Origin of the sequence: Nereida sp. MMG025 (assembly GCF_021654165.1) — a bacterium.
In the GTDB taxonomy this organism is placed as follows: Bacteria; Pseudomonadota; Alphaproteobacteria; order Rhodobacterales; family Rhodobacteraceae; genus Nereida.
Genome location: NZ_JAKFZN010000001.1, coordinates 113,941 through 229,283, shown reverse-complemented (window position 1 = coordinate 229,283; position 115,343 = coordinate 113,941). Strand labels below are relative to the sequence as shown.

Sequence of the window (115,343 nt, the reverse complement as noted above, 5' to 3'; positions counted from 1 at the left end):
TTCCACTCCTGCCCACCGAACACCAGTATTTTGTCACCGAAACCATTGCCGAGATTGCAGCCATGGACCGGCGTTTGCCCAGTGTGGCGGACCGTGATGGTGAATACTATCTGCGCCAGGAAGGTCAGGGCCTTCTGGTCGGGGCCTATGAAAAAGACGTCCGTTTTTGGGCCGAGGATGGCACACCCCAGGGCTTTGGCCACGAATTGTTCGCAGATGATCTGGAGCGGATTGAAGACAACATGATGCGCGCCATTGACCGTGTGCCAGCGGTTGGTGAGGCGGGCATCAAACGCGTGATCAACGGACCGATGATCTGGTCGCCGGATGCCAACGCGCTTTTTGGTCCTGTGCCAGAACTGGATGGCTACTTTTGTTGCAACGGCATTATTCCCGGCTTTTCGCAGTCCGGTGGCCTTGGCATGCTCAGTGCGGATTGGATCGTAAACGGCGAAAGCCATCTGGATATGTTTGCGTGGGATCTTGCACGGTTTGATGATTGGGCCGACAAAGCCTTCACCAAGGCGCGTGTCGGTGATCAATACGCAAACCGGTTCTCTATTCACTTTCCCAACGAAGAGCGCAGCGCGGGCCGTCCCGCGCGCACCCGTCCGATATATGAGATGCAAAAACAGATGGGTGCTGTCTTTGGACTAAACAGCGGGTGGGAGCATCCGCTTTGGTTTAGCTCTGTCCCAGAAACTACTGAAACAAATGGATTTACGCGCCAAAACTGGTTTGAACCTGTCGGCGATGAATGCCGTATGCTGCGTGAGCGTGCAGGCATCATCGACATCTCGAACTTCGCCAAATACCGCTGTCACGGTGCGGGGGCCGAAAGCTGGTTGAACGCCATTTTTGCCAATACGATGCCGCGCGAGGTGGGACGGTCGTGCCTGACGCCACTGATTGGCGTGCGCGGCGGGATTGCGGGGGATTTCACCGTAACCAAACAGGCCGAGGATACATTCATGATCATCGGGTCTGGCATGGCCGAACGCTATCACAAACGTTTCTGGAAGATGGTCCCCTTGCCTGACGGCACAACATTCGAAAGCGTGACCAACACAATGTGCGGCTTCAACGTGGCGGGGCCAATGGCGCGTAAGTTGTTGCAAAGGTTGACCAATACATCGCTGGAAACGGCGGATTTTCCGTTTATGCGCTCAAAAGTGATGGACGTGGCAGGGATTGAAGTGCTGGCCCTTCGTGTCAGCTTTACGGGTGATCTTGGGTGGGAGCTGCATTGCAAAGCGCAAGACCAGCAGGCCCTTTACACCGCCTTGATTGACGCAGGCAAAGACGTGGGCGCAGGGCCTGTCGGGGGGCGCGCTCTGATGTCGTTACGGGTCGAAAAAGGATATGGGTCATGGGGTCGCGAGTATAGCCCCGAATACTATGCCCATGAAGTTGCAATGGACCGATTGGTCAAGACCGAAAAGGAATTTCTGAATAAATCAGCATATTTGGAGGTGGAAGCTAAAGCAGCGCGTGAACATCTTAAACTCATTCACGTGACGGATGTGGAGGATGCCGATGCAAGCGGCGGGGAGCCAATTTTCCTGCCCGATGGCACGCCCGTGGGCCGTGTGACAAGCGGCACCTATGGCTACACCGTGGGCATGTCGCTGGCGCTTGGCTTTTTGAAAAACGTGGAAGTTGGCGCAGAAGTGGACGTGATGATCTTGGGCAAACCGCACCGCGGAGTGGTTCTCTCGGAGCCGCCATTTGATCCAAAAGGGGCGCGTTTGCGGGCCTGAAAACCCCTGCCATTTCATGTATGGCCTAGCGTCTGCTCACGGTATGGCAATGCGTCAGACGTTTCGATTAATGTTGGGTTAATGTTCGCCCTTTGATCGCAATCGCGCTGTTCACAACATTTCACAACACGGAGAGATGTGGCGTCCGTCACTGGTGACGTTGCCGACACATTGTCACAACGAAGGGATATCAATCAAAAGGATCCCTGACATGCGCCTCGCCGTTCTTTCCACCGCCCTTATCCTGTCCAGCACTGTTGCCAGCCACGCGGCGGCCATCAGCCTGTCGGACGGGTGGACCAATCAGCGGGTGTCGATCTTTTCCAAGAACACCTATTCGTTCGGGTCGTCGCTTGGGATCACGTCGGACGATGCGATTTCGATCGCGTGGCGGCGGTTGCCGAGCTCTGTCTGGGACGCAACACGCGCGAATTGGTCGTGGTCGGTTGATCAATCTGTTCCCGCGACCAATCTGGCGCGAAAGGGCGGCGATGATCGCAACATCAGCATTTATTTCCTGTTTGCGCCCGATGATCAGGCACGGGCGTTGTCTGGCGCAGGTATCCGCAAACTGCTTTCGAACAAGGATGTGCGCGTCTTGCAATATGCTTGGGGCGGCAATCATGGGCGTGGGGCTGTGTTGCAAAGCCCCTATGCGCCCGGTCAGGCCGTGACCGTGGCCTTGCGGCAGGCGGGCACGGGGCAAAACAGCGAAAGCGTCAACCTTGCATCAGATTATGCGCGCGCCTTTGGTGGCGCACCTGGAAAGCTGCTTGGTATGGCCGTGTCCGCCGACAGCGATGACACCGACAGCATGATCCGCGCCAGCATCAGCAACATGCGCTTGCAATAGGCGCAATCAATCCAACAGGATTTCAGCGCCAATAATGATCTTGCCGAAACGGTTGCCATTCACGACGACGGCGCCCGTTTCGGATGCCCCCGTCAGGCCTGCGATCGGGGTGCCTTTGAAGGTGCCAGTCATGGCGCCGTCGACCGCAACCTCCAGACTTCCAGATGTCAGGCTGCCTTGCATATCGGCCGTGTAGGTGTTGGGGCCATCAAACCCGATGTCGCCATTTGAAAAGATAATCTCGCCTTGAACATTGGACACGTTTTCGGAGTTTGTGTTGTAGTTCAGGAAGTTATCGGCCTTTCCAGACAGGCTTCCTTGGCCAAAATCTGCTGTAAGCTGTAAGTCACCGACCATTGCGTTGGTGCAGTTGGGCATCGGCGCGCAGACCGCTGCATTGCCCTGAAAAGTGGCGGTTGCGTTCATATTCGCAAGGTCGTCCATTTCCGAAAAACGGGTGTTGGACATATCGCCAAGATCGGAAATCAGCGCTTCGGTGTCTTCTGCGGCTTCGATGTAATCAAGCGTTCGTTCAATTCCGCTACAAGCGGCAAGGGGCAGTAAAAGGGCAGCGGTCAACAGGCGGTGCATGAAAAAATCCTTGGGCAGTTGGTGTGCCCAAGGATGTGCGTGAAGCTGTTAAAGTGGCGTTGACAGATAAAATTGTCAGGACTTTTGCTATCGTCCTACCGCTCTGGAATAAGGCCACGGGGGAAGAACCGCAGCATCAAGAGCAAGATCAGACCCATGGTAAACAGGCGCATATAGGCCACGCTTTCGATCAGATGATCCTTGAGCCACCATGCATCAGGCATGGGTGCTGTCACAAACCCCATCAAGGCCGCGCCGTAGGGTTCAACCTGCACCCATAGGAACCAGATCAGAAAGCCGCCCAGAACCGCGCCGTAGTTGTTGCCCGATCCACCCACGATCACCATCACCCAGATCAGGAAGGTAAAGCGCAGTGGTTGGTAGGTGCCGGGCGTCAGCTGTCCGTCCAGCGTGACCATCATGGCCCCTGCGACACCGCAAATGGCCGATCCAAGGATGAAGATCTGCAGATGGCGTGCGGTGACGTCTTTGCCCATTGCACGGGCTGCAACTTCGTTGTCACGGATCGCCCGCACCATACGGCCCCAGGGCGAGTTCAGCGCCAGCTGTGCGGCCACAAAGATAAGCACCAGAACGGCCGTAAACATCAACGAATACCCCAGTTTCACGTAAAGCGTCGACGCGGTCACCGGATCAAGGCCCAAGCCTGCGGCCTGTTCGATGAACGCCGGGTCTTGTTGCAGGTCGATTTCGTTTGGCAGGGGGCGGTCAAGCCCGATCACATTCTTGACGCCGCGTGCCAGCCAGTCCTCGTTTTTCAGCGCGGCGATGACGATCTCTGAAATACCAAGCGTTGCAATCGCCAGATAGTCAGATCGCAGCCCAAGCGCTGTCTTTCCGATGATCCATGCGGCACCAGCGGCCAACAGCCCGCCCACAGGCCAAGCCAGCACGATGGGCAGGTTCAAACCACCAAGGTTGCCTTGAAGGGCAGGGTTGATGGCTTCAATCGCCTCGACCGCGGGATCGAAGACGGCGCGATAGAGGAAAAACCCGCCAATCAGGATCACCAGCGTTGCGATGGTTTGTAGGCGCCCCGATGTCTTGGCGCGCACAAACACCGTCAGCGCCACGGTCGCAAAGCCCAATAGCAATGCACCGATCACCTGAAAGCCACCAGCGCCCCACGCGCCTTCGGTCGGCGGCTCAGAGACCAGAACCGCGGCCAATCCACCGAGGGCCACAAACCCCATGATCCCGATGTTGAACAGCCCCGCGAACCCCCATTGCAGGTTCACGCCAATGGCCATGATCGCACTGATCAGCCCCATGTTGATGATCAGCAAAGCTGAGTTCCACGACGAGGTGAACCCCGTTAGCAAGATAAGACATGCAACGCCCGCAAAGAGCGCGATATTCGTAAGCGACCGCGTCATACCGATTGCCCCTTGAAAAGACCCGTTGGTTTGAACAGCAGCACCACCACAAGGATCGCGAAGCTGACGGCGAATTTGTAATCTGTCGACAAAAGCTGGACGAGGCCACTTGGCTCAAGCGCTTCAGGCATCAGATAGACCAGCACCTTCTTCCATGCGTATGTGATGAAGATCTCGGAATAGGCGATAAGAAACCCTCCGAAAATGGCACCAAGTGGATTGCCAAGCCCCCCGACAACCGCACTGGCAAAGATGGGCAGCAGAAGCTGGAAATAGACAAAGGGTTTGAAGGATTTATCCAGCCCGTAAAGCACACCCGCAATGCAGGCCAGCGATGCCACGATGATCCATGTCACCATGACAACGCGTTCGGGATTGATGCCTGACAGCAGTGCAAGGTCTTCGTTGTCGGAATAGGCGCGCATGGATTTGCCTGTGCGTGTCTTGTTCAGAAAATAGAACAGGGCCGTCACGCAAATCACAGCGACAACCACAGTGATGCCTTGGGTTGTTTTGATGGCCAGCCCTTCGCGCAGGCCTGACCATTCCTTGAAATCACGGGCGGACACGATGAAGCGTTCGCCGTCCGAAAACCGTTGTTCGTCAGGGCCGATGATAAAGCGCACGATACCGTTCATGATGAACATCACACCCATCGACACGATCACGAAGATCACGGGGGCTGCCTTTTGTGTGCGGTAAAACCGATACACCGTTTTGTCGGTCAAAAGGGCCAACCCAATGGTCGCCAAAATCCCGAAGGGCAGGGCCAAAAGCGCCGTGGGCAATGGGCCTGCCGTGATACCCGCCGCTTGGAAGCCCCAGGTGATCAGGATGGTCATAGTCGCCCCAAAGGCCATCGTGTCGCCGTGGGCGAAGTTGGAAAACCGCAGGATGCCGTAGATAAGCGTGACACCAAGCGCACCAAGCGCCAGCTGCGCGCCATACGCCAAACCCGGGATCAGCACGAAATTGGAAAGCGCAACGATTGCATTCAGAAAATCGGTCATTGGCATGATCCCATATAGGTAACGCTGAATTCGGATGAGATGTGGGTGGTGTAGGTCGCCTGTGCGTCGGACCAGACCGTGAAATGATGAGATACGGGGAACACGCCAGCACCATTGAGCGACAGTTGCCCGTCTCGTGACAGTCCGCGCAGTGTAAGCGTCTCGGCATCGGTCGTCATCACGCCATTGGCGACCGAGATAATGGCGTTTTGCGCCTCCTCTGTCAGCGACAGGCTTGCCTTGAAATCAGTACTCTGACAGGTCTCGCCTATCACGCATTCTTGCGTGAACGTGCATTGCAAGCTGATGTTATTTTCATTAGCCACAACAGGTTGCGCGGCAAAGCTAAGGTAACACATTAGGATTAGGGATTTTTTCATAACGATCACCCGCCCAAGAAAGATTTGCGAACTTCGGGATCGTTCAACAACGCTTGGCCTGTGTCCGTAAACGCATTGCGGCCCTGAACCAGAACATACCCTTTGTCAGCGATTTCAAGCGCTTGGCGGGCATTCTGTTCGACCATCAGGATCGAAATCCCTGTTCGGGCCACTTCGATGATCCGATCAAACAGCTCGTCCATCACAATCGGGCTGACTCCTGCGGTCGGCTCGTCCAGCATCAGCACGGTGGGTTGGGTCATCAGCGCACGCCCCACGGCGACCTGCTGGCGTTGACCGCCCGACAGCTCGCCTGCGGCCTGATTGCGCTTGTCGCGCAGGATCGGGAACAGCTCATAGACCTGCTCCATCGTATGCTTGATCTCATCGGTGCGGATAAATGCGCCCATCTCAAGATTTTCCTCAACGGTCATCGAGGTAAAGATGTTGGATGTCTGGGGCACAAACCCCATGCCCTTGCGCACGCGCGCTTGCGGGGTGAGGGCGGTGATGTCTTCACCGTCCAGCATCACCGCGCCGCTGCGCACATCCAGCATGCCAAACACGGCTTTCATGGCTGTCGATTTGCCCGCCCCATTCGGGCCGACAATCACGGCAATTTCACCTTTTTCAACGCCGATGGTGCAGTCGTGCAGAATGTCGGGGCCCTTGCCATAGCCGCCCGTCATCTCGCGTCCAATCAGGAAAGGATCGCTCATGCCTCTACTTTGTCCTTATTTTTCAACCCAGTGCCAAGATAGGCCTCGATCACCTGTTCGTTGGCTTTGATCTCGTCCAATGTGCCTTCGGCCAAAACCTTGCCTTCGGCCATACAGATCACGGGGTCACACAACCGTCCGATAAAATCCATGTCGTGTTCGATCACGACAAAGGTGTAGCCACGTTCCTTATTCAAACGGATGATCGCATCACCGATGGTGTTCAGAAGTGTGCGGTTCACGCCAGCGCCGACTTCGTCCAGAAAGACAATCTTGGCGTCCACCATCATCGTGCGTCCCAGTTCCAGCAGCTTTTTTTGCCCGCCCGAGACCTGACCCGCCTTATGATCGGCCAGATGGCTGATCGTAAGAAATTCCAACACCTCATCGGCCTTGGCACGCAAGGCGCGTTCTTCATCTGCGATCCGTTTGCGGCCAAACCACGTGTTCCAAAGGGTCTCGCCGGTCTGCCCACCAGGGACCATCATCAGGTTTTCGCGGCACGACATGGACGAAAATTCATGCGCAATCTGGAAGGTGCGCAGCAAACCTTTGTGAAACAGCTTGTGCGGGGGCAGTCCCGTTATGTCCTCGCCCGCCATGGTCACGCGGCCACCTGTTGGTTCAAGAACACCTGCGATCACATTGAAAAGAGTGGTTTTTCCCGCACCATTGGGGCCGATCAGCCCCGTGATTGAGCCCTGTGCAATTTCAAGCGATGCGCCATCTACGGCGCGAAAGCCGCCAAAATGCTTGGAAAGGTTTTCTACCTTAATCATCCACGTCCCCATGCGCGGTTTAATAACGCGCCCTATCTTATTGAAACAGCGCGACAAAAGCCGCGCTGTCTGATGTTGTTTTGCCGAAGGTTAGCGGTATTTCGCCGTGGTGATTTCACCACCCTCGATAACAATCTGGCGGTAGTTACCAGCAGATTCACCCGGGCCGATCAACTCAACAGATGTTGCGCCGACATAGTCGATGTCGATGCCCTTTTCGAGCAACGCAAGACCCGCCGCCAACTGACCGGGGAAGATCTTGACGCCTGGCGCGTTGGCCACGTCCATGACCGTTGCCTTGTAGTCAGCAGGTTCAGCAGACCCTGCCGCTTGCATCGCCAACATCATCAACGCAGCCGCGTCATAGCTTTCTGGTGTAAACGGCGATGTACTATCAAATGCATCGCCGACCATCTCGCCAAACATCGCCACACCGGGGCTGTCCGTGCCGGGGTGCTGACCCGTCGAGCCTTCGATCTCGTCACCGAAGTTCTCTGCCAGCTTGGCGCTGATCATGCCGTCGGGGAAGTGGAACGTATCAAATGCGCCTGAATCCAGTGCCGCGCGCACAACGCCAGACCCACCTTGGTCAACGTAACCCGCCACAACCAGACGCTCGCCACCCGCAGATGCCAGTGCACCAACTTCAGCCGAATAGTCCGCTTTGCCATCTTCGTGGGCTGCCGAGATCGTGACTGTGCCGCCCGCAGCTTCATAGGCGGTCTGGAACGCATCGGCCAAACCTTTGCCGTAGTCATTGTTTGTATATGTCAGCGCAACCTCGTTGATGCCTTCTTCCAGCAACACTTCGGTCATCACGACACCCTGGCGCGCATCCGACGGGGCAGTGCGGAAGAACAAGCCATTGTCTTCTGCATCAGACAGGCCGGGCGATGTGGCCGAAGGCGAGATCATGACGATACCATTGGCCAGCGCGGCGTTGGCCAGAATGGCACCTGTCACACCCGAACAGTCGGCCCCCATAATGCCCTTGACGCCATCTGCGGTGATCAGGCGTTCTGCGGCCGCTGTCGCAGCTGCGGCATCAACACATGTGCTGTCCGCGCGGACAGGCATCACCGATGCGCCGCCCAGCAAAAGGCCACTGTCGGTCACTTCTTTCATGGCCAATTCCGCGCCATCCGCCATCGACGGTGTCAGCGATTCAATCGGACCTGTGAAGCCAAGAATGACGCCCAGCTTAATTTCGGAATGCCCGTCCGCCAAAGCAGGCGTGCTTGCAACGGCTGTCAAAGCGGTTGCCATCAATAGTTTTTTCATTTTTCTCTCCCAGTTGGATTTTGTTCCAGTCGATAAGTTAGGCCGCTGTTTTGAAAATTAAAACCCAAATAAGACCCAAGTTACGCAGGGATTTCGCCCGAAATCATCGCGGAGCGCAGTCGATTTGACCTTACCACACCGCGCCCCCATATCATTCGCAACCAAGAGGAGAATTACGATGCGGTGGATCACAACAGGTGCGGCAATTCTTTGGACCCAAGCCGCAGCGGCTTTGACGTTTACCCCCGTTGTGACAGGGCTTGATACCCCTTGGGCGGTCGAGGAGCTGCCAAGCGGCGCATTTCTTGTCACCGAACGGGACGGCCGGCTTTTGCATATCGCGGATGGCACTGCGCAAAACGTGCGGGGCGTGCCGCAGGTCTCGGCCAACGGGCAGGGCGGTCTGCTTGATGTAACCCTCCCGCGTGATTTTGCACAAACCCGCGAGGTATTTCTGACCTATGCCAAACCCCAGGGACGCGGCGAAGGGACAGCACTCGCCGTAGGCACGCTCAGCGCCGATGGCACACGTCTGCGCAACGTGCGCGATTTGTTTGTCGCAAAGGCCGGCAGCCGCGGCGGGCGGCATTTTGGCAGCCGCGTGGTCGAAGGCCCTGACGGCATGCTTTACGTCACAATCGGGGATCGCGGGGACCGCCCAAGTGCGCAAGATACCACCAACCACAATGGCGCGATCATCCGCGTCACCCGCGCCGGGCGCATCCCCAATGACAATCCGTTTGTGGCCCGCGATGATGTGCTGCCCGAGATCTTCAGCTTTGGACATCGCAATCCGCAAGGGGCCGATTTTGACGCAAATGGCACCCTATGGACCGCAGAACACGGCGCGCGTGGTGGCGATGAAGTCAATCGGATCGGCGCTGGCAACAATTACGGCTGGCCCGTCATCAGCTACGGGCGCCACTATTCGGGCGCGCGCATCGGCGAAGGCACAACGCAAGACGGGATGGAACAGCCCGAATTCTACTGGGACCCAAGCATCGCCCCATCCGGTCTTTTGGCCTACACAGGCAGCGCATTTCCCCAATGGCAGGGCGATCTTTTGGTCGGAAGTCTCAAATTCGATTACATTGCACGCCTGTCCACCAACCCCGTCCGCGAAGTGGAACAAATCCAGACCCCCCAAACCAGCCGCGTGCGCGACATCACCCAAGCCCGCGATGGATCAATCCTGTTCATCAGCGTCGGCAACGGCACCGTCTATCGATTGACCCCGTGATCTTCATTGTTGTCGAAATACCTCGGGGTTTGGGGCAGCGCCCCAACAAAGTATGATGTGCGGGCTTGCCCGCTCATTTGGGTCCCTTCATGTAAGCGCGCGTGAGGATACTGCTCGCGTAGCTTGCTAAATCCTTTCGTATCTCACGTTCAAACCAAGGGCCACTTGCTGCGCGTCCTGCGAATAAGGCCTTGCTTATGTCCTGCGCCGCGGGTGTGTCGTCCAGCCAATCAGTCAGCGATTGCCAAAATCCATCACCGAGCATCAGAAAATAGGCGCTCACCTGCGCCCAGAACTCTGGGGGCTCGTTCTGCCGCGCGTTGATATTCTTGTCGATATCGACCTGCGTGTTCAGCGCTTTTTGCATCGCATCGAAATATCGCAAAATCAGATAGCCCCCGAGGCTCTTGATGTGCCAGTGTTTTGTTTGAAGCAGGTCATGGCCGACCACGCTGCCCCGAAATTGTGCCCCATAGATCAATCCACCTTCATCACACAGACACAGCGCACGGCCCTCCCAGATCGTCGTGCCGCGTACCGCGACACCTGTCGATTTGAACGGCAACGACAGATCATTGCGGAAATACCAGTCGGGGTGATCCAGCGCTGGAAATGCCGGTTCACAGGTGTTGCGCAGCGACGGAAAGGGCACATGGGGCACATCAAACCGATGCACAAACCGCGCCGCCAGCCTGTCCAGATCATTGGCGTGGGGGTGACGATCCGCCTGGGCAATCACCTCCACCTCGCGCAATTTCGGGTAGGATGCTATATCGACAGCCGCGCTGCTTGCGCACCGCGCTCCCTGTAAGGCGTGGTCTGGTAATGCGAGCGGTAGCATTTGGAGAAATGCGACGGCGACGCAAACCCGCAGGCCAGCGCCACATTGATCACACTCATATCCGTCTGCATCAGCAGGTTGCGCGCTTTTTGCAGGCGTAATTCCATGTAGTAGCGCTTGGGACTGCGGTTCAGGTAGCGGCGAAACAGCCGTTCCAGCTGGCGCGTCGACATGCCGACCTCCTTGGCCAGGATCGACGGGCTTATCGGCTCTTCGATATTGGCTTCCATCATCTGGATCACTTGGCTCAGTTTCGGATGACGCACGCCAATTCGGGTGGGAATGGACAGCCTCTGTGTGTCCTGATCGGTGCGGATAGAGCTATAGATCAACTGATCGGCCACCGCGTTTGTCAGCTCTTCACCATGGTCATTGGCAATCAGCTTGAGCATCAGATCAATCGATGCAGTTCCACCGGCGGTCGTGTAACGGTTGCCGTCCATGACAAACACCGATTTGGTCAATTCGACCTCTTCAAACTCTTCGGCAAAACTGTCGGAGTTTTCCCAATGGATTGTGGCTTTCTTTCCATCCAGCAATCCCGCTTTGGCCAGCGAATAGCCCGCTGTGCACAGCCCCGCCATTGTGACGCCGCGCCGCGCTTCACGGCGGATCCAGTTCAACAACCGCTTGGTTGTTGCCGCCTGCACATCAATGCCGCCACACAAAACAACCACGTCATCGCGCAGCTGTTCTTCCAGATCGGCATCCACCACATAGGAAATCCCCGCAGAGCATTTGACGATATCGCCACCTTCACCAACAAGATGCCACGAATAGAGCACGCTACCGGCCATACGATTCGCAATCCGCAAGGCCTCAACCGCGGCCGAAAAAGACAACATGCTGAAATTATCCAGCAAAACAAAGACAAACCGTTTCGGCTTATTGGGGGCGGTGACGGGAACTGTCGTGCGCGTTTCGCTCATGGTGCAAACCTTTTGCAGGCGTATCGTGGTCAAGCCTGCTCAGTTTTGGCACCGCTTTTCAAGAGCAATTCGATGCTGCGCTGCGTCATCTATAAGCGAAAAACCCGTTTTGCCCGCACATGACCCATTGGCCTTATCCACAAGCTCGTTTAACAAAGGTGCGTGGTATCGCTAACGGCGGGGCCACAGCAATAGATGTTACCCATTCCACAAGGGACTTAGGACGATGAGCAACTGGCAAAAAACCGCATGGCGCAACAAACCCCGCGTGCAGATGCCCGACTATACCGATGCAGCCGCATTGGCCGATGTCGAGGCCCAGTTGCGCCGCTATCCCCCTTTGGTCTTTGCCGGTGAAGCGCGCCGCCTGCGCAGTGAACTGGCGGCTGCCTCGCGGGGGGAAGCGTTTTTGTTGCAAGGCGGCGATTGCGCCGAAAGCTTTGCTGAATTCAGTGCCGACACCATCCGCGATACCTTCAAAGTCATGCTGCAAATGGCGATGGTTCTGACCTATGGCGCAAAGGTGCCTGTGGTCAAAGTGGGCCGTATGGCAGGACAATTTGCCAAACCACGGTCGGCACCCACCGAGGTGAAATCGGATGTCGAACTGCCAAGCTACCGCGGTGATATCATCAACGGCTTCGACTTCACGCCAGAAGCGCGCATCCCCGATCCGCAGCGCATGTTGCAGGCCTACACCCAAGCCGCCGCATCGCTGAACCTTGTGCGGGCGTTTTCGACAGGCGGCTATGCCGATGTGCATCAGGTCCACGCTTGGACGCTTGGCTTTACCGAAAGTGAAAAAGCCGCGAAATACCGTGATCTGGCCGACCGCATCAGCGATACGCTCGACTTTATGAAGGCCGCAGGCGTCAATCAGGAAACAGCGCATACGCTGCAGGCCGTGGATTTCTACACCAGCCACGAAGCGCTGCTGCTGGAATATGAAGAAGCGTTGTGCCGCGAAGACAGCACCACAGGTCTGCCCATCGCAGGCTCGGGTCATATGATCTGGATCGGCGATCGCACGCGCCAGCCCGATGGGGCGCATGTCGAATTCTGCCGCGGCGTGCAAAACCCGATCGGTTTGAAATGTGGCCCGACCACAACCGAAGAGGATCTCAAGGTTCTGATGTCCAAACTGAACCCCGAAAACGAAGCTGGTCGTCTGACGCTTATCGCGCGGTTTGGGGCAGGCAGCGTGGGCGATCATCTTCCACGGCTGATCAAGACTGTAAAGCAGGAAGGGGCCAATGTGCTTTGGTCCTGTGATCCGATGCACGGCAACACCATCAAATCGTCCTCTGGCTACAAAACGCGCCCCTTTGACAGCGTGCTGCGCGAAGTGCGCGAATTCTTTGGCATCCACGCCGCCGAAGGCACCATCCCGGGCGGTGTGCATTTTGAAATGACAGGCAAAGACGTGACCGAATGCACCGGCGGTGTCCGCGCCGTCACCGACGAAGACCTGTCGGCACGGTATCACACAGCCTGTGACCCACGTCTGAACGCCAGCCAAGCGCTGGAACTGGCCTTCCTGGTGTCGGAAGAGCTGTCGAACCGCCGCGCAGATGCCCGTCAGGCCGCTGCAAGCTAACGGTTTTGTTCCGCAAACAAGAGAAAGGCTCCGTATCTTACGGAGCCTGTTTTATCAGTAAGTTATGGCTTTAAGTTAATGTATCACATTAACTTTGACAGTCGATCAGAGTGAGCGCAGGGCGCTTTTCGTCCAGCGCACGTTTGGCATGGATCTCACGCACGGTCGCAAGCTCACGTTCCAGTTTTGCGGCACGGTCTTGCGCGTTTGGAACGGGTCGCGGCGCATCTGTCTCAACAGGGCGAACAGACACATCGCAAATCGTACAACGGCGCGGCGCGCGTCCCAGTTTGCTACGCGTTTCCAAAGCGCCCAAGACGCGCGTGACCTGCCTATCATCATCCAGCAGCGGCAGCAGGATCATCTTTCCATCCAAAGGCGGCTGACCAATGCGGCCTTCAGACCGAAGCGTCATCTCAACCACCGAAGGTTGGGCAAAGACCGTCTCAAGCGCGTCAGACAGCCGAATACGGTCTTGCGGTTCAATGAAACTGGCCAGCGGCATCCCGCGCACTTCCAGCCCCAACAGATCGCTCAGGTGCATCCCCGCCAACCGCAGCCGCGCAATTCCTGGCGCAATCCGTTCTGCGATAAACGCATATTCCAAGGCGTTCTCGATCCCGCGGGGGTTCACGTCGCGTCGGGCTGGAATGGTCTGACCATGTCGCAACCCCTGCCAATAGGCCTCAACCGTATCAATCGCAGGGTAGCGCAGATTGCGGTTGTATTCGAAAATCGACACAACTGCCTTGGCCTCTGCCGATGCTTGCCCGTCTCCCATTGTCTGCCTCATCGTCTCGAACCCTTTGTTTTCGGTTGATCTGTGTATGACACAACCCGCCCCAGATTTGGCGTTCTTTCTTACCAAATGGTTAATGCTTACCAAAGCGTTAAAGGATCAGCACAACCCTTGCGGCGCGGCGCATTTGGCGGCAAGAGAGGGGGCAAACGGATTAAGGATCAGCCCATGCCACAGGTCACGCGCCATTCGATGACAGGCTTTGCCAATGCCAGTGGTGCGGCAGGCGATATCACATGGACCTGGGATATGCGGGCGGTCAACGGCAAAAGCCTTGATGTGCGTTTGCGCGTCCCCGACTGGATGACAGGGCTGGAAGACGGCGCCCGCAAAAAGGTGGCCGCGGCAATGGCGCGGGGCAATGTCACGCTGAATGCCCGTGTCACGCGCGATGAAACACTGGCCCAACCGCGTATCAACGAAGCCGCACTTGGCGCCGTTCTCAAAGCGCTGGCGCATATTGAACAAGCCGCGATGGATGCGGATGTCACCACCGTTGCGCCTTCGACTGTTGAGGTTTTGGCCCAACGCGGGGTGCTGGAGACCACCGCTGCCGATCAGGACACAAAGCCGCTTTTGAATGCAATTCTTGCCCATCTGGACGAGGTGATCGCCGCGTTCAATGCCAACCGTGCCGCTGAAGGGGCGCGTCTGGCACAGGTTGTATCGGGTCAGGTCAGCACCATCGAAAAGCTTACGGCGGACGCAGACGCCCTTCAGGATCGCCGCCGCGCGGATATGGACGCACGATTCAGAACCGCGCTGGACCGCGTGGCCGACACCGCCGAGCCAGAGCGCGTTGCCCAGGAAATTGCCATGATCGCGGTCAAAGCCGATGTCACTGAAGAGCTGGACCGCCTGCGCGCGCATATCGCTGCTGCGCGCGATCTGTTGGCAACGGACGGTCCCATCGGTCGCAAGCTCGATTTCCTGAGCCAAGAGTTCAACCGCGAGGCAAATACCCTGTGCGCCAAGGCCCAACATGCTGAGCTGACGGCCATTGGTCTGGACCTCAAACTCGTCATCGACCAGATGCGCGAGCAAATCCAAAATCTGGAGTAACCCCATGTCCCAAGCTGCCGACCGACGCGGTCTTTTGATCATCCTGTCTTCGCCCTCGGGCGCGGGGAAATCCACTTTGGCAGGGCGGTTGATGAAATGGGACGCCAGCTTGTCATTCAGCGTATCGGCCACCACGCGGCCGCCGCGCACAGGCGAAAGCCACGGTGTGCAATACTATTTCGAAACCCGCGAACGGTTTGAACAGATGGTGGCCGATGGTGACATGCTGGAACATGCCGAGGTCTTTACAAATCTTTACGGCAGCCCCCGTGCACCTGTTGAAGCCGCGATTGCCGCGGGCCGCGACGTGCTGTTCGACATTGATTGGCAAGGCGGACAACAAATCCGCAATTCGCGTCTGGGGCGCAATGCGCTGTCCATTTTCATCCTTCCACCCTCCATCGCAGAATTGGAGCGCCGTTTGCGCAACCGCGCCCAGGACAGCGATGAGGTGATCGCCGGGCGGATGAAAAAATCCCGCGACGAAATCAGCCACTGGCCCGAATATGACTATGTTCTGATCAACGACGATCTGGACGTAACCGAAGCCAAACTGAAAACCATCATCAGCGCCGAGCGCATGCGCCTGAGCCAGCAGCCAAATCTGGCAGATATTGTGCGCGGCTTGAACGCAGAATTTGAGGCCCGCCAATGACCATTTACGCTCTTGATGGAACCCAACCGCAGATCGCCGCAGATGCATGGGTGGCCGCGGACGCCAATGTGATTGGCGATGTCGTGCTTGAGGCTGCATCCTCTGTCTGGTTCGGTGCAACGCTGCGCGGCGACAATGAACGTATCACCGTGGGCCGCGGTTCAAATGTGCAAGAAGGCAGCGTGCTGCATACCGATATGGGCTATCCGCTGATGATCGGGGAAAACTGCACCATCGGTCACAAGGCAATTCTTCACGGCTGCATCATCGGCGACAACAGCCTGATCGGGATGGGCGCAACGGTGCTGAACGGGGCGGTGATTGGGAAGAACTGTCTGATCGGGGCAGGGGCCTTGGTCACCGAAGGCAAGGTTATTCCCGATGGATCGCTGGTGATGGGAGCCCCTGGTAAAGTCGTGCGCGCCCTTGATGACGCTGCGATCAACGGGCTGACCCTGTCCGCCCTTGGGTATCAGAAAAATGCGGCGCGTTTCGCCAAAGGACTGAAAAAGCTATGACCGACACCCCATCCATTGTGCGGCGCATGCCGTTTCCCGACAGCTCCAGCCGCGCTGTCGTTACACCGTTGCAACCGTCTGTTGTCTATTCCAGCGACACCCCCGATGCGCTGGACGCGCAATACGAAGGCCGCGCACAGGGCTACACCTATGCACGCGAAGGGCACCCCAATGCCGATGTTCTGGCACGCAAGATTGACCAGCTGGAAGGTGTGACGCCGCAGATGGGCGAAGGCTTCATCACGGGCAGCGGTATGGCGGCGATTTCTGCTGTCATGCTTGGGCTGTGCCGTGCGGGCGATCATGTGCTTGGCGGCGATCAGCTTTACGGGCGCAGCCTGCGTATGATGCACGAAGATCTGCCCGCCCTTGGCATCACAACAAGCGTGGCCGATCCCACCAATGCCGATGCCTTTGCCGCGGCCATGCGACCCGACACCAAGCTGGTGTTGCTTGAGGTCGTCAGCAACCCGACCCTGCGCGTGGCCGACATCGAAGAGATCGCCAAACTCTGTCGGGACCGTGGTGTGCTGTTGGTGATCGATAACACATTCACAACGCCGCGCGGCTTTCGTGCTTTTGACTTTGGCGCCGATGTTGTTGTCCATTCGGTGACAAAACTGCTTGCCGGACATTCGGACGTCACGCTTGGATATGTCGCGGCCCGCACGCCACAGATGCGCGATGCGATGTTGCTCAAATCCGTGACATGGGGTTTGACGCCGTCACCATTTGATTGCTGGCTTGCCGAACGCGGCCTTTATTCGTTTGAGCTTCGTTTTGATCGGGCCCAAGACAACGCCGCACGATTGGCAGATGCATTGGCCCTGCACCCCAAGGTCGAAAAAGTGCTCTACCCGGGCCGAACAGATCACCCCGATCATAACCGCGTGCGCGCGCTCGTTGGCGACAATGCCGGCAATATGGTGAGTTTCATTCTGAGGGGCGAACGCGCAGAAACAAACGCGTTTGTGGGCGCTTTGGACAATGTGGCGTTTGCGCCAACCTTGGGGGATATCGGCACAACATTGTCCCAACCGGCCACATCGTCGCACCGTGCGCTGAGCGTGCAGGATCGATTGGCGCTTGGTATGCCCGAAGGGTTTTTTCGGATTTCTGTCGGGGTCGAAGATGCCGAACTGCTGATCGCAGAATTTACCAAGGCGCTGGACGCTGTCTAAGCATCCGCAAGCTCTGGCAGGGTGATCAGTGATATGTCCACATCCGGTGCGGCCTTTTGCAATTCGCGCAACACAACTTTGCGCTGCGCCAGTGGCGGCGCCATCACGCAATATTCCCCCTTGAAGGCCAGGGCATTCAGCGTTGTGGCGACCTCAAACGCATCGCCGCGCGTATCAAAAAGGCTGGACACGACCAAGGGGGGCAGGTCTTCGGCCGTGTGCAATTTCGCGAACTGCGAAAAGCTGGCATGTTGAAACTGCGTGAGGTCTTGATAATTGCATGTCTCGCACGGCGGCAGGACGGGCATTTCGTAACCAAGGATCAGAACATGGTCTGGCATCTGTGTCTGGCTGAAATCCATGCCACACTTTTGGCGCACGCAGTGGTTTGCGTGTCTCTTGCTATTGCACATTGGTCCCAATTCTCACAACCTCGCCCCATAACCTAAATACACCATTTAGGCGAAAGGTTCCAAGAAATTCGCACCTAGGTTGCATTTTTCATAGGCGCTGCGCGGATAACCCAAAGGGTGTTACGATGAACACGACCCAAATGTTGGCGAATTTTCTGCGGGTTTTACCGCTGCCGACGCTGCTGTTGGACGAGGACGGGCGCATATTGGCCGCAAACGCGCCTGCCCAAGAGATTTTGGGCAATGGCATTACAGGTCGCCACTACATCACAGCCCTGCGCCAACCGCCCGCCTTGGACGCGATTGAGCGCGCCTTGGTGCAAAAACATGTCGCCAGCGCACCGTTTTTGTCGACGATTGCGCAAAGCGATGTAACCTACCGCGTGGAATGTGCGCCTTTCGATATCGGCGGTGCCAGCGTCTTTGCCGTCAGTTTTCATGACGAAACAGACGCACAGAACACGCAACAGATGCGCAGCGATTTTGTGGCTGATGTCAGCCATGAATTGAAAACGCCACTGACCTCGATCCTTGGGTTTATCGAGACGTTGCAAGGCCCTGCCGCCAAGGATCCAAACGCCCAAGCGCGGTTTTTGGACCTGATGCAGACCGAGGCCAGACGCATGGATGCTTTGGTGCGTGATTTGTTGTCGTTGAACCGTGTGGAGGCCGATGAACGGTTGCGCCCGACGGATATGGTTGATGTGCAAAAGGTCATTGCGGATGCGGTTCAGCTTGTGACGCCGCTGGCCCAAACCCGTAACACCCGCTTGGTGATGCCAAGCGGGAATGGTCGTTTTGAGGTGACAGGCGATGCCGCGCAACTGACGCAAGTGGTGCGCAACCTTTTGGAAAACGCAGTTCTTTACAGCCCTGAAAACAGCGCGGTGACGGTCCATTTGACGGGGCCGCAATACGCCGCGCGTTTGCGCCGCGAGGCGTTGACCATTTCGGTCATCGACCAGGGGGTTGGCATTGATCCGCTGCATCTGCCGCGTGTGACGGAACGGTTTTACCGCGTCGATGATCACCGTGCACGTGCGATGGGCGGCACGGGGCTTGGCCTTGCGATCGTCAAACACATCATCAACCGCCACAACGGGCGGCTGGAGATTGAAAGCCAAGTGAATCACGGCAGCACCTTTCATGTCATTTTGCCAATATCTGCCGCGTCCTGAGCGCAGAGCGCGAGAAACCACCAATTTAATTACAACCTATTATCAACAGGTTAACGCAGCGAACGGTGCTGTCATAAAACCGTTACACAACTGTCACAAAACTCTGTGCAAACGGGCCTAAACCGACTCGAAGATCAGGTCGCTATTTGGCCTGGTGACATATCAAAACAGGGAGCTGCCCCATATGTCTTTCGTAAAACTTACCGTCTCTTCCATTGCCATTTGCGCCATCGCCGCACCCGCATTTGCGCGTGACAACGTGCAGGTCGCAGGTTCTTCCACGGTTCTGCCATATGCCTCTATCGTGGCCGAAGCCTTTGGCGAGAACTTTGATTTTCCGACACCTGTTGTGGAATCAGGCGGCTCCTCGGCTGGCCTGAAGCGGTTTTGTGAGGGCGTCGGCGCCAATACAATCGATATCGCCAATGCATCGCGAGCGATCCGCGAAAAAGAGATTGCTACCTGTGCGGCCAACGGTGTGAGCGATATTATCGAAGTGCGCATCGGCTATGACGGCATCGTTTTTGCCAATGATCTGAATGGTCATGCCTTTGAGTTCACCCAAGCCGATTGGTTTTTGGCTCTTGCGCCCAAAATTGCCAAAGACGGTGCGATCATCGACAACCCCAACCAGACATGGGCCGATGTGAACCCTGCGTTTCCAGCCCAACCGATTGCGGCGTTTATCCCGGGCACCAAGCATGGCACGCGTGAAGTGTTTGAAGAAAAAGTGCTGGCCGTAGGGTGTGAAGCAACAGGTGCCTTTGACGCGATGATTGCCGCGGGCATGTCCGAAGATGATGCAGAAGATGCCTGTATCGCCGTGCGCACAGATGGTCTGTCAACAGATATTGACGGCGATTACACCGAAACACTGGCGCGGATTGATGCCAACAAGGATGGCATTGGTGTCTTTGGTTTGGCGTTCTACGAGCAAAACACAGACAGCCTTCAGGTCGCTACGATGGCAGGGGTTGTGCCGACCGTCGAAAGCATCGCAACGGGGCAATATCCTGTGTCGCGCCCGCTGTATTTCTACCTCAAAAAAGCGCATATCGGTGTGATCCCGGGCCTCAAGGACTTTGCAGAGTTTTTCGTGATGGATGAGGTTGCCGGTCCTGACGGTCCGCTGGCCGAATACGGCTTGGTTTCCGATCCTGAGCTTGAAGCCACCCAAACAATGATTGCCGAAGAGCAGACCATGGGCCTGGGCAGCTAGAACCATATCAATCCCCCCGCGCGCCGAGACGTCAGGCGCGCGGGTTTTTTTGAACAAGGGACGCAGTTAATGTCGTCAGGTCTTTTGCTCTTGATCATTCTGGCCATTGCTGGCGCGGGTTACACCGCGTCGCGCAAGCGCGTCATGCAACTGGCGCACGGCGAAATCCGTGCGCTTCATTCGCGTCCCAACTATTACGGTATGGCCACGGCGTTGATGGTGCTTGTGCCGACGCTGATCGCCTTTGCGGTCTGGTCGCTTGCACAGCCGCAGATTGTGACCAACGCGGCGACCAAGGCCCTGCCCACTGCGGCTATCCCAGACGGGCAGACCATTGGCCTTGTGATGTCGGATGTGCAACGTGTTGCGGACGGGTTGGATCAAGCCATCGAACAAGGGCTGATCACGCGTGATGCCGCGGCCAATCTTGTAAGCCAGGACACAGATATTCGCGCCGTTCTGGGGCAGGCGGGTGTCGCGCTTGGATCTGATGTGCATGCAGGTGTTCTTGCGGCGGCACAGGTCTATCGCACCACGCAAAGCACAGGCAACCTGTGGCGCAGTGTGGTCCTGATTGTGCTGGCCCTTGCGGCCTTGGGCTTTGGGCTGGCACGCAGCACACCGCAGTTTCGCGCCAGAAATACCGTTGAAAAAACCATGCGCGGGATGTTGTTGGCAGCCGCCTGCGTGGCAATCCTGACCACGGTTGGCATTGTCTTTTCGCTGATCTTCAACACCATCGATTTCTTTTCGCTTTATCCCGCGCGGGATTTCTTTTTGTCGCTGACATGGTCGCCCAGTTTTGGTGGCGGCTCGTCGCTTGGGGTGTTCCCGCTGCTGTGGGGCACGCTTTACATCAGCGTGATTGCCTTGGTCGTTGCAGTGCCGATTGGCCTTTTTGCCGCGATCTACCTGTCGGAATATGCCAGCCCGAAGGTGCGTGCGGTGGCCAAACCCCTGCTTGAGGTTTTGGCAGGCATTCCGACAATCGTTTACGGGCTGTTTGCCTTGCTGACCGTGGGGCCCTTGCTGGTCAGCATTTTTGGTGATGGCGGCAGCCTTGGCGTGTCTTGGATGCAGGGCGGCACGGCTGTGATGACCGCAGGCCTTGTGATGGGCATTATGCTGATCCCGTTCGTGTCATCGCTATCGGACGATATTATCAACGCGGTACCCCAGACCATGCGGGACGGATCGCTTGGGCTTGGGGCCACGCCGTCGGAAACCATCCGACAGGTGGTTTTGCCTGCGGCATTGCCGGGCATTGTGGGGGCCATCTTGCTTGCGGCCTCGCGCGCGATTGGCGAAACCATGATCGTGGTTTTGGGGGCAGGGGCCGCTGCACGGCTGTCGATGAACCCGTTTGATGCCATGACAACTGTTACCGCCAAGATCGTCAGCCAGCTGACGGGGGACGCGGATTTCGCCAGCCCCGAGGTTTTGGTGGCCTTTGCCTTGGCGATGACGCTTTTCGTGATCACCCTTGGCTTGAATGTGTTTGCCCTGCGCATCGTGCGCAAATACCGGGAGCAATACGACTGATGACCGACACCAGCCACATCTCCCGCGCGCCGCGCACATCGTCGCTTTTGACCGAAGATGCCCGCACCAAAAAGCGCAACGCCGCCGAAGCGCGGTTCAAAATTTACGGCATTGTCGCGATTGCCATCGGTCTGCTGTTTTTGCTGGTGTTGCTGACCACGATCATCAGCCGTGGAACAGGCGCGTTCCAGCAAACATTTGTGACCCTGAACGTCGAATTGCAGGAAAGCCGTTTGGACAAAAGCGGCGCGCGCGACATCGAACAGATCAAGAAGGTGTCGACCTTTGGCTACAATCCGCTTTTGGCCGATGCGCTGAGCCAAAGCATCGTCGACAATGGATTTGAGACCGAGATCACCAAAAGCAAGGCCCTGCGCCAACTGCTTTCGACAGGTGCGATTGGCCAGCTGCGCGCGTATGTCATTGCCAACCCCGACCAGATTGGCCAGACGGTCGAGTTTAACTTCATGGCGTCCAGCCGCGTCGACGGATACCTGAAAGGGCGTGTCACGCGCGAGAGCCTTGCCCGCGACAAAAACCTGAGCCCTGCGCATCTTGATCTGGTGGATCAAATGTTGGCCGCGGGCATGATCGAAAAACGCTTTAACGCCGATTTCATTCTGGGGGCGGATGCCTCAAGCAACCGACCTGAACAGGCAGGCATGGGCGTCTCTATGATTGGATCGCTGTTTATGATGCTGGTGGTGCTGCTTTTGTCGGTGCCGATTGGCGTGGCGACCTCGATCTATCTGGAAGAATTTGCCCCCAAAAACAAATTCACCGATCTGATCGAGGTGAATATCTCGAACCTTGCTGCGGTGCCGTCGATTGTGTTCGGTATTCTGGGCCTTGCGTTCTTTATCCAGTTTTCGGGCGGCGTTCTGGGCATCCAGTCGATGAAAGCCAGCGCACCGCTTGTGGGCGGGCTGGTGCTGACATTGATGACCTTGCCCACGATCATCATCTCGACGCGGGCAGCACTCAAGGCGGTGCCGCCTTCAATCCGCGATGCGGCTTTGGGGGTCGGGGCGTCCAAGATGCAGGCGGTGTTTCACCATGTGCTGCCCCTGGCGATGCCAGGTATCTTGACCGGAACCATCATCGGCCTGGCGCAGGCCTTGGGCGAAACGGCACCGTTGTTGTTGATTGGCATGGTGGGCTTTATTGCCTCGAACTATCCCGACAGCATCATGTCGGGGCTGACCGATCCCAACTCGGCCATGCCTGCGCAAATCTTTGAATGGGCCAAACGCTCGGACCCTGCCTTTTATGAACGCGCGTGGGGCGGTATCATTATTTTGCTGGTGTTCTTGATGACAATGAACATCATCGCAATCATCCTGCGTCGCCGCTTTGAGCGCCGCTGGTAGGGGAAGGCAGACATCATGGACGACCTCGGATTTACGGAGACTATCTTGACGCAAGACACAAAAATCTCTGCGCGTGGTGTGCAGGTTTACTACGGCGACAATCACGCCATCAAAGACGTTGATGTCGACATCGAGGACAAGACCGTCACCGCCTTTATCGGGCCATCGGGCTGTGGCAAATCCACCTTCTTGCGCTGCTTGAACCGCATGAATGACACGATTGATATCTGCCGTGTGGAAGGCGACATTCATATCGACGGCGAAGACATCTACGACAGGGCCGTTGATCCGGTGCAACTGCGCGCCAAGGTCGGGATGGTCTTTCAAAAGCCCAACCCGTTCCCGAAGTCGATCTATGATAATGTCGCCTATGGTCCCAAAATTCACGGGCTGGCCAAAAACAAGGCCGAGTTGGACGAAATCGTCGAAAAGGCCCTGCGGCGCGGGGCCATCTGGGACGAGGTCAAAGACCGCCTTGATGCGCCTGGCACGGGGCTGTCGGGTGGGCAGCAACAGCGGTTGTGCATCGCACGCGCCGTGGCGACCGAACCCGAGGTGTTGTTGATGGATGAACCCTGTTCGGCCCTTGACCCGATTGCCACCGCGCAAGTCGAAGAACTGATGGACGAGTTGCGCAAGAACTACAGCCTTGTGATCGTCACACACTCGATGCAGCAGGCCGCGCGGGTCAGTCAGAAAACCGCGTTCTTTCATCTGGGCAATCTGGTGGAGTTTGGCGAAACGGGCCAGATTTTCACCAACCCCCAAGACCCGCGCACCGAAAGCTATATCACTGGACGGATTGGATAAACGACATGAACGATCAGCATATTCTGTCGGCCTATGACCGCGATCTTGAAGGGATCCAATCGCACATCATGAAGATGGGCGGGTTGGTTGAACATTCGATCAAGCTGGCCGCCCAAGCCCTTGAAACCCGTGATCTGGACCTTGCGGCCAATGTGCGCAGCGACGACAAAAAGATCGATGCGCTGGAAGAACAGATCAATCAGGAAGCCGCACGTCTGATTGCGTTGCGCGCGCCCATGGGCCGTGATCTGCGTGCGATCCTGTCGGTGATGAAGATCAGTTCCAATCTAGAACGGATCGGGGATTATTCCAAAAACATGGCCAAACGCACCGCCGTGCTTGCCGAAGCCAACCCGCCCAATGGTGCGGCCAAATCGGTGCGGCGCATGGCGCGCGAGGTTGAACTGATGCTCAAGGATGCGCTGGATGCCTATATCCAGAACGATGCAGATCTGGCCAATGCCGTGATCATCCGCGATGAAGATGTCGATCAGATGTATAACAGCCTGTTTCGCAATTTCCTGACCTATATGATGGAAGATCCGCGCAACATCACGGGCTGTATGCACCTTCAGTTCATTGCCAAAAACGTCGAACGCATGGGCGACCATGTGACTGCTATCGCCGAGCAGGTGATTTATCAGGTCACGGGAGAGATGCCTGATGAGGACCGCCCCAAAGACAATGCCGCGGCTTATGATCCGTCTGCGCAGCCTGGTTAACGGTTGATGGTCACATCGGCAAAACCCTGTGTGCTGGTCGTTGAGGATGAGATGGCCCAACGCGAGGTGTTGATTTACAACCTTGAGGCCGAAGGCTTTGACGTGGCCAGCGCCGATCATGGAGATGATGCGCTTCTTGCGGTCGAAGAATTGTGCCCAGACGTTATTTTGTTGGATTGGATGCTGCCCAAGCTGAGCGGTATCGAGGTGTGCCGCCAGCTCAAATCCCGCAGCGAAACGCGCGATATTCCGATCATCATGCTGTCGGCACGGGCCGAGGACGTCGACAAGGTCCGCGGGTTAGAGACAGGTGCAGATGACTACATGGTCAAACCCTATTCCGTGATCGAGTTGATGGCGCGGGTGCGCACGCAGTTGCGCCGTGTCCGCCCGTCCACGGTTGGGACAAATCTGGAATATCAAGACATCACACTTGATCCCGAAACCCACCGCGTGACGCGCAACGGGAAAGAGATCAAACTGGGCCCAACGGAATTTCGTCTGCTGACAACACTTATGGAAAAACCGGGCCGTGTGTGGTCGCGTGATATGCTTTTGGACCGTGTTTGGGGCCGCGAGGTCTATGTCGATACGCGGACTGTGGATGTGCATGTGGGGCGCTTGCGCAGGTCCTTGTGTCAGCACGGCGGGGATGATCCTGTGCGCACGGTGCGTGGCACGGGCTATGCGCTTGGCTAGCGGCGTGGCTAACTTGACAACTTTGGTCAGAAAAGCGATGCAAGCGGGCAGGGACACTCATCACCAAAAGGCCATCCAACCGTGCCGCGCAGACCGCTCACCACCTCTGAAAAAGGGTTCAGCCTGCTTGCGCTGATCATCGGGCTGATTTGTGCTCTGCCGTATTTCGGGGTGATTTTGGCGGCGACGACGGGATCGTTTGATACGCTTGTGCATTTGGTTGAAACGGTTTTGGGGCGCTATGCGCTTTCGACGCTTTGGTTGGTGGTGCTGGTGTCGATTGGGACGTTTGCAATCGGGACGGGATCTGCCTGGCTTGTCACGATGACAGAATTTCGCGGCCGGCGGTTTTTCGAGATTGCGCTGGTCCTGCCTTTGGCATTTCCCGCCTATGTTCTGGCTTATGCCTATACGCATGTTCTGGACCATCCCGGCATCGTCCAAAGCAGCCTGCGTGCGGTGATGGGATGGGGGCCGCGCGACTATTGGTTTCCTGAAATCCGAAGCCTTGGCGGCGCGGCGATCATGCTGACATTGGTTCTTTACCCGTATGTTTATTTGCTGGCGCGCGCGGCTTTCATTGCCCAGAACGCCACGCCGTTTTTTGCCGCACGCGCGTTGGGGCGCGGACCGATGAATGCGTTTTTCACGGTCTCGTTGCCCATGGCGCGGCCTGCCATTGCATCGGGGGTCTTGTTGGCAGCGATGGAAACCATCGCGGATTTTGGCACGGTGTCCTATTTTGGCGTGCAAACCTTTGCCACGGGCATCTACACAAGCTGGTTTTCGATGGCGGACCGCGGAGCGGCTGCACAGCTTTCGATGGGTTTGCTGGCCTTTGCCTTGCTTTTGGCGGTGCTGGAACGCACCAGCAGGGGTGACGCGAAATACGATGCATCGCGCGGCAGCCGACCGATGGCGCGTATGGTGCTCAGCCGCCGTGCAGGGGCAGGGGCACTGGCTTTGTGTGCCAGTCCCGTGCTGTTGGGGGTTGTAATCCCCGTGCTTGCCCTGTTGACGATGGCGATCGGATCAGAGCAAAACCTGTTCAGCCGCCGCTACATCATGTTCATCACCAATTCGCTGACCCTTGCTGGTGTCGCAGCCTTGGTCACGGTGGGCGCGGCAATCATTCTTGGCACGCTTTACCGCGTGGTGCCGGGGCGTTTGTCAGGGCTGACGCTCTATCTGGGGCGCATCGGCTATGCGGTGCCGGGCGGGGTGATCGCGGTGGGGCTGTTGGTGCCGCTTGCCGCTTTTGACAATGCGTTGGATGCCTTCATGGAAGCGCGCTTTGACATAGATACGGGGCTGTTGATCACAGGATCGATCTGGGCCTTGATCGGGGCTTATATGATCCGGTTTCTGGCTGCGGCCTTGGGGGCGTATGAAGGCGGGATTACGGCGATTAGTGAAAACATCGACGCCGCCAGCCGCGTGTTGGGGCAGGGTGTTTTTGGCACGTTGCGCCGCGTGCATGTGCCGCTGTTGTCCCCAAGCCTTTTGACCGCGATGCTGATTGTCTTTGTGGATGTGATGAAGGAATTGCCCGCCACCTTGATCATGCGCCCGTTCAACTATGACACGTTGGCCGTACAGGCCTATCGCCTTGCCAGTGACGAACGATTGCAGGGGGCGGCTGTGCCATCGCTGGTGATTGCGGGGATCGGGCTGGTGCCTGTGATCTTGCTGTGTCGCCAGTTGGCTGGACGCGGTCGCCCATAAAAAAGGGCGCGACCTACATGAGGTTCGCGCCCTAGTGTATTGGTTATAAGTCTTTTATTCCCAACCGACCTCGTTAAAGATCTGCTGTGCCTGGGGGACGTTTTTGGCAACGGCGGACAGGTCAACCATATCCGCCTGGAACATCCCCAAACGTGCCACAGACGGGCTGAGGCCGACACCTGGAACGGCCGGGTATTCATCGTTGCCTGCCGAAAAATACTCCTGAGCCTGCGCTGTTGTCAGATACTCCATGAATTTGATCGCGTTGTCCTTGTTTGGGGCATGTGCTGCCACACCGCCGCCTGACAGGTTCATATGTGCGCCTTCTGCACCTTGTGCGGGAAAGACCCAACCGATCATGTCAATGCTATCGCTCAGGCCGCTGACATCACGGCGCAGGGCGCGCGCAAAATAGTAGGTGTTGGAGATGCTGATGTCACATTCGCCAGAAACAAGCCCGCGCAGCTGATCGGTATCGCCGCCTTGGGGGGCACGCGCGAAGTTATCGACCACACCTTGCGCCCAGGTTTTGGCGGCCTCCGCACCGTGGTTTTCAATCACGGCGGCCAACAGTGTTTGACTGTAGACGTTTGACGACGAGCGGTGACAGACCATGCCTTTGTATTTCGGATCGGCCAGATCCACATAGCTCATGGGCGGTTCGCTTACATCGGCTTTGTCATAAAAGATGATGCGGGCGCGTTGGGAAAAGCCGAACCATTGATTGTCGCTGTCTTGCAGTTGGGCAGGGACCGCTGCTTCGAGTGTGGCGCTTTCGATAGATTGCAGAACGCCTGCGTTTTTGGCCCGTTCAAGGCGCGAGGTATCGACGGTCAGAAGAATATCGGCAGGAGAGTTTTCGCCTTCGGCCTGCATCCGCGCGATCAGTTCATCTGCCTTGCCTTCGATCCGGTTGATCGTGATGCCTGTCATTTCTTCGAAATCGGAATAGAGCCGTTCATCCGTGTCGTAGTGGCGTGAGGAGTAGAGATTAAGTTCGCCTTCGGCAAAACTTGGCACGCTCGTCAACGCAGTGGTCGTTGCAAGGGCTGCGAGGAAAAGGGGCTTGTTCAAGGACATCATAAGTCTCCGTAAAATTTCTTACCGTTTTTGTCAGATACCATATTTTAGATGGGCTGCAATGCAAAACTTACTTTTTTTGTCAGAAATAATTCTGTGGAGACGAATGACCGTTTAAAAAGCGGATTTCAGTCATATTTGGTGAATTGGCGGCTGCCTGATACGCGCCAATGATGTCTTTGTCTTTGTTATCAAAGGGCTGCGGGGACAGGTTTAACAAGGCGTTTTTTATGCGTTGCTTGCACGACTGGAAGTTGCATTTCATCTCTACTTCTAGGATATTGCACAACATACAGTGGTTTGCTGCACAGCCACGACAAGAAAGAGTATGTGATCTTCGCATGGCGGTGTTCGCCGTGTCACGATCAGGGGGACATCGAGATGATCGAAGCTGTCGCGCGTTTGGCGCGTTTGTGTGTGTTAACGATTTGCACAGTTGTTTTTGGGCTCATCTCGTCCCCTGCGTTTGCGACACAATTTACCATGACGGTGCCTGGTGCGGGCATCCCCGTTCCGAGCCAATACCCCCAAGCTGGTGGTGTGGTGATAGTGATGGTGGGCGTAAACGGTCAAGTCTACTATCAATTTTCCGATCCTGATGGCGCGTTTCGCGGTTACAACAGTAATGGCCAGCCGCCGCAATTCCGCGGCAATCCGTTTACCATCAACGACCCGATCCCGCTGAATTGCGGCATCAGATCATGCACGGATTATTTTGGTGGTGCGATTGCCAATGTCTACATCCGCTTTTCGGCCTATGACGGCGACACGCAGCCCAATGGCTTTGACGAAGATGACATCTCGCTTTTGATCAACGGCTTTAATGTGGGTGGTTGGTCCGGCTTTCAGACCGAAAAAACAAACAACAGCGGCACGGTCAGCCAAGGGTTCCAGACGGGTTTTGGCAATAACTCGTTCAACACAGGCTGGTTCAGCAGCAGCAACCCCGCGCTGATGCAGAACCTTCTGACCACTGGGCAGACCACCACACAAGTGCTGGATGACGATCCAAACGATAACTATTGGGATTTCCGCCGCGGCAATAGTTTGCAATCAGAAGAACTGCGCACCATTGCCCCAGGCTATGAATTCTCCAAAACCGCTGACCGGACAGACTTTTTGAGCGTTGGTGAAACGATCAACTACACATATACGGTGACAAACATCGGATCGGTCGACATCAGCAATGTGTCGGTCTTTGACGACAAGGTGGATGCGCAAGGCGGCACAGTGACCTGCGATACCACCTTCCTGCAGCAGACAACCAATGGCGGCGCTGAGCAGGTCGCAACCTGCACGGCTTCATATGTGGTCACGCAAGAAGATGTCGACGCGGGCGAGGTCACAAACGTGGCGCGCGCAACGGGCACGCCTGCATTCGGGTCATTGGGTGCGGTCGAAAAAGACGTCACCGTGACAGGCCCCGCGTTTGACCCCGATATGGACGTGACCAAAACCGCATCGCCACAGACATTTTCGGCAGTGGGCGAGACAATCACATACACGTTTACGCTGGAAAATACGGGCAACACCACGCTGACAGATGCCCGGATCACGGATGATAAAATCCCGACGCTTTCATGTTCGCAAGCCGCATTGTTGCCTGATGATGTGCTGACGTGCACGGGCACCTACCAGGTGACCCAAGACGATGTGGACGCGTTCGCGCTGAGCGGCACGGCATTGACCAACACAGCCGAGGCAACGGCCAAAGACCGCGGCGGTGACGCGTTGGACCGCAGCGTTCAGGAAACGATTACCGGACCAGCCGCTGCGCCTGATTTGGTGGTGGCGAAATCGGCGCTGCAACAGAATTATGACAGTGTGGGCGATGTCATCCAGTTTCGCATTGAAGTGACTAATACGGGCAATGTCACTTGGCCCGCGCCACCTGCGATTACGGATGCGCTGATCACCGATGCCGGCGGCAGCGTCAGTTGCCCTGCAGGGGCGGTGGCGCCCAATACGTCTGTGACTTGCACGGCGGATTACACAGTTGATCTGCCCGATCTGAACGCAGGCGCTGTCTTGAACGAGGCCACGGCGACCATCACCGTTGGCGGGCAAACAGCGACGGGTGACGCGGATGTGACCGTGCCCGCCGTCAAGACAACAGGGTTGGAGATCGTCAAGCAGTTGAACAGCGCCAGCCTGACCGAGTTTTCGGCGGTGGGCGACATTCTGAAATATGACTACGTTCTGACCAATACAGGCAACGTCACGCTCAGCACAGCTGCGGTGAATGATGATAAGGTTGCGGTGACTTGCCCCGCAACGGATATTCTACCAGGCGATAGCCTGACGTGTACCTCTGCCGATTATGTGGTGGCACAGCCTGATCTGGATGCGGGATTGGTGACCAATACGGCGTCAGCCAGTGCCAATGATCCCCAAGGGGTAGGTGTTGACAGTGACACAGTTGATCTGACCGTGAACGCCAACCAGATGCCAAGCCTTGGCTTGGTTAAATCCGCCCCTGTGGTGCCAGCGGTTGATTTCGAAGCAGGGCTGGAGGTGACCTATACATTCACGGTGACCAACGACGGTAACGTGACCATCACGGATCCAATAACTGTTTCGGATGACAAGTTTGCCACGGCCATTCCATGTGGCACGGATCCACTGGGTGTGGGCGAGAGCCGTGTTTGCCAAGGCATATATACCGTCACCGCTGCGGATGAGGACTTTGGGTTTGTCACCAACACCGCCACCGCGAGCGATGGGACAACCGTGTCCAACGAAGATACGGCCACCATTCCGCAAGCAGGCACGGACGCTATTGAGCTGACCAAAACGCCTGACCTGTCATCGGTCAGCGCGCTGACAGATGTGATCACCTATACTTTCCGCGTGACCAATGTGGGCGACCGCAGCATTGGCACCGAGCGCACAATCACCATTGATGATCCCAAGATCGCCAATGTGGCCTGTGTGCAAACAGACCGTATTTATCCCGTCTCAGACGGGCGGACACCAACATTTATCGAATGTACGGGCAACTATTCCCCGACACAGGCCGAGCTGGATGCAGGCGTGGTGGACAATACCGCAACGGCCAGTTTTTCCCGTGTGAATGGTGGAAACCCCTTTACGGTGACATCGCCTGAGGCAAGCGCATCGGTGCCCGTAGATATTACACCTGCGTTCAGCTTGGACAAACAGGCCCCGGCCGATTTTGGCGGCGTAGGTTCGACAGTTCTTTATACGTTCGATCTGACCAACGACACGGCGCAAACCATCGCTGCTGCAAACATCACCGACCCGAAAATTCCCAATCTGGCGTGTAGCTTTACAGATATCGCACCCTTCGCGACCGAGACCTGCACAGGTGAATATACCGTCACACAGGCCGATGTGGACGCAGGCAGTCTGTCGAACACGGCCACGGCGACAGGCACCAGTGCGACAGGCGCGGTGATCCCGCCATCCACAGACACAGAGACAATTTCGATCGATCCCGCCGCAGCCGTTAAATCCATGAGCCTGTCGAAAACATCTGATGTGCAGACGTTTTCAGCCGTGGGCGATATCATCAACTACACCTTTGCGGTGGCCAATACAGGCACGCAAACCCTGACAGGGATCGAGGTTACCGATACCGATCTTGGTTTCACCTGTTCTATCCCGACGCTTGCGCCACAGACGGTTGATGACACGACCTGTCGCGCGTCTTACACGATCCAGCAAAAAGACCTTGATGCGGGTGAGTATTTCAATGACGCGACAGCAACTGCACCAGACACCCCAGATGCAGACAGCAGCAATACGGTTGATGCGATTGATCTGGAGCCTGCGCTGGTTATCACAAAGACGCCCAACCAGACCGCAAATGTGGCTGTAGGGGACACCATCACCTATACCTATATCGTTGAAAACACAGGCAATGTGACATTGGCCCCCGTCACGTTGGACGATCAACACAGCAGTGCATCAGGCACCGCCGCTTTGACGCTGTCGAATGGTGGCACAGTCGCCTCGCTGGCCCCTGACGAGACTGCCAGCTTCACCGCCACCTACGTGGTGGGGCAGAACGATATTGATGCAGGCGACGCGCTGACCAACACTGTCACGGCCACGGCGGTTCCGCCCGCAGCCCTGGGCCTGCCGGACGTTGAAGAGACAGCAGATGCGACGGTCAGTTTGGAAACGCCTGCGGCTGCAATGTCTGTGGCCAAGACCCAAGCTGCGCCCGCGACGGGTGCGTTCGGTGTCGTTGGCAGCACGGTGAGCTATAATTTCGCAATCACCAATGACGGCAATGTCACGTTGAGCAACGTGGCGCTGACTGACGATTTGGTGAATTTCTCGTGTAGCGTGGCGCCTATTGCACCGCTTACGACGGTAACAAACTGTGCCAATGGTGATCCGTTGACGGTTTCGCGCGTGGTCACGCAGGCCGATGTGGACGCGGGCTTTATCACCAATACCGTGGATGTTGCAGCCACTGCACCAAATGGCGACCCGGTCGATGCGACGGATGAATTGACGCTGTCTGGCCCCGTGCAAGCGCCAAGCATCGATATGGTGAAAACAGCAACCTCTGGCGCGGATTTCACAGCCGTCGGGGATGAAATTGAATATCTTTATACCATCGAGAACACAGGCAATATCACCCTGACGGGAAACTTTTCCGTTGACGATGATAAGGTCGCGGTGACCTGTGACGCGACACCTGTTGGCGGTGTGGCGCCAACGCAAACACTGGCCTGTTCTGCGACCTATGAGGTGACGCAGGACGATCTGGACCGTGGGTTCGTAACCAACCTTGCCACCGCCAGCATCCAGCAGGCCGTCATTCCTGAAAACCTGAACGATCCGTCTGTTCAGCTGGTCGAAAGCCCTGAACGGTCCGAAACGGTGAATGCGGCCCAAGGTCCAAGCCTTGCGATTGATAAGGTGGTCAAGCCAAACACGCCCGCGACCTATGCGGCGCCGGGCGATACCGTTACGTTTGTCTATACGGTGACAAACGATGGTAACGTGACCCTGACCGACCCAATCACGATCAGCGATGACAAGATTGCAGGGGGCGTGGCGCAGCCTTGTTCGAATGTTGATCTGGCACCCGGTGACAGCCTGTCTTGCGAGTTGGTGTGGACCGCGCAGCAAATCGACATCGACAGCGACCCGGCCGAGGTAACAAATACCGCATCCCCCGTCACCACGTTCAACGGCACCCCCGTTCCTGCGGGCAGCGACACAGCGACCGTTCGTGCCGTTTTGACCCCAGAACTCAGCGTCGAAAAGCGCTTTGATGAATTGGAAGACGGATTGTTCCAAGCGGGCAAGACGGTCAGCTATATCTTTGAGGTTGAAAACACAGGCAACACCACAATCACCACGCAGCCTGTGATCAACGACACCATTATCACAACACCCATTGCCTTGGTCGGCACATTCCCTGCGGGCGGTTTGGCCCCTGGTGGCACATTGACCTATGAAGGTGACTATGTGCTGACGCTGGATGACATCCGTCTTGGCAGCGTGACCAATACGGCCACGGCCAGCACGCCTGAAATCACCTCGCCGCCCTCAAGCGTGACAACGCCGACAGATGTGGTGGAACCTGCGCTTAGCCTTTTGAAAGAAGCTGATGTCGCCAGCTTTGATGCAGTCGGGCAGATCATCACCTACACCTACACGGTGACCAACAATTCGACAGGTGCGACACGACCCGCCTTTGCCAATGCGATCACGGTGACCGATGATAAAATCACTGGCCCCATTACGTGTGATCCGACAGCTGATGGCCAGTTGGTCGTCGGCGAGAGCACCACCTGTACGGCGCCCTATACGGTGACCCAAGAGGATCTGGATGCGGTGGCCAGCGGTGTCCCCACAGGTTTTGTGACCAACACAGCCACCGCCGAGACCCTGTTTAACACGACAACCGTGTTGTCGAACGCGGCCACGGTGACTGTGCCAAGCGTGCCGCAAAACATACTGACGATGGCAAAGGCCGTTGTGGCGGGACCAAGCCCTGCTGCGGTTGACGATGTGCTGACCTTTGGCATCACAACCACCAATGACGGAAATCAGACGCTTTCGGGTGTGCTGGTTTCTGACCCGCTTATCCCTGCGTTGACCTGTTATCTGGGCGCCGATGCAACAGGTGCGCCAGCGCCTGCCAATGTCGTGCTTGCACCGGGTGATCAGCTTTATTGCGAAGGGGATTACACGGTTACGCAAGCCAATATCGATGACCAGCTTTTGGAAAACCAGGCCACTGCCACAGGCTCGACCCCGCAAGGGACGCCTGTTGAAGGGCAGGGCGGCACAACCCACCTTGTCGATGATCCACGCCCCTTGGTTGAGGTGGAAAAAGCCTTGTCCGAAGGGGAGCCTGCAACGGCCTTTTCCGCGGTGGGCGAAGAAATCGAATATACTGTGACCGTACGCAACAGCGGTAATGTCACATTGCTGTCCACAGTCGTAACGGATGATCTGGTCCCTGGCGAAAGCTGCACAGTGGGCCCATTGGCACCGGGCGAAGAAGATGACAGCTGCGTGTTTGTCTATACTGTCACCCAAAATGACATCGATGCGGGCGAAATCATCAACCTTGCGCGCGCGGCATCGGTGCCTGCCAATGACCCGACCGATGAGGTCACGGGGCAAGACAGTCTGACAGGCAACGGCCCGCCGCCTGAGCCTGCGTTCAGCCTGACAAAAGACGCCGATCTGCAGGTGTTTGACGCCGCGGATACATTGATCACCTATACCTACCGTGTGTCCAATACAGGCAACATCACGCTGCGTGCACCTGTGACGGTCGCGGATGACAAAATCCCGAATGTCACCTGTCAGGCGTTTCCGCCCCAAGGGTTGCTGCCGCTGGAAAGCATCACCTGCACGGCGCAGTATCGCACGACCCAAGACGATGTGGATGACGGTGGCATTACCAATGTCGCCAGCGTCTCCAGCCTTGAAGTGCCGTTTGATCCGACCAATCCTGACCGCGCAGAGGCGACAGAGACGGTTCCATCCGATCGCACCGCAGCCTTTACGATTGAAAAGACAGCTGACCGGACCGCCGATGTCGCCGCAGGGGAAACGATCACCTACAGCTATCTGGTCAGAAATACAGGCAATGTGACGTTGGATGACATCCAGCTTAGCGACAGCCATACAAGTGCGGCTGGCACAAATGCCCTCAGCCTGAGCAGCGGTGGTCTGATCGCGACGCTTGCGCCAGATGCAACCGCGACCCTGACCGCGACCTATGTGGTGACGCAAGAGGATATCGACGCAGGCATTGCGCTGACCAATACGGTCACAGGCACAGCCGTGCCGCCAACCGATGTGACACCCCCAGATGCCACAGATGATCTGAGCGTTGATCTGGAAGCGGCCGACCCATCGCTGGAGGTTCTTAAAACGATCACATCAACGACCAGCCTTGAAGAAGGGGGTGTGGTCACATTTGAGATCACGGTCGAGAACACAGGGAATGTGACGCTTGATAACGTCGCGCTGACAGATACGCTGCGCGATGCCAATGGAACCGAGATTACGCCAGCGCCAACGCCTGTGTTGGCCAGTGGCGACGGTGTTGAATTGGATGTCGATGAAGTCTGGACCTACTCCGCGACCTATACGTTGACACAAAGCGATATCGATGCCGGGGGCATCTCAAACTCGGTTCTTGTTGAAGCCACCGATCCAACTGGCACACCGACGCAAGATACGTCGGACAATGGCGTGCCATCCGATGGCGATGATACACCGACCTTCCTGTCAATTCCGGCCAATCCAGCGCTTGACGTGCAAAAAACAATTACCAGCACAACAACGTCTGTCGGTGAAACAGTCACCTTTGCGATCACAATCGAAAACACAGGGAATGTGACTCTCAATTCAGTTGCAGTGGCCTCTGATACGCTGACACGTGCGGACGGCGCGGCTTTGACGCTGACCACTGGCCCTGATTGGCAAAGCGCTGATCTGGGCTCTGGCGAAGGCACGCTTGAGGTCGGTGAAACTGCGACCTACGTCGCCAGCTACGTGTTGGAACAGTCCGACCTTGATGCAGGCGGGATCGTGAATGTGGCGGTGGGCCAGGGCGCGCCCCCAAGTGGTCCGCCCGTGACCGACACCAGTGACAATGGCACGCCGACAGATGGGTCTGACGATCCGACCGTCCTGACAATTGACCCCGAACCACAGATCACACTTGCCAAAGAATACATTGGCGCCGATGCGACATTTGACGCTGTTGGCGATGTGCTGGACTACCGTTTTGTAGTGACGAATGTGGGTAACATCACCCTGACCGACCCCATCCTGATTGTGGACCAGACAATCACCGATGCGGGCGGGACCATTACCTGCCCAGAGGTTTCACCAACAGCGCCATTCGCCCCTGAAGATACACGCGTGTGTACAGCCAGCTATACCGTGACCCAAGATAATCTGGACGCAGGCGAAGTGCTGAACGACGCAACAGCCACGGTTGGCGATGCCCCGCCTGTTGATGACAGCGTGACGACACCGGCCAATCAACTGCCTGAAATGGCGTTGGAAAAGGTTGCGGACTCAGTTGATCCGGCAACGGAATTCTTTGTGGGTGCCATCATCGGATATACCTACACCGTGACCAACACGGGCAATATCACGCTCGAAAACCCGATCACGATCAACGACAACCTGATCCCCGCAAGCAATATTGCCTGCGATCCGTTCCCCACGGAGGGTATTGCACCGGGTGGCACATATGAATGTCGCGGGACGTATGAAGTTACCGCTGGTGATGTGGATTTCACATCTGTGACAAACTCGGCCACCGCAACAGATGGCGAGGTGACCAGCCCGCTGGTGACAGAAACCATTCCCAACAACGCAGAGCCCGCGTTGGATACGGTCAAATCCACCTTGCGCGTGACGGATGCGGGTGGCGCTGATCGTGCGTCTGGCACATTTGAAGCGGTTGGTGACCTGATTTACTACCAATTCGAGGTCATTAACTCGGGCACGTTGCCGTTTGTGAATGATGTTGTGATCGACGATGCCCGTTTGGGCGGCCCACTTGTGTGCTTCACCCCAACGGGCAGTGATCCTGATTTCCGTCCCGGTGAAACAGCGATATGCGAAACGGACGCCAGCTTGGCCTACGCGGTCACGCAAGCTGATCTGGATGCAGGCGAGGTGTTCAACCAGGCCCTTGCCAGCACAACAGTCGCAGGGCTGACGGCGCCCGTGATTTCCGCGCCAGCCGACAACACAACAAACGCGGCTACAGACCCCGAATTGGCATTTAGCAAAACCGTAACCCCCGCAAGCTATAGCGTTGTCGGTGATGTTCTGACCTTCGAATTGATCGCCGAGAATGTGGGCAACCAGACGTTGACAGGCGTGCGTGTGACAGACGACATGTTCCCTGATCTGGTCTGCCTAGCGGATACGCTTGCGCCGACAGAAACCCTGACGTGTCAGGCCACGCTGACGGTGACGCAAGACATGATCGATGGCGGCGAAGTTGCCAATATCGCAAGCGTGACAGGTGTCAGCCCGAATGGAACAGGGCTTGATCCTGTCGTTGACGACGCGACGGCCACAGGTCCCAACTCGGAGCCGCTCAGCATGGCGCTGGTCAAATCCGCAAACCCGACACCGTTTGGCCCCGTGGGCAGCAGTGTGACCTACCGCTTTGCGGTTGAAAATACATCGAAGTTTACGCTGTTCGATGCGACCGTCACCGATCCGCTGATCCCTGATCTGGCCTGTGTGATCCCGCAGATTGCACCTTTGAGCACAGATACCTCCTGTGTGGGCGCGTACGCCGTGACCCAACAGAACGTCGACGATGGATTTATCGAAAACTTTGCATCTGTCACGGCGCGTGATTTGAACGGCAATCGCACCGCGCAGGCAGATGCTACCTTGGTCACGGAAGGACCAGACCGCGTGCCAGCACTTGAAGTGACCAAGCTTGCGGATGTCACATCCACTGCGGTCAATGAGATTATCACATATACTTTGCTGGTCGAAAATACTGGCAATGTATCATTGCGCGATCTGGTGATTGACGATGACATGACCCGCATCGGCACGGGCGCGCCAACCTTCCTGACCACACCCTTTGCCAAAGGGGCAGGGGACATCAATGGCGATGACATTCTGGATGTGGGCGAGACATGGAGCTACAGCGCCACCTATCGCATCACGCAATCCGATCTGAATGCAGGTGGTGTGTCCAACACCGCCAGCGTGACAGGCTCTGGCCCCGATGGCACGGGCGACGCGTCTGATGTGTCTGACAACGGCAATGATGGTGACGGCAATACCGATGACGACCCCACAGTGGTCGAAATCACACGCGCCCCTGCGCTGAATGTCGTGAAAACTTTGGTCACAGGCGGCACCCAGGCCGGCGAAACGGTGGTCTTTGAGGTCGTGGTGCGCAATGTCGGCAACGTCGATATCAGCGATCTGGCCGTATCCGACACGCTGACCCGCAACGATGGAACCGATCTTGGCACGCTGGCATTGACGCCGGTTGGTGCTGTGCCTGCTCCACTGTCACCGACCGAATTTGCGACCTACCGTGCAGAATATACCCTGCTGCCCGAAGATATTGATGCAGGCGGGATTTCCAATGTGGCGAGCGCCACAGGGACGGGCCCATCGGGTGACACGGTCACGGATGTGTCTGACAATGGCAATGACGGGGATGGCAATACCCGAGACGATCCCACAGTGTTGGAGATCGCCCCAGAGCCGGGTCTGATCGTAACAAAAACCAGCCCGAACCAATCGGTTGTGCCAACCCAAGCGGGTGACATCGTCACCTTTACCATCACCGCCGAGAATACGGGCAATGTCACGCTGCTTGCCCCTGTTCTTAGCGATACGCTGACACGCGCCGATGGCACGGCACTCACACCAACGACGATCACGCCAGAAATTGCGGCGGACATCCCGTTTGAAGGGTCTGTCACCTACACCGTTACCTACGCGCTGACCCAAGCGGATTTCGACGCTGGCGGCATTGAAAACACGGCATCTGTCACGGCGACATCGCCGATCGGCCAACCCGTAACAGATGTATCCGATGACGGCGACCAGACCGATGGCAACGATGCCGATGACCCCACGGTCATTGCAATTCCTGCCAATACCACAATGTCGGTCGCCAAATCCGCGACTGTGCCCACCCGTGTTTCAGGCACCGTATTTGAGGTTGTCTTTACGCTGGATGTCGAAAACCTTGGCAATGTGACCCAAAGCGATATTGAGCTACGCGACGATCTGACCGCATTTGTCGCGCCCGCCAGCTTGGTTGATGTGGCGACGCCTGTTGTAACGGGCTTTGAAACGGCTGCTCCAAATACGGGTTACAACGGAACGTCCAAGACAAACACGCTTGCGAATGGTGCCACGATCCTGCCCGGTCAAACAGGGCAGTTGGTTCTGACCGTTCAATACGACATTGCCGCGGGCAACCCTGCGGGCACAAACACCGTAACCTTGGCCACGGATCGGTTGCCCAACGTGCTGTCGGACAGCGTGACGGTGCAGTCAAGCGAACAAGACCCCGACATCCTTGCCTCCAAAACGGCGACAACGGCAGGTGTGGTGCAGCGCGGCTCTGTTGTGAGTTACGAGATCACATTTGAAAACCGCAACACCACTGCAGAAAGCGGCCTGACATTCGTGGATCAACTGCCCGTTGGCATGATCTATGTTGATGGCTCTGCCACCTTTGACGGTGGGGATACACCCGCCCCATTGGTCGAAGGGCGCACGCTGCGCTGGAGTGACCTGCGCCTTGAGCCGGGCCAGACTGTCACCATCGGCCTGTCTGCGCGACTGGTGGACGGCGCTGGCAGCTTCACCAACCAAGCCTATGTGCTGAATGCATCGGGCGAACGGGTATCGAACACGGCAACTGCGACAGTAGAGGTTGCACCCGAGCCCATTTTTGATTGTTCGGATGTGATCGGCAAAGTCTTTGATGATCGCGACGGTGATGGCTACCAAGACCCGCCTGCAAGCCTGAGAGGGATTTCCGACCAAGACCTGTTCAGTGACAAATTGGGCAAACTGGCGCCTGCCGAAATCATCGAACAGGGCGGTGAACCCGGTCTGGCGGGCGTCAAACTTGTGACACCGCGCGGCGATATCATCACCACGGATGAATTCGGACGCTTTAGCGTGCCGTGTGCGGCGCTGCCTGCGTCGATCGGCTCTAACTTTGTGCTGAAGCTGGACGAACGCAGCCTGCCAACGGGGTATCGCACCACAACGGAAAACCCCCGCGTCATGCGCCTGACAGCAGGTAAAATGGCCGAGATGAACTTTGGCGCCAGCATCGCGAATGCTGTCGAAATTGACCTGACCGCAAGTGCCTTTGCCAATGGCGCACCGTCCGCGGCCTTGGTGTCGGGACTTCGTGGATTGGTTGGCCAGATTGCCAAAGACCCGTCCGCCATCAAGCTGCGCTACTACCGTGGAAGCGAAAGCGCACAAGACGCGCGCGCACGGCTGATGGCCGTGGAAAAACTGATCCGAGATGAATGGCGCGGGCGTGGAACGTATAAATTGAGCATCGAGCGCACAGTGCGCAGATTGCAGTAGAGGTGTTTGCAATGGGTATCATGACACAGACGAAGGCACGCAAAACATCCACGTTGTCTTTGCGTGCGGCTTTGCTCACCTCGTGTTTGCTGGCATCGGGCGGCGCGTTTGCGCAGGATGCAGGCGAAGGCTTTTTGATCCGAGTGAATGGTGCGCCTGTGGGCGGCGATCCCCGCATCGAACGCCAAGCCAAACGCGCGGATGTGCAACTGGCCAAGGCGGACGTGCGTATCCAATACGACGGGTTGGACGTAACACCGCGACTGGATATCGAAGCTGTCGGCAATGAAACGGGCTTTCGGGCAGGGCAGACCGTTACACTGCAATCGGCGTTGAACTACCCCGGCTTTGTGCGGCGCGGCGAGGTGCGTATCCTTGATTTGAACGCACGTGGTGGTCCCAAGCTTTTGGCACGCTCCGACATCGCACCCAATGGTCAGATCAGCCTGACCATGCCCGAAGGAAATAACATCGCCGTGGTGCACCGTGTTTACGACGACCGCGGCCGCTATGACGAAACGGCCCCCCTCGTTTTGAGCCGTGGCGACGCGCGCAATCTGGCGGACGGGGTTGAAGACGGCAATGACAGCGCTGTGCGGCGGGGGATCCCTGTTTATGGCGGGGCAGTCACGATTTCGGGCAATTCGGTGCCGCAGGGCGCACGCGTGCAAACCTTGGGCGAAAACGTGCGGCCCGATCCGTCTGGCAAATTTGTGCTGCAACGCATCCTGCCACCGGGCCAGCATGCCGTTGATGTTGGTGTCACAGGCGCTGGCCAGAACATCGACATCGTGCGCGAGGTCGATGTGCCGGCCGCGGATTGGTTTTATGTCGGACAAGCCGAAGTCACACTGGGCTGGCGCGACAGCGATCTGGACGGCGAGGATACCTACACCACTGGCCGCATCGCAGGTTACATCAAAGGCCGCCGCGCCAATGGTGTGGAAATCACAGGGCAGGTCGATACGGGCGAGGGCGATCTGAGCGATATTTTCCGCGACCTTGACGAGCGCGATCCACGGTCCGTTTTGCTGCGTGTTGACCCAGATGATCTCTACCCGACCTATGGCGACGACAGCACCATCGTCGATGACACACCCACCAGCGGCAAGCTCTATGTGCGCATCGAAAAAGAAAACAACTATGTGGTTTGGGGCGATTGGCGCGCTGGTTTGGGCGGCGAAGGATATTTGCGCAATGACCGCACCCTTTACGGATTGCGCACACATCTCGAAACAGGCGAGGTCACATCCAAGGGCGAAGCGCGGTTCAGCTTTGATGCCTACGCCGCACAGCCCGAACGGGTGCCGGTGCGCGATGTGTTTCGCGGCACAGGTGGCTCGGTCTATTTCCTGCGCCGTCAGGACATCGGGATCGCCAGTGAGACCATATCTATTCAGGTGCGCGATGCCTCAACGGGGCGTGTCATAGAAACGCGCAGGCTTGTCGCGGGGCGCGACTATGACATCAACTACATCCAAGGTATCGTTACCCTTGCGCGTCCGCTGCAAAGCGGGACAGGCAGCAACGGCTTGGTGCAAACCGAAATCAACGGTGCGGCCGATGTGAACCTTGTGGTGCAATATGAATATACGCCAACAGGCACCGACATCGACGACTTTGCCTATGGCTTGCGCGGGGAAGGGTGGCTGACCGACCGCTTGCGCTTTGGCGCGACCTATATGACCGAAGAACGTGACGCAGGCGACCAATCGGCTTACGGCGTTGATCTGCTCTATCACGTGAACGACGAGACCTTTTTGCGCCTTGAATACGCCGAAAGCGATGGCCCCGGCTTTTCCAGCAATGTGTCCACAGATGGCGGCTTTGCGTTTTCCGAAATTGCGGCTGTCGCAGGATCGGGAGAGGCCGTATCTGTCGAAGGACGCGCAGCCCTACGCGATCTTGGGTGGGACCGTGACGGATCGATCCGCGCTTATTTTGAAGAACGCACGGCTGGTTTTTCAACCCAGGACTACACAACCAGCAGCGACGAAACCTTGTATGGATTGGCCTTTGACGTGCAGGTGTCGGACCGCACGCGTCTGTCGTTTTATTACGATGACTATGAAAACGATGCAGGCGAAATTGACCGCGAAGGCGGCGCCGAAGTCGAGTATCAAGTCTCGGACACCGTGGCATTGGGCTTTGGTGTCGAAAGCCTTGAACGTCGCGGCGGATCAGACGACGGGCGGCGCACCGATGCGGCGCTGCGCCTGACGATGACACCCAATGACGAGCTGACGTATTATGCCTTTGCACAAACGACCTTGGACCATTCGGGCAACTTGCCAGAGAACGACCGCTACGGCATCGGCGGGCAATACACTTGGGACACAGGCTGGTCGCTTGAAGGCGAAATCTCTGACGGTGATCTGGGCGCAGGGGCCCGGATTCTGGTCCGCAACGAAAAAGAAAACGGCGACAGCGTTTATTTCGGCTACGAGCTGGACCAATCGCGCGAAATTGCAGGCCTGAGCCAAAGCGAAACAGGTCGCGATCAGGGCCGCTATATCGTGGGCGGTGAACGCAAGATCAGCGAAAAAGTGTCGATGTTTGGTGAAAACACCTACGACACATTTGGCCGCTACAAATCGCTAAGTTCCGCATATGGTGTGACCTATGATCCAACCACATATGTCAGCTATTTGACGGCGTTTGAATACGGCACGGTGCGCGATGATATCAATGGTGATTTTGATCGCCGTGCGGTGTCGTTCGGCGTGCGGTATGAAGATATCGCGCTGACAGCCTCTGCGCGGTTGGAATACCGCACGGAAGACCGCGTCTCAACGACATCACCGCTGGATAGTAAAACACTTCTGGTCGCTGGCACCGCCAGTTATAAAATCGATGATGACCAGCGCCTTGTGTTCAAATTCCTTGGCTCGGACACCAACAGTGACGGCGGGATTGTGGAAGAGGGCGATTTGCTCGACCTATCCTTGGGGTATGCCTATCGGCCTGTGGCCAATGAACGCCTGAACCTGCTGCTGCAATATCGCTATCTCGATGACAGCTACGGTCAGCAACTTGATAACGATGATGACCGCGGCCCGATCCAGAAAAGCCATGTGTTCAGCATTGATGCCGACTATGACCTGACCGAGCGTTGGACCGTTGGTGGCAAACTGGGCATGCGTTTGTCGGAAAGTGGTCCAGCAGATGGATCGACGCCGATGGTGGACAACGATGCCATTCTTGCGGTTCTGAACGCGCGCTATCATTTGCCGTTTGAATGGGACATGTTGTTTGAGTTACGCTCGCTCGAGCTGGACCAAGCTGGCACAACGGAAATCGGCGCACTTGGTGCTGTGTACAAACACGTCGGTCAAAATGTGAAACTGGGTGTCGGCTATAATTTTGGCACGTTCAGCGATGATCTGACCGATCTGACCTATGATGACAAAGGGGCGTTTATCAACATCATCGCCAAGTTCTGAACCGTACAGCGCCTAAATATCAGGATCTTTATTGATCAATATTTTACATAATACTGATTACACGAACAACGCATAGCGGAAGCTGAATGGAGCCTAGAGTTGGCTAAAATGTTAAGTATCAGAATGTTACGCGGCATTTCTAATGTAATACCATCAGCCGCATACCCTTCCAATCATAATTGGTCGTTGTCAGCGCACCCATTGCAGGTCTAAGCATTGTAAAACTGACTAAGGTATTGAAATGACGCCGATCCTGATCCTCAACGGCCCGAACCTGAATATGCTCGGTACACGTGAGCCTGAAGTCTACGGTGCAACGACCCTGCCCCAGATTGAGGACCGCTGCGTCGCATTTGGCAAATCGCTTGGGCTGGACGTGACATGTGCGCAAAGCAATTCTGAAGGCGCGTTGGTCGATATGGTGCAAGCCGCCAAAGGCACGCACGCTCTGATCATCCTGAACGCTGGCGCATATACCCACACCTCCGTTGCTCTACGTGATGCTGTATCAGCAGCCGCCGTGCCGATGATCGAGCTGCATTTGTCGAACGTGCATGCGCGCGAAGCGTTTCGTCATCATTCCTATCTCAGTGATGTAGCACTTGGGGTCATCTGCGGCTTTGGCGCCAAGGGATATGACCTTGCGCTTGAAGCCGCAGCCAATCATCTGGCCGCCCCATGATTGATCGCGGCTTTCTCGAAGACGTCACACGCGCACAGGCCATGGAAGAAGTCTGGGCGTTGCTGACATCGAAGATGGCCGAATATGGTTTTGACCGGCTGCTTTACGGCTATACCAACTTCATGACGCAAAATTCCTTCGGTTCACCCGAGGATCTGTTGATCTTGTCAAACCATCCCTCAAACTATTCGGACACGTTTATAAACGACCGCCATTATTATCACGCACCAATGGTGAAATGGGCACTGGAAAACGACGGCAGCTGTAGTTGGTCGTGGCTGGAAGAAATGGCGCGCACCGACGGGCTGACCGCAAAAGAACAAGAGGTCGTTCAATTCAACCGCTCGATGGGCGTGACCTGCGGCTATTCGATCAGCTTCAAGGCGGTATCAGCACGCTCTAAAGGTGCCATCGCTCTGACAGGTGCCGAAGGGCTGTCGCAGGCCCATCTGGATGACGTCTGGGGCGACCATGGGCGCGATATCACCGTGATGGCCAATGTGGCACACCTCAAGATCATCTCGCTGCCCTATCTGGCCCCTGCCCGCAGCCTGACCAAGCGCCAACGTGAAACGCTTGAATGGGTGGGTGACGGCAAAACCACGGCAGACATCGCCACGATCATGGGGCTGACGCCCGCAACGGTTGAAAAACATCTACGTTTGGCGCGCGAGTGTCTGGATGTTGAGACCACAGCACAAGCAGTGTTGAAAGCCAGTGTCCAGAACCAGATTTACGTGCTGGATATATGATTTACGGGGAATACCGCGACCCGTTTCCCCTTGTTTTTAGGAATTGGTAAGGAAATCCCTACTTTCGTTACCCTGCGTAAAGGTGCACCTTAAACGTGTTCCGTGAGTGGAGGCTAAGCCTTTGGGACGCTGAGGGGGTAACTTTTGAAATTACAAAACCCTGCCCCTTCTTCTAAACCATTGTAATCGTTTATTTTGGCGAGGGCGGTTTAGGTCCTGGTCACCTCCCTTTATCTCCCTGGTTAATGGGGGCTGATCAATCTTGGGTGTCGTCCTGCGTGTTTGGGGCGGCACCTTCCTTCGTTTATCCAAAGCGGATAAAAAACGCCCCTGTCAGATGTGACAGAGGCGTTCTTGCATACTTGTAACCTGATGGGGTGGCTTAGGCGCCCGACGCTGTTTTGGCCACTTCCGCTGCGAAATCTTCGACTTTCTTTTCGATACCTTCGCCAACTTCAAGACGCACGAAACCTTTGATGTCAGCACCGGCTTCTTTGGCAGCGTCCCCCACCGTCAGGTCAGGGTTCACAACAAAAGACTGGTTCAGCAATGTGACTTCCGACATGTATTTCTTCATGCGGCCCACGATCATCTTTTCGATAACCTGCTCAGGCTTGCCGCTTTCACGGGCAATATCCATCTGAACCTGCTTTTCTTTTTCAACAACAGCCGGGTCTAGATCATCTTCCGACAGCGCAGCGGGGTTGATCGCCGCAATATGCATTGCAACCTGCTTGAGGAAGGCTGCGTCGCCACCGTTGGCTGCAACCAGCACGCCAATTTTGCCCATGCCATCCGCCGCAGCGTTGTGCACATAGGAAACAACGTTTTCGCCTTCGATTGCCGACATACGGCGCACCGACATGTTCTCACCGATGGTTGCGATCGCGTCTGTCACGGTCTGTTCAACCGATTTGCCACCCATATCGGCCGCTTTCAACGCGTGCACGTCCGACACGCCAAGAGCGGCTGTGGCGATGCCACCGACCATGGCTTGGAAGTCCGCGTTTTTACCAACAAAGTCGGTTTCCGAGTTCACTTCGACGGCAACGCCTTTGGAACCGTCAACCGCAACAGCCACCAGACCTTCGGCCGCTGTGCGTCCCGATTTCTTGGCCGCTTTTGCAAGGCCCTTGGTGCGCAGCCAGTCAATCGCCGCTTCCATGTCGCCATTGTTTTCAGTGAGCGCTTTTTTAGCGTCCATCATACCTGCGCCTGATGTTTCGCGCAGCTCTTTTACCATTGCAGCAGTAATCGCCATGGGAGGGTCTCCTCATATCTCAAAAAGGGGGAATTGCGGGACCCCTGCCCCGCAATTTATTTAAAGTGTGAAAAGGCGATCAGCCTTCTGCAGGTGCTTGCTCAGCAGGTGCTTCTTCAGCAACAGCTTCTTCGGCAGGGGCTTCAACCATTTCACCCAGATCGATACCAGCCGCACCCATTTGCGCAGTCATACCTTCAAGGGCGGCACGGGCGGCCAGATCACAGTAAAGCGCGATGGCGCGTGCTGCGTCGTCGTTACCCGGGATGATGAAATCAACGCCATCGGGCGAACAGTTGCTGTCCACAACGCCTACAACGGGAATGCCCAGTTTCTTAGCTTCTGCGATGGCCAGATCTTCTTTGCGCACGTCGATGACGAACAGCAGATCAGGAACGCCACCCATTTCACGGATACCACCAAGCGAGGCTTGCAGTTTGGCCTGCTCACGCTCCATGCCCAGACGCTCTTTCTTGGTCAGGCCAGCGAAACCGTTTTCGGATGCTTCGTCGATATGCTTCAGACGCTGGATCGACTTTGACACCGTCTGCCAGTTGGTCAGCGTGCCACCAAGCCAGCGGTGGTTCATGTAATACTGCGCGGATTTCTCGGCCGCTTCAGCGATTGGCTTTTGCGCCTGACGCTTTGTACCGACGAACAGAACACGGCCGCCTTTTGCGACAGTTTCCTGAACGGCTTTCAGGGCTGCGTCCAGCATGGGCACAGTCTGTGTCAGGTCCATAATGTGGATGCCATTGCGCGAGCCGTAGATGAACTCTTGCATACGCGGGTTCCAGCGTTGTGTCTGGTGCCCAAAGTGAACGCCTGCTTCCAAGAGCTGGCGCATGGTGAAATCAACGGCCATGTCCGTATCCTTTCCGGTTTAAGCCTCAGCGGGGGTAGAAACGGATGTTTCAACCGGCGGACGATTGGGGATGTCTGTCCAATACGCCCAATCCCCGCTTGCGGGATTGAAGTGAGGAGCGTTTAGACCAAGGCCAACCCTAAGGCAAGCCTTGGTTTCAGGTTTTCCAAAGTCGGGTTAAGCGCCCGTGATCATGCCCAACAGACCCGTGCGCTCGACGACCCAATAGGCCCCGATAAAGGCAATCGCGGCACTGGCAGGGATCGCAATCAGCGGGCGATACCACGACTTGTGACGGAACCAGTAACCGACCAGCGCAAAGGCGATGGCGATGACGATCAACTGGCCCACCTCGACGCCGATGTTAAAGCCCACAAGTGCGGGCAGGAATTGCCCGTCCGGAATGCCGTATTCTTCCAGCACAATCGAAAAGCCCAGACCATGCAGCAACCCGAATGCGAAAATCAACGCAGGCCGCCATTTCTGCAAACCGTCGGTAAAGATGTTCTCCACCGCCACATAGACAATCGACAGCGCAATCAGCGGCTCGACAATATCGGGGTTCACAGGCACGGCCCCCGTGGCGCCCAACGCCAGTGTTACCGTATGCGCCAGCGTGAACGCACTCACCTGCCAAAGCAGCGGCGCAAGCCGCGGTGCCAAAAAGAACAGCCCCAAGACAAACAGGATATGGTCCAGACCAAGGGGCACAATGTGCTCAACACCCACAGGGATAAAGCGCACGAATGTCTGCCAGCCACTTTCGGAGTGCCCGCCCTCAACACTGATCGGCGGGGATGCCTCGCCCGCGCTCAGAAGGCCTGCAAAGCCTGCTTCGCCTGCCCCTTGTTGGCGCAAAACCAACGCACCATTGGCCGGCGCCATGGCAAAGGTCACAGGGCCCGCGCCCGCATCCGCCCGCATCCGAAGTGTCGTGGTGCGCGGCAGATCAACCCCCGCTACATCCTCAACCACAACGTCCAACAACTCTAGCGGCAGCCGCGCATCGCCTTGCATCAAAATAAAGCTGTCAGATAAATCAGGAAAACTCGCCCGCACGCCCGCGGAAAACTCCTCGGCAGGCAACGCGCGCAAGGCATCATATGCATCCGCATTGGCCGCATCATCGGTATCTTCGACAACGGCCAGATCAAGCCCCGCCAGGAACGCCTCGGCATTGGCCTTCAGCTGCAAGACCACCTCGGTCTGCGTCACAGTGATATCGGCCACCGTAGGTGTCACCTCATGGGCGACAGCTTTGGTTGACATGGCCACCAAAACAAACACTTTAAGCATCATGAAAAATCGCATCGCCGCTCTTACCCTTTTGTTAACCGCAACCCCGCTATTGGCACATGAGGTTTGGCTGGATGCAAGCGCCTATCAGCTGGAAATCGGTGAAACCTTGCAAGCGGATCTCAAAAATGGCGAAGGGTTTGTGGGATCGCCGTTGATCTTCAACCCCAATCGCTTCACCCGTTTCGACATCACCGTGGGCAATATGACGTCAAATGTCGATGGCACCATCGGCGACCGCCCCGCCTTGCAGGCTACAGCGGCGACCCAAGGGCTTTACATCGCAGGTTATGAAAGCACCGTATCGACCGTGCGCTACGCAACATGGGGCAAGTTCCAATCCTTTGCCGACCACAAGGATTTCACTGATATGCGCGCACGGCATGACGCACGCGGATTGCCCCTTGAGGACTTCCGCGAAGCGTACACACGTCACGTCAAAATGCTGGCCTGCGTGGGCACCTGCGATGGCGCAGATCGGCCCTTGGGGCTGCAAACCGAAATCGTTGCGCTGAAAAACCCCTACCGCGATGATCTAGCGGGCGGCCTGCCCATCCAACTGCTGTATCAAAACGCGCCGCAAGCCGATCGCCAGATCGAAATCTTTGCAAAGGCCGCAGACGGCACTGTTACCATCACAACCGAACGCACAGATGCAAACGGCATTGCGCTGATCCGGGTGGCCCCCGACACCACATATCTGCTCGATGCAGTCACAGTGCGCGAACCCAGTGCGGCGCTTGCGCAATCGTCACAAGCCGTTTGGGAAACGCTCTGGGCGGCCTTGACCTTTCAAACGCCACAATGACCGAAGTTCTATGCATCGGCTCTGTCCTTTGGGACATCATCGGACGCCATGACCGCGATATGATCGCAGGCAATGATCGCCCCGGCCACATCACGCGGCTTCCGGGCGGTGTGGCCTTGAATGTGGCCATGACCCTTCGACGGTTTGATCTGGCACCTGTTCTGCTCAGCGCCGTTGGCACCGACCCCGAAGGCAATGAACTGGCACGCGCCTGCGCTGTGATGGGTATGGACACACAACATCTGTTTCGCCCCGATGATCTGCCCACAGATCGCTACATGGCCATCGAAGGCGCAAACGGTCTGATCGCGGCGATTGCAGATGCCCACTCACTGGAAGCAGCAGGCGATGCGATTTTGGCGCCCTTGCACGACGGGCGCCTGGGCAGTGCCGCCACACCTTACACTGGCACCATTGTGTTGGATGGCAACCTGACAAAAACCCTGCTGGAACAGATTGCGGATGACCCTGCCTTTGCCGCTGCCGATCTTCGGCTCGCACCTGCGTCACCGGGCAAAGCAGGCCGTTTGTTGCCGTTGCTGCACCACCCCAAAGCGACAATTTATGTCAACCTCGAAGAAGCGGGGCTGCTGTGCAACCAAACCCTGCCCGATGCGCCAAGCGCGGCCCAAACCCTGCGCGACAAAGGCGCCACGCGGGTTCTGGTGACAAACGGGGCGCATGCGGCTGCCTTTGCAACGGACAATCAAATCCTGAGCGCTCTCCCACCCAAGGTCCGCCAGGCCCGCGTCACGGGCGCAGGCGACACGTTCATGGCCGCCCATATCGCCGCCGAACGCGCTGGTGCTGCGCCGCAGACATCCCTACAAGACGGGCTTGCAGCCGCGGCCCATTATGTCTCGGTCCTCTGATTTCTTTTGTTTCCAAATATCCTCGCCGAAGGCTCCACCACATGCATTTGCCCCTGTCCCTCTCGTCCGACGTGCACCGCGCACAAAACAGCGCCGCGCCCATCGTGGCACTTGAAAGCACCATCATCACCCATGGCATGCCGTATCCGCAAAACCTGCAGGTCGCCCGACAAGTAGAAGCTGACGTGCGCGCGGCAGGTGCAACCCCCGCAACGATTGCAGTGATGGACGGCACGCTGCACGTGGGTCTGGAAGATGCACAACTGCAAACGCTGGCCAAGGCACAAAATGTCGCGAAACTCAGCCGTGCAGACATGGCGGCTTGTATCGCTACAGGTGGCACGGGCGCCACCACCGTGGCCGCCACGATGATAGCGGCCCGCCTTGCGGGTATCCATGTCTTTGCCACGGGCGGGATCGGCGGAGTGCACCGGGGTGCGGAAAACACCTTTGACATCAGCGCTGATCTGCAGGAATTGGCCCAAACGCCCGTCACCGTGGTGGGCGCAGGGGCCAAGGCCATTCTGGACCTGCCCAAAACTTTTGAAGTGCTTGAAACGCTCGGCGTGCCCGTCATCGCGTATGGTCAGGACACCCTGCCCGCCTTCTGGTCTGCCACCTCTGATATGGCGGCCCCCTTGCGCATGGATGATCCTGCCAGAATTGCAAAAGCCCATCTGATGCGCGCCGCCATGGGGCTTGACGGCGGCCAGCTTGTCGCCAATCCAATCCCTGCCCAAGATCAGATCCCGTCGGACGTGCTTGCACCTATTATCCAAACCGCACTGGACGAAGCCGCAGCCCAAGGCATCACCGCCAAGGCCGTCACGCCCTTCCTGCTGTCGCGCATTTTCGAGCTGACAAAAGGCGCATCACTGACCGCAAATATCGCCTTGGTGCGCAACAATGCGCGGCTGGCCAGTGCGATTGCCTGTGAAATAAGCACGCTGTCCACGCATTAGGCCCCCATCCACGGCAAACCGTTGTATCTATGGGCGAACCTGCCTAGGTATCGTCTACCGACATTTTTGAATTGCGCCTGTTACATGCCTCATACCCAACCCTTCCACCCCGAGCCCCCACGCCGCCCCGGCCTTTTTGCGCGCATACGCTCGAATTTTCTGACGGGGCTTGTGGTGATTGCACCGATCGGTCTGACGATCTGGCTGATCTGGTCTGTTGTGGGGTGGATTGACGGTTTTGTCCTGCCGCTGGTGCCCAATGCTTGGCAGCCCGATAAATTGATCCAAACCTATCTTGGTCTGGAAGTGGATCGTCAGATCAACGTGCGCGGCATCGGCGTGATCATCTTCTTGCTGTTTACGGTTGTGGTGGGCTGGATGGCCAAAGGGCTGATCGGGCGCAGCCTGCTGCGATGGGCCGAAAGCCTGGTTGAACGCACGCCCGTTGTGCGCAGCATCTATGGCGGTGTGAAACAAATCGCCGAAACGATATTTGCCCAGACAGATACCAACTTCGACAAAGCCTGCCTGATCGAATATCCGCGCAAGGGCATTTGGGCCATCGGTTTCATCTCGACCGCCACCAAAGGCGAAGTCCTTGCCAAGGCAGGCGCCGATCAAATGACATCGGTTTTTGTGCCCACGACACCCAACCCCACATCAGGGTTTTTGTTGTTCTTTCCAACGGATGACATCATCGAACTGGATATGTCCGTGGAAGATGCGGCCAAACTGGTGATCTCGGCAGGCTTGGTCTATCCCAACGCAAAAGACCCGTCCGTGCCATCCGACGCGTCCGACTAGCGGAACATCGCAGGCAAATCCACCGAACTTTCCTGACCGATCTGATCCCAATGCGCGTCCAAAAACGCATCCGCCGCTGCACGTCCTGCCTCTTTCAACTTGCCCAAGATCACAGGCTGAGGGATCAACTTGGTGGCCACCCCCAAATCGTTCATCAAGGCATCATCGGCAATCATATGGACATGGATATTCTTCATGGTGCCCCGTTTGATCGCTCCGTCCTTCAGCAGCCGTTGGACAAACGCGATCGCGCGTAATTCGCGCAGCAGGGATGAATTAAAGCTGATCTCGTTGATCCGGTTCTGGATCGCCTGCCCCGTCTTTGGCACTTCGGAACGGCTGAGCGGATTGATATTGACCACCACCACATCGGGCGGCAAGTCGCCTTCAAAAAGCGGAAACAACGCAGGATTGCCCGTGTATCCACCGTCCCAATAGGCCTCGATCTGGTCAGAGGCAGGATCATGCAATTCAACAGCCTTAAACAAAGTAGGCAGGCACGCGCTGGCCATAATCGCCTCTGCGCAAATGTCGGATTCGTCAAACACGCGGATTTTGCCGGTGCGCACATTCGTGGCACAAACATGCAGCCGCGGCCCGTCTTTGGCACAAACGCGGTCATAGGCAAACCGCTCCACAATACGTTCCAAAGGATTGCGATAAAAGGCACCCAAGGCGTAAGGCGAACTCATACGGCTCACACTATCCAGCACCATAAACGGCCACGAGCTTTCCAGCCCTTTGCTCAAGGCCGGCACCGCGCCGCCAAACAAAGACAGCCAACCCGCAAAAACCGGATCATTGATCGCACCAACCTGTCCCCATAGCCAATCCAGGTTTTCGCGCGCCCCCGCGCGTCCACCGGCCACCATGCCAGACTTCAACGCTGCGCCATTCAATGCACCCGCCGACGTGCCCGTTATGGCTGCAATCTCCAGCCGCTCCTCATCCAGCAGACGGTCCAAAACGCCCCACGTAAAGGCGCCATGCGCGCCCCCGCCTTGCAGCGCCAGATTGATCCGTTTTACCGTCATGATGCGCACTCCTTAAGGAAGATGAATGTTCCAGAACATTCATCCCGCGGCATATTTTTCCCGAAAAATATGGCGCTAGAGCGCCGTCCAGCCGCCATCGACCGAAATCGTCGTGCCTGTGATCTGTGCTGCCGCATCTGAACACAAAAAGGCCGCCGTCCCGCCCATCTGCTCAACTGTCGCGAACTCTTTGGAAGGCTGACGCTTGAGCATGACATTCTTGATCACGTCGTCACGGCTCATGTCGTATTCTTTCATCGTATCAGGGATCTGGCTTTCGACCAGCGGGGTCAGCACATAGCCCGGGCAGATCGCATTGGCGGTGATCGGCTCTTCCGCCGTTTCCAGCGCGACGGTCTTGGTCAGGCCAACGACCCCGTGCTTGGCTGCGATATAAGCCGACTTGTAGGGCGAGGCTGTCAGACCATGGGCCGACGCGATGTTGATCACGCGCCCCCACCCGGCTTTGCGCATCATGGGTAGGGCTTGGGCGGTTGTGTGAAACGCAGAACTCATGTTGATCGCAATAATGGCGTCCCATTTGCCCGTCGGGAATTCGTCGATGGGGGCCACGTGCTGGATGCCCGCGTTATTGATCAGGATATCGCACGCCCCTGCATCAGCCACCAACCGGCGGCAATCGTCCCCTTTCGACATATCAGCTGCGATATACTTGGCCTCAACGCCTGTTTCTTTTGCGATCCGCGCGGCAATGGCGTGGTCTTCGTCGCGATCGGTGAAGCTGTTCAACACGACATTGGCGCCCGCTTTTGCCAGTTCCTCGGCAATCCCCAGGCCGATCCCTGAATTGGACCCCGTAATTACAGCTGTTTTGCCCGTTAAATCATAGGTCAATGCCATGGTGTCGTCCTTCTTTATCCGTTAGGCGCACCCTATATGCTGCACGTGCAAAGTAAACCGCCACAGACATCTGCCACCGCGTATGACCAAAAAAAAACGCCAGCACGAAGCTGGCGTTAAGTTATTGAGGCAGGTTTCATACAGGCAAGAAACCTATCGAGCAGTGACTTACTTATACGCAATCCGCTCACAGAGTCCAAGGGGGAATGTTTGAATTGTGTTAACCCTCCGAATACGCTTTGATCTAAGAAAACAAAGCAGTTCTGGGATTGTCCACAAAATGAAACCTATTTTTTCCAATTTGTCGCGTGGCTTAGCCGGTATCTTGCTGGCAGCGGGTGTTGCGGGATTCGCGCAGGCCGAGCCGAAACATGGCATAGCTATGTATGGCGACCCTGCCCTACCCCCAGATTTTGCGGCGCTCCCCTATGCCAACCCCGATGCGCCAAAGGGCGGCAAGATCGTCACTGGCGAAGTCGGCAGCTTTGACAGTCTCAACCCGTTTATCCTCAAAGGCAGCACCCCATGGCAGCTCAGGTTCATCGGCGTCGAGACATTGATGGGCCGCTCCTACGACGAACCTTTCGCGCTTTATGGCCTTCTCGCCGAATCGATTGAGGTGGGCGAAAGCCGCGAATGGGTGGAATTCACATTGCGCCCAGAGGCCCGATTCTCCGATGGCTCCCCCGTCACCGTCGAGGACGTGATCTGGTCCTATGAAACCCTTGGAGATCCCGACCAGGGCCACCCGCGCTATCATAGCATGCTGCAAAAGCTTGAAAGCATCGAACAGACGGGCGAACGCTCGGTGCGCTTCACCTTCAACACCGAGGATCGTGAGCTGGCCCTTTTGGTTGGAATGCGTCCGATCCTGAAAAAAGCGCAATGGGACGGGCTGGATTTCGCAGAAAGTGGGCTGGATACCATTCCCATCACCTCGTCGCCCTATGTGATCGACGATTTTGAAGCCGGCCGCTTTGTCAGCCTCAAGCGCAACCCCGACTATTGGGGCGCCGACATTCCCTTCCGCCGCGGCACCATGAACCTTGACGAAATCCGCCTCGAATTCTTCGGCGATGGAACGGCCCAGTTTGAGGCGTTCAAAGCAGGCATCCTGAATTCGAACCGCGAATTCAACGCCCAGAAATGGGATGACCAATATGATTTTCCCGCCATCGACAATGGCGATGTGGTAAAATCTGTTATCCCGCACGAACGCCCCTCAGGCATCACCGGCTTTGTGATGAACACCCGCCGCGATACCTTTGCGGATTGGCGCGTGCGCGATGCGTTGATCCATGCCTTCAATTTTGAGTTCATCAACAACAACATGACCGGCGGTCAGCAGCCGCGCATCACCAGCTATTTCTCGAACTCGGTTCTGGGCATGCAAGACGGCCCCGCCACGGGGCTGGTCGCTGAATTTCTGCAACCCTACGCCGACACCCTGCTTCCTGGCGCATTGGAAGGCTACGCCCTGCCCGTTTCTGACGGATCAGAAGCCAACCGCCGCAACATCCGCGCCGCCCTCGCCCAGTTCGAAGCCGCAGGATACGCCGTGGGGGACGACGGCAAGATGAAAGCCGCCGATGGCACGCCCTTCACCTTCGAAGTGCTGTTGCAACAAGGCAGCGCCGAAAACCAGTCTATCATCGAGCTTTATAGCAAATCCCTTGAACGTCTGGGCATTGACGTCACGATCACTACGGTGGATCCCGCGCAATACAAAGACCGCACCACAAACTACGACTTCGACATGACCTACTATCGTCGCGGCATGTCGCTCAGCCCCGGCAATGAACAAAAGCTTTATTGGGGCAGCGAAGGCGTAGACACACCGGGGCGGCGCAACTGGATGGGGATGAACAGCCCCGCCGCCGAAGCGATGATCGACCGTCTGCTCAATTCGACCAGCCAAGACGAGTTTCTGGCAGCCACACGCGCCCTTGACCGTATCCTGACGACGGGGCGCTATGTGATCCCGATCTATCAATTCAACATCAGCCGCATTGCACATGCCAAAGAGCTGAAATATCCCGAAAATCTGCCGATCTATGGTGACTGGATCGGCTGGCAACCTGACGTATGGTGGTATGATGAAAACTAAACTTCTGATCCTCGGGCTGATTGCCCTTTTGGCCGCGTGCAATACAGTTGAAGGTGTCGGCCAAGACATCTCTGGCGCGGCACGCACTGTCAAAAACCTCTGATCCCTACTAAAATTAAGGAAATATCAAATGATCCGTGTTCTTGCTGCATTCACTGTGCTGACTGCTCTTGCCGCATGCGAAGCCGAAATGGGTGAAAATCTTTTGGATCGCGGCAACGCCAACTTTATGGAAATCGCACCGAAGTGATTGGGATACGCTACGCCACCATCGGGATATGCATCGCTGCTTTGGCAGCATGCGGCCCCGCGCGTGTGGCGACCAAGGCCGTGACGGTGCCTGTAAAAGTCGTCACCAAAACCGTGTTCTAAAAAGACAGATCGCATGCTGACCCGCAAAATATGTGCAGAGGCGCTTGGAACCGCCCTTCTTTTGATTGGCGTGGTCGGCTCTGGCATCATGGGCGAGGCCTTGTCAGGCGGAAATACCGCCATTGCTTTGCTGGCCAATGCCATTGCCACGGGCTGTATGCTCTATGTGATCATCACGACACTGGGCCCGATATCCGGCGCTCATTTTAACCCCGCCGTCACACTTGCTTTTGCGCTGCGCTGCGAAATAACCTCGCGCCACGCAGCCCTCTATGTCACTGCGCAAGTTATCGGCGGCATTTTGGGTGTCTGGCTAACCCACATCATGTTCGATCAGGCAATTTTGCAGCTGTCCACCACCGATCGCACGGGGCTACCCCTTTGGGTATCGGAAGGTTTTGCGACGTTCGGGTTGCTCTTTGTCATCTTCGGCGGGCTGAAATCCAATGCAGCGGCCGTGCCGACCCTTGTGGCGCTTTATATTACGGGCGCCTATTGGTTTACATCATCTACCAGTTTTGCAAATCCCGCCGTCAGTATCGCACGCGGGCTGTCCGATACGTTTGCAGGCATCAACCCCGACCACGTGCCGATGTTTATCGCCATTCAGGTCGTCGCCACACTTGTTGCGGTCCCCGTCCTGCGCTGGCTGTTTCGCGCCTAATCGGGGCATTCTGACACAGCGGCAGCTTGACCAATGTTTAACCTTTTCGTGCTTGCATACGATTTCAGTGCGAGGACGAGTTTAAGGGAGGCATGTATGCCCATTATGAAGTTGCCAAGTGTTATCACGTTTTCGCCCGCCGCCATCAAACAGCGGTTCCCCCAAGCCGATCTGGCCCATTTGCAAGTTGTCCATCATGACAAGCACAAATTGGTCGCCCATCTTGCCGAAACCCATCACCTCACCATGACCGAAGCGATGGAAGAAATCAGTGATTGGCTCTTTGTTCAGGAATTGGAAGATGATGCCGGCGCTGTCATGGCCGCCGAGTAAGCCCTAGGACAAAGACGTCACCCAAAGGATTGTCGCGTCTTCATCGCTGGTCGACACCACGTTATGGCCCATCGCAGCGTCATAATAGGCGCTGTCCCCGCGACGCATTTCAACAGGTTCATAAAATTCGGTAAACAGCTTCACCGTGCCGGTCAGCACATACAGAAACTCTTCGCCGTCGTGACGCACCCATCCGTCAAATTCTTCGACGCTGCGCGCACGCACACGGGCGCGGTAGGGCAGCATGGTCTTTTTGGTCAGCGTCGCGGCCAACAACTCATGTTCATAGGTTGTTGTCGCATGCTCTGACCCTTCACCGCTTTTGGTAACGGCCATACGCCCGCTGACCTGTTCTTTGGCAGGCGGTGTAAAAAGCTGCGGCACAGAGATTTCCAGTCCAACCGCCAGTTTCTTCAGCGCATCATAGGTTGGTGACATCTGCCCATTCTCGATTTTTGACAGGGTTGAACGGGCCAAGCCCGCTTGCCCTGCCGCCTGCTCAAGTGTCCAGCCACGGGCCTTGCGCAATTCACGCACCCGCACACCAAGGTTTACAGGCTCTGGCAGATCTTCGGCACCGCCTTCGCGGGCAATGCGGATCAGGGATTTGGGATCGGTTTGTGTCATGCAAATCGCTATAGCCGCTCTATGCGCCCCGTTGCAACACATCCGCACACAAGGTAGCTCAAACACATGCAACATATCCTGCCCTATGATCCTGTCCCACCCTGCCCTGCGCCGTTCAACATGGCAGCCCATGTCTTGGCCGCTGCCAAACACGCACCAGATAAAACAGCGATTGCGATCTTGGGAGATGATCCGCAAACCCTGACATTTGCGCAGCTGTCGCGCTGTGTCTTTGGTGTTGCGCGCGGGTTGCAAAACAGCGGTCTGATGTCGGGCGATCAACTATTGATGCGCATGGGCAACCGTATTGAGTTTCCCATTGTCTATCTTGGCGCCATCGCCGCGGGCATCATTCCAGTGCCCACATCAGCACAACTTACCCAAACCGAAGTCGATGTCATCGCGACCCAGATCGGCGCGGCCGCCGTGCTCAGATCGGATGACCTGCCCATCCCGCCCGATGTGCCCTGCTATGATATCCAGACCATCCAAAGCTGGTATGACCTGCCGCCCCTGCCGCCGCAGATGGGCGACCCTGATCGCCCTGCCTATATCGTTTTTACCTCTGGCACATCCGCCGCACCGCGCGCCGTTTTGCACGCGCACCGCGCAATCTGGGCCAGACAGATGATGCTTGGCGATTGGACAGGAATTCACGCCAACGACCGCGTGCTGCACGCGGGTGGGTTCAACTGGACCTATACGCTCGGAACAGGCCTCATGGATCCGTGGAGCGTGGGTGCAACAGCCCTGATCGCGCCTGATGGTCTGGATCCCGCCCATTTGCCACAGACTTTGCGTGATAACAAAATCAGCGTTTTTGCCGCTGTTCCAGGTATTTACAGGCAAATCCTCAAGCATCACATGAAGATGAATGATGCGTCCACCATTCGGTTTCTGTCCGCAGGGGAAAAGCTTTCGGAAGGATTACGAGACAAATGGCAAAAAGCCACAGGCGCATCCATCCTCGAAGCCTACGGCATGTCAGAATGCTCGACCTTCCTGTCAGATCGCCCCGCGCAGCCCCATGCCAGCGGGTTGCGCCCACAATCAGGCCGCCGCATCGCGATCACCCAAAACGGCACCATCGCCGTCCACCGCAGTGACCCAGGGCTGATGCTTGGCTATCTGAACCAACCGCAGGCCACCGCCGCACGGTTTCAAGGCGATTGGTTCGACACAGGTGATCAGGCAGAGCTTGCAGACGACGGCAGCCTGCGGCTGATGGGCCGCAGCGACGATATGATGAACGCAGGCGGCTACCGCGTCTCACCGCTTGATGTTGAAAACACGCTGGCCCGCGTAGACGGCATCGACGAAATTGCTGTCACCGACGTGCAAATCAAAGAAGATGTGCGCGTCATCGCCGCCTTTTACACCAGCCCCGCTCCGCTGCCCCAAGCGCAGCTGGAACAACACGCCCGGACCCATCTGGCCCGCTACAAACAGCCCCGTCTTTACATCCAGTTGGAAACCCTGCCTAAGGGCGCCAACAACAAAATCCTGCGCGGGCAACTGCGCTCAGCGTATGAGGCCCAAAATGGTCAAACTTGATATCATCTCCGACCCCATTTGCCCTTGGTGCTACATCGGCAAGACCCATCTGTTCAAAGCCTTAGAACAGGTGCCAGATCACCCTTTCACGATCGAATGGCACCCCTTCCAGCTTAACCCCGACATGCCCGCAGAGGGGATGGACCGCCGCGAATATCTGGAAACGAAATTCGGCGGCAAGGACGGGGCTGTGCGGGCCTATGCGCCTGTGGTGCAAGCCGCAGAAGATGCGGGCCTTGCGATCAATTTCGAAGGGATCAAACGCACCCCGAACACCCTTGACGCCCATCGCCTGATCCATTGGGCAGGTATCGAAGGGCGCCAGACCGCAATCGTCCATGCGCTTTTCAAAGCCTATTTTGAAGACGGGCGCGATATCGCTGATCATGAGGTTCTGGCCGATCTGGCAGATGCCGCCGAAATGGATGCGGCTGTGGTCTCCAAGCTGCTGGCAAGCGATGCTGACGCCCAGGACATCCGTGATCGTGACGCACATAGCCGCAAAATGGGCATCCAGTCTGTGCCCACCTTCATCGTAGCCAACCAGCACGCCGTGCCAGGGGCACAGCAACCTGATCTGTGGGTCAAAGTGATCGGCGAACTCAAAGACCAGATCGCGGCAGAGGGCAGCTAATGCCGTTGCACAGCGCCCTGTCACGCACCGAATTTGTCGCGCTGATGGCGATGCTGACGGCGACAGTGGCTTTTTCCATCGATGCCATGTTGCCCGCATTGCCCCAAATCGCAGCCGATCTGAGCGCAGATGCCCCAAATCGCGCACAACTGGTGATCACCAGCTTTGTGCTTGGTTTGGGCCTTGGGACATTTTTGGTGGGGCCACTGTCGGACCGCTTTGGGCGTAAACCTGTCATTCTTGTGGGCGCGGGCGTCTATATTGCCGCGGGCGGTGCCGCGATGTTCGCCCCCTCGCTTGATATCCTTCTGGCCGCCCGCATCCTGCAAGGGCTTGGCGCATCAGCCCCGCGGATCGTGGCACTTGCGATTGTCCGCGATCAGGCATCGGGCCGCGAAATGGCGCGTCTGCTGTCATTCATCATGCTGGTGTTTTCGCTTGTGCCCGCCATCGCCCCGACGATCGGGGCAGGCCTGCTTCTGATCGGGCCATGGCAGACGATCTTTGCCGCCTTTGTGGTGTTTTCCATCCTGACGGTTGGCTGGTTTGCCTTGCGCCAGCCCGAAACGCTGGTGACACCGCGCCCTTTGCGGGTGGCACCGCTTTGGGCGGCGTTGAAGCAGATGCTGTCAATGGCAGTGGTTCGTGATGCAATCTTGGTGCAGACGCTATGCTATGCGATGCTCTTTGCAGCACTCAGTTCGACCCAATATGTCTTTGCGCAAACCTTTGACCAAGGTGCTGCCTTTCCGCTTTGGTTCGGGCTCATCGCCATCCTTGCGGCCAGCGCCAGCATCCTGAACGCGCGCATTGTCGTGCGTCTGGGCATGGCGCTTTTGGTGCGGCGCATGCTGAGCGTTCAAATCGGTTTGAGCATGCTGATGATCGCCGTATGGCTTGCCGTCCCAACGCTCGCCTTCCCGGTCTATGTGATCTGGACAACTTCGATCTTCTTTATGGCCGGCATGACACTTGGCAATCTCAACGCGATCGGCATGGAACCCCTGCCCCATATCGCGGGCTTTGCGGCCTCTCTCATGGGGGGGCTGGCCACCATCGGGTCGGTGATGATTGCCGCACCCATCGGGCTGGCATTCGATGGCACACCGCTGCCCGTGGCCATTGGTATTTTGCTATGCGCAGCGGCAGCACGCGTATTGTCGCGCAGGTTCTGACACGCGGGCTTGCGATGGCAAAACGTCTGACGCATTGCCATACCGTGAGCAGACGCTAGGCCATACACCGATTTTCGCTATTTTGCGGGCTGTTTGGCGCTGCGTTTCTTCTCGGCAACCAGCTTTTCGGCAAGGTCTTTGGCGATCTGGAACGCGCCTTTGATCTTGTCAGCTTCCTTGGTCCAATCGCGCTTCACCACGATCTTGTTGTCCTTCACCTTGGCAAGCCCGCGTTGGTCCTGAATGAACTCCACCAGCCCCTCGGGCGAGCCGAATTTGTTGTTGTGAAACCCAATCGTCGCGCCTTTCGGGCCAGCATCAAGTTTGGCGATACCCGCTTTTTTACACATCGCCTTGATCCGCACCACCAGCATCAGCGTATTGACCTCGCGCGGCAGTTTGCCAAAGCGGTCGATCAGTTCCGCAGCAAAGCCTTCCAGTTCAACTTTGGTCGTTAACCCACTGAGACGGCGATATAATCCAAGCCGCACATCCAGATCACCAACATAACTTTCTGGTATCAGAACAGGCACGCCAAGGTTGATTTGCGGCGCCCATTGGCCATCATCGCTCAGCCCTTCCGCCTCGCCCGAGCGGATTTTGGCAATCGCTTCTTCCAGCATGGATTGATAAAGCTCATAGCCCACTTCGCGCATCTGACCCGATTGTTCTTCACCGATCAGATTGCCCGCACCGCGGATATCAAGGTCCTGACTGGCCAGCGTGAACCCCGCACCAAGCGTGTCCAGACTGCCCAGAACCCGCAGGCGTTTTTCGGCCGTTGTGGTCAGTTTCGCACGTGGTTTGGTCGTCAGATACGCATAAGCGCGCGTCTTGGAACGTCCCACCCGCCCGCGGATCTGATAAAGCTGCGACAACCCAAACATATCCGCCCGATGCACAATCATCGTATTCGCCGTCGGAATATCAATGCCCGATTCCACGATGGTCGTGGCCAGCAACACATCATATTTGCCATCGTAAAAGGCGTTCATGGTGTCGTCCAACTGGCCCGCTGCCATCTGCCCGTTGGCCACGATATAGCTGACCTCAGGCACCTGATCGCGCAGGAATTCTTCAATCTCTGGCAGGTCCGAGATACGCGGCACCACAAAGAAAGATTGCCCCCCGCGGTAGTGTTCGCGCAACAGCGCCTCGCGGATTGTCACAGGATCAAATTCGCTGACATAGGTGCGGATCGACAGACGGTCCACCGGCGGCGTGCCGATGATCGACAAATCGCGTACACCCGACAGTGACAGTTGCAATGTGCGCGGGATGGGCGTGGCGGTCAGTGTCAGCACATGAATATCTGTGCGCATTTGCTTGAGGCGTTCTTTGTGCTGCACACCAAAGTGTTGTTCTTCGTCGATGATCAGCAGGCCAAGCCTTTCAAAACGCACAGTTTTTGCCAAGAGCGCATGGGTGCCGATCACAATGTCCACGGTTCCGCGTTTGATGCCTTCGCGGGTGGCATGCGCTTCTTTTGTGCCGACAAAGCGCGACAGTTGGCGCACCTCCAACGGGAAGCCGCGGAAGCGTTCGGCAAAGGAGTTGTAGTGCTGGCGCGCCAGCAAGGTGGTGGGCGCAATCACGGCCACCTGCACGCCCGACATGGCCGCCACAAAGGCTGCACGCATGGCCACCTCGGTCTTGCCAAAGCCCACATCGCCACAAATCAAACGGTCCATTGGCTGGCCGCTACCCATGTCGTCCAGCACATCGCCAATGGCGCTCAGCTGGTCGTCGGTTTCCTGATACGGGAAGCGCGCGCTGAACGCGTCCCACATGCCTTCGGGAGGCTCCATAATCGGGGCGGTGCGCAAGGCACGCTCTGCCGCAACACGGATCAGGCGGTCCGCAATCTGGCGGATGCGTTCCTTTAGCTTGGCTTTCTTGGCCTGCCATGCCCCGCCACCGAGCTTGTCCAAAAGCCCTTCTTCGTGGCCAAACTTGGACAGCAATTCGATGTTTTCGACAGGTAAAAACAGTTTGGCGCCTTCGGCATATTCCAAAAACAGGCATTCATGGGCGGCCCCTGCGGCTGTGACCACTTCCATCCCTTTGAAACGCCCGACGCCGTGGTCGACGTGCACCACCAGATCGCCCGGGGCAAGGCTTTGGGTTTCTGACAGGAAGTTATCGGCGCGGCGTTTCTTTTTGGCGCGCCGGATCAGACGGTCGCCAAGCACGTCTTGTTCGGACACAACCACCATGTCGGGCGCATCAAACCCGTGTTCAAGCGCCCAGACAGTCAGATGAATGCGCCCTGCTTCCACCTCGCGCGCGTCCTTGATCAGACGGACAGTGCCAAGCCCTTCGTCTTCCATAAGACCTTGGAGCCGTTCGCGCGCGCCTTCGGAATAAGACGCGATCACCACAGGTTTTTCCTGTAGTTTTACTTTAACATGATCTGCCAGAGATTTGAAAAGGCTGATACTTTCCTGCTGCCGCTCAGGCGAGAAGTTACGCCCGATGCGTCCGCCCGCGTCCAGCACACCTGCCCCAGTGGCCTGGGGCAATGCCACAAGCTGAAGTTGACGCCGACCACTTAGCGCCGCTTCCCAGGCCGTATCGTCCAGATACAACAACGCAGGTGGGCACGGTTTATAGACACTGCTGCCCATCCGTCCCTTTTGTCTGAGAGCCTCGGTACGTGTTTCATATTGATCTGCGATAGACAGCCAACGCGCATCGCGCATCGGCGTGACCTGATCATCCAGCGTCACCGTCGCGGAGGGCACATAATCAAAAACCGTTTCCAAAGAGGCATGGAAGAACGGCAACCAATGCTCAATCCCCGCATGTTTGCGCCCTGCACTTACCGCCTCATATAGCGGATCGTCGGTGCCGGCGGCGCCAAATTCAATGCGGTAATTCTGTCGAAACCGTGTGATCGCGGCCTCATCAAGAATGACTTCCGAGACAGGGGCCAGCTCAACGTGGGTCAGCTTTTCGGTTGTGCGCTGCGTGACGGGATCAAACCGCCGCGCGCCGTCCAAAACATCGCCGAACAGATCAAGACGCACAGGCCCATGGTCGCCCGCACCTGTTTTCGGCGGATAGATATCAATGATGCCGCCGCGCACGGCATAATCACCAGGCTCCATCACCGTAGGGCTTTGGCTGAACCCCATGCGGACCAAAAAGTCCTTGAGCGCTTTTTCATCGACCTGATGACCGACTGTCGCTTTGAACGCCGCCCCCGCCAACACCTCACGCGCGGGCACCTTTTGGGTCGCTGCATTCAGCGTTGTCAACAAAATAAAGGATTTCGGCGCACCATGAACAAGGCCTGCCAAAACAGCCATACGTGCCGCCGACACATCCGCATTGGGCGAGACGCGATCATATGGCAAGCAATCCCATCCCGGAAAAACCAGCACAGGCACGTCAGGGGCATAAAACGACAGGGCTGCGCGCATCGCTTCAAGGCGTTTGTCATCGCGCGCGACATGGACCACGGGCGCGCCTTTTTGCATTTCGCGGACCAGAAGCTGCGCGTCAAACCCTTCGGGCGCGCCTGAAAGAATGATGGGTGCGTTTGTCATGCCGCTGACCTACTGTGCGTGCCCTGCAGGTCAAGCCCCCCGCGCATATTAGAGGCTTCCAAGGTTAACGTTTTGATACATGCCCCACATGGCCGTCACAAAGATAGAGACGATGCCCAGGACTTGCGTCCAAAAGCGGTGCCGCAAAAGACGGGCATAAAGTTGATCGAGATCCTCAACCGTTTCGCGGATCAACCGTGCCGTCGAAATCGACATCAGCCCCAAAATAGACATCGGAAACAGGATAAGCAAAAGCGCTTGGGCAAATTCCAGATAGTAGACGAACCCAAGTAACGCCAAGCTGGTCAGAATGAAAAAGCCCAAACCAAAGAGCCACAGGCCCGACACCTCGCCAATGTAAAGCAGGCGATTGATGTTGATGCGCACCAGATCCTCTAGGTCCAGCGCGGCTTGCCCGCCTTTACGTTTGGCCCGCAACACAAGATCATACGGCACGCCCAAGACGTAGTGGCTGGCCGATGACCACACCACGGCAAGCGCAATCCAATACCAAAGGTTTGAAAACGAGCGCAGATCAATCAGCTCGAATACGCTATCATACCAATCCAACGGGGCTGCCCTTTTGTCTTCGCGCGTCTTGTTTGCGCGCGCGCAAGCTATAGCCGCGCTTTGCGGCAATTCCTACCCTTGAGGGGCAAGGTTTTTCGTGTCAGGTCTTGAGGCCAGTTTGCTGTTGTGGAGCCCCTTGCTATGAGACCGACCCTGCCCCCGCCCGTGGCCCCACATCCAACCACGCGTTTGCGCCGTTTACGCAGCAGTGATGCGCTGCGGCGGTTGGCCCAGGAGACGGTGCTGACGACCAATGACCTGATCTGGCCGATCTTCGTCATGGACGGCGAGGACATGACCACGCCCGTCCCGTCCATGCCGGGTGTTGAACGAATGAGCGTTGATCGCGCAGTTCAGGCCGCGCGGATGGCGGCAGGCCTGAACATTCCCGCGATATGTATTTTTCCCTATACTGATCCCGCCCTGAAAACCGATGGTTGCGAAGAGGCATGGAACCCTGACAATCTGTCAAACCGTGCGATCCGTGCAATCAAAGCTGCGGTGCCAGAGATTGCGGTGATGACCGATGTGGCGCTTGATCCTTATAACGCCAATGGCCACGACGGGATCGTGCGTGACGGTGTGATCGTCAATGACGAAAGCGTTCAGGCCTTGGTCAAGATGGCGCTGGCCCAAGCGGCGGCGGGTGCCGATATTCTGGGCCCATCCGACATGATGGACGGGCGGATCGGGGCCATGCGCTCTGCCTTGGAAGCCGCAGGACACACCGACGTCACGATCCTGAGCTATGCGGCAAAATACGCCAGCGCCTACTACGGGCCGTTCCGCGATGCCGTTGGCGCATCGGGCGCGCTTAAAGGTGACAAGAAAACATATCAGATGAACCCTGCAAACGGCGATGAAGCCCTGCGCCACATCCAGCGCGATCTGATGGAGGGTGCGGATATGGTCATGGTCAAGCCCGGCCAAGCCTATCTGGACATCTGTTTTCGGGTCAAAGATGCGTTTGGCGTGCCGACCTATGCCTATCAGGTCAGCGGTGAATATGCGATGATCATGGCCGCGGCCGAACAGGGCTGGATCAACGAAGAGGCGGTTATGGTTGAAAGCCTGATGGCCTTCAAACGCGCAGGCTGTGATGGGATTCTGACCTACTTTGCACCGCGTGTTGCCAAGCTGTTGCAAGCAGGCTGATACCCTGACGGCGGATCACCGCCATTTTACGCAAACTGCGCATGCTTATGTCGTGACATGGCTGTTTTTCCTGCGTATTATATGGGTAATCGCCCGCTGAAACGAGGCGACCTAAACATAACGGCAACGAGCAGAGTAGTATCATGAAAAAAGACCTTCCCCTTTTGGCGGATGCGGCCGCGAGCACGCGCCCATCTATGTCGCGCCGTGCCTTTGGCCTCGGTGCATTGGCGGCCACGCCCTTTGTTGCAGCATGTGGCAACGGCATCGGATCGAACGGCAGTGCAAAAATCGATGGCCGCGTGAGCAGCACATTGTCTTTCATGTATAATGAATTCCCCGCAACCCGCGATCTGGCGGATAAATCCAGCGGATTGCTGGTCATGCCATTGGTCACCGAAGCGGGCCTGATCGGATTTGGTGGCGCATACGGGCGCGGCGCGTTGCGCGTGGGTGGCACGTCGGTTGATTACTATTCGACCGCGCAGGCCAACGTCGGGCTGCAACTGGGCGCGCAGCAATACGCTCACGTCTTGTTCTTCATGACAGACGAAGCGCTTTTGGACTTCCGCCGCTCCAGCGGTTGGGCTGCGGGTGCTGATCTGGAATACGCGTTCAATGACCGTGGCGATGCTTTGGAAGCCAACACCGTGACGTCACTGGCCCCCGTGATTGCCGTTGTATTTGGTCAGGCAGGTTTGCTGATCGGTGCGACGCTTGAGGGCACAAAATACACACGGATCATTCCATAAATCATGGTACGTTTGCGGGGCGCGGTCGTGCGCCCCCTTGCATTGCCCCCCGCTTTTGCGCCATTGCCTGACAGACCAACGCAGGTGAATTGGATGGTGTCTTATGGCGCAGCTTTTTAAGTGGCTTTTTCGGGGTTTTGTAGCGGCGGTTGCGCTGGTCTTTTTTGCCGGCGCCATGGTTTACTATTTCGGCGCTCGGTCGCTTCCTGACTATTCCGCCGAAGTCGCCCTTGACGGTATCAGCGCCCCTGTTGAGATCATCCGCGACAACGCAAACGTCCCCCATATCGTCGGCACCACCGACGAAGATGTGTTCTTTGGACTGGGCTATGCGCACGCCCAAGACCGCTTGTGGCAAATGATCATGCAGCGCCGCACAGCGCAGGGACGCTTGTCCGAGGTGTTTGGATCCCGCACCTTAGAGATCGACAAGGTTTTGCGCCGCCTTGATCTTTATACACTGGCCGTCCGTTCGGTTGAGGCGCAAGACGCCCAAACGCGCGCCGCCCTTGAAGCCTATGCCGCAGGTGTGAACGCGCGATTGCTTCAGGTGAACCAGGACGCACTGGGGCGCGGCGCACCCGAATTGTTCCTCTTTTCAAATCGCATTGCACCGTGGCAGCCCGCCGACAGCCTTGCCGTGATCAAATTGATGGCGCTGCAATTATCCTCGCATCTTGAGGACGAGGTTCTTCGCGCACGCACATCCCTGTTGATCAGCCCCGAACGCTTGGCCGATATTCTACCCGATGCACCGGGCCAGGGCACAGCCGCCCTGCCCCCTTATGCGGACCTGATGCCCGGTCTGGCGCGCTACGCGGCCAGCACCCCGATGCCCGACGATCCCCTGTCCCCCTTTCCAAAGCGCGGTTTGGCAGGTGCGTCCAATGCTTGGGCCGCAGCCGAAACGCGGTCCGCCTCGGGCGGTAGCCTTTTGGCCAATGACCCCCATCTGGGCCTGACAGCCCCGACGATCTGGTATTTGGCCCGTATCGAGCTTTCGACAGGTGGCGTCATCGGCGGCACCATTCCGGGTGTTCCACTGGTTTTGACGGGCCGCAGCAACGACATCGGATGGGGACTGACGACCGCCTACGCGGACGATCAGGATGTATTCTTTGAGCAGCTTAATCCCGACAATCCAAACGAATACCGCACGCCTACGGGGTTCAAACCGTTCCGCACACGCGAGTCGATCATCGAGGTCAAGGATGCACCTGCCGTCACCCTGACCCTGCGCTGGACAGACAACGGCCCCGTCCTGCCGCCCGAACATTACAACCTTGGCACATTGGTGCGCGACGGGTTTGTGACCTCGCTTGGTTGGACGGCGCTGACCCCTTCGGACACGACAGTATCAGCTGGCATGGAATTGATGCGCGCCAAATCGGTCGAAGAAGCCTTCCGCGCGACAGAACGCTATATCGCGCCTGCCCAAAACCTCACGGTGGCCGATGCGCAAACCATCGGGCTTGGCACCATCGGGGCGATGCCTGCGCGTGATCTAAATCACCAAACCCAAGGCCGCCTGCCAAGCCCTGGTTGGGTACCCACAAACCGTTGGAACGGCCGCCTGCCCTATGACACCAACCCCCTTGTGATCAATCCAGAGGGTGGCATCATCGGCAACACCAACAACAAGCTGGCCGATCAACCCTTTCCCGAACACGTCAGCTTTATCTATGCCGACACGCAGCGCATCAATCGTTGGGCGCGTCTGATGCAATCCCGTCAGGTGCATACGCGCGACAGCTTTATCGAAGCACAGCTTGATACGGTGTCGATCACCGCGCGCACGATCCTACCCCTTATCGGTGCCGATCTTTGGTTTACAGGTGAAGCGGCCCCTGAAGGCTCGCAAGAGCGCCAGCGCCAACGTGCCTTGCAACTTCTGGCCGATTGGAACGGCGAGATGAATGAACATCTGCCAGAACCGCTGATCTATGCGGCTTGGTTGCGCGCGCTTCAGGATCGACTGATCCGTGACGAATTGGGTCCGTTGGCGCAAGAATATAAACATGTCGATCCGCTTTTCATCGAACGGGTTTTCCGCAACGTCGACGGGGCCTCGGCATGGTGTGACGTGTTGCAATCCTCGCCCATTGAAACCTGCACCGATATTGCACGCCAGTCGCTTGATGATGCGATCTTGTGGATCAACGAACGGTATGGATCGGCGTTGGAAAGCCTGCGATGGGGGGATGCACACCAAGCCACCCACGATCATGCCGTTTTGGGAAATACACGGTTGGTGCGTCATCTGGTGAACATCCGTCAAAGCACGTCGGGTGGTGACAACACGCTGATGCGCGGACGGACCAAAGGCGACGGACCGAACCCGTTTTTGAATGTCCATGCTGCGGGATATCGCGGGGTCTATGATTTCGCCGATCCCGACAGCTCTGTCTTTATCATCGCAACCGGACAGTCAGGGCATCCGCTGTCGCGATATTATGACGACTTGGGCGTTTTGTGGCGTCGGGGCGAATATATTCCGATGTCACTGGATATCGATCTGGCGCGCGCGGGTGCCACGGGCATCACCGTTTTGTCGCCTCAATAACCGATCAGAGCGAACGGAACTGTTTGGCTTGCCGCGCCGTCCAGCTTACCGTGAACTGGTATCCGTTTTCGTCTGCGCTTTCGTCTTCGATCACGCCTTCTTCGAACAGCCAGGCGCGGGATTTGCCGTCTGTGTAGGGCACCGTAATCGTTTCGCGCAGGCGGTCGGGTTCCAGCGTCGATGTGATGGCGTCCAGCAATGCTGCCACGCCCTCGCCCGTGATGGCCGAAACGACGTGCAAGGTGTCTGAACGCTGCGCTTGTGCGATGGCCGCGTCGTGGCCTGCTTCATCCAGCAAGTCGGCCTTGTTCCAGACCTCAAGCATCGGCGCGGTTTCGGCAACGCCCAAATCAGCAAGGATCGCCATGACGTCTTTGGCCTGTTCTTCGGTTTCCGCGTGGCTGATATCGCGGACATGCAGGATCAGGTCCGCGTCCAAAACCTCTTCCAGTGTGGCGCGGAACGCTGCCACAAGCTGCGTTGGCAGATCACTGATAAACCCGACCGTGTCAGACAAGATCACTTCGGGGCCGTCTTCGATTTCCAAGCGCCGCATCGTGGGGTCAAGCGTTGCGAACAACATATCTTTTGCCATCACATCTGCACCTGTGACGCGGTTAAACAGCGTTGATTTGCCCGCGTTGGTATAGCCCACCAAAGCGACCACCGGAAACGGCACCTTGGCGCGGGCCGCGCGGTGCAACTCGCGGGTTTTGACCACCTTGGACAGCTGTTTGCGCAGACGCGCAAGTTGGTCATCAATGGCGCGGCGGTCCGCCTCGATCTGGGTTTCGCCGGGACCACCAACAAAACCAAGTCCACCGCGCTGACGTTCAAGGTGCGTCCACGCCCGTACCAGACGGGTGCGTTGATAGCTCAGGGCGGCCATTTCCACCTGAAGCACCCCTTCGCGGGTGCGGGCACGATCACTGAAGATTTCCAGGATCAGGCCCGTGCGGTCGAGGATCTTGAGACCCCATTCTTTTTCCAGGTTGCGTTGCTGGACGGGCGTGACCGGCCCGTCAATCAACACCAGTCCGATGTCCTCGGCCTTGAACTGCGCCCTCAGTTCGGCAATTTTGCCTTTGCCAAACAGCATACCGGGATGCACCCGTGGCAATGGCACCACTGTGCCCCCTTGCACATCAAGATCTGGCAAAGCCTCGCCCAAGGCGATGGCTTCGGCCAGAGCGTTCACCGCATCGCGCCTGTATTGGTCAGATTTTATATCGGGATGGAGGACCCACGCGCGCATCGCGGGCAGGTCTGTCAGATCGATGGTCAGGCTTCTTCACCGTCATAAAGGCTGATCGGCGTCGACGGCATGATCGTGGAAATCGCATGCTTATACACAAGCTGTGATTGTCCGTCGCGGCGCAGCAGAACACAAAAATTGTCAAACCACGTGATGACACCCTGAAGTTTGACACCGTTGATCAAAAAGATCGTCACGGGCACTTTGGTCTTGCGAACGTGGTTCAGGAATGCGTCTTGAAGGTTCTGCTTATCAGCCATTTTTCTTACCTTTGTTGTCGGATAGCCGCCGCGCATCGGCGTGGTCCCTCGTTAGGCGTGACTATGTAGCGACATTTGGGAAACTTCCACCCCAAATATCGGGGTTGGCGGCAAATTGTGCAGCTGCGGCATGACGCAGCTAGCTGCGCCAGAACTCGGGGTTCAACAGGGCAATGATGGCCAAGGTTTCCAGCCGCCCCAAAACCATAGCGGCCGACAGGATCATTTTCGCCGTATTTGGCAAGCCCGAATAGGCAATTGGCGCATCCGTTGCGACATTCGCCAAAGGCCCAGTGGTGGACAGCGCCGCAACAGACAGCGCCATGGATGTTTCAAAGGTCAGTCCAGACCACGACAGTGCAAGCATGATAAACGCCAGCGACAGCGCAAAAAGCATGAAAAATATCCATGCAATGAACGCCCCTTCACGCCGAATATGACGCGCGCCACCCGCCGCACCACTGACGGAGTTGGGATGCACAAGGCGGGTCATCTCGCGCAGGCCATGTTTATAAAGCGCATAGACGCGCAGCAATTTGACCCCGCCTGCCGTGGTCGCAACACCGCCACCAAGCAAAGCCAACCCCATCAGGATCAACCCGGGCGATGATAGGCCAGACCAGTTCTGGGCACTCGACCAACCGCTGCTTTCATAGCCCGTTGTCGTCAGAAAAGAGACCACGGTGAACACACTGCCCCAAATTGCGCGAACCGCTGCTGCAAAGTTTTCTTCCGAATTCACTTCAAATGCACCAAACCAATGGCGCAAAAACAGCACCACCGGTATTGCGATAATGACAACAGCAGCCAAACGCATTTCTGGGTCCTGCATGAGCCCTGCCCCGTTGCGCGCCCGAAAATCATTGGAAAACGTCAGACGCGACAGGGCAAACACCATAAACAACAGCAACACAAATTCACCGACAAACCCGCTGTTTGCGTTTTCAACACCTCCCACCGCTGAAATACCGCTGGTCGAGATTACCCCCATTGCATGGGTCACCGCCACCAATGGGGTATCGCCTGCCAGTATCAGGATCAGCGCCATTACCGCGGTTAGGCCCACGTAGATCGGGGTCAGTTGCACCGCGTGCCGTGCCAGACGTTTCGCAGGCGCCGTGCTTTTAGAAAACTGTGACAGATTTGCAGCCCGCTGCGCAGCTTCTTGCGTGTTGGATACCTCGAACCCACCAAGGTTCATGGGCGAAAGAACCGCAATCGCCGTGATCCAGATGAAAAGCCCCCCCATCCACGCCACCTGTGCACACCACAGATGCAGCGGCGCTGACAGACGTTCGGGCACGTCAAAGACCGTAGCACCCGTTGTTGTAAAGGCCGACACCATTTCGAAATACGCATTGACAAAGGTGGTTGTGCGCAGTGCCTCATAAAACGGGACGGCAAACACCACTGGCAGCAAAGCATATGCGGCAAGTAGGGTCAAAAGCTGTGCGCGTGCGCTGATCCCCTGCCCTTTTTTGCGCGCCGCCAGGCCGATCATCGCGGTCAAAAAGCTGAGCAAAATCGCAAGATAGAAAAAGACACGCGCTTCAAAAAGGTCGCGCGAGATATAGCCAATCACAGCCGGGGCCAACATCGACACAGCCGCAACCCCAAGCAGCACCACAAAGAGCGGAAAGCTCTCTAACCGTGCCAACATCAGAAGAAATCGACCGATACTTGCAGCAGGCGTTCCACCTCGGGCACATCGCCAGTCATCGAAAAGAGCGCGATAACATCCCCTTCGTCAACGCGCGTGCTGCCTGTGGGTCGGATCATCTTGCCCTGCTTCAAAAGCCCTGCAACCAACACGCCTTCGGGGAAATCCACATCACGGATGCGTTTGCCTGCAAGCTGGCTGGTCGACAAAACCTGCGCCTCGATCATCTCGGCCTCAGCGTCGCCAATCGAATACACGCCGCGCACCAGGCCCTGACGGATATGGCGCAAAATCGAACTCACCGTTGTGGCACGCGGATTGATATAGGCGTCAATGTCCAGCGGTTTCAAAAGCGGCACAAGCGTGGGATCGTTGATCAAACAAATCGCCATCGGACAGCCATTTGCCTTGGCCCGCACAGCGGCCAGAATGTTTGTCTTATCATCATCTGTGACGCACAACACCGCATCGGCACGGTCGATATTTGCCTCGCGCAACAGATTGCGGTCCAGCCCGTCGCCGTGCAAAACAATCGTCTTTTCCAAAATGTCGGCGGCATGTTCGGCGCATTTGCGGTTCTTTTCGATGACCTTGGCGCGGATGCGATCCGGCTGATCCTCCAGCGCTTTCGCAACCGTCAGGCCAACATTACCACCGCCGATCAGAACCACGCGCTCTTGCTTGCGGGCGGTCTTGCCAAAAATCTCCATCGTGCGCGCAACATCTGCAACGTCGGTAAAAAGATAACAGGCGTCACCGGGAAACAGCTGATCCCCCGCTTCAGGGGCAAACAAAACCCCATCGCGACGAATGCCCACAACCAATGCCCGAAGGGTCGAAAAGAGATCGGTCAACTGGCGCAGCGGCGTGTTCACCACAGGGCAATCATCATCAATTGTGATCCCCAAAAGCTGCGCTTTGTTGTCCAAAAAGAATTCGGTATCAAAGGCTGATGGGCTGGACAGGCGTTGCAGCGCGGCCGCCGCCACTTCTTTTTCGGGGCTGATGACCACATCAATCGGCAGGTGATCGCGGCGGTAAAGATCCGCATAAATCGCATCCAGATAGGACTGGCTGCGCAAGCGCGCGATCTTGCGTGGCACCGCAAAGACTGAATGGGCCACCTGACAGGTCACCATATTGACCTCGTCAGAATGTGTCGCGGCAATGATCATATCGGCATCATTGGCACCGGCGCGGTCCAGAATATCGGGATAGCTTGCAAAACCTGCAATGCCCTGAACATCCAGTGTTTCTGTCGCGCGGCGCACCAATTCGGCATTGTTGTCAACAACGGTGACATCGTTGTCTTCGTTGGCCAAATGGCGGGCAATCTGCCAGCCCACTTGGCCTGCGCCACAAATAATGACCTTCATTTTCGGGACCTTTGATTGTCAGATGTCATGGGTGCCACGTGGGGTGCAGCGCGTCAACAAAGCTTACTCTTGGGTTTCTTCGATATAGGCCACGCGCCCGCCTGCGCGGTTGCTGGTCACCACACCAAGCGACTTGAGTTTGCGATGCAGCGCAGACCGTTCCATCCCTACAAATGCCGCGGTGCGACTGATGTTTCCGCCAAACCTGTTAATCTGGGTCAACAGATATTCACGCTCAAACAATTCACGCGCCTCGCGCAATGGCAGTGTGGCCAAGCCCCCAGACAACACGATACGCCCGTCTTCTGCATCCGCGCCCTCGCCTGTCGGTAGGTCTGCCGCTTCGATCGGACCTGTCCCGTCCCCAAGGATCAGCACCCGCTCCATCATATTCTTGAGCTGCCGCACATTGCCCGGCCACAGCATCGTTTGCAGCAAGGCTTCGGCTTCTTCGGAAATATCGCGCAAGGGCAACCCTTGGCTGGTGTGGAACTCCTGAATGAAATGACGCGCCAGAACGGGAACATCCTCGCGCCGTTCGTCCAGACCCGGCACATGGATCGGAACGACATTCAGGCGGTGATACAACTCTTCGCGGAAGGTGCCTTTCTCGATCGCGGCCTGCAAATCGCGGCTGGTGGATGAAATGACACGCAGATCCACCTTGATCTTGTCGTTCCCCCCCACGCGCACAAATTGCTGGTCCACCAGAACACGCAAAATCTTGGACTGGGTCCCCAAAGGCATATCCGCGACCTCATCAAAATAAATGACACCGCCGCTGGCCTGTTCCAGTAGCCCTGTTTCCACGCCCTTGTCCGTCTCGCGACCAAACAGAACATCTTCCATCCGCTCGGGCGCGATACCTGCCGAGTTGACGGTGACGAAAGGGGCCGACGCGCGCGCCGAATGGGTATGAATGAACCGTGCAGCTACGTCTTTGCCTGCGCCTGCGGGTCCCGTCAGCATGACACGACCGTTCGAATTGGTCACTTTTTCCAGCTGCAATTTCAACGCCTTGAAGGTCGCGCTTGATCCGATCATCTCGGCTGTCGGGGCGTCCTTGCGCTTAAGGGCCGTGTTTTCATGGCGCAGGCGGCTTGTTTCCATGGCCCGCCCGATCACCACCATCAGCTGGTCTATGTTGAAGGGTTTTTCAATGAAATCATAGGCACCCTGTTTGATTGCTGCGACAGCGATCTCGATATTCCCGTGACCCGAGATGATCACAATCGGAACATTAGGGTGGTTTTTCTTAACCGCCTTGAGGATGTCAATCCCGTCCATATCGCTGTCTTTGAGCCAGATATCGAGGATCATCAGCGAAGGCACCTCTGCCTCGATCGCGGCCATACATTCGGATGAATTTCCCGCCAGTTTGACCGCAAAGCCCTCGTCTTTCAGAATGTCGCCGATCAATTCGCGGATATCACGTTCATCGTCGGTAATCAGAATATGGCTCATAACACCCTCAAATAGCTACTTTTTTTGGATTGGTTGTTTCTAACTTGGCGGTGGTCAAAGGCAGCCTGATGACGGCCTTTGCTCCTGCATGGTCGTTGCCTTCGAAGATGCTTGCATCCGTCAGCTCTAATGTGCCGCCATGTTCTTCGATGATCTTTTTCACGATGGGCAGACCAAGGCCTGTGCCCTTCTCGCGAGTTGTCACATAGGGCTCAAACAGCTTGGCACGGTCGGCGGGCAGCCCGATGCCGTTATCCTCGATCTCGACAATGCCCCAATCACCCTCTTGCAACAGGCGCACCCGTATCTCGGGTGCATGGGCGCCGTCGGCCTGTGTTTCGGCACGGCTTTCAATCGCTTCGCCTGCGTTTTTGATCAGGTTGTTCAGCGCCTGACTGATCATTGTTGCGTCCAAATCAGCAATCAGCGCCATGTCGGGCAAGTCGCTTTTCAGCGTGGCTGACCCTGTGTCCTGCAACACAACCGCGTCACTGACCAACTCGGTCAGGTTTTGACTACGACGCTCGGGTTCAGGCATGCGCGCGAACTTGGAAAACTCATCAACAATGCGCCGTAAGTCATTGGTTTGGCGCACGATAACATCCGTCATCTGCTTAAGGTCGTCGGGGTGTGCCACCTCTTTGCCGAACTTACGTTTAATCCGCTCTGCGCTCAGTTGTATCGGCGTCAGCGGGTTCTTGATTTCATGCGCAATGCGCCGCGCAACATCACCCCAAGCGGCCATGCGTTGCGCTGAGACAAGATCGGTCACATCGTCAAAGGCAACCACATATCCCTCTGGCCCCGTATCCCCCAAACGTGGCGCCATACGGACCAGAAGGTTCTCGGTTTTACCGTTGCGCGTTACTTTAACTTCGCCTTGCAATGCATTGCTTTTGCTGTCTTTTAGCTGTCCAAAAAGATCACCGAATTCCGGCACAGCAAGACCAATCGGGCGCGCTTCCAAATCAGGGTCAATATCCAGCAAACGCTCAGCCGATTTATTCACAAACGATACACGCCCCTCGGCGTCCAGACCCACAACGCCTGAAGTCACCGATGTCAAAACGGAATCAAACAGCCTGCGCCGCCGCTCGATTTGCCGCGTGTTGTCCAGCAACGTGTTACGCTGCCCCTTCAACTGTTTGGTCATCTGGTTGAAGTAGCGGCCAAGCATGGCAATCTCGTCATCGCCGCTCTCTTCGGGCACTCTGACATCCAGATCACCCATTCCGACACGCCGCGCAGCCCCCGCCAAACGCCCCACGGGGCGCGACAGGCGTTCTGCAAACCACAGACCAAGCCAGATTGACGCCAAAATCAGCATCACCGCAAAGCCCAGATACAACAGTCCAAAATCAAACAGAAGCCGTCCGCGATCCCGCTCAAGCTGCTGATAGAACTGCGCTGTCTCTTGGGTTTCATCAAGCAGGTTCAGGATCTGACCATCCACCGACCGGCTGATATAAAGCAGACGATCCACATAGGCCTCAAGCGGCACCAAAGCGCGAAATTCGCTGTTGTCCCAATCCTCGATGATCAAAAGCCGTTGGTCGCGGGCCTGCGCGATTTGCGCGGCTGTGGGCTGTTCATAGTCAAACAGATAGCTGCGTTCGCCGCGTGCACGAATATCGCCTGCGCCGTCTATGATATACGCCTCTTTCAGCGGGGTTTGGATATTGGGCTGTACCTGTTCAAGGATCGTGCGCAATTCGTTGTCAGCGGCATAGATCGACCCGTCGCGCGCAATATTGAAATATCCCGACAAGATAATCGCATCGCGTGCCAGATTGTTACGGTGTTCACTCTCGTAGGCTTCGGCAGCGGTAAGTGACGCGCCCACCACCTGTTTCACACGGTCTGAAAACCACCCCTCAAGCCCCACGTTTACTGTGATGCCCGCGAAAATCGCCACCAGCACCGTTGGGATCAGCGCCACAAGTGCAAACACCCCTGTCAGACGCAGGTGCAGCCGTGATCCTGCCGATTTCGCGCGACGCGCAGCAACCATTTGGGCCACCCGCTGCATCACAAGGGCGGCAACAACAAGGATATACACAAGGTCGGCCAACAGAATCAGCCGAAGCGCAGGCCCATCAGCGCGGGTTTCAAAAGGCCCCAGAACAAGGAACGTCGCCAGCGCCAAAACAGGGCCCAACACCACCAGACCGATGGTTGCGCTGCTGCGCACCTGTTTGCGCCGCCGAAAACGGCTGAAACGCTCCCAAAACTGACGTTCGGCCCGTATGCTCACGCGCGTTGCCGCCCCGCTGTGTTGTGGGTCCGCCAAGACCCGCCGCCATATTTTGTGATCCTGAATCACGCCAGCAGATGACTGCGGCGCATTGGTCACGGTTATGTTGCGGTTTTACATCAATTTGCGGCGGCGTGTCACCTCTATATCCAAATCTCCGATCTTCTTTCGGAGGGTATTGCGGTTAATTCCAAGTAAATCAGCGCATTTCGCCTGATTTCCGCCCGTCGCATCAAGCGAAATTTCGATGAGTGGCACCTCAATCTCGCGCAGGATTCGCGCATAAAGCCCATCTGGCGGCAAGGCACCGCCGTGCAAATCAAAATACCGACGCAGGTGTTTGTAGACACTGGCCGACAGGCGTTCGCTTTCGGTATTTGACAGGCTGGTATCGACAGCAGGTTGGTTGCCAAGCATCAGTTCGACCTGTGCGCGGCTGATCTCTTCTTCGGCAACCGTCACAACCAAACGGCGCACCGCGTTTTCGAACTGGCGCACGTTCCCGGGCCAGCTGTAGTTGCGCATCAGTTCGATGGCCGGTTCCGCAAAACGTTTGAGCCCAAGACCATCACGGTCCGCGCGGGCAAGGAAGTGATCGGCCAGCAAATCGATATCCTCGACGCGTTCACGCAATGGCGGCATCGACGCTGTCACACCGCTCAACCGGTAAAACAGATCTTCGCGAAACGCGCCGCGTTCCATCTGTGCCTCAAGGCCTGTCTGCGATGTGGCCATGATCCGCGGTGCGGGGTCTGGCAATCCATCCAGCATGCGCACGATGCGCGCTTGTGCATCTGCACTGAAATCCCCGACCTCGTCAAAAACAAGTGTGCCGCCACGCACGCGCGACAGCACCGCAGAGGGGCCGTCCATCCCTTCCAAATCGCGTTCGCTGGCTACAACAAAGGGCAAGGCACGGCGATCGGAAAAATCATGGATGGCGCGTGCAATCAGCGTTTTGCCTGTCCCGCTTTCGCCAAGGATCATCACCGACAGATCCGTGTTCATGACACGTGCAATCAAACGGTAAAGCGCCTGCATCGCCACAGTGCGCCCCACAAGCGGCAAGTCATCCTCGTTGTCCTGGGCATCAGCGTCACGCGGTGCAGGCGCACGGCGCTTCATATCCAACGCCTTGGCCGACCGCTTCATCAAATCGGGCAGATCAAAGGGCTTGGGCAAATAGTCATAGGCCTCGGCCTCATTGGCCTGGATGGCCGTCATGATGGTATTTTGGGCCGAGATCACGATAACAGGCAGCCCCGGGCGCTTTTCCGAAATCAGCGGCAACGCCTCAAGCCCGTTCCCATCGGGCATGATAACATCCGAAATCACCAGATCGCCCTTGCCCTCTTCGACCCACCGCATCAACGTCACCATACTTGATGTCGCATGCACCTTACATCCCGCGCGGGTCAACGCTTGGGTCAAAACCGTGCGAATTGTGCGGTCATCATCGGCGACCAGAACCGTGCCATCCATGTGTATACCTCTTGTCTAAGCGTCAGGCGCGTCGTGCGCGATCGGCAACGAAATGCGAAAAACCGTATGGCCGGGCACACTTTCCACATGTAGCCAACCGTTATGATCATTGATAATTTTGGACACCAACGCCAAACCAAGCCCCGTGCCATTTTCCTTGCCCGATACAAATGGCTCAAACAGGTCTTCAGCCAGATCAGGGGGCACGCCCGGTCCGTCATCGATAATCTCGATTTGAAGCGGCACTTTGGCGCTGGTGCCGTCCGTGCGCCGCAAACGCAGCGCCATGTCATAATAGGTGCGAATACGGATCGTGCCGCCCGTTTTATCGGCGGCTTCGGACGCGTTTTTCAGAAGGTTTAGTGCGACCTGCAATAGCTGATCGGCGTCCCCCAAAGTGGGGGGCAGCGATGGATCATAGTCCTCGAGAACGTTCATATGTGCGCCAAAGCCAACAAGCGCGGATTTGCGGGCGCGGTCCAGAACATCGTGGATGTTAACCGGTTTTTGCTCGGGCGGTTGAAGGTTGCCAAACATTTCAACCTGTTCCAGCAGCTTGACGATGCGGCGGCTTTCTTCAACGATCAAGTCGGTCATTTCAAGGTCGCCATTGCTCAGGTTCATCGACAGCAGTTGTGCCGCCCCAGTGATGCCGGCCAGCGGGTTCTTGATTTCATGGGCCAGCATTTCTGCCATCCCGATGGCAGATCGGGCCGCGGTCTTTGTCGTCTGCCCCCCTTCAAAGCGCGTCGACAGTTCGCGTGGCGAAATCACAAACAGCATCTGCGCATCACTTTCCTGAAGCGGCGCAATCTGAAGGTTGCACAGGGTCGGTGCCCGTTCGCCACTGCCGATCTGCACTTCGTTAACGAAAAGCCTTGATTGCCCTTGGCGGGCGCGCGCAAAGGCCTCTTCCAATGGTGCATTGACCATGACCTTGTCCCAAATCGGCTGGCCCACCATGGATTTAAGCGACAGGTTCAAAAATCCCTCCGCCGCCGGGTTTGCGTCCAGAATAATATCGTTGGCATCAACCAAAAGCATCGGCGCGGGCAAAGAGGCCCAAAGCGTTGGATGAACACTCATGCTGCCACCTCTGCGTGATTCAGGAGAGCCAAGGGCAAAAGCGGCGGCACACCATCAGCTGCGGCCGTCAAGACCTCACGGCGCAGCGTCTGCGGTGTGTTTGCCGCGTCCATATACCAGCCCAAATGTTTACGTGCCACGCGCCCACCAAGGTCTTTGCCATAAAACGATAGCATAGAGGCGTAGTGATCCCCGATCATCTGCACCAAGTCATGGCCTTTGGGGACGCTTGGTGCGGCATAGTCAAAAAGTTCGGATGCGATCTGCGCAAGGATCCAGGGACGGCCCTGCGCGCCCCGTCCGATCATCACACCCGCGGCACCCGATGCATGCATCGCGTCCCGTGCGCTGCCTGCATCGACAATATCGCCATTTGCGATAACGGGGATGGCAACCGCCTCTTTCACTGCAGCGATGGCGGCCCAATCCGCGTGTCCTTTGTAAAACTGGCAACGTGTGCGTCCGTGGATCACGATCTGCTGAATGCCCGCACCTTCGGCCCGCATTGCAAGGCTTGGGGCATTCAGCAACGTGTCGTCCCACCCAAGACGTGTCTTGAGCGTGACAGGCACGTCAACGGCAGCCACCACCGCATCAATCAACGTCAACGCATGATCCAGATCCCGCATGAGTGCTGAACCGGAATACCCACTGGTCACTTTCTTGGCGGGGCAGCCCATGTTGATGTCGATCACACGTGCGCCCATGTCTGCCACCAGTTTGGCCGCTTCCGACATCGCATCGGCATCACGGCCCGACAGTTGCACAGCTGTGTTGGCAAGCTCTGCCCCCAGTTCGGCCTTTTCGCGGGTGCCTGGGCGGGCCGTCAAAAGCTCGCCACTTGCCACCATTTCGCTGACCACGCGGCCTGCCCCAAACGATGCAACCAGCGTGCGAAACGGCAGATCTGTGATGCCCGCCAGCGGCGCCAAAAGCACCGGAGGGTCAAGAGCAAGCGGATCAGTTGTCAAAGGCACAATCCTTAGGCAGCACAGCAGTTCTTTTGTTCAGTTAACGCAATCATAGCCTACATGGAATGAAAGTGTGCATTATTTTTAGCCGAATTATTGCGTTTGCCTAATTTTTAATCACACCCTTGGGTGGATTGCCAATCACGTCGACAATGTTAGACAGGTCGCCAAGACCCACTGCGAAGGACTGACCCAGATGCGCATTGCTGCCGTTATTGTTGCCGCAGGCCGCGGCACCCGCGCAGGGGGCGATCTGCCCAAGCAATGGCAAGCCCTGAACGGACGCCCGATTGCCGCCTGGACCATTGATGCGTTTCGCGCCTCTGCTGATGTTGCCCAGATCGTTTTGGTGATGCACCCTGACGACATCGCACGCGACATCGTAGGGCTGGACCGCGATGGGCTGACCTGCGTGACAGGCGGCGCCACGCGCGATGCATCGGTCGCCTGCGGTTTGGCCGCCCTTGATCCAACTGAGATCACGCATGTCATGATCCACGATGTCGCGCGGCCCTGTATCTCGCAGCCGCTTATTTCCGATCTGGTCCAAGCCCTGCACACCCACGACGCCGTGGCCCCCGGCGTGGCCGTTACGGATGCCCTTTGGATTGCCGATGGATCCACAGTCACAGGCGTTCAGGACCGCAGCGCATTGGTGCGCGCGCAAACCCCCCAATGCTTTGCCCTGCCCCTTATTCAAGCCGCCCACGCGCAGGCAAATCGCGAAACGCCTGCCGCTGATGATGTAGAACTGGCCCGCGCCGCGGGCCACCGCGTTCACATTATCGCAGGCGATGAAGATAACATCAAAGTCACAACGCCGCCCGATTTCGCGCGCGCACAAACCATCCTCAAGACACGACAAACACAAGGACACAGCAGCATGGATATTCGGCTTGGCAATGGCTATGACGTGCACCGGTTCGGCACGGGCGATCACGTCATTCTATGCGGCGTGAAAATCCCGTTTTCGCGCGGGCTTCAGGGCCATTCGGATGCTGACGTCGGCATGCATGCGGTTACAGATGCGATCTATGGCGCGCTTGGGGACGGCGATATTGGTCAGCACTTCCCGCCCAGTGATCCGCAATGGAAAGGGGCTGCGTCTGAAATCTTTTTGCGCCACGCCGTCGCCCGTGCCACCGAGCGCGGGTTTCGCATCAGCAATGCCGATTGCACGCTGGTCTGTGAATTTCCCAAGATCGGCCCGCATGCCATTGAAATGAAACAGGAAATGGCCCGCCTGATGGGTCTGGAGGCTGACCGTATAAGCGTAAAGGCCACCACCTCCGAACAGCTTGGGTTTACAGGGCGCGGCGAAGGGATCGCCTCTATTGCGACCGTGACGCTGGTCAAACCATGAAACAGCACTGGGCCCGCATCACCGCAACCTTTTTCTACACAGGGTATCTGCGTCCAGCCTCTGGCACCTGGGGATCGCTGGCCGCCCTTCCCTTTGCTTGGGCGCTCTACGCCATCGGGGGGCTGTGGTTGTTCGTGCTGGCCATTCCCGCAACCTATATCAAAGGGTATCTGGCGACCAAATGGATGACCCAAGGCCACGACAATCATGACCCTTCGGAAATTGTGATCGACGAGGTGGTGGGCCAGTGGATTGCCCTTTTGCCCGTGATGATTGGCGCGACAGCCGCTGGCACAGATGTGCTTGCCCTTTGGCCGGGATGGATTACCGCCTTTGTCGCCTTTCGCCTGTTTGACATTTGGAAGCCCGGACCCGTGGGATGGGCCGATAGGCTGCATGGCCCCACAGGGGTGATGCTGGATGATGTGATTGCAGGTGTGCTGGCCGCATGTGTGGTTCTGGCCTTCGCGGGGATCGCCCATGGCTTCTGATCTGATGGCCTCTGATCTTGCAGCCCGCGTTTTGGATAGCGCACGCGCTGCGGGCCGCACCATCGCAACGGCCGAAAGCTGCACAGGTGGCATGGTCAGTGCCGCGTTGACGGATATCGCGGGCAGTTCGGATGTGGTGATCTGCGGGTTCGTGACCTATGCCAATTCCGCCAAGCAGCGAATGCTTGGCGTCACCAAGTCCAGCCTGACCAAATTTGGCGCCGTGTCTGAACAAGTAGCGCATGAGATGGCCTGCGGCGCCGTTGCCGCCTCGCAGGCCAATCTGGCCGTGTCGATCACTGGCATTGCAGGCCCCGGCGGGTCGGACCACAAGCCCGAAGGACGCGTCTGTTTTGGGCTGTTTGATGAGGTCACGGGGACCACAGAAATAGAAACCGTCGAATTCGGCGCCTTGGGACGATCACAGGTCCGCATGGCCGCCCGCGATCATGCTTTACAGATGATCCTGTCGCATTTGCAATAAATCCGCAGATTCACTTTCGATGCCTTTTTGGGCAAAGCTGAATTATTACGCACTTATTTTAAGCGATTTACAGATTGCACAGTAATTATACAGCAATTTGTGTACTTGCCTCTTTTCTAGGCGACTGGCGGTGTCAAAAGCAGCGCCAACACACCAAAAGACCTAAGGGGACATCAAAATGGTTGGAGCCGATACAGCGTGGATCATCGTGGCCACAGCTCTCGTTTTATTCATGACACTTCCGGGCCTTGCCCTGTTTTACGGCGGGCTTGTGCGCGGGCGCAATGTGCTGAGTGTATTCATGCAGTGCTACGCCATCGCCTGCTTGATGAGCGTGCTCTGGCTGGTCGTTGGATACTCTATCGCCTTTGGCGGCGGCACATCGGGGCTATGGGGTGGATTGGACAAGATGTTCCTTTTGGGAATCGACGCCAATACAGTTTCGGGCACTATTCCTGAAATCCTGTTCTTTGCCTTCCAGATGACCTTCGCGATCATCACCCCCGCGCTGATCGTTGGTGCTTATGTCGAACGGATCGGTTTTGGCTTTGTGCTGCTGTTCTCGGGGCTTTGGATGCTGATCTGCTATGCACCTGTCGTCCACTGGATCTGGGGCGGTGGCATGTTGGCCGATGGTGGTCTTTTCGGGGATGTTGGCGCACGTGACTTTGCAGGCGGCATTGTGGTGCACGAAACCGCAGGTCTGGCTGCTCTGGTCATTGCTGTGATGCTCGGCAGCCGCCGTGACCAGAACAAACCACCCCATAACCCGGGCTATGTGATGATCGGTGCCGCGATGCTCTGGGTCGGTTGGTTCGGTTTCAACGGCGGCTCGCAACTGGCCGCGGATGGCGGCGCGGCGATGGCGCTGACCGTTACACATATCTCGGCTGCGACTGCATCGCTGTCATGGGCCCTTTGGGAACGTGTGAAATTCGGCAAGGCCTCGCTTGTGGGTATCGTCACGGGCACCATTGCAGGGCTTGCCTCTATCACGCCCGCGTCTGGCTTTGTCGGCCCGATTGAAGCGCTGATCATCGGCGGTGTTGCGGGCATCTTGTGCCAGGAAGCCGTGACACTGATCCGCAATGGTCTGAAAATCGATGATACGCTGGATGTCTTTGCGGTCCACGGCGTTGGCGGTATCTTCGGCACCATCATGATCGCCGCCTTCGGCGCAGGATCATGGGCTGCACAGCTTGGGTCACTTGCGATTGTGGGCGTCTATACCATCGTGGTTTCGGTCGTGTTGGTCTTTGTGTGCAAGCTGATCACACCGCTGCGCGTCGATGCCGAAACAGAGACGACAGGACTGGATCTGGCCGTGCACGGCGAACGCGCCTATGATCATGCCAGCTGATCACAACACGCGATAATCCACCAAGGGCGCCCTTGCGACGGGGTGCCCTTTTTCTTGGCACCCTGCCTATTGGCGCAGTGCTGCTGTCAGCGCCGGGATGTCCACGGTTGCACCCGCACTTAACGCGGACCAAATCTCATCTGCCAAGGCACGGCCAATCAAGGCTTCGGCCTTTTCCTGCACCCGCATCAGACGCGCCGCAAAGGGCGCTGGCACGGCCAGATCATGCTCAGCCTCCAGCATGCCATCACGGGTTGTCACGCGCACGCGGGCTTGCGTGTCGCGCAAGGCTTCGTCACCCAGAACCGTCACGCAGTCGCGCAGCGCCACCACATCAGGCGCAAGAATAACCGAAGGCTCAAAGGCCAGATCACTGGTCATCGCACGCCCCATCAGCGCCAAGGCGGCGGTCAATCGCAGGCTGAATTTCGCCTCGAGCCGCGTTTGCGGACTTGCGATGTTGCACACGTCAAACCAGCGCGGATGCACTGTGATCTCAACGGATCTGACATGTTCGGGCGCGCAATCCGGGCGCAAATCAATCAGCGCCTCAATGGCCGCATGGGTGCCGTGGCAACAGGCGTGAAACTTATGGCTGACCTGCGCAAACAGGAATTCCGTTGAGGCGAAGGCCGACATATCGCCCGCCCCATGATGATTGGCGCCAAATCCGAACGGGCCATCCAACACCTCCTGTGCGCCATCCAGTCCCAATTTGGCTGCGTGCACAGCCTCTACCGCGCCCGCGGCCGCCATGCCCGCGTGATAGGGTTTGCCCATCGTCCCGAACTGCAGCTTGAGCCCCGCCGCACGTGTCGCCGCCAAGCCGATCGCACTGCGGGTCTGGACCGCGTCCAATTCGAAAAGTGCAGCCCCCGCGACGGCCGCGCCAATCATGCCAGCCGTCGCTGTTTGGTGAAATCCCGCCTCATAATGGGTGCGGCCTAGCCAGACACCAACGCGCACCGTTGCTTCGGCCCCCACAAGAGCCGCGCGCAAAAACGCATCTGCCTGCGCATCAGCATGTTCTGCCATGGCCAAAACGGCAGAGACGATCACCGCACTGGGATGACCGATATGGGCAAAATGGGTGTCGTCAAAATCAAGGGCGTGGGCCGCCGTGCCATTGACCATCGCAGCCCCGCGCATTGGTAGCCGCGTGGTACGGCCCACCACACTGGCCTGCGCCGCACCACCGTTTTGCATCTCAACCTCGGCAATGATGCGGGCCACAGGTTCGGCCCGCCCCGCGATGGCCACCGCCGCCCAATCAAGCACCGACAGGCGCATGACATCGAGCGCGGGATCGGTCAGCGGCCCGCCATGCACAGTGCTACATAATTCAACGAGGTGTTCCGTGATGCCCATAGCTTGCCCTTACGTGTTGCGGGCAGGATGGCACGTTCAGCTGCCTGAATACAACGCTGCCGCACGGCGCTCGAACGCCCGCACAATCCGCTGCATGGCTTCGTTGAAAACGACCCCGATAATGCCTTGCAGGATTGCGTTCTTGAATTCAAAATCAACAAAGAAATTCACTTCAACACCACCCTCTACATCCTTGAATTTCCAAGTGGATTCCATGTAGCGGAAAGGCCCATCAATATAGGCGGTGTCGATCTTGTGATCTTCGGGGTGCAATACAACACGGCTGCCAAACCGTTCTCGGAATACCTTGAAGCTGATCACCAGATCGGCCTCCATCACCTCCGTATCGCCCTGCGGTGTGCGCGATCTGATCCGCGCGGCGGCGCACCACGGCAAAAATTGCGGATAGTTGGCAACATCCGCTACAAGATCATACATTTGCTGTGCAGTATACGGCAGAACGCGGGTCTCGGAATGGGTTGGCATCGCTCATTTTCTTTCGTGACAGTCGGGCAAGATGTCGTATGTTAAGGCCGAAAAATCAAGTGGAATGGCCTATATGTCGCGTCCTTATGTAATCGACCCTCTTATCACTGCCAAAGCGATTGCAGCCCGCATCGAAGAACTGGCCCGCGAGATCGAAGCGGAGTTTGCAGATGTCGACAAACTGGTTGTCGTGGGGCTGTTGCGTGGATCGTTTGTGTTTATCGCCGATTTGGTGCGCGAATTGGACATGGTCGTCGAGGTCGATTTCCTGGAGGCCAGCAGCTACGGCGATGCGATGGAAAGCAGCCGCGAGGTTCGGATCCTCAAAGACTTGCGCGGCGCGATTGAAGGACGTCACGTGCTGGTGGTGGAAGATTTGATCGATACAGGCCACACCCTCAAACATGTGTCAGGGCTGCTGAAGGCGCGCAAACCCGCCAAGCTGAAAACGATTGTGCTGTTGGACAAACCCACCCGCCGTGAAGTGGACTGCCAAGCCGATATGGTCGGCTTTGAAATCCCCGATGATTTTGTTGTGGGGTACGGAATTGACTATGCGCAACGCAACCGAAACCTCGACTACATTGGCAAAGTGCGCTTTCCCGATGAATTGTGATATGGGCATGTCGCTATGACACCGCGCCTGCTTTTGCGCATGGCCCGTTGGGCGCGCAAGCCGCCGTCCAAACAGCAAATAAAGATCGCGGCAGGTGTCTTGGCGATATGTGCCGTGATTTTTGCGGCTGAACGGCTCGGCCTCACACCCGACTGGATGGAGGCGCAGCGCGGCTGGCGAAACAACCGTTAACTATGCTTCGGCCAGTTTTGCATCACGTGCCGCTTTGAGACGGGCAAAATCATCCCCCGCATGATAGCTCGACCGCGTCAGGGGCGTCGACGATACCATGTGAAACCCCTTGCCATAGGCAGCCGTTTCATAGGCTTTAAATTCCTCGGGTGTGACAAAACGGTCAACCGCGTGGTGCTTCGGGGTGGGCTGCAAATACTGTCCGATGGTTAAAAAATCGATATCCGCGGCGCGCATATCTTCCATCACCTGCATAACCGCCTGTTTGTCCTCACCTAGGCCCACCATGATGCCGGATTTGGTAAACATCGACGGATCAAGCTCTTTCACGCGCTGCAACAAACGCAGGGAATGGAAATAGCGCGCACCGGGTCGCACCTCGGGATAAAGGCCCGGAACGGTTTCCAGGTTGTGGTTAAAGACATCGGGTTTTGCTTCAACAACGACCTCTAACACCTTGGGATCACAGCGGATAAAATCAGGCGTCAGGATTTCGATCGTCGTATTGGGCGATTGTTTTCGGATCGCGCGGATGGTCTGGGCAAAATGTTCTGCACCGCCATCTTCAACATCATCACGGTCAACAGATGTGATCACCACATGGTTCAGACCCAGTTTTTTGACCGCATTGGCAACGCGGCCCGGCTCAAACGGATCAAGGTCTTCGGGCGGCTTGCCCGTTGCGATGTTGCAAAACGTGCAGGCGCGGGTGCAGACCTCGCCCATGATCATCATGGTGGCGTGGCCTTGGTTCCAACATTCCCCCGCATTGGGGCAACCGGCTTCTTCGCAGACCGTGACCAGCTTGTGCTCGCGCATGATTGCATGGGTTTTTTTGTAGCCCTCTCCCACGGGTGCTTTCACGCGGATCCAATCGGGTTTTTTGGGCTGCGGCGCATCGGGGCGGCGCTGTTTTTCGGGGTGGCGCTCAGCAGGAATTTTCAGATCACGTGTGGCCATTGGGCTGCTCCAAATCCAAAGTTAGTTTAACACTTAACTAGTTTGGCACAGCGTTCCAAGAGCAGTGTCGTCGCAGGGCGCTGACGTTACAAAAATGCGACGTGGCCAAAGCATGGCCACGCCCCTGTGAGACGCTATCACCCGATCATCGGACCGTGTTTGCCATAGCGTTCGTCGTAGTGGCGCTTGAGCCGTTGAAGCGCGATGCGCAACACAATTTTGCCCGACCGTGCCGACCATCCCATGCGTTTTTCAGCCGTTTCCAACCCCTCCAGAAAGCAACAGGTGCGCAAAACAACATCCGCCAGACCTGGCCCAAGGTCTTGCAGCGCATCCGCCACCCGCTGCCGCGCGGGGCATCCATCTGATTGGGGCGCATCGATCTGCCCTGCGACAAGCGCCTCCCAACTTTTGATGGTGCGCGTATCTATCTGGGCCAGCTCAAAATCCTCGCGCAGCCGTTCGCCCACAATCACCAGATCCTCGCTCAGAAAGGGGGTTCCGGATTTATCCTTGCGGCGTGAAAGGCTCACCAGAGTGGTCTCGCCCACCGTGTAGCGCGTCTGCGGATCCTTGGGCACCAGCAGCGTTGTGCCGTGCTCGCGCGGTGTAAAGGGTGTTTGCGCTTCGGCCAGTTCACGGCTGTAGCGATCCAGCAGATCTTTGAGCGCATTGCGGCCCGTGGCCGTAATTTCGTAGCGGGTAATCCGTCCTGATGATTTTACGCTGATCCAGTCCTTCAGCGCCATCGCATAGGCCACGGGCCGATCCACGGTTGCGGTGCGGGTTGTGGAATTGTCAGCCGCTGTGCGCACAACAACCGCTTTTTCCATCTCCTTGGCCACGGCCAACATCGCGCCGCTTTCGCTCAGCCGGCGCAGGATGCGGCGGGCCTCTTTGTTGATCGTGGCTTCATCGGTGCAGATGTCAGGCCCGCTTTGATGGGTTGATTTCTGTTCGGGAGCTTGCGTTTTGTCCCTGTGCAACGCCCCCAGATGGGTCAGCGCCTCGTCAATCAGCATGTCCTCGCGGCGGTTTTCCAGCTTGCGCACCTGACGCAGCACCGTTGAGGCATGGCAGCCCGCGTTGCGCGCCAAAGCACGAATGGAATGCCCCGCCTCTGTGTGCCACAAATAATGGCGCGCGGAATCAGGTACCCAAGACGGAAATACCGCTGGTTCAGAAAGAATTGGTGTCATTGCGTTGTCCCCAAAATATCGCTTCGTCTTTGCCTGTGGGTTGGCGCGCCGCTGGCACGTTTATCCACAGATTTATCCACAGGCCCCCACACAACCCTTGCGTGTAATTGTTACCAGATGATTAACAAAAAGGCCGTGGGAACATCATTGATGCTAAAAGATAACCAATTATAACCATGCCGAACGGTCCTGACGCAGGAAAGCAACACCCGCTTAGGTTGTGCCTTAATCGTCGTCAGTTTGTATTTCTGACCGAAAAGGCGACCAACATGACCGATCTTCTCAGCTTGCTTGCAACCCTGCGCCGTCCGCGGCTGTTGATGCAGACCGCCCGTGTCGGCCTGCATGACTATCGCCGCGAAGCGCACCTGCAACGTGTTCTCAAGGGCACGGCTCCCGCACAACACGGCGCGGCCTTGGCCAAGCTGATTGATGTGGAAAGCCGCCTTAATGACAAACGCCGCAAGGGGGACGCAAACTACAGCACCCTTCACCACGTCGATGTGATGATCGCGCTTTTGGCAGAGGCAGATGCGCTGCAAAAAAGGCGTGCCGCCTTAAACGACACGCCTGAATACCCTGCAAATGAGGTCTCTGCCTACATAAAGGCGTCAGGCTCGGACGCTTTTTTGTCGGCCACATAAGCCTCAAGTGCGGTGTGGATCGCAGGATCAAGCGGGGGTGCCACGTAATCGTTCAGCATCTTTTTCACCCGCGCGCTGGCCAGTGTTTGGCTGTCGCGCCCCCCTTCTTCGTCCCATGTTTCAAAGGGTTTGTAGTCGAACACATCCGACCGCCAGAAGGCATCTTTGAAATTGGCTTGGGTATGTTCGCACCCAAGGTAGTGGCCCCCCGGCCCCACTTCACGGATGGCGTCCATCGCTTGGCCGTTTTCATCATGCGCCACGCCGGCGGCCATTTTGTGCAACGCTCCCAGTTGGTCTGCATCCAGCACAAATTTTTCAAAACTGGCCACCAGACCGCCTTCAAGCCATCCGCAAGAGTGCAACATGAAGTTCACACCGCCCATCAACGCCGCATTCAGCGTGTTGGCCGATTCGTAGGCCGCTTGCGCATCAGGCAGTTTCGAGGCGCACAACCCACCGCCAGAGCGGTAAGGCAGCCCCATACGGCGGGCCAACTGCCCTGTCCCGTAAAGGATCTGGCTGGCCTCGGGTGTGCCAAACGTCGGCGCGCCGCTGTTCATATCGATCGAGGTGACGAAGGTGCCAAAAATCACGGGCGCACCGGGGCGGATGATCTGGCTGTAGGCGATGCCCGCCAATACTTCGGCCAACACTTGGGTCAATGTGCCCACAACCGAAACAGGCGCCATGGCCCCGCCCACAATAAAGGGCGAGATGATGCAGGCCTGGTTGTTCTTTGCATAGACCTCCAACGCGCCCATCATGATACTATCGAAGGTCATGGGCGAATTGATGTTGATCAGCGACGTCATCACCGTGTTGTTCTGCACGAACTCTTTGCCAAAGAGGATTTCGCACATCTCAACGCTATCCTGCGCGCGGCTTGGCTCTGTCACCGATCCCATAAAGGGTTTGTCCGACAGAGTCATATGGGCCAGCAACATATCCAGATGGCGCTTGTTGACGGCCACGTCCGTGGGCTCGCACACCGTGCCGCCCGAATGGTGCAACCATTTCGACATGTAGCCCAGTTTCACGAACTTCTTGAAGTCATCCATCGTCGCATAGCGCCGCCCGCCTTCGGCATCACGCACAAATGGCGGGCCATAGACTGGGGCGCAGACCAGCGTGTTGCCCCCGATTTCAACATTGCGCGCAGGGTTACGGGCGTGTTGCGTAAACTTTGATGGCGCTGTGCTGCACAGCTTGCGGGCCAATCCTTTGGGGATGCGCACGCGTTCACCGTCCACAGTGGCACCCACAGATGTCCAACGTGCTAGCGCTTCGGGGCTGTCGACAAAGGCCACGCCCACTTCTTCAAGCAGGGTTTCGGCGTTTGCCTCGATGATCTGCAACGCCTCTTCCGACAGAATATCCATCGTGGGGATGTTGCGTTCAATAAATTTTGCAGTGTCAAAGCTGACGGCGGTGCGTTCTGCGCGGCGAGCCGAGCCTCCGCCCCCACGGGCGCGACGACGGGTTGGTGCTTCGGTCATGGATCAGTTCTCCCCAAAGAGGCCTATAGTCCCTCACTCATACGGTGCGACCGCGCGTCACAGTTCATCATATCCGCCCCTTCACACGCAAAAGCGACATATGCGCCTTGCTTGCAGACAAAAGGCGGCATAATCACCGCATATGACAGATATTTCCCAACACGAGCGGTTGCTTATCATCGATTTCGGCAGCCAAGTGACCCAACTGATTGCACGGCGCTTGCGCGAACTAAGCGTCTACTGCGAAATTCATCCCTATCAGAATGTGGATGACGCATTTCTGAAGGCGTTTGATCCAAAGGCAGTGATCTTTAGTGGCGGCCCCGACAGCGTGACACGCGCAGGTTCCCCCCGCCCGCCTGCGGCCGTTTTTGATATGGGTGTTCCGATTCTGGGCATTTGTTACGGCCAGCAAGTGATGATGCAGATGCTTGGCGGTCAGGTCGTCAGCGGTCATGGCACTGCAGAGTTTGGCCGTGCCTTCGTGACCCCTGCCAATGGCGACCTTGAATTGCTGCAAGGCTGGTTCAAGACTGACAAAGAACAAGTCTGGATGAGCCACGGCGACCATGTCAGCCAGATCGCGCCAGGCTTTGAGGTGTATGGCACATCGCCCAACGCGCCTTATGCCATTACGGCCGATGTGGCGCGCGGGTTTTACGCGGTGCAGTTCCACCCCGAGGTGCACCACACGCCCAATGGCGCAATGCTTTACGAAAACTTCGTGCGTATGGCGGGGTTCACTGGCGACTGGACGATGGGCACCTACCGCGAACAGGCGATTGAGGCGATCCGCGAACAGGTTGGTGACAAACAGGTGATCTGTGGCCTGTCGGGCGGCGTGGACAGCTCGGTGGCCGCCGTACTGATCCATGAGGCGATTGGCGACCAGCTGACTTGCGTTTTTGTGGATCATGGTTTGCTGCGCAAAGGCGAGGCCGAAGAGGTCGTCACCATGTTCCGCGACAACTATAACATGCGCCTGATCCACGCTGATGAACAAGAGCTATTTTTAGGTGAGCTTGATGGCGTAAGTGACCCCGAAAAAAAGAGAAAAATTATTGGTCGTCTGTTCATTGATGTCTTTCAAAAGCACGCTGACGGCATCGAGGGCGCAGAGTTTTTGGCCCAAGGCACGCTTTATCCCGATGTGATTGAAAGCGTGTCGTTCAGCGGAGGACCCAGTGTCACGATCAAGAGCCACCACAATGTTGGCGGCCTGCCCGAAAAGATGGGCCTCAAACTGGTTGAACCCCTGCGCGAGCTGTTCAAGGACGAGGTGCGCGCACTTGGCGCAGAGCTTGGGCTGCCACCGTCGTTCATCGGGCGTCACCCCTTTCCTGGCCCCGGCCTTGCGATCCGGTGCCCCGGCGAGATCACCCGCGAGAAGCTGGACATCCTGCGCGAGGCAGATGCGGTCTATATCGACCAGATCCGCAAGCACGGGCTCTATGACGATATCTGGCAAGCCTTTGTTGCAATCCTGCCCGTGCGCACCGTTGGTGTCATGGGCGACGGGCGCACCTATGACTTTGCCTGCGCGTTGCGGGCCGTGACGTCTGTGGATGGCATGACCGCGGATTATTATCCCTTCACCCATGAATTTCTGGGCGAAACGGCCACGCGGATCATCAACGAGGTGCAAGGCATCAACCGCGTCACATATGACATCACCAGCAAACCCCCGGGCACGATTGAATGGGAGTAATCGGCAAGCTGATACGCGCTGCCCTTGTGGGCGGTGGTCTGTGCATCCTTGGCGTGTTTGCTGTTTTTATCAGCGTTGTTCTTGATGAACGTCGCAGCCCGAACCTTAGCCTTTCTGACGGCGACAAAGTTGACGCTGTTGTTGTGCTGGCAGGTGGCATGACCAATAAAATTCGGCTGACCAACGAAAGTATGGCGCGGTTTGAACGCGGTGCTGCGCTTTTTAGCGAAGGCATCGGCACACATCTTGTTTTCAGCGGATACAGCCCTGCCCAAAATGTCAGCGAGGCCGAGTTGATGGGCCAACTGGCCGCACAAGCGGGCGTTTCACCCGATGCCATTGTCGTCGAACAGACCTCGCGCTCGACCCTTCAGAACGCGCTGTTCACGGCAGATATTATTGGCCGCGATCAACGGATTTTGGTGGTGACCAGCCGCACCCATATTGACCGCGCGAAACGCGCCTTCCTTTGGGCGGGATTTACACAAGTCGAGACCGCGACAACCGACTTTCGGCAGGCCACGTTGCGTAGGCATCTGCGGGGCATGTGGCGTGAAACCCGTGCAATTTGCTTTAATGCCCTGCGCGCCCCGATCTGGACGGTCGGGCATCGCCTTGGCATGGCGCGCGACAATCTGGACTGGATTATCGCATGACCGATACGCTCAAAGCCTGCCTGTGGATGCTTGGGGCCGTGGTCAGTTTTAGCTCTATGGCGGTCGCGGGGCGCGAGGTGTCTTTCGAACTCGATACCTTTGAAATCATGATGTATCGCAGTTTGATCGGCGTGGTGGTTGTGCTGGTGGTCGCCAGCAGCCTTGGCACCCTCAAAACCGTGCAACGTGCAGACATGCATATCCATTTTCTGCGCAACATATGCCATTTCACGGGGCAAAACCTTTGGTTTTTTGCCTTAACCCTGATCCCCCTGGCGCAGCTTTTTGCACTGGAATTCACAACGCCGCTTTGGGTGGTGATCCTGTCGTTGCTTGTTCTGGGCGAAAAGGTCACCAAGCTGCGCGTCCTGGTGGCCGTCGCAGGCTTTGTCGGCATTTTGATGGTCACGCGCCCCACCGCCGAGACCTTGTCCATCGGCACCCTCACGGCTGCGGCCAGCGCGATTTTCTTTGCAGGATCCATCGTGTTGACGCGCAAGCTGACGCAAACACAATCCACCACATCCATCCTGTTCTGGCTGGTGGTGTTGCAGGCGATATTTGGCCTGATCTGTGCGGGACTTGATGGTGATATTGCGCTGCCATCCTCAAACGCCCTGCCCTTTTTGGTGGTCATCGGATTGGCGGGGTTATGTGCGCATTTGTGTCTGACAACGGCCGTGGGTTTGGCCCCTGCCACGGTTGTTGTCCCGATTGACTTTATCCGCCTGCCATTGATCGGCGTTGTGGGTTGGGTGCTTTATTCAGAGCCGGTTGATATTTGGGTGATCGCAGGGGCTTTGGTGATTTTTGGGGCCAACTACGCCAACATATGGTCCGAAACCCGCAAAGGCGCCGCATAACCGTGACAGATTTGTGACGCCGCGTCGTCAAGCAGGTCATGACGTCGGGTAAGAATTGCGCGAATTTTAGCGCATCTGCTACGTTTTGAAGCAGAGGAAGAAAAACACACACAGACGATCAGGGATGGAATTCATGAAAACAGTATTGTCGGGCGCAGCAGCGCTGGCACTTGCAACGGGTGCAGCACAGGCCGGGGGCATTGACCGTTCAGGCCAATTTTTGTCGCCACTGTTTGAAGATGGTGGCGAAACAGGCGCCTATCTTCAATTCAGCTACGGGCAAGTGAACCCCGAGGCCAATGGCACCGTAAACAGTGGTGCAGCGCCGCTTGGCCAGCCTTTGGGCCGCTACAATTCCCTTAGCTTTGCCTACAAAAACGAATTGTCGGATCAACTGAGCTTTGCAGTTATCGTGGATCAGCCCTTCGGTGTAACCCTAAGCTACGGTGGCACCTTCTTGTCATCGAACCCGACGCTGGAAGCCTTGGGCTTTGAGCCGCAGGCGAATATCTCGTCCAACGCAGTCACGGGCGTTTTGCGCTACAAGTTCAACGAAAACTTCAGTGTCCACGGTGGCCTGCGCAGCCAGCAAATGAGCGGGCGCATTGTATCCACCGCAGGTATCCTTGATGCGTCCAGCAACCGTGACCTTGGCTATCTGGTCGGTGTCGCCTACGAGCGTCCCGATATCGCGATGCGCTTTGCCCTGACCTACAACAGTGAAATTGATCATCGCTTTGATGCACAAACGCTGAATCCGTCGACAGGAGGTCTGGTGCCAATCCCTGATTTCCGCGTTGTGACGCCAGAAAGCCTTAACCTTGAGTTTCAGACAGGCATTGCTGCAGACACGCTGCTGTTTGGCTCGGTGCGCTATGCAAAGTGGGACGGGTTTAACCTGACCGCCTTTGGCACAAGCGGCCCGGAAACCGAGTTCGTAAGATTTACCGAAGACACCACCACGTTCTCGATCGGTGTTGGCCGTCGTCTGAATGAAAATTGGTCGGTGGCTGCCACCTATGGTTATGAATCATCGGGCAGCCGTCCTGGTGACACCTTGCTGGCCCCCACAACAGGGTCCGAAACCTTCGGCCTCGCCGCCACATACACAGAAGGCCCAATGGTTTTGACTGCTGGCGTATCCATGGGTCGTTTGGGCGACCAGTCGGTGCCGCTGGCCCCTGGTCAAGCGGCCACATTTGAAGACAACAAGGTCTTTGGCGCAGGTATTCGTCTGGGCTACAACTTCTAAAGTGGTCGACATGACTTTTGGAAAGCCCCGTCATTTGGCGGGGCTTTTTCTTTGCGCAGGTTTCGGGTCGCATCAATCGACTTCTGGGCATAAGCCTTGGGAATGACGGAACAAAAAACTCTCTCTGGGCGTGCGTGGGCGGAACTTGTGGTGTTGTCGCTTATCTGGGGCGGCTCTTTCCTGTCGATCCGTGTGGCGCTGGACGAAATCGGCGTGTTAACCAGTGTGGCGCACCGCTGCGGGTGGGCCATGCTGATCCTTTGGGGCGTTGTGGCCCTGCGCCGTTTGCCCCTGCCGCGCAGCGCGGGGCTGTGGGGCGCCTTTCTGGTGATGGGGCTTCTAAATAACATCATCCCGTTTGGATTGATGGCATGGGGGCAGCTTTATATCGAAACGGGGCTGACCAGTATTTTTAACGCCTCTACGGCGATTTTTGGCGCCTTGGTCGCGGCGCTTGTTTTCGCGGACGAACGTCTGACGCGGCGCAAGATTATCGGCGTGGCATTGGGGTTTGCGGGCGTCATCACCGTTTTGGGCATAGATAGCCTGCGCAGTTTTAACATCACGTCGCTGGCGCAGCTGGCCGTGATTGGCGGGACCCTCAGCTACGCTTTTGCAGGCGCTTGGGGGCGCATCCATCTGGCGGGCCTGCACCCTATTGTTGCATCTGCTGGCATGTTGACAGCCTCAACCCTGATCATGGTGCCCGCCGCATGGGTGTTTGAAGGGCCGATCCGCATGGATCTACAGGCGGGCACATGGCTGGCGATTGGCTATTATGCTGTGATCGCAACCGCGCTGGCCTATGTGTTTTACTACCGCGTGTTGGGCATGGCGGGCAGCGCAAATGTCATGCTGTGCACTTTGATGATTGCGCCCATTGCCGTGGTGCTTGGGGCCGTGGTGCGCGCAGAACAACTGCCGTGGAATGCCTATGCGGGCTTTGCCATTCTTGCGCTTGGGTTGCTGGTGCTGTCGGGTCGCCTCTTGCGCCGTCTATAAGGCAGGTCTATCTGGGAAAGACTGCCAGAAAAGAGGCCTTTATCATGATCTACAAAACCGCAGACGACTGGCGTGCCGCGCCCAACAAACGTGTGGTGCTTTTTGCGATGTCAGGCCTTGGTAAAACCCATGTCTCAGAGATGTTGCAGCACACGGGCGAATGGTTTCACTATGCCATCGATTACCGCATCGGCACGCGTTACATGGCCGAACACATCACCGACAATCTCAAGCGCGAGGCGATGAAAGTGCCGGCATTGGCCAACCTGCTGCGCCGCGATGCGATTTATCTTGGGCTCAACATCCACGATCACGATCTGACGGCGGTTGCCGATTATACGGGCAAACCGGGCAAAGGGGCGCTTGGGTTTGACGAATATATGCGCCGCCAAAAGCAGTTCCGCGCTGCCGAGTGTGCCGCCCTTCTGGACACAAGCCGCTTTATGGACAAGGCCAAGGATATTTACGGCTATGACCACTTCATCTGCGATACGGGCGGATCCATCTGCGAATGGGTGGACCCCAGTGATCCCGATGATGAAATACTGACCGCCTTGTCCAAGGATGCGCTGCTTGTCTGGATCGAAGGCACCGAAGAACATAACGGCAAATTGGTGGACCGCTTTGATCGCGACCCCAAGCCGATGTGTTATAATCTGTCGTTCACCCAGAAGGTTTGGCAGGAATACCTGAGCGAAAACAACGTGTCAGAAGACGAAGTTGATCCTGATGCCTTCATTCGCGTGGCCTACCGCAAATCGATGGACTACCGCCAACCGCGCTATGCCGAAATGGCCAAATGGGGCGTTACCGTCAAAGCCGCTGATATGATGCGCGTTCAAACGCCACAGGACTTTATAGAAACTATCGCAAATTCAATCGGTTAAAAGGCGAAGTTAAACCATGCCTATCAAATTGCCGTCCAACCTGCCCGCCTATGACGTTCTGACCCGCGAGGGTGTCAGCGTCATGGACGAAGATGCCGCCGCCCGTCAGGACATCCGCCCCTTGCGGATTGCCTTATTGAACCTGATGCCCAAAAAGATTCAGACGGAAAACCAGTTTGCCCGCCTGATCGGTGCGACACCGCTTCAGATTGAGCTGTCGTTGATCCGCATGTCCGAACATCAGACAAAGAATACCGCAGCCGAGCATATGGAGGAATTCTATCGTCCGTTTCAGGAGATGAAGGACCAGTATTTTGACGGGCTGATCATCACGGGTGCGCCGATTGAACATCTGCCTTTTGAGCAGGTCACCTATTGGGACGAACTGCGCGAGGTGTTTGAGTGGACCCAAACCCATGTGCATTCCACCTTTGGTGTCTGTTGGGGGGGAATGGCCATGATTAACTATTTCCACAATGTGAAAAAACATATTCTGGATGCGAAGGCCTTTGGCTGTTTTCGGCATAAAAACCTTGATCCCGCGTCGCCCTACCTGCGTGGATTTTCCGATGACTGCGTCATCCCCGTCAGCCGCTGGACAGAAATGCGCCAAGACGAGATTGATGCGGCTGACGGTCTGACCACGCTGTTGGGCAGTGATGAGGTTGGCCCCTGTCTGGTCAAAGATCCCGCACACCGTGCGCTCTATATCTTCAATCACTTTGAATATGACAGTGGCACGCTCAAACAAGAATATGACCGCGATGTCGCCGAAGGCACGCCGATCAATGTGCCTGCCAACTATTATCCTAACGACGACCCATCACAAATGCCTCAGAACCGCTGGAGAAGCCACGCGCACCTCCTATATGGAAACTGGATTAACGAAATATATCAGACAACGCCTTATGACCTTACCAAAATTGGCACTTAGCCTCGCTGTCGCTGTCGCCGCCCTTGGCGGCTGTGCCATCGTGGACAAACGCGCGGACAAGCGCGAAGCGCAAGGGCTGCAAACCCATCCACCAATCGGCCAGTTTGTTGAGGTGGATGGCAGGCGGGTGCACGCCTATGTCACAGGTCAAGGCCCTGATCTGGTGTTGATCCACGGCGCGTCGGGCAATGTGCGCGACTGGACCCTGGGGTTCATCGACGCGGTCAAGGACAATTACCGCGTGATCGCCTTTGACCGTCCGGGCCTTGGATATACAGACCGTTTGTCAGATGAATTTGGTGGGGCGTTCAACACGGCCGCCGAAAGCCCACGCCAGCAGGCACGCATGCTGAAGGCGGCAGCAGATCAGCTTGGTGTCGAACGCCCGATTGTTTTGGGCCACAGCTATGGCGGTGCCGTGGCGATGGCTTGGGGGTTGGAATTTCCCGATCATGCACGTGGCATTGTCAATGTGTCTGGTGCGACAATGCCTTGGCCGGGATCGCTGGACACCAGCTACCGCATCAACGCAAGTTCGCTTGGTGGCGCGACCGTGGTGCCGTTGATCACCGCCTTTGCCCCCGTAAGTGCTGCGGATGATGTTGTGTCGGGCATTTTCGCGCCGCAAGACCCACCTGAAGGCTATGCCGACCATCTGGGCCTGTTTTTGACCATTCGGCGCAGTCAGCTGCGCGCCAATGCGCGGCAGGTCAACAGCCTGCGCCCCCATGTCGTTGAGATGAGCGCGCATTACGCCGATATTCAGACGCCCGTCGAAATCCTGCACGGCACGGCCGATACCATTGTGCCGCTGACCATTCACAGCGAACCACTTGCCGCCCTTTTGCCAAATGCGCGGCTGACCAGACTTGAGGGCATTGGACATATGCCCCAACACACCAGCGTCGCGCAGATTGTCGAAGCAATTGGACGTTTGCGTTAGGGCGCAATCACGGGCTGGTCACGGCTTTGAACCCACGCCATACTGGGCCAACCGGGAGAAACACGCATGAGCACACCTTTTGATGGCGCGATCACAGACTACTTCAAAAACGAAGCGCCTGATGAGGTCCGCACACGGATCAAAGAGGCTAAAAAAGGGCGTATCCTGAACCCCTCCTACCCCTACACCGAACGTCAGGACCGCAAAGACTATGAGGCGCATCTGGCCGCTTTGCAGATCGAGCTGGTCAAGATGCAATCATGGGTCAAGGAAAGCGGCGCCCGCGTCGCCGTGGTGTTTGAGGGCCGCGACGCCGCTGGCAAAGGCGGCACGATCAAACGGTTTCGCGAAAACCTGAACCCGCGGGGCGCAAAAGTGGTGGCGCTGTCCAAACCCACAGATGCCGAAGCCAGCCAATGGTATTTTCAGCGCTACATTGATCACCTGCCCTCGGGCGGTCAGATCACCTTTTTCGATCGCAGCTGGTACAATCGCGGCGTGGTGGAACATGTTTTTGGCTTCTGCACGCCCGAGCAACGCAAACATTGGTTCAGCCAGGTGGTTCCGTTTGAACAGATGTTGGTCGATGACGGGGTCAAACTGGTCAAGCTGTGGCTGAATGTGGGGCGCGCCGAACAGTTGCGCCGCTTTATGGACCGCGAAGGCGACCCCCTTAAACAATGGAAACTCTCCTGGATCGATGTTGAAGGCCTCAGGAAATGGGATGGCTATACGGCGGCGATTGGCGAGACGCTCAAGAAAACCCATACGGATGTGACACCTTGGACGGTTGTGCGCAGTGATGACAAACGCCGCGCCCGTATCGCTGCCATCCAGACATTGCTTGGCCAGTTGGACTACACTGGCAAAGACGCATCAGCGATCGGCAAGATGGACCCTGCGATTGCGGGTGGCCCCATGGTGTGGGATGCCTAAACGCGGCTATCATCACGGCAACCTTCGCCAAGCGCTGGTCGATGCTGCCCTGCGTCTGATCGAGGAAAAGGGCCCGACGGGATTTACCCTGTCAGAGGCATCCAAAACCGCAGGCGTGACACCCGCAGCCGTTTACCGGCACTTTGAAGGCCGCGAAGAGTTGATTGCGGAAGCCGCGCGCCAAGGCTACGAAATCTTTGCTGACCTGCTCGAATTTGCTTACAGCGATAAACCCTCTGCCCTTGCCGCATTTGAAGCGACAGGTCGGGCCTATCTCGCCTTTGCGCGCCGCTATCCCGGGCATTATGTCGCCATGTTCGAAAGCGGCGTTTCGATCCAGCGGACCCCTGAATTGAACGCAGTGGCGACACGCGCCTTAGGTGTGCTGGAAAAAGCCGCGACGGATTTATCTGAACATATCCCGCCAGAAAAACGGCCGCCGCCCCAGATGTTTTCCGCCCATATCTGGGCGATGAGTCACGGGGTCGTCGAATTATTCGCCCGTGGCAGCCCCGGCACGCGCAGCCCCTTCCCGCCTGAGGACTTGTTGGAATCAGGTATCGGGATTTACTTGCGCGGTTTGGGACTGATTGACCCCGACGCATAGAAAAACCTTCCAAGAAGGTTTTTGCGGCGGCAGATTATTCAAGAATAATCTGCCTGCTGGTCGTTGAACAGCACGATGGATCCTGCGTTCCAACTGACCCGTGTTTGCGTGCCAACATCCAGAATGGGCCGACCCACCAGATTTTTCATCGACAGGGCCAGGGGTTTGGCAACACCGTCAATTTGAAGATCATAATAGGTCATATCGCCATAGTATTCGACTTCTGTAATGGTTGCCGGAGCAACTGTGCCGCGATCGGCCTCGCCGTCAAAAAGGATCGACATGGTTTCAGGACGGATCCCCACATAAGCTGGACCAAGCCGCGCCCCCGCCGGCGCTTGATCTGGCGCAAGCGTGATGCGTCCAAGCCCTGCGATGGTCAGTGCGATTGGATCCGTTCCCACGACATCGGCCTGCAGAATATTCATAAAGCCGATAAACTCTCCCACTTGGCGGCTGATCGGGCGCCGATAGAGCGTTTGGGGGTCGGCCAATTGGGCAATGCGTCCTTCAAACATCACCGCGATGCGATCCGACATGATCAGCGCTTCTTCCTGGTCGTGTGTGACAAGAATGAACGTGATGCCGACCTGCCGCTGCAAGCGGCGCAATTCTGATTGCATCTGTTCACGCAGCTTTTTGTCAAGCGCCGACAAGGGTTCGTCCAATAGCAAAACCTTGGGCTTCAGGATCAATGCGCGCGCCAAAGCCACGCGTTGCCGCTGTCCACCTGACAAAGCGTTGGCCGCGCGGCTGCCGAACCCTGCAAGACCAACCATTGCCAACGCCTCATCAACGGCTTTGGATCGCTCGGCTTTTGACATGCCCGATTTGCGCAGGCCAAAGGCCACATTTTCGGCCACGTTCAGATGCGGAAAAATGGCGTAGCTTTGAAATACCATATTGGTCGGGCGTTGATTGGCTGGCACGCCGTTCATATCCCGATCACTGATCATCACTGTGCCGTCGCTGACCTGCTCGAACCCCGCGATGGTGCGCAAAAGCGTGGTCTTGCCGCAGCCCGAGGGCCCAAGCAGAGAGAAAAACTCGCCCGCTTCGATAGACAGATCAATATCGCGCAGCGCATGGTAATCGCCGTAGTGTTTTTGCACAGCTGTCAGCCTGATGATGCTCATAAAAAGCCCCCTGTGTCCTTGAGCCCTGCCCGTCTAAGCCCGCGTCTGCGCATCCATTCGGCAAACACCAGCAAGCAAATCGACAGCGCCACAAGGATCGTGCCAAGCGCCATAACCACGGGCAGTTTGGCAGGAAAGCGCAGTTGCGACCATAGGTAGACAGGCAAGGTCGGATCGGTAGATGTCAGGAAAAACGCGATGATGAATTCATCCAGACTGATGGTGAAACTGATCAGCAATGACGCGATGATGCCAGGCCAGACCAGCGGCAGGGTCACGAGACGAAACGCGCTGAACGGGCTTTCGCCCAGATCACGCGCGGCCTCTTCCAAAGCAGGATCGATATTTTGAAAGCTGGAATTCAGAATGGCGATGCAAAACGGCATGCAGATCAGCACATGACCCGCAATGACCGCCCAATTGCCCAATGGTAACCCCAGTTGTAAAAACACCACCAAAAGCGCCACCGCCACGATGATTTCCGGCAAGACCAGCGGCAACATGATCAGCCCCAATATGCCGCGCTTGAAGGGGAACTGATAGCCTACCCCCGCCCGCGCGGCGCAAATTCCCAAAAGCGTCGCAATCAACGCCGTGATCGATGCGATCGTCAGGCTGGTTTGCACCGACCCCACCAAGGCGGGGATCGCTGGCAATTCGCGGAACCATTGGGTTGTGAACCCCTGCAGTGGAAAGGCGATGATGGTCGCGTCATTGAACGCAAACAGCGGCAAAAGCAAAATCGGTGCATAAAGAAACACCAGATAGATGATGGCATAGCCGCGCACCGTTACCGCCCCCTCAGATAGCGACGGTTCAGCCAGACAAAGAGAAGCGAGATGATGGTCACACTCAGCATCGCAGTGACCGCAAGTGCGGCCCCCATAGGCGCGTTATTGAGCTTGAGAAATTGCGTCTGGATCATATTGGCAATCATCAGACCACCCGGCCCGCCCACCAACCGTGGCGTGATATAGTCACCGATCACGGGGATAAAGACGATCAACACCGCAGCCACCACGCCAGGCATGGCCAAGGGCAAAGTCACACGAAAGAAGGTGCGCAGCTTGCTTTCACCAAGATCCTGACTGGCCTCTAGCAGGGACCTGTCTATTTTCTCCAAAGCCACAAAAATCGGCAGGATCGCGAAAGGCGCAAAGGCATGTGCCAAAGTGATCACAACCGCGTTGAGGTTATAAAGGATAAAGGACAGCGGCTCATCAATCAGGCCTAGGCCGACCAGCCCCGAATTGACCACACCGTTATACCCAAGGATCACCTTCCACAAAAACACGCGGATCAGATAACTGGTCCAGAAGGGAATGGTGATCAAAAACAACCAAAGCGACTTGCGCGATGGGTGGACATGAAAGCTGATGAAATACGCCACAGGAAAGGCCGTAAGGACCGTCACCAACGTCACCATCGCTGCAATATAAAGCGAACGCGCAAGCAGCTGGCCATAAAGCGGGTCTGTGGCGGCCTCCACATAGTTGGCGGTTGTTAGGGTGCGATCAAGCGTCAGGAAATCCTGGCTCCAAAAGCTGAGCAGCAAGATCATGCACAACGGTCCAGCCAACAGTACAAGCGCCGTCAGAAATGGCGGGCTGACCAGCAGCAATCCCGATTTGTTTTCTGACGAAAGACCGCTTTTCATATCGATAAGAGTGAAGCCGAAACACAATCAGTGCAATCTCGAAATGCATATCTTGTGGTAAATCCCGCGATCGGCGCGCCGCCTTAAAATTGTCCAATGCCGCGCGGATTGCACCAGCAGCACCGCCCAATCCAGCAGGATTAACCTTAATCGTTTCATGCTTTGCACCGATTACTGCCGCATTTGACGGCTAATCCGATGGGTAACGAAATCCTATTCGAGGCGAAAACCATGCTTTCAGCAGTACTCATGATGATCCTGAGCGGCTCGCTCATCCTGCCGTCTGGTTCGGATGATGATGACGGTTTCAAAGGCACAAGTGGCGATGACCAATTCGATGGCGCTGATGGCGATGATGTGGTGCGCGGCCACGATGGTGACGATCAACTGGCTGGCGGCGACGGTGAAGATATTGTGGCCGGTGGGCGCGGTGATGATCTGATGTCGGGGGGTGGCCAAAACGACATCATCCGCGGCGGTCACGGCGACGATGAAATCAGCGGCGGCAACGGGTCCGACTATATCAATGGCGGTCGCGGCGACGATATCATCGAAGGCGGAAGCGGCAATGACGACATCGAAGGGTGGCGCGGCCACGACTATATTGATGGCGGCAATGGTGATGACATGATCAGTGGCGCGCGCGGTCAGGACGTATTGATCGGCGGCAAAGGCGACGACTTTTTGAATGGGGGTCGTGGCGCAGACACGCTGGACGGTGGACGCGACGACGACATCCTGTTTGTCGATGACCGTGCTGGTGACGAGCTGACAGGCGGCCAAGGCGCAGACATCTTTGCGATTGATGACAATGCACGCAACGTGACGATCTGGGATTACGGATCGGGCAACGACCAGATCTATCTGAACCAACCTGACGGCGGCGCGCCCAAAGTTGTCGAGATATTCCCACGCGATGACGGATCGGTTGTGATCTTTGCCGATGATATCGAAATGGCACGGGTCTACGGTGATGTCGCATCCCTGAGCGCGGCAGATATCCAGTTTACCGACTTTGCCAAGATGGCGGCGGACAACGGCGTTACCCTCTGATCGCCCTGCCCTGACCGAAAATGAAAAAGGCCGCATCCAACGATGCGGCCATTCTTTTTGTTGGTATGTTCCGAACCTTAGCGCTTCGAGAACTGGAAGCTCTTACGGGCTTTCGCTTTACCGTATTTCTTACGCTCAACCACACGGCTGTCGCGTGTCAGGAAGCCAGCAGCTTTCAGCGCACCGCGCAGCGCGGGATCATAAAGTTGCAGCGCTTTCGAGATGCCGTGCTTGACCGCACCGGCTTGACCCGAAAGACCGCCACCTTTGACAGTCGCCATCACGTCGAACTGATCTTCTGTGCCCGAAACCGTGAACGGCTGGCGCAGGATCATTTGCAGAACGGGGCGTGCAAAATAGGTGTTCAGCTCTTTGCCGTTGACCGTTACCTTACCCGAACCTGGTTTGATCCAGACACGCGCAACGGCATCTTTACGCTTGCCAGTGGCATAGGCGCGGCCAAGCTCGTCACGGACGGGCTCGCGTGGGGCCAATTCAACTTCTGCTGGTGCAACAGTACCTTCGGCAACTGCGTTCAGCTCGTCGAGGCTTTTGATTTCTTCAGCCATCTATCAGACCCTCGTATTCTTGGAGTTCATGGACGCGACATCAAGCACTTCTGGGCTTTGGGCCTCATGTGGGTGCTCGGCACCTGCGTAAACGCGCAGGTTTGTCATTTGAACGCGGCTCAGGCGGTTGCCTGGCAGCATGCGCTTGACGGCTTGCATCACTACGCGCTCTGGGTATTTGCCCTCGAGGATCTGACCGGTTGTGCGCGATTTGATGCCACCTGGGTAGCCTGTGTGCCAGTAGTTTGGCTTGTCGCGTTTCTTGCCTGTCAGTTGGATTTTGTCAGCGTTGATCACGATGACGTTGTCGCCCATATCCATGTGGGGTGTGAAGGATGGCTTGTGCTTGCCGCGCAAACGCATCGCAACAATCGACGCAAGACGGCCCAACACCACGCCTTCGGCGTCGATGATGATCCACTTCTTGTCGATATCTGCAGGTGTCGCAGAGAAGGTTTTCATGTTTCAATTCCTTGAGATACTCAGCAGGTCGCCCTGCCAGAATTCGATTGGGCGGTTATATAGGGGCTGCAAACACAGTCAACAGCGACAAAACTGTTTTATTGATGCATTTTCAAAGGGTTACAAAATAGGTATTTATTTACCCCACACCTAAACCGCGATCGTCTCTGGCGGGTTATCCAGCAATTTGCGCAAACGCACCATTGCCTCGCCCCATAAGTCGATCGAGATATGCGCATTCACCGAAATCCGCACGGCATGGGGCGCACGCCCGTCGCGCAAGGCGAATTCATCGGCAGATCGGATTTGCACACCTTCGCGTTCGGCGGCACGCACAAAGGCCTCTGCACGCCAGCCATCGGGCAGACGCATCCACAAAAACGGAACTTCGGACCGCCAGACCACATCATAGCCGCCCAATTCATTAATGCCGACCTTAAGATAGGCACCAATCTGTTTGCGGACCGCATCCGCGATCTGCTTGGCGGCGGGATCGGCCAATATCAGGCGGGTCACTTCGGCAAGGGGACGCGCAATGCCAAAAAACCCGTATTCTGCATAGCGGCGCAAATCGCTGGCCCGCCCTTCCGGCGCAATGGCAAACCCAATGCGCAACGACGGTGTGAGCGATTTCGAGATCGAGGTCACATACCAAGCCCGTCCTTTATACAGGGACCGAAACGTCGGCGCCTGCATGGTGCCGATGCGGTAACAATCATCTTCCAAAATATCGAAATCACATCGTTTCGCCACCGCGACCAAGGCTTCGCGCCGCGCAAGCGGGCAAAACCCACCTGTCGGGTTCTGCACTTCTGGGGTCAGACACAAAAGCTGTGCGCCTGTGTTGCGGGCGATGCGCTCAACCTCTGCGGGGATCGGGCCATGTTCATCCATGGGCACCGCGACCACATCGGCGCGCAGTGTTTCTGCCGCGCGGCGGAATCCCGGATAGCACAGATCCTCAACCATGATCACAGGTTTCGGCCCCGTCAGCACCGCCTGCATCACCAGCGAAATCGCGCTTTGTCCGCCATGGGCAAAGACCACATGTTGCTCTGCAAGCGGACCAATCAAAACATCGCTCATCCAGTCCACAACGGCTTGGCGTGCAGGCTTATAATCTTCGCGGATCGGATAATTCAAAAACTCCAGCGGTTCGGCCTTTGCCACTTTTGCAAAGGCCGCCCGCATCAACGCCACCTGCCCCATATCGGGCAGTCGCGGACTGAACAGGTTGATCATCGCTGCACTGTCATCGGGTTTCAGGCGCGACCACACATCATCGAGCACTTGGGTCTTGGGCGCCGCCACAAAGGTGCCGCGCCCCACTTCGGCCTGCAACAGCCCTTCGTCGGTCAGGATCGTATAAGCCCGTGCAACGGTGCCGGGTGTCATTTCCAGACGCCAGGACAGATCGCGCACGGGCGGCAGCTTGGTCCCTTGGGGCAATTCACCCGTTGCCACCGCGTTGCGGATGGCCTGCGCCACGGCTTTGTATTTTGAGGACATCCCCTCGGGCAGCTTTGGCACCCAAATTGTATTCATTACAATATTTCCATAGATTCAGCACATTTTCGATTGTATCAATATTTTTGTAGCAGATACGCTACATTGTATCAATACAATTAACGCGTAGGAGGAATACCCAATGACACGCGATATGCCACTTCTCGACCTTCTTGATCTGACACGGCCCCTGCCACCGTTTTCAGCGCTTGTCGTGAAAGTTGCCGTTGCCCTGGTCACTTGGGAGACCCGTGCGCGAACGCGAAAACAATTGGCGGCGCTGGATGATCACCTGCTCAAGGACATCGGACTGGCAAGGCGCGACGCAACACGCGAAGCCAACCGCCGCTTTTATCAACGCTAGAGTTACCTAAGGTCGGCTGCGTCTTCCCTGCCGTAGCTGACCCTTCCTGACCCCAAGGCCCCCGTGCCTTGGGGTTTTTTTGTCACTCAGGCGGGATGGAATATGTCAGACTGGCCCGCGCCACCGCCCTGTCCGACCCATCCGACATCAGAACGCAATCGCCCACCGCAAGGACGCGACCAAGCTTCAAAAGCCTGAAATCACACAGTAAATCGCGGCCCGCTTCGGGCTTGCGCATAAAATCGATGCTACAGTTGGTCGTCACAGTCAGCGCCTTGGGACCGATACGCGCAAGGATCGCCAGATAGGCGCTTACATCGGCCAAGGCAAACATGGACGGCCCCGACACCGTTCCGCCCGGGCGCAAATGGCGGTCGGCAACAACCAATCGCACGCGTATGCCAGACGCGGTGATCTCCTCGATCGTGAAGTCATCCGCAACCTGCGGAAAGGCCTGCACCAGAAACGCGTTTAAGTCTTCGATATTCATCACAGCTTGCATTGCCAAACCCCTCTGCCTGCGCCTAGTCTTGGCTAAATTTCGTGGAGGAACAAGATGGCTTTACTTGAACGCAGTGATGCGCACGGCGTGGCAACGATCACGCTGAATACGCCGGAAACGTTGAACGCATTGTCCCTAGATATGATTGCGGCCGTGCACGGAATGTTTGATACAATCGCCGCGGATGAAGCGATCCGCGTCACTGTGTTGAAAGGCGCGGGCAAAGCGTTTTGCGCAGGTCACAATCTGCGCGAGATGCAAACCATGCGCCAAAGCCCCGACAAAGGGGCCACTGCGCTCAAAGGGTTGTTTGATGCCTGCGCCGCCATGATGCAGCGCATTCCGACCCTCCCCCAACCCGTCATCGCGCAAACCCACGGCATCGCCACCGCCGCAGGTTGCCAGCTTGTCGCCAGTTGTGATCTTGCTGTCTCGGCGCAGGACTGTCGATTTGGCGTCAACGGGGTGAATATCGGGCTGTTCTGCTCAACGCCGATGGTCGCCCTGTCGCGCAATATTCCACGCAAGCAGGCGTTCGAGATGCTGACGACGGGTGATTTCATCCATGCCGACCGCGCCCTTGATCTGGGGTTGGTGAACCGCATTGTGCCTGCCGCTGATCTTGAGGCCGAGACACAGGCATTGGCCCAACAGATCGCGGGCAAATTGGGCAGCGCCGTGCGCATCGGCAAGCGCGCTTTTTACGACCAGCTTCAGATGCCACTGGACGCCGCCTATGCCTATACAGGCGATGTGATGCTCGAAAATATGGCCAATGATGACACCGCCGAAGGCATCGCCGCATTCATCGAGAAGCGGGCACCTGACTGGGGTTAATGCAGAGTAAATTCGCCTTGCACATTGCGCCACTCGCCGGGGCTCACCTCTTTGCGGTGCGTGAAGCGGACGGAATGTAGCGGCCCTTCGATGTCGCGCTGCCAAAACTCGATAAATTTGAACAATTTGGGATGGTCTGGCGCAAGATCATAGTCCTGCCAGATGAAAGTATTCAGCACATGCGGCGCGTCAGGCATGTGATAGAAAAACTCGGCCAGTGTCAGGCCATAACCACGCAACATCAGTTCTGTTTCTGAACGCATTTTTAACCTCGTCGTTTCTTATGTCTTCGACATTGACGAACGGGAAATAACTTTTCAACAAAAACAATATGTTAGCAGCATTGTGTCATTGGTGCTAACAGCCTGCGCTGCCCCCCATTGCACCCCATATGCGGCCTCTGCTATACATAAAGCAACAAGATATAGACGCCGCACAACAGCGCGGCCAAAGGGCGGAAAATCACATGAGCGACACCCCAGAAACACCTGAAAACGCAGAAGAAAATGGCGATCAGGGATATGTCTATGACGGTCCATCCGTCAGCATCGTAGACGAGATGAAAACGGCCTATCTGGACTACGCGATGTCCGTGATTGTCAGCCGCGCGATTCCTGACCTGCGTGACGGTTTGAAACCGGTGCACCGCAGGATCATCTATTCGATGTATGAAAAAGGGTATACGGCCGACAAACCCTATCGCAAATCCGCCAAGTCCGTGGGCGATGTGATGGGCAGCTACCACCCGCACGGCGACAGTGCGATCTATGACGCGCTGGTGCGGATGGCGCAGGATTTCAGCATGTCCGTGCCCCTGATTGACGGGCAAGGCAACTTTGGCTCAATGGATGGTGATAACGCCGCCGCCATGCGGTACACGGAATCGCGGCTTGACAAGGTCGCCGCCTCCCTGACCGCCGACATCGAAAAAGAGACGGTCGATTTTCAGGACAACTACGACGGCAAGGAACGTGAGCCGACGGTTCTGCCCGCGCGTTACCCGAATATGCTGGTGAATGGCGCTGGTGGTATCGCCGTGGGCATGGCCACCAATATCCCGCCGCATAACCTGGGCGAGATCATCAACGCGACCCTGGCCCTGATCGAAAACCCCGATATGACGTCAGAGGATCTGATTGAATATGTGCCTGGCCCCGATTTCCCAACGGGTGGCATCATGCTTGGCCGTTCGGGCGCACGCAAAGCCTATCTGGAAGGACGCGGCAGCATCGTGATCCGCGCCAAAACTCGTGTCGAAGAGATCCGCAAAGACCGCTTTGCCATCATCCTTGATGAAATTCCCTATCAGGTGAATAAGGCGACAATGATCGACAAGATCGCCGAACTGGTGCGTGAGAAAAAGGTCGAAGGCATCAGCCACGTTCAAGACGAATCTGACCGCAATGGCGTGCGCGTTGTCATTGAGTTGAAACGCGATGCCACCGCCGAAGTGGTGCTGAACCAACTGTTCCGCTTCACCCCGATGCAGACCAGCTTTGGTGCGAATATGCTGGCGCTGAACGGGGGAAAGCCCGAGCAGCTGACCTTGTTGAAGTTCTTGCGCTACTTCATTGATTTTAGGGAAGAAGTTGTCGCGCGCCGCACGGCGTTTGAGCTGCGAAAAGCGCGCGAACGCAGCCATGTGTTATGTGGTTTGGCCGTTGCCGTCTCAAATGTTGACGAGGTGGTTGCAACGATCCGCCAATCCGCAGATGCCGCCGAGGCCCGCCAAAAACTGATGGAGCGTCGCTGGCCCGCCCAAGAAATTCTGCCCTACATCCAACTGATTGACGACCCGACCCACACCGCCAATGAGGACGGCACCTACAACCTGTCCGAAGTTCAGGCCCGCGCAATCCTTGATCTGCGCCTTCAGCGCCTCACCCAGATTGGTGTGAAAGAAGTGACCGACGAGTTGGAAGATCTGGCCGGCAAGATCAAGGAATACCTTGATATCCTGCGCTCGCGCGAGCGGATCATGGCCATCATCGCCCAAGAGCTGACGACCGTGCGCGATCAATTCGCGGTCGAGCGCCGCACCGAGATTGTCGACTGGTCAGGCGATATGGAAGACGAAGACCTGATCGAGCGTGAGGACATGGTCGTGACGGTTACCCAAGGCGGCTATATCAAACGCACCCCCCTTGTGGATTTCCGCGCGCAAAAACGCGGCGGCAAAGGGCTTTCGGGCGGTGCTTTGAAGGACGACGATGTCGTAACCTCTTTGTTTGTGGCCAATACACACACCCAATTGCTGTTTTTCACGACGGATGGGATGGTCTACAAGCTCAAGACATGGCGCCTGCCCCAAGGATCACGCACATCCAAAGGTAAGGCTATCGTTAACATCCTGCCGATCCCGACAGGTGTGTCGATCGCCGCGATCATGCCCGTGGATCGTGACGAAGACGAATGGGATGATCTTCAGGTCGTCTTTGCAACCTCTGCCGGCACGGTGCGTCGCAACAAGCTGTCGGATTTCACCAATGTTATGCGCAACGGTAAAATTGCGATGAAGTTCGAGGGCGAACACGAGGCGACAACTTTGATCAACGCCCGTATCGCCAGTCATGATGATGATGTGATGCTGGTCACAAACTCCGGTCGGGCCATTCGCTTTCCGGCCACGGATGTGCGGGTGTTCAACAGCCGAAATTCGGTCGGTGTGCGCGGCATCAAGCTGCAAGGCGACGATCAAATCGTCTCTATGTCAATCATCCGCCACTTTGAGGCAACGCCAGAAGAACGTGCGGCCTATTTAAAAATGCGTAGGCTTGTCGCAGGCTTAACGGACGACGCTGATGTATCGGATGAAGAAGGCGTGGCCGCGATTAACCTGCCACAAGATCGGTATGCCGAAATGTCGGCGGCTGAAAATCTTATCCTGACCATCACGGCGGGCGGCGCTGGCAAACTGAGCTCAAGCCATGACTATCCCCTGCGCGGCCGCGGCGGCATGGGCGTGATGGCCATGGACAAGGCCATGCGCGGCGGTGAGATCGTCGCGTCCTTCCCCGTAGAGATGGATGATCAGATTATGCTGGCCACATCAAAGGGCCAGTCTATCCGTGTTCCCGTAGAGGGCATCAGCTTCCGGTCGCGCAGCGCAGGTGGCGTCAAGGTATTTGATACAGCCAAAGGCGAAAGTGTTGTGAGCGTTGCCTGGATTGCAGATCAAGGCGACGAGGACGAGGACGCAGATGCCCAAGCCCCTGAAAGCTGATTGTTTCCGATCACGCCCACATTGTTGAAAAAATAAATGTGGCGCGAATGGGGCGAAATGGGTTAAGACTAAGGCAACACACGTCAGGTCCTCCAACCTGATCACATTGCGGCCCCTCCAAGCCGTCACATATACGGGTCCTCCAACCCGAGATCACACCAACCCCTGACGCCACTCACGTCAGGGGTTGTTGCTTTTTGGAAGGCTGCGAATTAGATGCTCCTCATGGAAAACACCCTTCATATCATCGGCGGCGGAATGGCCGGATCAGAGGCCGCTTGGCAGGCCGCAAATATGGGCGTGCAGGTCGTCATTCACGAAATGCGCCCCAAGGTTGGCACCTTTGCCCATCAAACAGGCAATTTGGGCGAAATGGTTTGTTCCAATTCGTTCCGATCCGACGATCATGAACAAAACGCCGTTGGCCTGCTGCATTGGGAGATGGTGCAAGCTGGTGGGTTGATTATGCAAACCGCCTATCAACATCGCCTGCCCGCGGGCGGCGCTTTGGCCGTTGACCGCGATCCATTTGCCGAAACCGTGACAGCCCGCCTGACAGCACATCCGAACATCACTGTCAGCTATGATGAAATCACCACCCTGCCCGAAACCGGCCACTGGATTATCGCAACCGGCCCGTTGACCAGCGGCGCTTTGGCCGATGCGATTGCGGCAGAAACCGGTGCAGAGGCCTTGGCTTTTTTCGATGCCATCGCACCGATTATTTACCACGACAGCATTGACATGAGCCGCGCATGGATGCAGTCGCGCTATGACAAGGGCGATACCGAAGAAGAGCGCACAGCCTATCTGAATTGCCCGATGACAAAGGACCAATATGAGGCCTTTATCGACGCGCTGCTGGCCGCAGACAAAACCGAATTCAAAGAAGGCGAAACCGCAGGCTATTTTGACGGATGTCTACCCATCGAGGTCATGGCAGAACGCGGCCGCGAAACACTGCGCTTTGGCCCGATGAAGCCAGTTGGTCTGACCAATCCGCATCAGCCCGATGTCAAACCCTATGCCGTGGTGCAACTGCGCCGCGATAACGCCTTGGGAACGCTTTACAATATCGTCGGGTTTCAGACCAAGATGAAATACGGCGCCCAAAAAGAGGTGCTGCGCATGATCCCGGGGCTTGAGGACGCGC

98 protein-coding genes (2 of these 98 only partly in view) are annotated in these 115,343 nt (G+C 56.9%); 56 read left to right on the top strand and 42 right to left on the bottom strand.

The genetic code is table 11. From position 1 onward, the window contains the following. Positions 1–1,760, top strand: the 3' portion of a protein-coding gene (locus L1065_RS01065; protein WP_237093596.1) for an FAD-dependent oxidoreductase. 652 nt of this gene lie to the left of the window's left edge; the window shows 1,760 of its 2,412 coding nt (coding positions 653–2,412); the start codon falls outside the window, past its left edge; the stop codon is at positions 1,758–1,760. 211 nt (positions 1,761–1,971) lie between these two features. Continuing rightward, complete coding sequence (locus tag L1065_RS01060) at positions 1,972–2,613, top strand: DUF3047 domain-containing protein (protein ID WP_237093595.1); 642 nt, start codon at positions 1,972–1,974, stop codon at positions 2,611–2,613. A gap of 6 nt (positions 2,614–2,619) precedes the next feature. Here the strand turns inward: L1065_RS01060 and L1065_RS01055 are convergent, their stop codons facing one another. The 7 genes from L1065_RS01055 to L1065_RS01025 form a co-directional block, all read right to left on the bottom strand. Further along, positions 2,620–3,204: a hypothetical protein gene (locus L1065_RS01055; protein WP_237093594.1), complete on the bottom strand. Its 585-nt coding sequence runs from the start codon at positions 3,202–3,204 to the stop codon at positions 2,620–2,622. A 95-nt stretch (positions 3,205–3,299) separates the two neighbouring features. After that, entirely contained in the window at positions 3,300–4,601 is a 1,302-nt protein-coding gene (locus L1065_RS01050) for a branched-chain amino acid ABC transporter permease (RefSeq protein ID WP_237093593.1), read from the bottom strand. Further along, entirely contained in the window at positions 4,598–5,611 is a 1,014-nt protein-coding gene (locus L1065_RS01045; RefSeq protein WP_237093592.1) for a branched-chain amino acid ABC transporter permease, read from the bottom strand. The genes L1065_RS01050 and L1065_RS01045 overlap by 4 nt, the downstream gene beginning before the upstream one ends. Then, the gene (locus L1065_RS01040) at positions 5,608–5,937 is read right to left on the bottom strand and encodes a hypothetical protein (protein ID WP_237093591.1); all 330 of its coding nucleotides are present in this window, start codon (positions 5,935–5,937) and stop codon (positions 5,608–5,610) included. Before L1065_RS01040 ends, L1065_RS01045 begins: the two co-directional genes overlap by 4 nt. 59 nt (positions 5,938–5,996) lie before the next feature. Next, entirely contained in the window at positions 5,997–6,710 is a 714-nt protein-coding gene (locus L1065_RS01035) for an ABC transporter ATP-binding protein (RefSeq protein ID WP_237093590.1), read from the bottom strand. Beyond that, complete coding sequence (locus L1065_RS01030; protein WP_237093589.1) at positions 6,707–7,489, bottom strand: ABC transporter ATP-binding protein; 783 nt, start codon at positions 7,487–7,489, stop codon at positions 6,707–6,709. Before L1065_RS01030 ends, L1065_RS01035 begins: the two co-directional genes overlap by 4 nt. Before the next feature lie 90 nt (positions 7,490–7,579). Continuing rightward, positions 7,580–8,770: an ABC transporter substrate-binding protein gene (locus tag L1065_RS01025; RefSeq protein ID WP_237093588.1), complete on the bottom strand. Its 1,191-nt coding sequence runs from the start codon at positions 8,768–8,770 to the stop codon at positions 7,580–7,582. Between the two features lie 178 nt (positions 8,771–8,948). Between L1065_RS01025 and L1065_RS01020 the strand changes: the two genes are divergently transcribed. Continuing rightward, positions 8,949–10,010, top strand: a complete 1,062-nt coding sequence (locus L1065_RS01020; protein ID WP_237093587.1) for a PQQ-dependent sugar dehydrogenase — start codon at positions 8,949–8,951, stop codon at positions 10,008–10,010. 73 nt (positions 10,011–10,083) lie between these two features. On the opposite strand, the gene L1065_RS01015 is transcribed toward L1065_RS01020, so the two are convergent. Together L1065_RS01015 and L1065_RS01010 are read right to left on the bottom strand one after the other, a co-directional pair. Next, positions 10,084–10,755, bottom strand: coding sequence for a hypothetical protein (locus L1065_RS01015; RefSeq protein ID WP_237093586.1), 672 nt, complete (start codon positions 10,753–10,755; stop codon positions 10,084–10,086). Between the two features lie 23 nt (positions 10,756–10,778). Further along, the gene (locus tag L1065_RS01010) at positions 10,779–11,780 is read right to left on the bottom strand and encodes a GlxA family transcriptional regulator (protein WP_237094514.1); all 1,002 of its coding nucleotides are present in this window, start codon (positions 11,778–11,780) and stop codon (positions 10,779–10,781) included. A 226-nt stretch (positions 11,781–12,006) separates the two neighbouring features. On the opposite strand from L1065_RS01010, the gene L1065_RS01005 reads away from it, so the two are divergent. Continuing rightward, positions 12,007–13,377, top strand: coding sequence for a class II 3-deoxy-7-phosphoheptulonate synthase (locus tag L1065_RS01005; protein ID WP_237093585.1), 1,371 nt, complete (start codon positions 12,007–12,009; stop codon positions 13,375–13,377). Between the two features lie 88 nt (positions 13,378–13,465). Here L1065_RS01005 and L1065_RS01000 read toward each other — a convergent pair whose 3' ends face one another. Then, a complete protein-coding gene (locus L1065_RS01000) occupies positions 13,466–14,170 on the bottom strand; it encodes a PAS domain-containing protein (protein WP_237093584.1) in 705 nt (234 codons plus the stop codon). Between the two features lie 174 nt (positions 14,171–14,344). Between L1065_RS01000 and L1065_RS00995 the strand changes: the two genes are divergently transcribed. Genes L1065_RS00995 through L1065_RS00980 form a run of 4 tightly spaced genes read left to right on the top strand, consistent with a single transcriptional unit; the run spans position 14,345 to position 17,592 of the window. After that, positions 14,345–15,238 (top strand): YicC/YloC family endoribonuclease, encoded by an 894-nt coding sequence (locus L1065_RS00995; RefSeq protein WP_237093583.1) that lies wholly within the window; start codon positions 14,345–14,347, stop codon positions 15,236–15,238. 4 nt (positions 15,239–15,242) lie between these two features. Continuing rightward, positions 15,243–15,893 (top strand): guanylate kinase, encoded by a 651-nt coding sequence (gene gmk / locus L1065_RS00990; protein ID WP_237093582.1) that lies wholly within the window; start codon positions 15,243–15,245, stop codon positions 15,891–15,893. After that, the gene (locus tag L1065_RS00985) at positions 15,890–16,411 is read left to right on the top strand and encodes a gamma carbonic anhydrase family protein (protein WP_237093581.1); all 522 of its coding nucleotides are present in this window, start codon (positions 15,890–15,892) and stop codon (positions 16,409–16,411) included. The genes gmk and L1065_RS00985 overlap by 4 nt, the downstream gene beginning before the upstream one ends. Next, a complete protein-coding gene (locus tag L1065_RS00980; protein ID WP_237093580.1) occupies positions 16,408–17,592 on the top strand; it encodes a PLP-dependent aspartate aminotransferase family protein in 1,185 nt (394 codons plus the stop codon). The genes L1065_RS00985 and L1065_RS00980 overlap by 4 nt, the downstream gene beginning before the upstream one ends. On the opposite strand, the gene L1065_RS00975 is transcribed toward L1065_RS00980, so the two are convergent. After that, positions 17,589–17,933, bottom strand: a complete 345-nt coding sequence (locus L1065_RS00975) for a hypothetical protein (protein WP_237093579.1) — start codon at positions 17,931–17,933, stop codon at positions 17,589–17,591. The two genes, L1065_RS00980 and L1065_RS00975, sit on opposite strands and share 4 nt — an antisense overlap. 197 nt (positions 17,934–18,130) lie before the next feature. Here L1065_RS00975 and L1065_RS00970 point away from each other — a divergent pair, with 197 nt between their 5' ends. The 8 genes from L1065_RS00970 to L1065_RS00935 all read left to right on the top strand — a co-directional run bounded on the left by L1065_RS00970 (position 18,131) and on the right by L1065_RS00935 (position 27,270). Then, a complete protein-coding gene (locus tag L1065_RS00970) occupies positions 18,131–19,183 on the top strand; it encodes an ATP-binding protein (protein ID WP_237093578.1) in 1,053 nt (350 codons plus the stop codon). A 184-nt stretch (positions 19,184–19,367) separates the two neighbouring features. After that, complete coding sequence (locus L1065_RS00965; RefSeq protein WP_237093577.1) at positions 19,368–20,402, top strand: substrate-binding domain-containing protein; 1,035 nt, start codon at positions 19,368–19,370, stop codon at positions 20,400–20,402. A gap of 69 nt (positions 20,403–20,471) precedes the next feature. Further along, on the top strand, positions 20,472–21,944 hold the full coding sequence (pstC, locus tag L1065_RS00960) for a phosphate ABC transporter permease subunit PstC (protein WP_237093576.1): 1,473 nt from the start codon (positions 20,472–20,474) through the stop codon (positions 21,942–21,944). Beyond that, positions 21,944–23,314, top strand: coding sequence for a phosphate ABC transporter permease PstA (gene pstA / locus L1065_RS00955; protein ID WP_237093575.1), 1,371 nt, complete (start codon positions 21,944–21,946; stop codon positions 23,312–23,314). Before pstC ends, pstA begins: the two co-directional genes overlap by 1 nt. 15 nt (positions 23,315–23,329) lie before the next feature. After that, positions 23,330–24,124, top strand: a complete 795-nt coding sequence (gene pstB / locus L1065_RS00950; RefSeq protein WP_237093574.1) for a phosphate ABC transporter ATP-binding protein PstB — start codon at positions 23,330–23,332, stop codon at positions 24,122–24,124. Positions 24,125–24,129: 5 nt separating this feature from the next. Beyond that, positions 24,130–24,846, top strand: coding sequence for a phosphate signaling complex protein PhoU (gene phoU / locus L1065_RS00945; protein ID WP_237093573.1), 717 nt, complete (start codon positions 24,130–24,132; stop codon positions 24,844–24,846). A 6-nt stretch (positions 24,847–24,852) separates the two neighbouring features. Beyond that, a complete protein-coding gene (gene phoB, locus L1065_RS00940) occupies positions 24,853–25,545 on the top strand; it encodes a phosphate regulon transcriptional regulator PhoB (protein WP_237093572.1) in 693 nt (230 codons plus the stop codon). An 81-nt stretch (positions 25,546–25,626) separates the two neighbouring features. Continuing rightward, positions 25,627–27,270 carry an ABC transporter permease subunit gene (locus L1065_RS00935; protein WP_237093571.1) on the top strand — a complete coding sequence of 548 codons (1,644 nt, stop codon included), beginning with the start codon at positions 25,627–25,629 and terminating at the stop codon, positions 27,268–27,270. A gap of 54 nt (positions 27,271–27,324) precedes the next feature. Here the strand turns inward: L1065_RS00935 and L1065_RS00930 are convergent, their stop codons facing one another. Continuing rightward, positions 27,325–28,350: an extracellular solute-binding protein gene (locus tag L1065_RS00930; RefSeq protein WP_237093570.1), complete on the bottom strand. Its 1,026-nt coding sequence runs from the start codon at positions 28,348–28,350 to the stop codon at positions 27,325–27,327. 381 nt (positions 28,351–28,731) lie between these two features. Here L1065_RS00930 and L1065_RS00925 point away from each other — a divergent pair, with 381 nt between their 5' ends. From L1065_RS00925 to L1065_RS00910, 4 genes are all read left to right on the top strand, one after another. Continuing rightward, the gene (locus tag L1065_RS00925) at positions 28,732–40,926 is read left to right on the top strand and encodes a DUF11 domain-containing protein (protein WP_237093569.1); all 12,195 of its coding nucleotides are present in this window, start codon (positions 28,732–28,734) and stop codon (positions 40,924–40,926) included. Between the two features lie 20 nt (positions 40,927–40,946). Next, complete coding sequence (locus tag L1065_RS00920) at positions 40,947–44,369, top strand: hypothetical protein (protein WP_237093568.1); 3,423 nt, start codon at positions 40,947–40,949, stop codon at positions 44,367–44,369. Between the two features lie 241 nt (positions 44,370–44,610). After that, the gene (aroQ, locus tag L1065_RS00915) at positions 44,611–45,051 is read left to right on the top strand and encodes a type II 3-dehydroquinate dehydratase (protein ID WP_237093567.1); all 441 of its coding nucleotides are present in this window, start codon (positions 44,611–44,613) and stop codon (positions 45,049–45,051) included. Beyond that, complete coding sequence (locus tag L1065_RS00910; RefSeq protein ID WP_237093566.1) at positions 45,048–45,803, top strand: LuxR family transcriptional regulator; 756 nt, start codon at positions 45,048–45,050, stop codon at positions 45,801–45,803. The genes aroQ and L1065_RS00910 overlap by 4 nt, the downstream gene beginning before the upstream one ends. A gap of 382 nt (positions 45,804–46,185) precedes the next feature. Here the strand turns inward: L1065_RS00910 and tsf are convergent, their stop codons facing one another. From tsf to L1065_RS00895, 3 genes are all read right to left on the bottom strand, one after another. Continuing rightward, positions 46,186–47,064, bottom strand: a complete 879-nt coding sequence (gene tsf / locus L1065_RS00905; RefSeq protein WP_237093565.1) for a translation elongation factor Ts — start codon at positions 47,062–47,064, stop codon at positions 46,186–46,188. Positions 47,065–47,143: 79 nt separating this feature from the next. Further along, on the bottom strand, positions 47,144–47,929 hold the full coding sequence (rpsB, locus tag L1065_RS00900) for a 30S ribosomal protein S2 (protein ID WP_237093564.1): 786 nt from the start codon (positions 47,927–47,929) through the stop codon (positions 47,144–47,146). A gap of 177 nt (positions 47,930–48,106) precedes the next feature. Then, positions 48,107–49,228: a HupE/UreJ family protein gene (locus L1065_RS00895; RefSeq protein WP_237093563.1), complete on the bottom strand. Its 1,122-nt coding sequence runs from the start codon at positions 49,226–49,228 to the stop codon at positions 48,107–48,109. Between L1065_RS00895 and L1065_RS00890 the strand changes: the two genes are divergently transcribed. The 4 genes from L1065_RS00890 (at position 49,227) to L1065_RS00875 (ending at position 52,671) form a co-directional block, all read left to right on the top strand. Next, positions 49,227–50,033, top strand: coding sequence for a DUF4198 domain-containing protein (locus tag L1065_RS00890; RefSeq protein WP_237093562.1), 807 nt, complete (start codon positions 49,227–49,229; stop codon positions 50,031–50,033). The genes L1065_RS00895 and L1065_RS00890 overlap by 2 nt on opposite strands. After that, positions 50,030–50,905, top strand: coding sequence for a PfkB family carbohydrate kinase (locus L1065_RS00885; protein ID WP_237093561.1), 876 nt, complete (start codon positions 50,030–50,032; stop codon positions 50,903–50,905). The genes L1065_RS00890 and L1065_RS00885 overlap by 4 nt, the downstream gene beginning before the upstream one ends. Positions 50,906–50,946: 41 nt before the next feature. Further along, complete coding sequence (locus tag L1065_RS00880) at positions 50,947–51,867, top strand: pseudouridine-5'-phosphate glycosidase (protein WP_237093560.1); 921 nt, start codon at positions 50,947–50,949, stop codon at positions 51,865–51,867. Positions 51,868–51,951: 84 nt separating this feature from the next. Then, complete coding sequence (locus L1065_RS00875; protein WP_237093559.1) at positions 51,952–52,671, top strand: DUF502 domain-containing protein; 720 nt, start codon at positions 51,952–51,954, stop codon at positions 52,669–52,671. Here the strand turns inward: L1065_RS00875 and L1065_RS00870 are convergent. Next, positions 52,668–53,705 carry a patatin-like phospholipase family protein gene (locus L1065_RS00870; protein WP_237093558.1) on the bottom strand — a complete coding sequence of 346 codons (1,038 nt, stop codon included), beginning with the start codon at positions 53,703–53,705 and terminating at the stop codon, positions 52,668–52,670. The two genes, L1065_RS00875 and L1065_RS00870, sit on opposite strands and share 4 nt — an antisense overlap. 75 nt (positions 53,706–53,780) lie before the next feature. Continuing rightward, positions 53,781–54,566, bottom strand: coding sequence for a 3-hydroxybutyrate dehydrogenase (locus tag L1065_RS00865; RefSeq protein WP_237093557.1), 786 nt, complete (start codon positions 54,564–54,566; stop codon positions 53,781–53,783). Between the two features lie 280 nt (positions 54,567–54,846). Here L1065_RS00865 and L1065_RS00860 point away from each other — a divergent pair, with 280 nt between their 5' ends. From L1065_RS00860 to L1065_RS00845, 4 genes are all read left to right on the top strand, one after another. Continuing rightward, positions 54,847–56,673 carry an extracellular solute-binding protein gene (locus tag L1065_RS00860; RefSeq protein ID WP_237093556.1) on the top strand — a complete coding sequence of 609 codons (1,827 nt, stop codon included), beginning with the start codon at positions 54,847–54,849 and terminating at the stop codon, positions 56,671–56,673. Continuing rightward, positions 56,663–56,776 carry an entericidin EcnA/B family protein gene (locus L1065_RS00855; protein ID WP_237093555.1) on the top strand — a complete coding sequence of 38 codons (114 nt, stop codon included), beginning with the start codon at positions 56,663–56,665 and terminating at the stop codon, positions 56,774–56,776. Before L1065_RS00860 ends, L1065_RS00855 begins: the two co-directional genes overlap by 11 nt. 282 nt (positions 56,777–57,058) lie before the next feature. Continuing rightward, positions 57,059–57,709, top strand: a complete 651-nt coding sequence (locus tag L1065_RS00850; RefSeq protein ID WP_237093554.1) for an MIP/aquaporin family protein — start codon at positions 57,059–57,061, stop codon at positions 57,707–57,709. Between the two features lie 96 nt (positions 57,710–57,805). After that, a complete protein-coding gene (locus tag L1065_RS00845) occupies positions 57,806–58,042 on the top strand; it encodes a hypothetical protein (RefSeq protein WP_237093553.1) in 237 nt (78 codons plus the stop codon). Positions 58,043–58,045: 3 nt separating this feature from the next. Here the strand turns inward: L1065_RS00845 and L1065_RS00840 are convergent, their stop codons facing one another. After that, positions 58,046–58,669, bottom strand: coding sequence for a helix-turn-helix domain-containing protein (locus tag L1065_RS00840; protein WP_237093552.1), 624 nt, complete (start codon positions 58,667–58,669; stop codon positions 58,046–58,048). Between the two features lie 66 nt (positions 58,670–58,735). Here L1065_RS00840 and L1065_RS00835 point away from each other — a divergent pair, with 66 nt between their 5' ends. The 3 genes from L1065_RS00835 to L1065_RS00825 are packed head-to-tail and all read left to right on the top strand — an operon-like array spanning position 58,736 to position 62,032. Beyond that, positions 58,736–60,223, top strand: coding sequence for a class I adenylate-forming enzyme family protein (locus L1065_RS00835; RefSeq protein WP_237093551.1), 1,488 nt, complete (start codon positions 58,736–58,738; stop codon positions 60,221–60,223). Next, positions 60,210–60,857 carry a DsbA family oxidoreductase gene (locus L1065_RS00830; RefSeq protein WP_237093550.1) on the top strand — a complete coding sequence of 216 codons (648 nt, stop codon included), beginning with the start codon at positions 60,210–60,212 and terminating at the stop codon, positions 60,855–60,857. Before L1065_RS00835 ends, L1065_RS00830 begins: the two co-directional genes overlap by 14 nt. Beyond that, a complete protein-coding gene (locus L1065_RS00825; RefSeq protein ID WP_237093549.1) occupies positions 60,857–62,032 on the top strand; it encodes a multidrug effflux MFS transporter in 1,176 nt (391 codons plus the stop codon). Before L1065_RS00830 ends, L1065_RS00825 begins: the two co-directional genes overlap by 1 nt. A 77-nt stretch (positions 62,033–62,109) precedes the next feature. Here the strand turns inward: L1065_RS00825 and mfd are convergent, their stop codons facing one another. Both mfd and L1065_RS00815 read right to left on the bottom strand, forming a co-directional pair. Further along, positions 62,110–65,583 (bottom strand): transcription-repair coupling factor, encoded by a 3,474-nt coding sequence (mfd, locus tag L1065_RS00820; RefSeq protein ID WP_237093548.1) that lies wholly within the window; start codon positions 65,581–65,583, stop codon positions 62,110–62,112. Positions 65,584–65,631: 48 nt separating this feature from the next. After that, the gene (locus L1065_RS00815) at positions 65,632–66,153 is read right to left on the bottom strand and encodes a component of SufBCD complex (protein ID WP_237093547.1); all 522 of its coding nucleotides are present in this window, start codon (positions 66,151–66,153) and stop codon (positions 65,632–65,634) included. A gap of 141 nt (positions 66,154–66,294) precedes the next feature. Here L1065_RS00815 and hemB point away from each other — a divergent pair, with 141 nt between their 5' ends. From hemB to L1065_RS00800, 3 genes are all read left to right on the top strand, one after another. Next, positions 66,295–67,308: a porphobilinogen synthase gene (gene hemB / locus L1065_RS00810; RefSeq protein WP_370641119.1), complete on the top strand. Its 1,014-nt coding sequence runs from the start codon at positions 66,295–66,297 to the stop codon at positions 67,306–67,308. A 143-nt stretch (positions 67,309–67,451) separates the two neighbouring features. Next, positions 67,452–68,060, top strand: a complete 609-nt coding sequence (locus L1065_RS00805; protein ID WP_237093546.1) for a YSC84-related protein — start codon at positions 67,452–67,454, stop codon at positions 68,058–68,060. A 103-nt stretch (positions 68,061–68,163) separates the two neighbouring features. Next, positions 68,164–70,623, top strand: a complete 2,460-nt coding sequence (locus tag L1065_RS00800) for a penicillin acylase family protein (protein ID WP_237093545.1) — start codon at positions 68,164–68,166, stop codon at positions 70,621–70,623. 4 nt (positions 70,624–70,627) lie between these two features. On the opposite strand, the gene hflX is transcribed toward L1065_RS00800, so the two are convergent. The 9 genes from hflX to dusB form a co-directional block, all read right to left on the bottom strand. After that, on the bottom strand, positions 70,628–71,878 hold the full coding sequence (gene hflX / locus L1065_RS00795; RefSeq protein ID WP_237093544.1) for a GTPase HflX: 1,251 nt from the start codon (positions 71,876–71,878) through the stop codon (positions 70,628–70,630). A 26-nt stretch (positions 71,879–71,904) separates the two neighbouring features. Continuing rightward, entirely contained in the window at positions 71,905–72,138 is a 234-nt protein-coding gene (gene hfq / locus L1065_RS00790; RefSeq protein ID WP_237093543.1) for an RNA chaperone Hfq, read from the bottom strand. Between the two features lie 139 nt (positions 72,139–72,277). After that, positions 72,278–73,798 (bottom strand): TrkH family potassium uptake protein, encoded by a 1,521-nt coding sequence (locus L1065_RS00785; protein WP_237093542.1) that lies wholly within the window; start codon positions 73,796–73,798, stop codon positions 72,278–72,280. Continuing rightward, positions 73,798–75,174, bottom strand: coding sequence for a Trk system potassium transporter TrkA (gene trkA, locus L1065_RS00780; protein ID WP_237093541.1), 1,377 nt, complete (start codon positions 75,172–75,174; stop codon positions 73,798–73,800). The genes L1065_RS00785 and trkA overlap by 1 nt, the downstream gene beginning before the upstream one ends. 63 nt (positions 75,175–75,237) lie before the next feature. After that, entirely contained in the window at positions 75,238–76,638 is a 1,401-nt protein-coding gene (locus L1065_RS00775; RefSeq protein WP_237093540.1) for a sigma-54 dependent transcriptional regulator, read from the bottom strand. A gap of 7 nt (positions 76,639–76,645) precedes the next feature. Further along, entirely contained in the window at positions 76,646–78,892 is a 2,247-nt protein-coding gene (locus L1065_RS00770) for an ATP-binding protein (protein WP_370641118.1), read from the bottom strand. A 114-nt stretch (positions 78,893–79,006) separates the two neighbouring features. Continuing rightward, positions 79,007–80,374 (bottom strand): response regulator, encoded by a 1,368-nt coding sequence (locus tag L1065_RS00765; protein ID WP_237093539.1) that lies wholly within the window; start codon positions 80,372–80,374, stop codon positions 79,007–79,009. A 15-nt stretch (positions 80,375–80,389) separates the two neighbouring features. Beyond that, on the bottom strand, positions 80,390–81,460 hold the full coding sequence (locus L1065_RS00760) for a nitrogen regulation protein NR(II) (RefSeq protein ID WP_237093538.1): 1,071 nt from the start codon (positions 81,458–81,460) through the stop codon (positions 80,390–80,392). Continuing rightward, the gene (dusB, locus tag L1065_RS00755; RefSeq protein WP_370641117.1) at positions 81,457–82,437 is read right to left on the bottom strand and encodes a tRNA dihydrouridine synthase DusB; all 981 of its coding nucleotides are present in this window, start codon (positions 82,435–82,437) and stop codon (positions 81,457–81,459) included. The genes L1065_RS00760 and dusB overlap by 4 nt, the downstream gene beginning before the upstream one ends. A gap of 190 nt (positions 82,438–82,627) precedes the next feature. Between dusB and L1065_RS00750 the strand changes: the two genes are divergently transcribed. The 4 genes from L1065_RS00750 (at position 82,628) to L1065_RS00735 (ending at position 86,129) form a co-directional block, all read left to right on the top strand. Next, positions 82,628–83,794 (top strand): bifunctional 2-C-methyl-D-erythritol 4-phosphate cytidylyltransferase/2-C-methyl-D-erythritol 2,4-cyclodiphosphate synthase, encoded by a 1,167-nt coding sequence (locus L1065_RS00750; RefSeq protein ID WP_237093536.1) that lies wholly within the window; start codon positions 82,628–82,630, stop codon positions 83,792–83,794. Further along, entirely contained in the window at positions 83,791–84,285 is a 495-nt protein-coding gene (locus L1065_RS00745; protein ID WP_237093535.1) for a phosphatidylglycerophosphatase A, read from the top strand. Before L1065_RS00750 ends, L1065_RS00745 begins: the two co-directional genes overlap by 4 nt. After that, positions 84,275–84,769, top strand: coding sequence for a CinA family protein (locus L1065_RS00740; protein WP_237093534.1), 495 nt, complete (start codon positions 84,275–84,277; stop codon positions 84,767–84,769). The genes L1065_RS00745 and L1065_RS00740 overlap by 11 nt, the downstream gene beginning before the upstream one ends. 178 nt (positions 84,770–84,947) lie before the next feature. Then, on the top strand, positions 84,948–86,129 hold the full coding sequence (locus tag L1065_RS00735) for an ammonium transporter (RefSeq protein ID WP_237093533.1): 1,182 nt from the start codon (positions 84,948–84,950) through the stop codon (positions 86,127–86,129). A 66-nt stretch (positions 86,130–86,195) separates the two neighbouring features. Here L1065_RS00735 and L1065_RS00730 read toward each other — a convergent pair whose 3' ends face one another. Together L1065_RS00730 and L1065_RS00725 are read right to left on the bottom strand one after the other, a co-directional pair. Continuing rightward, positions 86,196–87,497 (bottom strand): MmgE/PrpD family protein, encoded by a 1,302-nt coding sequence (locus L1065_RS00730; protein WP_237093532.1) that lies wholly within the window; start codon positions 87,495–87,497, stop codon positions 86,196–86,198. A gap of 36 nt (positions 87,498–87,533) precedes the next feature. Beyond that, positions 87,534–87,983, bottom strand: coding sequence for a type II toxin-antitoxin system RatA family toxin (locus L1065_RS00725; RefSeq protein WP_237093531.1), 450 nt, complete (start codon positions 87,981–87,983; stop codon positions 87,534–87,536). A 31-nt stretch (positions 87,984–88,014) separates the two neighbouring features. Here L1065_RS00725 and hpt point away from each other — a divergent pair, with 31 nt between their 5' ends. Beyond that, positions 88,015–88,599: a hypoxanthine phosphoribosyltransferase gene (gene hpt, locus L1065_RS00720; protein WP_237093530.1), complete on the top strand. Its 585-nt coding sequence runs from the start codon at positions 88,015–88,017 to the stop codon at positions 88,597–88,599. 15 nt (positions 88,600–88,614) lie between these two features. Further along, positions 88,615–88,791, top strand: coding sequence for a hypothetical protein (locus L1065_RS00715; protein WP_237093529.1), 177 nt, complete (start codon positions 88,615–88,617; stop codon positions 88,789–88,791). On the opposite strand, the gene lipA is transcribed toward L1065_RS00715, so the two are convergent. Together lipA and L1065_RS00705 are read right to left on the bottom strand one after the other, a co-directional pair. Continuing rightward, the gene (lipA, locus tag L1065_RS00710) at positions 88,792–89,751 is read right to left on the bottom strand and encodes a lipoyl synthase (protein ID WP_237093528.1); all 960 of its coding nucleotides are present in this window, start codon (positions 89,749–89,751) and stop codon (positions 88,792–88,794) included. A gap of 137 nt (positions 89,752–89,888) precedes the next feature. After that, positions 89,889–90,950 (bottom strand): DUF6456 domain-containing protein, encoded by a 1,062-nt coding sequence (locus tag L1065_RS00705; RefSeq protein ID WP_237093527.1) that lies wholly within the window; start codon positions 90,948–90,950, stop codon positions 89,889–89,891. Positions 90,951–91,219: 269 nt separating this feature from the next. Here L1065_RS00705 and L1065_RS00700 point away from each other — a divergent pair, with 269 nt between their 5' ends. Next, complete coding sequence (locus tag L1065_RS00700) at positions 91,220–91,594, top strand: DUF6477 family protein (RefSeq protein ID WP_237093526.1); 375 nt, start codon at positions 91,220–91,222, stop codon at positions 91,592–91,594. Here L1065_RS00700 and L1065_RS00695 read toward each other — a convergent pair. Beyond that, complete coding sequence (locus L1065_RS00695) at positions 91,549–93,093, bottom strand: trimethylamine methyltransferase family protein (protein ID WP_237093525.1); 1,545 nt, start codon at positions 93,091–93,093, stop codon at positions 91,549–91,551. The genes L1065_RS00700 and L1065_RS00695 overlap by 46 nt on opposite strands. Positions 93,094–93,235: 142 nt before the next feature. Between L1065_RS00695 and guaA the strand changes: the two genes are divergently transcribed. The 10 genes from guaA (at position 93,236) to L1065_RS00645 (ending at position 102,881) form a co-directional block, all read left to right on the top strand. Continuing rightward, positions 93,236–94,801 carry a glutamine-hydrolyzing GMP synthase gene (guaA, locus tag L1065_RS00690; protein ID WP_237093524.1) on the top strand — a complete coding sequence of 522 codons (1,566 nt, stop codon included), beginning with the start codon at positions 93,236–93,238 and terminating at the stop codon, positions 94,799–94,801. Then, a complete protein-coding gene (locus tag L1065_RS00685) occupies positions 94,792–95,457 on the top strand; it encodes a YdcF family protein (protein ID WP_237093523.1) in 666 nt (221 codons plus the stop codon). Before guaA ends, L1065_RS00685 begins: the two co-directional genes overlap by 10 nt. Continuing rightward, a complete protein-coding gene (locus L1065_RS00680) occupies positions 95,454–96,320 on the top strand; it encodes a DMT family transporter (protein ID WP_237093522.1) in 867 nt (288 codons plus the stop codon). The genes L1065_RS00685 and L1065_RS00680 overlap by 4 nt, the downstream gene beginning before the upstream one ends. A gap of 133 nt (positions 96,321–96,453) precedes the next feature. Continuing rightward, entirely contained in the window at positions 96,454–97,572 is a 1,119-nt protein-coding gene (locus L1065_RS00675; RefSeq protein ID WP_237093521.1) for an OmpP1/FadL family transporter, read from the top strand. 102 nt (positions 97,573–97,674) lie between these two features. After that, on the top strand, positions 97,675–98,574 hold the full coding sequence (locus L1065_RS00670) for a DMT family transporter (protein ID WP_237093520.1): 900 nt from the start codon (positions 97,675–97,677) through the stop codon (positions 98,572–98,574). Positions 98,575–98,618: 44 nt separating this feature from the next. Continuing rightward, complete coding sequence (locus L1065_RS00665) at positions 98,619–99,461, top strand: ATPase (RefSeq protein WP_237093519.1); 843 nt, start codon at positions 98,619–98,621, stop codon at positions 99,459–99,461. A gap of 16 nt (positions 99,462–99,477) precedes the next feature. Then, positions 99,478–100,395, top strand: a complete 918-nt coding sequence (metA, locus tag L1065_RS00660; RefSeq protein ID WP_237093518.1) for a homoserine O-succinyltransferase — start codon at positions 99,478–99,480, stop codon at positions 100,393–100,395. Beyond that, a complete protein-coding gene (locus L1065_RS00655) occupies positions 100,370–101,338 on the top strand; it encodes an alpha/beta fold hydrolase (RefSeq protein WP_237093517.1) in 969 nt (322 codons plus the stop codon). Before metA ends, L1065_RS00655 begins: the two co-directional genes overlap by 26 nt. A gap of 66 nt (positions 101,339–101,404) precedes the next feature. Further along, the gene (gene ppk2, locus L1065_RS00650; RefSeq protein ID WP_237093516.1) at positions 101,405–102,274 is read left to right on the top strand and encodes a polyphosphate kinase 2; all 870 of its coding nucleotides are present in this window, start codon (positions 101,405–101,407) and stop codon (positions 102,272–102,274) included. Then, the gene (locus L1065_RS00645) at positions 102,267–102,881 is read left to right on the top strand and encodes a TetR/AcrR family transcriptional regulator (RefSeq protein WP_237093515.1); all 615 of its coding nucleotides are present in this window, start codon (positions 102,267–102,269) and stop codon (positions 102,879–102,881) included. The genes ppk2 and L1065_RS00645 overlap by 8 nt, the downstream gene beginning before the upstream one ends. Positions 102,882–102,919: 38 nt before the next feature. Here the strand turns inward: L1065_RS00645 and L1065_RS00640 are convergent, their stop codons facing one another. From L1065_RS00640 to L1065_RS00630, 3 genes are read right to left on the bottom strand one after another with little or no spacing between them, the layout of a single operon-like run. Then, a complete protein-coding gene (locus L1065_RS00640) occupies positions 102,920–104,017 on the bottom strand; it encodes an ABC transporter ATP-binding protein (RefSeq protein ID WP_237093514.1) in 1,098 nt (365 codons plus the stop codon). Beyond that, entirely contained in the window at positions 104,014–104,805 is a 792-nt protein-coding gene (locus L1065_RS00635) for an ABC transporter permease subunit (protein ID WP_237093513.1), read from the bottom strand. Before L1065_RS00635 ends, L1065_RS00640 begins: the two co-directional genes overlap by 4 nt. A 2-nt stretch (positions 104,806–104,807) precedes the next feature. Next, complete coding sequence (locus L1065_RS00630) at positions 104,808–105,674, bottom strand: ABC transporter permease (protein WP_237093512.1); 867 nt, start codon at positions 105,672–105,674, stop codon at positions 104,808–104,810. Positions 105,675–105,905: 231 nt separating this feature from the next. Between L1065_RS00630 and L1065_RS00625 the strand changes: the two genes are divergently transcribed. Beyond that, entirely contained in the window at positions 105,906–106,727 is an 822-nt protein-coding gene (locus L1065_RS00625; protein ID WP_237093511.1) for a calcium-binding protein, read from the top strand. A 77-nt stretch (positions 106,728–106,804) separates the two neighbouring features. Here L1065_RS00625 and rpsI read toward each other — a convergent pair whose 3' ends face one another. The 3 genes from rpsI to L1065_RS00610 form a co-directional block, all read right to left on the bottom strand. Continuing rightward, positions 106,805–107,296 (bottom strand): 30S ribosomal protein S9, encoded by a 492-nt coding sequence (gene rpsI, locus L1065_RS00620; protein WP_237093510.1) that lies wholly within the window; start codon positions 107,294–107,296, stop codon positions 106,805–106,807. A gap of 3 nt (positions 107,297–107,299) precedes the next feature. Continuing rightward, the gene (gene rplM, locus L1065_RS00615) at positions 107,300–107,758 is read right to left on the bottom strand and encodes a 50S ribosomal protein L13 (protein WP_237093509.1); all 459 of its coding nucleotides are present in this window, start codon (positions 107,756–107,758) and stop codon (positions 107,300–107,302) included. Between the two features lie 150 nt (positions 107,759–107,908). Beyond that, positions 107,909–109,303, bottom strand: coding sequence for a PLP-dependent aminotransferase family protein (locus L1065_RS00610; RefSeq protein ID WP_237093508.1), 1,395 nt, complete (start codon positions 109,301–109,303; stop codon positions 107,909–107,911). Between the two features lie 103 nt (positions 109,304–109,406). Here L1065_RS00610 and L1065_RS00605 point away from each other — a divergent pair, with 103 nt between their 5' ends. Next, the gene (locus L1065_RS00605; RefSeq protein ID WP_237093507.1) at positions 109,407–109,628 is read left to right on the top strand and encodes a DUF1127 domain-containing protein; all 222 of its coding nucleotides are present in this window, start codon (positions 109,407–109,409) and stop codon (positions 109,626–109,628) included. Positions 109,629–109,710: 82 nt separating this feature from the next. Here the strand turns inward: L1065_RS00605 and L1065_RS00600 are convergent, their stop codons facing one another. Next, entirely contained in the window at positions 109,711–110,130 is a 420-nt protein-coding gene (locus tag L1065_RS00600; RefSeq protein WP_370641114.1) for a PaaI family thioesterase, read from the bottom strand. 54 nt (positions 110,131–110,184) lie between these two features. Here L1065_RS00600 and L1065_RS00595 point away from each other — a divergent pair, with 54 nt between their 5' ends. Continuing rightward, positions 110,185–110,967 (top strand): enoyl-CoA hydratase, encoded by a 783-nt coding sequence (locus tag L1065_RS00595; RefSeq protein ID WP_237093505.1) that lies wholly within the window; start codon positions 110,185–110,187, stop codon positions 110,965–110,967. Here L1065_RS00595 and L1065_RS00590 read toward each other — a convergent pair. Continuing rightward, entirely contained in the window at positions 110,964–111,230 is a 267-nt protein-coding gene (locus L1065_RS00590; protein ID WP_237093504.1) for an usg protein, read from the bottom strand. The two genes, L1065_RS00595 and L1065_RS00590, sit on opposite strands and share 4 nt — an antisense overlap. A gap of 203 nt (positions 111,231–111,433) precedes the next feature. Between L1065_RS00590 and gyrA the strand changes: the two genes are divergently transcribed. Further along, positions 111,434–114,190 (top strand): DNA gyrase subunit A, encoded by a 2,757-nt coding sequence (gyrA, locus tag L1065_RS00585; RefSeq protein ID WP_237093503.1) that lies wholly within the window; start codon positions 111,434–111,436, stop codon positions 114,188–114,190. A gap of 225 nt (positions 114,191–114,415) precedes the next feature. Then, a protein-coding gene (trmFO, locus tag L1065_RS00580) for a methylenetetrahydrofolate--tRNA-(uracil(54)-C(5))-methyltransferase (FADH(2)-oxidizing) TrmFO (protein WP_237093502.1) crosses the window boundary here: on the top strand, positions 114,416–115,343 show its 5' portion. Its footprint extends 431 nt past the window's final position; only the first 928 of its 1,359 coding nucleotides appear in the window; its start codon is at positions 114,416–114,418; its stop codon lies beyond the right edge, outside the window.

Excerpts from the sequence above, each read along its gene's own strand:
- L1065_RS00995 (WP_237093583.1), top strand. The coding sequence starts at position 14,345 with ATGCCACAGGTCACGCGCCATTCGATGACAGGCTTTGCCAATGCCAGT.
- L1065_RS00870 (WP_237093558.1), bottom strand. The coding sequence starts at position 53,705 with ATGACGGTAAAACGGATCAATCTGGCGCTGCAAGGCGGGGGCGCGCAT.
- L1065_RS00830 (WP_237093550.1), top strand. The coding sequence starts at position 60,210 with ATGGTCAAACTTGATATCATCTCCGACCCCATTTGCCCTTGGTGCTAC.
- L1065_RS00670 (WP_237093520.1), top strand. The coding sequence starts at position 97,675 with ATGACGGAACAAAAAACTCTCTCTGGGCGTGCGTGGGCGGAACTTGTG.
- L1065_RS00805 (WP_237093546.1), top strand. The coding sequence starts at position 67,452 with ATGAAAAAAGACCTTCCCCTTTTGGCGGATGCGGCCGCGAGCACGCGC.
- L1065_RS01005 (WP_237093585.1), top strand. The coding sequence starts at position 12,007 with ATGAGCAACTGGCAAAAAACCGCATGGCGCAACAAACCCCGCGTGCAG.
- L1065_RS00845 (WP_237093553.1), top strand. The coding sequence starts at position 57,806 with ATGCCCATTATGAAGTTGCCAAGTGTTATCACGTTTTCGCCCGCCGCC.
- L1065_RS00930 (WP_237093570.1), bottom strand. The coding sequence starts at position 28,350 with ATGTCCTTGAACAAGCCCCTTTTCCTCGCAGCCCTTGCAACGACCACT.
- L1065_RS00875 (WP_237093559.1), top strand. The coding sequence starts at position 51,952 with ATGCCTCATACCCAACCCTTCCACCCCGAGCCCCCACGCCGCCCCGGC.
- L1065_RS00925 (WP_237093569.1), top strand. The coding sequence starts at position 28,732 with ATGATCGAAGCTGTCGCGCGTTTGGCGCGTTTGTGTGTGTTAACGATT.
- L1065_RS00750 (WP_237093536.1), top strand. The coding sequence starts at position 82,628 with ATGCGCATTGCTGCCGTTATTGTTGCCGCAGGCCGCGGCACCCGCGCA.
- L1065_RS00825 (WP_237093549.1), top strand. The coding sequence starts at position 60,857 with ATGCCGTTGCACAGCGCCCTGTCACGCACCGAATTTGTCGCGCTGATG.
- L1065_RS00850 (WP_237093554.1), top strand. The coding sequence starts at position 57,059 with ATGCTGACCCGCAAAATATGTGCAGAGGCGCTTGGAACCGCCCTTCTT.
- L1065_RS00725 (WP_237093531.1), bottom strand. The coding sequence starts at position 87,983 with ATGCCAACCCATTCCGAGACCCGCGTTCTGCCGTATACTGCACAGCAA.
- L1065_RS00785 (WP_237093542.1), bottom strand. The coding sequence starts at position 73,798 with ATGTTGGCACGGTTAGAGAGCTTTCCGCTCTTTGTGGTGCTGCTTGGG.
- L1065_RS01050 (WP_237093593.1), bottom strand. The coding sequence starts at position 4,601 with ATGACGCGGTCGCTTACGAATATCGCGCTCTTTGCGGGCGTTGCATGT.
- L1065_RS00895 (WP_237093563.1), bottom strand. The coding sequence starts at position 49,228 with ATGATGCTTAAAGTGTTTGTTTTGGTGGCCATGTCAACCAAAGCTGTC.
- L1065_RS00610 (WP_237093508.1), bottom strand. The coding sequence starts at position 109,303 with ATGAATACAATTTGGGTGCCAAAGCTGCCCGAGGGGATGTCCTCAAAA.
- trkA (WP_237093541.1), bottom strand. The coding sequence starts at position 75,174 with ATGAAGGTCATTATTTGTGGCGCAGGCCAAGTGGGCTGGCAGATTGCC.
- L1065_RS00975 (WP_237093579.1), bottom strand. The coding sequence starts at position 17,933 with ATGCCAGACCATGTTCTGATCCTTGGTTACGAAATGCCCGTCCTGCCG.
- L1065_RS00730 (WP_237093532.1), bottom strand. The coding sequence starts at position 87,497 with ATGGGCATCACGGAACACCTCGTTGAATTATGTAGCACTGTGCATGGC.
- mfd (WP_237093548.1), bottom strand. The coding sequence starts at position 65,583 with ATGACAAACGCACCCATCATTCTTTCAGGCGCGCCCGAAGGGTTTGAC.
- L1065_RS00765 (WP_237093539.1), bottom strand. The coding sequence starts at position 80,374 with ATGGATGGCACGGTTCTGGTCGCCGATGATGACCGCACAATTCGCACG.
- tsf (WP_237093565.1), bottom strand. The coding sequence starts at position 47,064 with ATGGCGATTACTGCTGCAATGGTAAAAGAGCTGCGCGAAACATCAGGC.
- L1065_RS01025 (WP_237093588.1), bottom strand. The coding sequence starts at position 8,770 with ATGAAAAAACTATTGATGGCAACCGCTTTGACAGCCGTTGCAAGCACG.
- L1065_RS00715 (WP_237093529.1), top strand. The coding sequence starts at position 88,615 with ATGACACCGCGCCTGCTTTTGCGCATGGCCCGTTGGGCGCGCAAGCCG.
- L1065_RS01055 (WP_237093594.1), bottom strand. The coding sequence starts at position 3,204 with ATGCACCGCCTGTTGACCGCTGCCCTTTTACTGCCCCTTGCCGCTTGT.
- L1065_RS00605 (WP_237093507.1), top strand. The coding sequence starts at position 109,407 with ATGACACGCGATATGCCACTTCTCGACCTTCTTGATCTGACACGGCCC.
- L1065_RS01030 (WP_237093589.1), bottom strand. The coding sequence starts at position 7,489 with ATGATTAAGGTAGAAAACCTTTCCAAGCATTTTGGCGGCTTTCGCGCC.
- L1065_RS00760 (WP_237093538.1), bottom strand. The coding sequence starts at position 81,460 with ATGAGTGTTCATCCAACGCTTTGGGCCTCTTTGCCCGCGCCGATGCTT.
- L1065_RS00625 (WP_237093511.1), top strand. The coding sequence starts at position 105,906 with ATGCTTTCAGCAGTACTCATGATGATCCTGAGCGGCTCGCTCATCCTG.
- L1065_RS00800 (WP_237093545.1), top strand. The coding sequence starts at position 68,164 with ATGGCGCAGCTTTTTAAGTGGCTTTTTCGGGGTTTTGTAGCGGCGGTT.
- hemB (WP_370641119.1), top strand. The coding sequence starts at position 66,295 with ATGAGACCGACCCTGCCCCCGCCCGTGGCCCCACATCCAACCACGCGT.
- L1065_RS00655 (WP_237093517.1), top strand. The coding sequence starts at position 100,370 with ATGACCTTACCAAAATTGGCACTTAGCCTCGCTGTCGCTGTCGCCGCC.
- L1065_RS00965 (WP_237093577.1), top strand. The coding sequence starts at position 19,368 with ATGTCTTTCGTAAAACTTACCGTCTCTTCCATTGCCATTTGCGCCATC.
- L1065_RS00865 (WP_237093557.1), bottom strand. The coding sequence starts at position 54,566 with ATGGCATTGACCTATGATTTAACGGGCAAAACAGCTGTAATTACGGGG.
- L1065_RS00675 (WP_237093521.1), top strand. The coding sequence starts at position 96,454 with ATGAAAACAGTATTGTCGGGCGCAGCAGCGCTGGCACTTGCAACGGGT.
- L1065_RS00600 (WP_370641114.1), bottom strand. The coding sequence starts at position 110,130 with ATGCAAGCTGTGATGAATATCGAAGACTTAAACGCGTTTCTGGTGCAG.
- phoB (WP_237093572.1), top strand. The coding sequence starts at position 24,853 with ATGGTCACATCGGCAAAACCCTGTGTGCTGGTCGTTGAGGATGAGATG.
- L1065_RS00680 (WP_237093522.1), top strand. The coding sequence starts at position 95,454 with ATGACCGATACGCTCAAAGCCTGCCTGTGGATGCTTGGGGCCGTGGTC.
- rplM (WP_237093509.1), bottom strand. The coding sequence starts at position 107,758 with ATGAAAACCTTCTCTGCGACACCTGCAGATATCGACAAGAAGTGGATC.
- L1065_RS00695 (WP_237093525.1), bottom strand. The coding sequence starts at position 93,093 with ATGACCGAAGCACCAACCCGTCGTCGCGCCCGTGGGGGCGGAGGCTCG.
- L1065_RS00595 (WP_237093505.1), top strand. The coding sequence starts at position 110,185 with ATGGCTTTACTTGAACGCAGTGATGCGCACGGCGTGGCAACGATCACG.
- L1065_RS00705 (WP_237093527.1), bottom strand. The coding sequence starts at position 90,950 with ATGACACCAATTCTTTCTGAACCAGCGGTATTTCCGTCTTGGGTACCT.
- aroQ (WP_237093567.1), top strand. The coding sequence starts at position 44,611 with ATGACGCCGATCCTGATCCTCAACGGCCCGAACCTGAATATGCTCGGT.
- metA (WP_237093518.1), top strand. The coding sequence starts at position 99,478 with ATGCCTATCAAATTGCCGTCCAACCTGCCCGCCTATGACGTTCTGACC.
- hfq (WP_237093543.1), bottom strand. The coding sequence starts at position 72,138 with ATGGCTGATAAGCAGAACCTTCAAGACGCATTCCTGAACCACGTTCGC.
- L1065_RS01045 (WP_237093592.1), bottom strand. The coding sequence starts at position 5,611 with ATGACCGATTTTCTGAATGCAATCGTTGCGCTTTCCAATTTCGTGCTG.
- L1065_RS00885 (WP_237093561.1), top strand. The coding sequence starts at position 50,030 with ATGACCGAAGTTCTATGCATCGGCTCTGTCCTTTGGGACATCATCGGA.
- L1065_RS00985 (WP_237093581.1), top strand. The coding sequence starts at position 15,890 with ATGACCATTTACGCTCTTGATGGAACCCAACCGCAGATCGCCGCAGAT.
- L1065_RS00835 (WP_237093551.1), top strand. The coding sequence starts at position 58,736 with ATGCAACATATCCTGCCCTATGATCCTGTCCCACCCTGCCCTGCGCCG.
- L1065_RS00630 (WP_237093512.1), bottom strand. The coding sequence starts at position 105,674 with ATGAAAAGCGGTCTTTCGTCAGAAAACAAATCGGGATTGCTGCTGGTC.
- pstA (WP_237093575.1), top strand. The coding sequence starts at position 21,944 with ATGACCGACACCAGCCACATCTCCCGCGCGCCGCGCACATCGTCGCTT.
- L1065_RS00740 (WP_237093534.1), top strand. The coding sequence starts at position 84,275 with ATGGCTTCTGATCTGATGGCCTCTGATCTTGCAGCCCGCGTTTTGGAT.
- L1065_RS01010 (WP_237094514.1), bottom strand. The coding sequence starts at position 11,780 with ATGAGCGAAACGCGCACGACAGTTCCCGTCACCGCCCCCAATAAGCCG.
- phoU (WP_237093573.1), top strand. The coding sequence starts at position 24,130 with ATGAACGATCAGCATATTCTGTCGGCCTATGACCGCGATCTTGAAGGG.
- L1065_RS00745 (WP_237093535.1), top strand. The coding sequence starts at position 83,791 with ATGAAACAGCACTGGGCCCGCATCACCGCAACCTTTTTCTACACAGGG.
- L1065_RS01060 (WP_237093595.1), top strand. The coding sequence starts at position 1,972 with ATGCGCCTCGCCGTTCTTTCCACCGCCCTTATCCTGTCCAGCACTGTT.
- rpsB (WP_237093564.1), bottom strand. The coding sequence starts at position 47,929 with ATGGCCGTTGATTTCACCATGCGCCAGCTCTTGGAAGCAGGCGTTCAC.
- gyrA (WP_237093503.1), top strand. The coding sequence starts at position 111,434 with ATGAGCGACACCCCAGAAACACCTGAAAACGCAGAAGAAAATGGCGAT.
- L1065_RS00590 (WP_237093504.1), bottom strand. The coding sequence starts at position 111,230 with ATGCGTTCAGAAACAGAACTGATGTTGCGTGGTTATGGCCTGACACTG.
- L1065_RS01000 (WP_237093584.1), bottom strand. The coding sequence starts at position 14,170 with ATGAGGCAGACAATGGGAGACGGGCAAGCATCGGCAGAGGCCAAGGCA.
- pstC (WP_237093576.1), top strand. The coding sequence starts at position 20,472 with ATGTCGTCAGGTCTTTTGCTCTTGATCATTCTGGCCATTGCTGGCGCG.
- ppk2 (WP_237093516.1), top strand. The coding sequence starts at position 101,405 with ATGAGCACACCTTTTGATGGCGCGATCACAGACTACTTCAAAAACGAA.
- L1065_RS00775 (WP_237093540.1), bottom strand. The coding sequence starts at position 76,638 with ATGAGCCATATTCTGATTACCGACGATGAACGTGATATCCGCGAATTG.
- L1065_RS00880 (WP_237093560.1), top strand. The coding sequence starts at position 50,947 with ATGCATTTGCCCCTGTCCCTCTCGTCCGACGTGCACCGCGCACAAAAC.
- L1065_RS00640 (WP_237093514.1), bottom strand. The coding sequence starts at position 104,017 with ATGAGCATCATCAGGCTGACAGCTGTGCAAAAACACTACGGCGATTAC.
- L1065_RS00645 (WP_237093515.1), top strand. The coding sequence starts at position 102,267 with ATGCCTAAACGCGGCTATCATCACGGCAACCTTCGCCAAGCGCTGGTC.
- pstB (WP_237093574.1), top strand. The coding sequence starts at position 23,330 with ATGGACGACCTCGGATTTACGGAGACTATCTTGACGCAAGACACAAAA.
- L1065_RS00980 (WP_237093580.1), top strand. The coding sequence starts at position 16,408 with ATGACCGACACCCCATCCATTGTGCGGCGCATGCCGTTTCCCGACAGC.
- L1065_RS00840 (WP_237093552.1), bottom strand. The coding sequence starts at position 58,669 with ATGACACAAACCGATCCCAAATCCCTGATCCGCATTGCCCGCGAAGGC.
- guaA (WP_237093524.1), top strand. The coding sequence starts at position 93,236 with ATGACAGATATTTCCCAACACGAGCGGTTGCTTATCATCGATTTCGGC.
- L1065_RS00970 (WP_237093578.1), top strand. The coding sequence starts at position 18,131 with ATGAACACGACCCAAATGTTGGCGAATTTTCTGCGGGTTTTACCGCTG.
- gmk (WP_237093582.1), top strand. The coding sequence starts at position 15,243 with ATGTCCCAAGCTGCCGACCGACGCGGTCTTTTGATCATCCTGTCTTCG.
- L1065_RS00920 (WP_237093568.1), top strand. The coding sequence starts at position 40,947 with ATGACACAGACGAAGGCACGCAAAACATCCACGTTGTCTTTGCGTGCG.
- hpt (WP_237093530.1), top strand. The coding sequence starts at position 88,015 with ATGTCGTATGTTAAGGCCGAAAAATCAAGTGGAATGGCCTATATGTCG.
- L1065_RS00735 (WP_237093533.1), top strand. The coding sequence starts at position 84,948 with ATGGTTGGAGCCGATACAGCGTGGATCATCGTGGCCACAGCTCTCGTT.
- L1065_RS00665 (WP_237093519.1), top strand. The coding sequence starts at position 98,619 with ATGATCTACAAAACCGCAGACGACTGGCGTGCCGCGCCCAACAAACGT.
- lipA (WP_237093528.1), bottom strand. The coding sequence starts at position 89,751 with ATGGCCACACGTGATCTGAAAATTCCTGCTGAGCGCCACCCCGAAAAA.
- L1065_RS01035 (WP_237093590.1), bottom strand. The coding sequence starts at position 6,710 with ATGAGCGATCCTTTCCTGATTGGACGCGAGATGACGGGCGGCTATGGC.
- hflX (WP_237093544.1), bottom strand. The coding sequence starts at position 71,878 with ATGCGCGCGTGGGTCCTCCATCCCGATATAAAATCTGACCAATACAGG.
- L1065_RS00910 (WP_237093566.1), top strand. The coding sequence starts at position 45,048 with ATGATTGATCGCGGCTTTCTCGAAGACGTCACACGCGCACAGGCCATG.
- L1065_RS00860 (WP_237093556.1), top strand. The coding sequence starts at position 54,847 with ATGAAACCTATTTTTTCCAATTTGTCGCGTGGCTTAGCCGGTATCTTG.
- rpsI (WP_237093510.1), bottom strand. The coding sequence starts at position 107,296 with ATGGCTGAAGAAATCAAAAGCCTCGACGAGCTGAACGCAGTTGCCGAA.
- L1065_RS00685 (WP_237093523.1), top strand. The coding sequence starts at position 94,792 with ATGGGAGTAATCGGCAAGCTGATACGCGCTGCCCTTGTGGGCGGTGGT.
- L1065_RS00890 (WP_237093562.1), top strand. The coding sequence starts at position 49,227 with ATGAAAAATCGCATCGCCGCTCTTACCCTTTTGTTAACCGCAACCCCG.
- L1065_RS01020 (WP_237093587.1), top strand. The coding sequence starts at position 8,949 with ATGCGGTGGATCACAACAGGTGCGGCAATTCTTTGGACCCAAGCCGCA.
- L1065_RS00700 (WP_237093526.1), top strand. The coding sequence starts at position 91,220 with ATGACCGATCTTCTCAGCTTGCTTGCAACCCTGCGCCGTCCGCGGCTG.
- L1065_RS00855 (WP_237093555.1), top strand. The coding sequence starts at position 56,663 with ATGAAAACTAAACTTCTGATCCTCGGGCTGATTGCCCTTTTGGCCGCG.